General features: G+C 69.6%; 106 protein-coding genes, 2 tRNA genes, 3 rRNA genes and 1 other RNA gene (2 of these 112 only partly in view). 21 read left to right on the top strand and 91 right to left on the bottom strand.

All coding sequences use genetic code 11. The annotated features are described in order from the left end of the window. The 3 genes from ACR3ZA_RS12250 to guaB1 form a co-directional block, all read right to left on the bottom strand. Positions 1-902 carry the 5' portion of a CNNM domain-containing protein gene (locus ACR3ZA_RS12250; protein ID WP_473662220.1) on the bottom strand. The gene continues 139 nt to the left of window position 1, outside the view, so only the first 902 of its 1,041 coding nucleotides appear in the window; it begins with the start codon at positions 900-902; its stop codon lies beyond the left edge, outside the window. Then, entirely contained in the window at positions 899-2,215 is a 1,317-nt protein-coding gene (locus tag ACR3ZA_RS12245) for a CNNM domain-containing protein (protein WP_473662219.1), read from the bottom strand. The genes ACR3ZA_RS12250 and ACR3ZA_RS12245 overlap by 4 nt, the downstream gene beginning before the upstream one ends. Before the next feature lie 142 nt (positions 2,216-2,357). After that, the gene (guaB1, locus tag ACR3ZA_RS12240) at positions 2,358-3,797 is read right to left on the bottom strand and encodes a GMP reductase (protein ID WP_473662218.1); all 1,440 of its coding nucleotides are present in this window, start codon (positions 3,795-3,797) and stop codon (positions 2,358-2,360) included. Positions 3,798-3,945: 148 nt separating this feature from the next. On the opposite strand from guaB1, the gene ACR3ZA_RS12235 reads away from it, so the two are divergent. Continuing rightward, positions 3,946-7,755: a multifunctional oxoglutarate decarboxylase/oxoglutarate dehydrogenase thiamine pyrophosphate-binding subunit/dihydrolipoyllysine-residue succinyltransferase subunit gene (locus ACR3ZA_RS12235; protein ID WP_473662217.1), complete on the top strand. Its 3,810-nt coding sequence runs from the start codon at positions 3,946-3,948 to the stop codon at positions 7,753-7,755. A gap of 18 nt (positions 7,756-7,773) precedes the next feature. Here the strand turns inward: ACR3ZA_RS12235 and ACR3ZA_RS12230 are convergent, their stop codons facing one another. Both ACR3ZA_RS12230 and ACR3ZA_RS12225 read right to left on the bottom strand, forming a co-directional pair. Continuing rightward, a complete protein-coding gene (locus tag ACR3ZA_RS12230; protein ID WP_473662216.1) occupies positions 7,774-8,013 on the bottom strand; it encodes a zf-HC2 domain-containing protein in 240 nt (79 codons plus the stop codon). Next, positions 8,010-8,609, bottom strand: coding sequence for a sigma-70 family RNA polymerase sigma factor (locus ACR3ZA_RS12225; RefSeq protein WP_473662215.1), 600 nt, complete (start codon positions 8,607-8,609; stop codon positions 8,010-8,012). The genes ACR3ZA_RS12230 and ACR3ZA_RS12225 overlap by 4 nt, the downstream gene beginning before the upstream one ends. A gap of 93 nt (positions 8,610-8,702) precedes the next feature. Between ACR3ZA_RS12225 and aroA the strand changes: the two genes are divergently transcribed. From aroA to ACR3ZA_RS12190, 7 genes are all read left to right on the top strand, one after another. Continuing rightward, a complete protein-coding gene (aroA, locus tag ACR3ZA_RS12220) occupies positions 8,703-10,100 on the top strand; it encodes a 3-phosphoshikimate 1-carboxyvinyltransferase (protein WP_473662214.1) in 1,398 nt (465 codons plus the stop codon). Then, a complete protein-coding gene (rsgA, locus tag ACR3ZA_RS12215) occupies positions 10,097-11,116 on the top strand; it encodes a ribosome small subunit-dependent GTPase A (protein WP_473662213.1) in 1,020 nt (339 codons plus the stop codon). The genes aroA and rsgA overlap by 4 nt, the downstream gene beginning before the upstream one ends. After that, positions 11,113-11,904, top strand: a complete 792-nt coding sequence (locus ACR3ZA_RS12210; RefSeq protein WP_473662212.1) for an inositol monophosphatase family protein — start codon at positions 11,113-11,115, stop codon at positions 11,902-11,904. The genes rsgA and ACR3ZA_RS12210 overlap by 4 nt, the downstream gene beginning before the upstream one ends. A 62-nt stretch (positions 11,905-11,966) precedes the next feature. Continuing rightward, a complete protein-coding gene (locus tag ACR3ZA_RS12205) occupies positions 11,967-12,476 on the top strand; it encodes a septum formation family protein (protein ID WP_473662211.1) in 510 nt (169 codons plus the stop codon). A gap of 143 nt (positions 12,477-12,619) precedes the next feature. Continuing rightward, on the top strand, positions 12,620-14,815 hold the full coding sequence (locus ACR3ZA_RS12200) for a GH92 family glycosyl hydrolase (protein WP_473662210.1): 2,196 nt from the start codon (positions 12,620-12,622) through the stop codon (positions 14,813-14,815). Between the two features lie 47 nt (positions 14,816-14,862). Further along, a complete protein-coding gene (locus tag ACR3ZA_RS12195) occupies positions 14,863-16,137 on the top strand; it encodes a glycosyltransferase (RefSeq protein ID WP_473662209.1) in 1,275 nt (424 codons plus the stop codon). Positions 16,138-16,320: 183 nt separating this feature from the next. Then, positions 16,321-17,688 (top strand): amidohydrolase family protein, encoded by a 1,368-nt coding sequence (locus ACR3ZA_RS12190; RefSeq protein WP_473662208.1) that lies wholly within the window; start codon positions 16,321-16,323, stop codon positions 17,686-17,688. Between the two features lie 9 nt (positions 17,689-17,697). Here the strand turns inward: ACR3ZA_RS12190 and ACR3ZA_RS12185 are convergent, their stop codons facing one another. Genes ACR3ZA_RS12185 through ACR3ZA_RS12175 form a run of 3 tightly spaced genes read right to left on the bottom strand, consistent with a single transcriptional unit; the run spans position 17,698 to position 20,662 of the window. After that, positions 17,698-18,801: a Gfo/Idh/MocA family protein gene (locus tag ACR3ZA_RS12185; protein ID WP_473662207.1), complete on the bottom strand. Its 1,104-nt coding sequence runs from the start codon at positions 18,799-18,801 to the stop codon at positions 17,698-17,700. Next, positions 18,771-19,481 (bottom strand): ThuA domain-containing protein, encoded by a 711-nt coding sequence (locus ACR3ZA_RS12180; RefSeq protein WP_473662206.1) that lies wholly within the window; start codon positions 19,479-19,481, stop codon positions 18,771-18,773. Before ACR3ZA_RS12180 ends, ACR3ZA_RS12185 begins: the two co-directional genes overlap by 31 nt. Beyond that, the gene (locus ACR3ZA_RS12175) at positions 19,478-20,662 is read right to left on the bottom strand and encodes a Gfo/Idh/MocA family protein (RefSeq protein ID WP_473662205.1); all 1,185 of its coding nucleotides are present in this window, start codon (positions 20,660-20,662) and stop codon (positions 19,478-19,480) included. The genes ACR3ZA_RS12180 and ACR3ZA_RS12175 overlap by 4 nt, the downstream gene beginning before the upstream one ends. Before the next feature lie 95 nt (positions 20,663-20,757). Here ACR3ZA_RS12175 and ACR3ZA_RS12170 point away from each other — a divergent pair, with 95 nt between their 5' ends. After that, positions 20,758-21,804, top strand: a complete 1,047-nt coding sequence (locus ACR3ZA_RS12170) for a substrate-binding domain-containing protein (protein WP_473662204.1) — start codon at positions 20,758-20,760, stop codon at positions 21,802-21,804. Between the two features lie 58 nt (positions 21,805-21,862). On the opposite strand, the gene ACR3ZA_RS12165 is transcribed toward ACR3ZA_RS12170, so the two are convergent. The 7 genes from ACR3ZA_RS12165 to ACR3ZA_RS12135 form a co-directional block, all read right to left on the bottom strand. After that, positions 21,863-22,132 carry an HPr family phosphocarrier protein gene (locus ACR3ZA_RS12165; protein ID WP_473662203.1) on the bottom strand — a complete coding sequence of 90 codons (270 nt, stop codon included), beginning with the start codon at positions 22,130-22,132 and terminating at the stop codon, positions 21,863-21,865. Positions 22,133-22,162: 30 nt separating this feature from the next. After that, positions 22,163-24,193 (bottom strand): fructose-specific PTS transporter subunit EIIC, encoded by a 2,031-nt coding sequence (locus ACR3ZA_RS12160; RefSeq protein WP_473662202.1) that lies wholly within the window; start codon positions 24,191-24,193, stop codon positions 22,163-22,165. A 46-nt stretch (positions 24,194-24,239) separates the two neighbouring features. Then, positions 24,240-25,184: a hexose kinase gene (locus ACR3ZA_RS12155; RefSeq protein ID WP_473662201.1), complete on the bottom strand. Its 945-nt coding sequence runs from the start codon at positions 25,182-25,184 to the stop codon at positions 24,240-24,242. Continuing rightward, on the bottom strand, positions 25,181-25,966 hold the full coding sequence (locus ACR3ZA_RS12150; protein ID WP_473662200.1) for a DeoR family transcriptional regulator: 786 nt from the start codon (positions 25,964-25,966) through the stop codon (positions 25,181-25,183). Before ACR3ZA_RS12150 ends, ACR3ZA_RS12155 begins: the two co-directional genes overlap by 4 nt. Positions 25,967-26,151: 185 nt before the next feature. Further along, positions 26,152-26,523, bottom strand: a complete 372-nt coding sequence (locus ACR3ZA_RS12145; protein ID WP_473662199.1) for a VOC family protein — start codon at positions 26,521-26,523, stop codon at positions 26,152-26,154. A gap of 206 nt (positions 26,524-26,729) precedes the next feature. Then, positions 26,730-27,101: a transfer-messenger RNA gene (gene ssrA, locus ACR3ZA_RS12140) on the bottom strand. Between the two features lie 154 nt (positions 27,102-27,255). Then, positions 27,256-27,645 carry a Rid family hydrolase gene (locus ACR3ZA_RS12135; RefSeq protein ID WP_473662198.1) on the bottom strand — a complete coding sequence of 130 codons (390 nt, stop codon included), beginning with the start codon at positions 27,643-27,645 and terminating at the stop codon, positions 27,256-27,258. Between the two features lie 58 nt (positions 27,646-27,703). On the opposite strand from ACR3ZA_RS12135, the gene ACR3ZA_RS12130 reads away from it, so the two are divergent. After that, positions 27,704-28,375: an SIMPL domain-containing protein gene (locus ACR3ZA_RS12130; RefSeq protein WP_473662197.1), complete on the top strand. Its 672-nt coding sequence runs from the start codon at positions 27,704-27,706 to the stop codon at positions 28,373-28,375. A 12-nt stretch (positions 28,376-28,387) separates the two neighbouring features. Here ACR3ZA_RS12130 and smpB read toward each other — a convergent pair whose 3' ends face one another. The 6 genes from smpB to ACR3ZA_RS12100 form a co-directional block, all read right to left on the bottom strand. Then, positions 28,388-28,864 (bottom strand): SsrA-binding protein SmpB, encoded by a 477-nt coding sequence (gene smpB, locus ACR3ZA_RS12125; RefSeq protein ID WP_473555663.1) that lies wholly within the window; start codon positions 28,862-28,864, stop codon positions 28,388-28,390. A 107-nt stretch (positions 28,865-28,971) separates the two neighbouring features. Further along, positions 28,972-29,886 carry a permease-like cell division protein FtsX gene (gene ftsX / locus ACR3ZA_RS12120; protein WP_473662196.1) on the bottom strand — a complete coding sequence of 305 codons (915 nt, stop codon included), beginning with the start codon at positions 29,884-29,886 and terminating at the stop codon, positions 28,972-28,974. Beyond that, positions 29,883-31,034 carry a cell division ATP-binding protein FtsE gene (gene ftsE, locus ACR3ZA_RS12115; RefSeq protein WP_473662195.1) on the bottom strand — a complete coding sequence of 384 codons (1,152 nt, stop codon included), beginning with the start codon at positions 31,032-31,034 and terminating at the stop codon, positions 29,883-29,885. Before ftsE ends, ftsX begins: the two co-directional genes overlap by 4 nt. 97 nt (positions 31,035-31,131) lie before the next feature. Beyond that, on the bottom strand, positions 31,132-32,448 hold the full coding sequence (locus ACR3ZA_RS12110) for an OmpL47-type beta-barrel domain-containing protein (protein WP_473662194.1): 1,317 nt from the start codon (positions 32,446-32,448) through the stop codon (positions 31,132-31,134). Positions 32,449-32,511: 63 nt separating this feature from the next. Beyond that, positions 32,512-35,292: a BTAD domain-containing putative transcriptional regulator gene (locus tag ACR3ZA_RS12105; protein ID WP_473662193.1), complete on the bottom strand. Its 2,781-nt coding sequence runs from the start codon at positions 35,290-35,292 to the stop codon at positions 32,512-32,514. A gap of 114 nt (positions 35,293-35,406) precedes the next feature. Then, positions 35,407-37,008: a trypsin-like peptidase domain-containing protein gene (locus tag ACR3ZA_RS12100; protein ID WP_473662192.1), complete on the bottom strand. Its 1,602-nt coding sequence runs from the start codon at positions 37,006-37,008 to the stop codon at positions 35,407-35,409. 85 nt (positions 37,009-37,093) lie between these two features. Between ACR3ZA_RS12100 and ACR3ZA_RS12095 the strand changes: the two genes are divergently transcribed. Beyond that, positions 37,094-38,116 carry a LuxR C-terminal-related transcriptional regulator gene (locus ACR3ZA_RS12095; RefSeq protein WP_473662191.1) on the top strand — a complete coding sequence of 341 codons (1,023 nt, stop codon included), beginning with the start codon at positions 37,094-37,096 and terminating at the stop codon, positions 38,114-38,116. Positions 38,117-38,137: 21 nt separating this feature from the next. Here the strand turns inward: ACR3ZA_RS12095 and prfB are convergent, their stop codons facing one another. Then, positions 38,138-39,247, bottom strand: a complete 1,110-nt coding sequence (gene prfB / locus ACR3ZA_RS12090) for a peptide chain release factor 2 (RefSeq protein ID WP_473662190.1) — start codon at positions 39,245-39,247, stop codon at positions 38,138-38,140. Positions 39,248-39,289: 42 nt separating this feature from the next. On the opposite strand from prfB, the gene ACR3ZA_RS12085 reads away from it, so the two are divergent. Next, a complete protein-coding gene (locus ACR3ZA_RS12085) occupies positions 39,290-40,546 on the top strand; it encodes an MFS transporter (protein WP_473662189.1) in 1,257 nt (418 codons plus the stop codon). Here the strand turns inward: ACR3ZA_RS12085 and ACR3ZA_RS12080 are convergent. From ACR3ZA_RS12080 to ACR3ZA_RS12055, 6 genes are all read right to left on the bottom strand, one after another. Continuing rightward, positions 40,515-40,961, bottom strand: a complete 447-nt coding sequence (locus tag ACR3ZA_RS12080) for a pilus assembly protein TadG-related protein (RefSeq protein WP_473662188.1) — start codon at positions 40,959-40,961, stop codon at positions 40,515-40,517. The genes ACR3ZA_RS12085 and ACR3ZA_RS12080 overlap by 32 nt on opposite strands. Next, the gene (locus tag ACR3ZA_RS12075) at positions 40,958-41,434 is read right to left on the bottom strand and encodes a hypothetical protein (protein ID WP_473662187.1); all 477 of its coding nucleotides are present in this window, start codon (positions 41,432-41,434) and stop codon (positions 40,958-40,960) included. The genes ACR3ZA_RS12080 and ACR3ZA_RS12075 overlap by 4 nt, the downstream gene beginning before the upstream one ends. After that, complete coding sequence (locus tag ACR3ZA_RS12070) at positions 41,409-41,804, bottom strand: TadE/TadG family type IV pilus assembly protein (RefSeq protein ID WP_473662186.1); 396 nt, start codon at positions 41,802-41,804, stop codon at positions 41,409-41,411. Before ACR3ZA_RS12070 ends, ACR3ZA_RS12075 begins: the two co-directional genes overlap by 26 nt. Positions 41,805-41,827: 23 nt before the next feature. Continuing rightward, positions 41,828-42,001, bottom strand: a complete 174-nt coding sequence (locus ACR3ZA_RS12065; RefSeq protein WP_473555601.1) for a hypothetical protein — start codon at positions 41,999-42,001, stop codon at positions 41,828-41,830. A gap of 68 nt (positions 42,002-42,069) precedes the next feature. Then, complete coding sequence (locus ACR3ZA_RS12060) at positions 42,070-42,615, bottom strand: GNAT family N-acetyltransferase (protein WP_473662185.1); 546 nt, start codon at positions 42,613-42,615, stop codon at positions 42,070-42,072. Between the two features lie 228 nt (positions 42,616-42,843). Next, positions 42,844-43,416, bottom strand: a complete 573-nt coding sequence (locus ACR3ZA_RS12055) for a hypothetical protein (RefSeq protein ID WP_473662184.1) — start codon at positions 43,414-43,416, stop codon at positions 42,844-42,846. Positions 43,417-43,525: 109 nt separating this feature from the next. On the opposite strand from ACR3ZA_RS12055, the gene ACR3ZA_RS12050 reads away from it, so the two are divergent. After that, entirely contained in the window at positions 43,526-44,029 is a 504-nt protein-coding gene (locus tag ACR3ZA_RS12050) for an SRPBCC domain-containing protein (protein ID WP_473662183.1), read from the top strand. A 6-nt stretch (positions 44,030-44,035) separates the two neighbouring features. Here ACR3ZA_RS12050 and ACR3ZA_RS12045 read toward each other — a convergent pair whose 3' ends face one another. Genes ACR3ZA_RS12045 through ACR3ZA_RS12025 form a run of 5 tightly spaced genes read right to left on the bottom strand, consistent with a single transcriptional unit; the run spans position 44,036 to position 49,047 of the window. After that, positions 44,036-45,355: a hypothetical protein gene (locus ACR3ZA_RS12045; protein ID WP_473662182.1), complete on the bottom strand. Its 1,320-nt coding sequence runs from the start codon at positions 45,353-45,355 to the stop codon at positions 44,036-44,038. A 2-nt stretch (positions 45,356-45,357) separates the two neighbouring features. Further along, the gene (locus ACR3ZA_RS12040) at positions 45,358-45,930 is read right to left on the bottom strand and encodes a 3'-5' exoribonuclease domain-containing protein (RefSeq protein WP_473662181.1); all 573 of its coding nucleotides are present in this window, start codon (positions 45,928-45,930) and stop codon (positions 45,358-45,360) included. A gap of 47 nt (positions 45,931-45,977) precedes the next feature. Continuing rightward, a complete protein-coding gene (locus ACR3ZA_RS12035; RefSeq protein ID WP_473662180.1) occupies positions 45,978-46,916 on the bottom strand; it encodes a type II secretion system F family protein in 939 nt (312 codons plus the stop codon). Further along, on the bottom strand, positions 46,913-47,779 hold the full coding sequence (locus tag ACR3ZA_RS12030) for a type II secretion system F family protein (protein WP_473662179.1): 867 nt from the start codon (positions 47,777-47,779) through the stop codon (positions 46,913-46,915). Before ACR3ZA_RS12030 ends, ACR3ZA_RS12035 begins: the two co-directional genes overlap by 4 nt. Further along, positions 47,776-49,047, bottom strand: coding sequence for an ATPase, T2SS/T4P/T4SS family (locus ACR3ZA_RS12025; RefSeq protein WP_473662178.1), 1,272 nt, complete (start codon positions 49,045-49,047; stop codon positions 47,776-47,778). Before ACR3ZA_RS12025 ends, ACR3ZA_RS12030 begins: the two co-directional genes overlap by 4 nt. 357 nt (positions 49,048-49,404) lie before the next feature. Between ACR3ZA_RS12025 and ACR3ZA_RS12020 the strand changes: the two genes are divergently transcribed. The 3 genes from ACR3ZA_RS12020 to ACR3ZA_RS12010 all read left to right on the top strand — a co-directional run bounded on the left by ACR3ZA_RS12020 (position 49,405) and on the right by ACR3ZA_RS12010 (position 51,063). Further along, positions 49,405-49,489 (top strand) — tRNA-Leu (locus ACR3ZA_RS12020). A 153-nt stretch (positions 49,490-49,642) separates the two neighbouring features. Next, positions 49,643-50,440: a VTT domain-containing protein gene (locus tag ACR3ZA_RS12015; RefSeq protein WP_473662177.1), complete on the top strand. Its 798-nt coding sequence runs from the start codon at positions 49,643-49,645 to the stop codon at positions 50,438-50,440. Between the two features lie 65 nt (positions 50,441-50,505). Beyond that, complete coding sequence (locus tag ACR3ZA_RS12010; protein ID WP_473662176.1) at positions 50,506-51,063, top strand: AAA family ATPase; 558 nt, start codon at positions 50,506-50,508, stop codon at positions 51,061-51,063. Between the two features lie 54 nt (positions 51,064-51,117). Here ACR3ZA_RS12010 and ACR3ZA_RS12005 read toward each other — a convergent pair whose 3' ends face one another. After that, a complete protein-coding gene (locus ACR3ZA_RS12005) occupies positions 51,118-52,167 on the bottom strand; it encodes a LuxR C-terminal-related transcriptional regulator (protein ID WP_473662175.1) in 1,050 nt (349 codons plus the stop codon). Positions 52,168-52,244: 77 nt separating this feature from the next. On the opposite strand from ACR3ZA_RS12005, the gene ACR3ZA_RS12000 reads away from it, so the two are divergent. Continuing rightward, positions 52,245-52,862, top strand: coding sequence for a hypothetical protein (locus tag ACR3ZA_RS12000; RefSeq protein ID WP_473662174.1), 618 nt, complete (start codon positions 52,245-52,247; stop codon positions 52,860-52,862). A gap of 417 nt (positions 52,863-53,279) precedes the next feature. On the opposite strand, the gene ACR3ZA_RS11995 is transcribed toward ACR3ZA_RS12000, so the two are convergent. From ACR3ZA_RS11995 to ACR3ZA_RS11915, 17 genes are all read right to left on the bottom strand, one after another. Further along, complete coding sequence (locus ACR3ZA_RS11995; protein WP_473662173.1) at positions 53,280-53,567, bottom strand: hypothetical protein; 288 nt, start codon at positions 53,565-53,567, stop codon at positions 53,280-53,282. A gap of 281 nt (positions 53,568-53,848) precedes the next feature. Beyond that, positions 53,849-54,355 carry a hypothetical protein gene (locus tag ACR3ZA_RS11990; protein ID WP_473662172.1) on the bottom strand — a complete coding sequence of 169 codons (507 nt, stop codon included), beginning with the start codon at positions 54,353-54,355 and terminating at the stop codon, positions 53,849-53,851. Positions 54,356-54,484: 129 nt separating this feature from the next. Then, entirely contained in the window at positions 54,485-55,375 is an 891-nt protein-coding gene (locus tag ACR3ZA_RS11985; protein ID WP_473662171.1) for a hypothetical protein, read from the bottom strand. A 445-nt stretch (positions 55,376-55,820) separates the two neighbouring features. Continuing rightward, the gene (locus tag ACR3ZA_RS11980) at positions 55,821-56,192 is read right to left on the bottom strand and encodes a hypothetical protein (protein WP_473662170.1); all 372 of its coding nucleotides are present in this window, start codon (positions 56,190-56,192) and stop codon (positions 55,821-55,823) included. A gap of 246 nt (positions 56,193-56,438) precedes the next feature. Continuing rightward, positions 56,439-56,912: a hypothetical protein gene (locus tag ACR3ZA_RS11975; protein ID WP_473662169.1), complete on the bottom strand. Its 474-nt coding sequence runs from the start codon at positions 56,910-56,912 to the stop codon at positions 56,439-56,441. A 311-nt stretch (positions 56,913-57,223) separates the two neighbouring features. Beyond that, positions 57,224-57,487 (bottom strand): hypothetical protein, encoded by a 264-nt coding sequence (locus ACR3ZA_RS11970; RefSeq protein WP_473662168.1) that lies wholly within the window; start codon positions 57,485-57,487, stop codon positions 57,224-57,226. Between the two features lie 492 nt (positions 57,488-57,979). Continuing rightward, positions 57,980-58,231, bottom strand: coding sequence for a hypothetical protein (locus tag ACR3ZA_RS11965; protein ID WP_473662167.1), 252 nt, complete (start codon positions 58,229-58,231; stop codon positions 57,980-57,982). A 167-nt stretch (positions 58,232-58,398) separates the two neighbouring features. After that, positions 58,399-58,647: a hypothetical protein gene (locus ACR3ZA_RS11960; RefSeq protein WP_473662166.1), complete on the bottom strand. Its 249-nt coding sequence runs from the start codon at positions 58,645-58,647 to the stop codon at positions 58,399-58,401. Positions 58,648-58,798: 151 nt separating this feature from the next. Continuing rightward, positions 58,799-59,269: a hypothetical protein gene (locus ACR3ZA_RS11955; protein ID WP_473662165.1), complete on the bottom strand. Its 471-nt coding sequence runs from the start codon at positions 59,267-59,269 to the stop codon at positions 58,799-58,801. Next, complete coding sequence (locus tag ACR3ZA_RS11950) at positions 59,266-59,571, bottom strand: hypothetical protein (protein WP_473662164.1); 306 nt, start codon at positions 59,569-59,571, stop codon at positions 59,266-59,268. The genes ACR3ZA_RS11955 and ACR3ZA_RS11950 overlap by 4 nt, the downstream gene beginning before the upstream one ends. A gap of 229 nt (positions 59,572-59,800) precedes the next feature. Continuing rightward, complete coding sequence (locus ACR3ZA_RS11945; RefSeq protein WP_473662163.1) at positions 59,801-61,732, bottom strand: RHS repeat-associated core domain-containing protein; 1,932 nt, start codon at positions 61,730-61,732, stop codon at positions 59,801-59,803. A gap of 243 nt (positions 61,733-61,975) precedes the next feature. After that, a tRNA-Pro gene (locus tag ACR3ZA_RS11940) sits at positions 61,976-62,052 on the bottom strand. A 42-nt stretch (positions 62,053-62,094) separates the two neighbouring features. Then, positions 62,095-62,490: a YchJ family metal-binding protein gene (locus ACR3ZA_RS11935; RefSeq protein WP_473662162.1), complete on the bottom strand. Its 396-nt coding sequence runs from the start codon at positions 62,488-62,490 to the stop codon at positions 62,095-62,097. Next, on the bottom strand, positions 62,487-63,335 hold the full coding sequence (locus ACR3ZA_RS11930; protein ID WP_473662161.1) for an MBL fold metallo-hydrolase: 849 nt from the start codon (positions 63,333-63,335) through the stop codon (positions 62,487-62,489). The genes ACR3ZA_RS11935 and ACR3ZA_RS11930 overlap by 4 nt, the downstream gene beginning before the upstream one ends. 167 nt (positions 63,336-63,502) lie before the next feature. Continuing rightward, on the bottom strand, positions 63,503-64,057 hold the full coding sequence (locus tag ACR3ZA_RS11925; RefSeq protein WP_473662160.1) for an MOSC domain-containing protein: 555 nt from the start codon (positions 64,055-64,057) through the stop codon (positions 63,503-63,505). A gap of 40 nt (positions 64,058-64,097) precedes the next feature. After that, a complete protein-coding gene (locus ACR3ZA_RS11920) occupies positions 64,098-64,454 on the bottom strand; it encodes a rhodanese-like domain-containing protein (RefSeq protein ID WP_473662159.1) in 357 nt (118 codons plus the stop codon). Continuing rightward, positions 64,451-65,029 carry a hypothetical protein gene (locus tag ACR3ZA_RS11915; RefSeq protein ID WP_473662158.1) on the bottom strand — a complete coding sequence of 193 codons (579 nt, stop codon included), beginning with the start codon at positions 65,027-65,029 and terminating at the stop codon, positions 64,451-64,453. The genes ACR3ZA_RS11920 and ACR3ZA_RS11915 overlap by 4 nt, the downstream gene beginning before the upstream one ends. Before the next feature lie 98 nt (positions 65,030-65,127). Here ACR3ZA_RS11915 and ACR3ZA_RS11910 point away from each other — a divergent pair, with 98 nt between their 5' ends. After that, positions 65,128-67,401 (top strand): ATP-binding cassette domain-containing protein, encoded by a 2,274-nt coding sequence (locus ACR3ZA_RS11910; protein WP_473662157.1) that lies wholly within the window; start codon positions 65,128-65,130, stop codon positions 67,399-67,401. A gap of 185 nt (positions 67,402-67,586) precedes the next feature. On the opposite strand, the gene ACR3ZA_RS11905 is transcribed toward ACR3ZA_RS11910, so the two are convergent. From ACR3ZA_RS11905 to tyrS, 25 genes are all read right to left on the bottom strand, one after another. Then, positions 67,587-68,270 (bottom strand): NUDIX domain-containing protein, encoded by a 684-nt coding sequence (locus tag ACR3ZA_RS11905; RefSeq protein WP_473662156.1) that lies wholly within the window; start codon positions 68,268-68,270, stop codon positions 67,587-67,589. 3 nt (positions 68,271-68,273) lie between these two features. Then, a complete protein-coding gene (gene sufU / locus ACR3ZA_RS11900) occupies positions 68,274-68,759 on the bottom strand; it encodes a Fe-S cluster assembly sulfur transfer protein SufU (RefSeq protein WP_473662155.1) in 486 nt (161 codons plus the stop codon). Further along, positions 68,756-70,036, bottom strand: coding sequence for a SufS family cysteine desulfurase (locus ACR3ZA_RS11895; RefSeq protein WP_473662154.1), 1,281 nt, complete (start codon positions 70,034-70,036; stop codon positions 68,756-68,758). The genes sufU and ACR3ZA_RS11895 overlap by 4 nt, the downstream gene beginning before the upstream one ends. 48 nt (positions 70,037-70,084) lie before the next feature. Further along, entirely contained in the window at positions 70,085-70,573 is a 489-nt protein-coding gene (locus tag ACR3ZA_RS11890; RefSeq protein WP_473555367.1) for an aromatic ring-opening dioxygenase LigA, read from the bottom strand. A gap of 169 nt (positions 70,574-70,742) precedes the next feature. After that, positions 70,743-72,305 carry a ribosome biogenesis GTPase Der gene (gene der, locus ACR3ZA_RS11885; protein ID WP_473662153.1) on the bottom strand — a complete coding sequence of 521 codons (1,563 nt, stop codon included), beginning with the start codon at positions 72,303-72,305 and terminating at the stop codon, positions 70,743-70,745. A 6-nt stretch (positions 72,306-72,311) separates the two neighbouring features. Beyond that, positions 72,312-72,998 carry a (d)CMP kinase gene (gene cmk / locus ACR3ZA_RS11880; RefSeq protein ID WP_473555357.1) on the bottom strand — a complete coding sequence of 229 codons (687 nt, stop codon included), beginning with the start codon at positions 72,996-72,998 and terminating at the stop codon, positions 72,312-72,314. Then, positions 72,995-74,086 carry a prephenate dehydrogenase gene (locus ACR3ZA_RS11875; RefSeq protein WP_473662152.1) on the bottom strand — a complete coding sequence of 364 codons (1,092 nt, stop codon included), beginning with the start codon at positions 74,084-74,086 and terminating at the stop codon, positions 72,995-72,997. The genes cmk and ACR3ZA_RS11875 overlap by 4 nt, the downstream gene beginning before the upstream one ends. After that, positions 74,083-74,892 (bottom strand): pseudouridine synthase, encoded by an 810-nt coding sequence (locus ACR3ZA_RS11870; RefSeq protein ID WP_473662151.1) that lies wholly within the window; start codon positions 74,890-74,892, stop codon positions 74,083-74,085. The genes ACR3ZA_RS11875 and ACR3ZA_RS11870 overlap by 4 nt, the downstream gene beginning before the upstream one ends. Then, positions 74,889-75,467: an SMC-Scp complex subunit ScpB gene (scpB, locus tag ACR3ZA_RS11865; RefSeq protein ID WP_473662150.1), complete on the bottom strand. Its 579-nt coding sequence runs from the start codon at positions 75,465-75,467 to the stop codon at positions 74,889-74,891. Before scpB ends, ACR3ZA_RS11870 begins: the two co-directional genes overlap by 4 nt. Further along, positions 75,457-76,305 (bottom strand): segregation/condensation protein A, encoded by an 849-nt coding sequence (locus ACR3ZA_RS11860; protein ID WP_473662149.1) that lies wholly within the window; start codon positions 76,303-76,305, stop codon positions 75,457-75,459. Before ACR3ZA_RS11860 ends, scpB begins: the two co-directional genes overlap by 11 nt. Continuing rightward, complete coding sequence (locus tag ACR3ZA_RS11855; RefSeq protein ID WP_473662148.1) at positions 76,289-77,188, bottom strand: AAA family ATPase; 900 nt, start codon at positions 77,186-77,188, stop codon at positions 76,289-76,291. Before ACR3ZA_RS11855 ends, ACR3ZA_RS11860 begins: the two co-directional genes overlap by 17 nt. 84 nt (positions 77,189-77,272) lie before the next feature. Next, the gene (locus tag ACR3ZA_RS11850) at positions 77,273-78,205 is read right to left on the bottom strand and encodes a tyrosine recombinase (RefSeq protein WP_473662147.1); all 933 of its coding nucleotides are present in this window, start codon (positions 78,203-78,205) and stop codon (positions 77,273-77,275) included. Next, the gene (locus ACR3ZA_RS11845; RefSeq protein ID WP_473662146.1) at positions 78,186-78,776 is read right to left on the bottom strand and encodes an NUDIX domain-containing protein; all 591 of its coding nucleotides are present in this window, start codon (positions 78,774-78,776) and stop codon (positions 78,186-78,188) included. Before ACR3ZA_RS11845 ends, ACR3ZA_RS11850 begins: the two co-directional genes overlap by 20 nt. Further along, positions 78,777-80,498 (bottom strand): CTP synthase, encoded by a 1,722-nt coding sequence (gene pyrG / locus ACR3ZA_RS11840; protein WP_473662247.1) that lies wholly within the window; start codon positions 80,496-80,498, stop codon positions 78,777-78,779. A gap of 82 nt (positions 80,499-80,580) precedes the next feature. Beyond that, positions 80,581-82,284, bottom strand: coding sequence for a DNA repair protein RecN (recN, locus tag ACR3ZA_RS11835; RefSeq protein ID WP_473662145.1), 1,704 nt, complete (start codon positions 82,282-82,284; stop codon positions 80,581-80,583). Further along, positions 82,281-83,222, bottom strand: coding sequence for an NAD kinase (locus ACR3ZA_RS11830; RefSeq protein ID WP_473662144.1), 942 nt, complete (start codon positions 83,220-83,222; stop codon positions 82,281-82,283). The genes recN and ACR3ZA_RS11830 overlap by 4 nt, the downstream gene beginning before the upstream one ends. Before the next feature lie 67 nt (positions 83,223-83,289). Then, positions 83,290-84,096 carry a TlyA family rRNA (cytidine-2'-O)-methyltransferase gene (locus ACR3ZA_RS11825; RefSeq protein ID WP_473662143.1) on the bottom strand — a complete coding sequence of 269 codons (807 nt, stop codon included), beginning with the start codon at positions 84,094-84,096 and terminating at the stop codon, positions 83,290-83,292. Further along, positions 84,089-84,298, bottom strand: a complete 210-nt coding sequence (locus ACR3ZA_RS11820; RefSeq protein WP_473662142.1) for a hypothetical protein — start codon at positions 84,296-84,298, stop codon at positions 84,089-84,091. Before ACR3ZA_RS11820 ends, ACR3ZA_RS11825 begins: the two co-directional genes overlap by 8 nt. Further along, positions 84,295-85,326, bottom strand: coding sequence for an HAD-IIA family hydrolase (locus ACR3ZA_RS11815; RefSeq protein ID WP_473662141.1), 1,032 nt, complete (start codon positions 85,324-85,326; stop codon positions 84,295-84,297). Before ACR3ZA_RS11815 ends, ACR3ZA_RS11820 begins: the two co-directional genes overlap by 4 nt. Continuing rightward, complete coding sequence (locus tag ACR3ZA_RS11810) at positions 85,319-86,755, bottom strand: primosomal protein (protein ID WP_473662140.1); 1,437 nt, start codon at positions 86,753-86,755, stop codon at positions 85,319-85,321. The genes ACR3ZA_RS11815 and ACR3ZA_RS11810 overlap by 8 nt, the downstream gene beginning before the upstream one ends. Before the next feature lie 80 nt (positions 86,756-86,835). Then, positions 86,836-86,952, bottom strand: a 5S ribosomal RNA gene (gene rrf / locus ACR3ZA_RS11805). Between the two features lie 122 nt (positions 86,953-87,074). Continuing rightward, positions 87,075-90,182, bottom strand: a 23S ribosomal RNA gene (locus tag ACR3ZA_RS11800). A gap of 454 nt (positions 90,183-90,636) precedes the next feature. Then, positions 90,637-92,159, bottom strand: a 16S ribosomal RNA gene (locus ACR3ZA_RS11795). Together the 16S, 23S and 5S rRNA genes form the textbook arrangement of a ribosomal RNA operon. 533 nt (positions 92,160-92,692) lie before the next feature. Continuing rightward, complete coding sequence (locus ACR3ZA_RS11790) at positions 92,693-94,588, bottom strand: hypothetical protein (protein WP_473662139.1); 1,896 nt, start codon at positions 94,586-94,588, stop codon at positions 92,693-92,695. Between the two features lie 79 nt (positions 94,589-94,667). Next, on the bottom strand, positions 94,668-95,969 hold the full coding sequence (gene tyrS / locus ACR3ZA_RS11785; protein ID WP_473662138.1) for a tyrosine--tRNA ligase: 1,302 nt from the start codon (positions 95,967-95,969) through the stop codon (positions 94,668-94,670). 117 nt (positions 95,970-96,086) lie between these two features. Here tyrS and ACR3ZA_RS11780 point away from each other — a divergent pair, with 117 nt between their 5' ends. Continuing rightward, on the top strand, positions 96,087-96,707 hold the full coding sequence (locus ACR3ZA_RS11780; protein ID WP_473662137.1) for a DNA-binding protein: 621 nt from the start codon (positions 96,087-96,089) through the stop codon (positions 96,705-96,707). Beyond that, positions 96,704-97,264, top strand: coding sequence for a hypothetical protein (locus ACR3ZA_RS11775; RefSeq protein ID WP_473662136.1), 561 nt, complete (start codon positions 96,704-96,706; stop codon positions 97,262-97,264). Before ACR3ZA_RS11780 ends, ACR3ZA_RS11775 begins: the two co-directional genes overlap by 4 nt. Here the strand turns inward: ACR3ZA_RS11775 and argH are convergent. Continuing rightward, on the bottom strand, positions 97,261-98,679 hold the full coding sequence (gene argH, locus ACR3ZA_RS11770; protein ID WP_473662135.1) for an argininosuccinate lyase: 1,419 nt from the start codon (positions 98,677-98,679) through the stop codon (positions 97,261-97,263). The genes ACR3ZA_RS11775 and argH overlap by 4 nt on opposite strands. Before the next feature lie 119 nt (positions 98,680-98,798). Between argH and ACR3ZA_RS11765 the strand changes: the two genes are divergently transcribed. After that, positions 98,799-99,356 carry a DUF6264 family protein gene (locus ACR3ZA_RS11765; RefSeq protein ID WP_473662134.1) on the top strand — a complete coding sequence of 186 codons (558 nt, stop codon included), beginning with the start codon at positions 98,799-98,801 and terminating at the stop codon, positions 99,354-99,356. 9 nt (positions 99,357-99,365) lie between these two features. Here ACR3ZA_RS11765 and argF read toward each other — a convergent pair whose 3' ends face one another. From argF to rpmI, 14 genes are all read right to left on the bottom strand, one after another. After that, on the bottom strand, positions 99,366-100,289 hold the full coding sequence (gene argF, locus ACR3ZA_RS11760; protein ID WP_473662133.1) for an ornithine carbamoyltransferase: 924 nt from the start codon (positions 100,287-100,289) through the stop codon (positions 99,366-99,368). Beyond that, the gene (locus ACR3ZA_RS11755; protein WP_473662132.1) at positions 100,286-101,488 is read right to left on the bottom strand and encodes an acetylornithine transaminase; all 1,203 of its coding nucleotides are present in this window, start codon (positions 101,486-101,488) and stop codon (positions 100,286-100,288) included. The genes argF and ACR3ZA_RS11755 overlap by 4 nt, the downstream gene beginning before the upstream one ends. Further along, positions 101,485-102,396 carry an acetylglutamate kinase gene (argB, locus tag ACR3ZA_RS11750; protein ID WP_473662131.1) on the bottom strand — a complete coding sequence of 304 codons (912 nt, stop codon included), beginning with the start codon at positions 102,394-102,396 and terminating at the stop codon, positions 101,485-101,487. The genes ACR3ZA_RS11755 and argB overlap by 4 nt, the downstream gene beginning before the upstream one ends. Beyond that, positions 102,393-103,559 (bottom strand): bifunctional glutamate N-acetyltransferase/amino-acid acetyltransferase ArgJ, encoded by a 1,167-nt coding sequence (argJ, locus tag ACR3ZA_RS11745; protein WP_473662130.1) that lies wholly within the window; start codon positions 103,557-103,559, stop codon positions 102,393-102,395. Before argJ ends, argB begins: the two co-directional genes overlap by 4 nt. Then, the gene (gene argC, locus ACR3ZA_RS11740) at positions 103,556-104,602 is read right to left on the bottom strand and encodes an N-acetyl-gamma-glutamyl-phosphate reductase (RefSeq protein ID WP_473662129.1); all 1,047 of its coding nucleotides are present in this window, start codon (positions 104,600-104,602) and stop codon (positions 103,556-103,558) included. The genes argJ and argC overlap by 4 nt, the downstream gene beginning before the upstream one ends. A 261-nt stretch (positions 104,603-104,863) precedes the next feature. Next, positions 104,864-107,347, bottom strand: coding sequence for a phenylalanine--tRNA ligase subunit beta (gene pheT, locus ACR3ZA_RS11735; RefSeq protein ID WP_473662128.1), 2,484 nt, complete (start codon positions 107,345-107,347; stop codon positions 104,864-104,866). Next, positions 107,347-108,387, bottom strand: coding sequence for a phenylalanine--tRNA ligase subunit alpha (gene pheS, locus ACR3ZA_RS11730; protein ID WP_473662127.1), 1,041 nt, complete (start codon positions 108,385-108,387; stop codon positions 107,347-107,349). The genes pheT and pheS overlap by 1 nt, the downstream gene beginning before the upstream one ends. Positions 108,388-108,457: 70 nt before the next feature. Then, entirely contained in the window at positions 108,458-109,372 is a 915-nt protein-coding gene (locus tag ACR3ZA_RS11725; RefSeq protein ID WP_473662126.1) for an ABC transporter permease subunit, read from the bottom strand. Continuing rightward, a complete protein-coding gene (locus ACR3ZA_RS11720) occupies positions 109,369-110,016 on the bottom strand; it encodes an ABC transporter permease subunit (protein WP_473662125.1) in 648 nt (215 codons plus the stop codon). The genes ACR3ZA_RS11725 and ACR3ZA_RS11720 overlap by 4 nt, the downstream gene beginning before the upstream one ends. 86 nt (positions 110,017-110,102) lie before the next feature. Continuing rightward, on the bottom strand, positions 110,103-110,960 hold the full coding sequence (locus tag ACR3ZA_RS11715; protein WP_473662124.1) for a transporter substrate-binding domain-containing protein: 858 nt from the start codon (positions 110,958-110,960) through the stop codon (positions 110,103-110,105). 36 nt (positions 110,961-110,996) lie between these two features. Next, positions 110,997-111,734: an ATP-binding cassette domain-containing protein gene (locus tag ACR3ZA_RS11710; protein WP_473662123.1), complete on the bottom strand. Its 738-nt coding sequence runs from the start codon at positions 111,732-111,734 to the stop codon at positions 110,997-110,999. 93 nt (positions 111,735-111,827) lie between these two features. Further along, positions 111,828-112,622, bottom strand: coding sequence for a TrmH family RNA methyltransferase (locus tag ACR3ZA_RS11705; RefSeq protein WP_473662122.1), 795 nt, complete (start codon positions 112,620-112,622; stop codon positions 111,828-111,830). 228 nt (positions 112,623-112,850) lie between these two features. Next, on the bottom strand, positions 112,851-113,237 hold the full coding sequence (gene rplT, locus ACR3ZA_RS11700) for a 50S ribosomal protein L20 (protein ID WP_294181582.1): 387 nt from the start codon (positions 113,235-113,237) through the stop codon (positions 112,851-112,853). A gap of 28 nt (positions 113,238-113,265) precedes the next feature. Beyond that, positions 113,266-113,334, bottom strand: partial view of a 50S ribosomal protein L35 gene (gene rpmI, locus ACR3ZA_RS11695; protein WP_473662121.1) — the 3' portion only. The gene runs 126 nt beyond the window's last position; only the last 69 of its 195 coding nucleotides appear in the window; its start codon lies beyond the right edge, outside the window; it ends in the stop codon at positions 113,266-113,268.

Raw genomic sequence — 113,334 nt, 5'->3', positions numbered from 1 at the left:
GCGTCCTCGAGCTCGCTGTCGCGGAACACGGAGATGAGCTGACGGATGCGCTTCGGCGGCACCGGGTCGGCGCGCTCGTCCTCATCGAGGTCGATCACGTCCTTCAGGTGCAGGTAGCCGGTCGGCTGCCCCGAGTCGTCCAGCAGCACGTAGCGGCTGAAGCCGTGCTGCGAGACCGCGCGCTCCAGGTCGTCGGCGGAGGCATCCTCGGGCAGCGTCACGAGACCCGACATCGGGATCGCGACGTCGCGCACCCGCTTCTCGGTGAACTCGAACGTGTTGCCGAGCGTTCCGGTGGTGTCGGCGAGCAGTCCTTCCCTCGTCGAGGTGCGGATGATGGTCTGCACCTCTTCGAGCGTGAACGCGCTCGTCGCCTCGTTCTTCGGCTCCACCCCGAACAGGCGCAGCACCCCGTTCGCGACCGCGTTCAGCGCGACGATCACCGGCCGGAAGACCGTGGCGACGGCGACGAGCGGCGGGGCGAGGATCAGCACCGCGCGGTCGGGCAGCGAGAAGGAGATGTTCTTCGGCACCATCTCGCCCAGCACGACGTGCAGGAACGAGACGACGACCAGAGCGACCCCGAACGCGACGGCATAGACGATCTCCTCCGACCAGCCGGTGAGTGCCAGCGGCACCTCCAGCAGGTGGTGGATCGACGGCTCGGAGACGTTCAGGATCAGCAGCGAGCAGACCGTGATGCCCAGCTGGCTGGTCGCGAGCATGAGCGTGGCGTGCTCCATCGCCCAGAGCGCGGTCTTGGCCGCCCGCGATCCGGCCTCGGCGCGCGGTTCGATCTGCGAGCGCCGCGCCGAGATCACGGCGAACTCGGCCCCGACGAAGAAGGCGTTGACCACCAGGAGCACGACAAGCCAGACGATGCCCCACCAGTCGGAACTCATCGCTCGACCTCCTCGGTCTGGGGGGTCGGGGTGAAGCGGATGCGGTCGATGCGCCGGCCGTCCATCCGCTCGACGCGAAACACGCCCGCCTCCGTCTCGACGGTGTCTCCGACGTGCGCGAGCGAGCCGCGCACGCTGAGGAACCAGCCCGCGACGGTCTCATACGGGCCGTCGGTGGGCACGACGACCGCGGCGCGCTCGTGCAGCTCATCAGGGCGGAGCGCGCCGGGGAAGGTGACCCAGTCGCGGCTGCGCACGACGTCGGCGCGCGAGCGGTCGTGCTCGTCGGTGACCTCGCCGACGATCTCCTCGACGAGGTCCTCGAGGGTGGCGACCCCGGCGGTGCCGCCGTACTCATCGACGATCACCGCCATCTGGTAGCCGCGGGCGCGCAGCTCCCCCAGCAGCACGTCGAGGTGCATCGTCTCGGGCACACGCAGCGCCTCCGTCTGGATCGCCGACACCGGCACGTCGGCGCGCCGCTCGCGGGGAACCGCGACCGCCTGCTTGACGTGCACGACGCCGACGATGTCGTCGAGGTCGTCGCCGATGACGGGGAAGCGCGAGAAGCCGGTGGCGCGCGCGAGGGTGATGACGGCGCTCGAGCTCTCGCTGCGCGAGATAGCGGCGACGCGCGGCCGCGGCGTCATGACCTCGGTGGCGTCGCGGTCCGCGAAGGCGAGCGTGCGCGCCAGCAGCGTCGCGGTGTCATGGTCGAGGGAGCCTTCGCTCGCCGACCGGCGCACCAGGCTCCGCAGCTCCTCCGCGGTGCGGGCCGAGCTGATCTCCTCCTTCGGCTCGACGCCGACGCTGCGCAGGATCGCGTTGGCGGTGCCGTTGAGAACGCCGATGAACGGTCGGAAGACGGCGGTGAATCCGAGCTGGAACGGGATCACGATCTTCGCGGTCTGACGCGGCAGCGCGAGCGCGAAGTTCTTGGGCACGAGCTCGCCGATGATCATCGAGACGAGCGTCGCGATGACGATCGCCGCGATGGTCGCCACGACCGAGATGGCCGCCTCCGGCAGTCCGATCGCGACCAGACCCGGCGACAGGTAGGTGCTGAGCGCGGGCTCGAGCGTGAAGCCGGCGAGCAGCGTCGTGAGCGTGATGCCCAGCTGCGCGCTGGACAGATGCGTCGACGTGATCTTGAGCGCGCGGATCGTGGGACCGAGCATGGTCTCGCCGCGCCCTTGGCGCGCCTCGAGCTCGGCTCGATCGAGGTTGACGAGTGCGAACTCGCTGGCCACGAAGAGGCCGGTGCCGATCGTCAGCACGAGGCCGATGAGAAGGAACAGGAGCTCTTGGCTCACCCTGTCTCACCGCCTCGGAAACCGGTCACCGGCGAGGGTCTATGAGAAGGCTCCGAGTCGGTGGGCGACGCGGGAGTGCACGACGGAGGGTCATCCATGGTCGGATGAGTATAACCCGGCTCGGCGACGCACATGCTGTCTGTCACCAGCTGACCGGGAGCGCCTTTCCCTCCTCGTAGCCGGCCGCGCTCTGCAGCCCCACCACGGCCCGCTCGCGGAACCCGGCGAGGTCGCTCGCCCCCGCGTAGGTGAACGAGCTGCGCACGCCCGCCGTGATCATGTCGATCAGGTCCTCGACGGAGGGACGCAGCGGGTCGAGGTAGATCGACGAGCTCGAGATGCCCTCGGCGAACAGCTCCTTGCGCGCGAGCTCGTAGGCGTCCATGCGCCCGAAGCGCGCGTGGACCGCCTTGGTGGAGGCCATCCCCCAGCTCTGCTTGAACAGCCGTCCGCGGTCGTCGGTCTCGAGTTCGCCCGGAGCCTCCAGGGTTCCGGCGAACCAGGAGCCGATCATTACGGAGGAGGCGCCGGCGGCGAGCGCCAGCGCGACGTCCCGCGGGTAGCGCACCCCGCCGTCCGCCCATACCGAGGCGCCGATCTCGCGCGCCGCCTGCGCCGTCTCGAGCACGGCGGAGAACTGCGGCCGCCCGACGGCGGTCATCATGCGCGTCGTGCACATCGCCCCGGGGCCGACCCCGACCTTGAGGATGTCGGCGCCCGCCTCGACCAGGTCCCGAACGCCGTCGGGGGTGACGATGTTGCCGGCGACGAGCGGAATGCCCAGCTGGAGTCCCGCGACCGTGCGCAGCGCCTCGAGCATGCCCTCCTGGTGGCCGTGCGCGGTGTCGAGCACGAGCACGTCGACGCCGGCCTCGGCGAGCGCCTTCGCCTTCGCGGCGGTGTCGCCGTTGATCCCGACGGCGGCGGCGACGCGCAGCCGCCCCTCGCTGTCCAGGGCGGGCGAGTACAGCGTTCCGCGCAGGGCGCTCTTGCGGCTGACGGTGCCGACGAGGTGGCCGTGATGCCGCACGAGCGCGAAGTCGAGGTCCGCATCCACGAGCACATCGAAGGCGCCGCGCGGACCGTCGACGTCGTCCGCGTCGATCGAGGTGATCGTCTCGTGCACCAGATCGCCGAGACGCGCGTCGGGCAGCGCATGCGCGAGCCTCGTCGCCAGAAGGCAGCCCGCCTCGGAGCCGTCGGCGTCGCGCAGCACGATCCCGTGCCCCGGCAGCGCGGGAGTGAGCCGGAGCGCCTCGGCGGCGGTCGCGTCGGCCGACAGCTCGAGCGGTGCGTCCCAGATGACCGGCTGCGACTTGACCTGCCGCACCGCATCGGCGAGCTCCTGAAGCGGAAGGTCTTGCGGCAGCACCCCCAGACCGCCGCGTCGCGCGAGCGTCGCGGCGAGCCGCGGCCCGGTGACCGAATTCATGTTCGCCGCCACCAGCGGCAGCGTCGCGCCGGTGCCGTCGGTCGGCGCGAGGTCGACGTCGAGGCGACTGGTCACCGCCGAACGGCTCGGCACGAGGAACACGTCGGAGTAGGTGAGGTCGTGGCTCGGAAGCGCGCCCAGGAATCGCATGAGGCAACGCTACGACGATTCCCCCAGGTTTTTCCGAGTCAGATCGGCCGGAAGGGTCGGTATCTCGACGCCGAACCACTTAAGATTGGATGCGCGCGGCCGAGGATGTCGTGCGTACGAATACTTGAGCGAGAGTGGGCGGTCGGCCGTGTCAAGCCCCGTGACCGGAGTGACTCCCGAGGGCTTTGCCTCGGGCGAGTTCGGAGCCAATGAATGGCTCGTCGACGAGATGTACGAGCGGTATCGCCTCGACAAGCACTCGGTCGACAAGAGCTGGTGGCCGATCCTCGAGAACTACCAGCCCGGCGCGAGCGCTCCCGTCGCCACGGAACCGGCCGCGCCCGCCGCGGATGCCGCTGCCCCCGCTGCCCCCGTTGCTGAGGCCCCCGCTGCCGAGGCCCCGGCTGCCGCCGCTCCGGCCGCTCCCGCCGCGCCGGCTGCGTCGGCGCCTGCCGCGGGCAACGGCACGACCCCGGTCGCCCGCACCACCGGTGTTCCCGCCAAGCCGCAGCCGATTCCCGCCGAGGCGCCCACGACCGCCAGCCTGCCCGTCGTCGGCGGTGCCGACGCGGAGCCGCAGGAGGACGTGGTCACCCCGCTGCGCGGAATGAGCAAGGCCCTCGCGACCAACATGGACCAGAGCCTCACGGTGCCGACCGCGACCAGCGTGCGCACCGTTCCGGCGAAGCTCATGATCGACAACCGCATCGTGATCAACAACCACATGCGGCGCGCCCGCGGTGGCAAGGTCTCGTTCACGCACCTCATCGGCTGGGCGCTCGTGCAGACGCTCAAGGAGTTCCCGAGCCAGAACGTCTCCTACGCGGAGATCGACGGCAAGCCGAGCCTCATCGCCCACGCGCACGTCAACCTCGGCATCGCCATCGACCTGCCCAAGCCCGACGGCTCGCGCTCGCTGCTGGTGCCGAACATCAAGCGCGTCGACACCATGACCTTCGCCGAGTACCTGGCGGCCTACGAGGACATCGTGGCCCGCGCGCGCGGCAACAAGCTCACCGCCGAGGACTTCGCCGGCACCACGATCTCGCTCACCAACCCCGGCGGCATCGGCACCGAGCACTCGGTTCCCCGCCTGATGCGCGGCCAGGGATCCATCATCGGCGCGGGAGCGCTCGAGTACCCGGCCGCCTTCCAGGGCTCGTCGCCGCGAACGCTCCACGAGCTCGGCATCGGCAAGACGATCACGCTCACCAGCACCTACGACCACCGCGTCATCCAGGGCGCCGGCTCGGGCGAGTTCCTCAAGAAGGTCCACGAGCTGCTGATCGGCGAGCGCGGCTTCTACGAGGGCATCTTCGCCGCGCTGCGCATCCCCTACGACCCGATCCACTGGGCCGAGGACATCAACGTCGACCTGTCCGAGCGCATCAGCAAGACCTCGCGCGTGCAGGAGCTCATCAACGCGTTCCGCGTGCGCGGGCATCTGATGGCCGACGTCGACCCGCTCGAGTACGTGCAGCGCTCGCACCCGGACCTCGACCTCTCCAGCCACGGGCTCACCTTCTGGGATCTCGACCGCGAGTTCGTGCTCGGCGGATTCGCCGGCAAGCGCGCCGCGCTGCTGCGCGAGGTGCTCGGCGTGCTGCGCGACTCGTACTGCCGCACCGTCGGCGTCGAGTACATGCACATCCAGGACCCGACCCAGCGCGCCTGGTTCCAGGAGCGCCTCGAGCGCCCCTACGAGAAGCCGACGCACGATGAGCAGCTGCGCATCATGGAGAAGCTCAACGAGGCCGAGGCGTTCGAGACCTTCCTGCAGACCAAGTACGTCGGCCAGAAGCGCTTCAGCCTCGAGGGTGGCGAGTCCGTCATCGCGCTGCTCGACGAGATCCTGCAGGGTGCAGCCGAGGAGGAGCTCTCGGAGGTCGCCATCGGCATGGCGCACCGCGGTCGCCTCAACGTGCTGACCAACATCGCCGGCAAGACCTACGGACAGATCTTCCGCGAGTTCGAGGGAACCCAGGACCCGCGCACCGTGCAGGGCTCCGGCGACGTCAAGTACCACCTCGGCACCGAGGGCACCTTCACGAGTGCCTCCGGCAAGGAGGTCCCGGTCTATCTCGCGGCGAACCCCTCGCACCTGGAGGCCGTCAACGGCGTCCTGGAGGGCATCACCCGCGCGAAGCAGGATCGCACCGGCGACGGCCTGTTCTCGACCCTCCCGATCCTGCTGCACGGCGATGCGTCGATGGCCGGTCAGGGCGTCGTGGTCGAGACCCTGCAGATGTCTCAGCTGCGCGCCTACAAGACCGGCGGCACGATCCACGTCGTGATCAACAACCAGGTCGGCTTCACGACGCCGCCGAGCGAGGCCCGCACGTCGGTGTACTCGACCGACGTCGCCAAGACGATCCAGGCGCCGATCTTCCACGTCAACGGCGACGACCCCGAGGCGGTCGTCCGCGTCGCGCAGCACGCCTTCGCGTACCGCCAGAAGTTCAAGTCGGATGTCGTCATCGACCTCGTCTGCTACCGCCGCCGCGGCCACAACGAGGGCGACGACCCGTCGATGACCCAGCCGCTGATGTACAACCTGATCGAGGCCAAGCGCAGCGTTCGCACGCTCTACACCGAGGCCCTCGTCGGTCGCGGCGACATCACGCCGGAGGAGTTCGAGGCGGCGCAGCGCGACTTCCAGGAGCGCCTGGAGCGGGCCTTCGCCGAGACGCACGCCGCACAGACCGGCACCGTGCCGGTCGTCAAGGGCGACGCGACCTCGGCCACCGATCTGGAGCGCCCCGACTCCCAGCGCGAGGCGAGCGCGGGCGAGCCGGAGTCGACCGCGGTCGCCGAGAGCGTCGTCACGCTCGTCGGCGACGCGCACGAGAACACCCCCGAGGGGTTCACCGTCCACCCGAAGCTGCAGCAGCTGCTGAAGAAGCGCGTCGAGATGAGCCGCAAGGGCTCGATCGACTGGGGCTTCGGAGAGCTGATCGCGCTCGGCTCGCTGCTGGTCGAGGGCACGCCCGTGCGCGTCGTCGGCCAGGATGCGCGCCGCGGCACCTTCGTCTCGCGCCACGCCGTGTTCCACGACCGTGAGAACGGTCAGGAGTGGCTGCCGCTGGCGAACCTCTCCGACTCGCAGGCACGGTTCCAGATCTTCGACTCGCTGCTGTCGGAGTACGCCGCGCTCGCCTTCGAGTACGGCTACTCGGTCGAGCGACCGGACGCGCTCGTGCTCTGGGAGGCCCAGTTCGGCGACTTCGCCAACGGCGCGCAGACCGTCATCGACGAGTTCATCTCGAGCGCCGAGCAGAAGTGGGGTCAGCGCTCGAGCGTCGTCATGCTGCTGCCGCACGGCTACGAGGGCCAGGGCCCGGACCACTCCTCGGCGCGCATCGAGCGCTTCCTTCAGCTCGCCGCGGAAGACAACATGACGATCGCGCGCCCGTCGACGCCCGCGTCGTACTTCCACCTGCTGCGTCGCCAGGCCTACGCGCGCCCGCGCCGACCGCTCATCGTCTTCACCCCGAAGTCGATGCTGCGACTGCGCGGCGCCACGAGCGAGGTCGCCGACTTCACGAACGGCAAGTTCGAGCCGGTGCTCGACGACGCCCGCATCACCGACCCGTCGACGGTCAAGCGGGTGCTGCTGCACGCGGGCAAGCTGCACTACGACCTGAAGAACGAGCTCGACAAGCGGGAGGACTCCTCGTCCTTCGCCCTCGTCCGGCTGGAGCAGTACCACCCGCTGCCGACCGCGCAGCTGGATGCGGTGTTCGAGCGCTACCCGAACGCCGAGCTCATGTGGGTTCAGGAGGAGCCGGCGAACCAGGGTGCCTGGCCGTTCCTCAGCATCGAGCTGGGACGCCACCTCGGTGCGCGCTCGCTGCTCGTCTCCTCGCGCCCGGCCTCCGCGTCGCCCGCGACCGGGTCCACGAAGCGCAGCAACCAGGAGCAGGCCGACCTCATCGCGGCCGCACTCCAGCTCGGCTGATCGGCGCCGCCGCGGCGCCTAGTGCGTCGCGGCGCCGTCCAGCCGATCCAAGATCGCCCGGCGCAGCTCGTCGGGCGCCTTCTCCTGGCAGGAGCGCTGCAGCTTCTGCAGCAGCGTCAACCCGACGAGGTGCTCGCCGTTGCAGTCGGGGCAGTTCTCGAGATGCTCCGACACGTCGCGGAAGTCCTCATCGCTCAACTCGCGATGCAGGTACTCCTCCAGCTCGGCCTTGGCCTTGTCGCAGCCGCAATCGGTCATGAGGTGCTCCCGGTATTCGTGGTGGTGTAGCCGCGCTCGGCGGCGTAGTCGGCGAGGCGCTCGCGCAGGAGCCGGCGGCCGCGATGCAGTCGGCTCATGACGGTCCCCACCGGGGTCTTCATGATGTCGGCGATCTCCTGGTAGGAGAACCCTTCGACATCGGCGAGATAGACGGCGAGCCGGAAGTCCTCGGGAATCGAGTTGAGAGCCTCCTTGACGTCGCTGTCGGGCAGATGATCGATCGCCTCCGCTTCGGCCGAGCGCGTGATCCGGCCCTGCGTGAGCGACTCCGCCGAGCCCAGCTGCCAGTCCTCGAGCTCGTCGATGGTGCCCTGGTACGGCGCGCGCTGGTTCTTGCGGTAGCTGTTGATGAACGTGTTGGTGAGGATGCGGTACAGCCACGCCTTGAGGTTCGTGCCCTGCTCGAAGCGCGCGAACGCCGAGAACGCCTTCACGAAGGTCTCCTGCACCAGATCGCTGGCATCCGCGGGGTTCCGCGTCATGCGCAGCGCGGCCGCGTAGAGCTGATCCATGAACGGAATGGCCTGCTCTTCGAACTGGGATCGCAGTTCGGCAGACGTGTCGTCGTCACTCATCGTTGCTGAGTCTACGGTCGACACATCCGAGGGGGCTTCGAGAACCTGCACCGCCGCCTCCGTTCTGCTCGCGAGCGATACTCTTGACAACCAATGGGATTCATCAGCTATTCCGGCCGGAACGAACAACTCGCCCCGGTGACGGACTCCGCCCCCGGACCGTGGCTCGCACCGCTCGCCTCGGGTCCGCTCGACGTCACCCTCACCCTGCCGGGCTCGAAGAGCCTCACCAACCGCGAACTGGTGCTCGCGGCCCTCGCCGACGGCCCGTCGCTGCTGCGCCGTCCGCTGCACTCACGCGACTCGGCGCTCATGATCGAGGCGCTGCGTCAGCTCGGCGTGGGCATCGAGGACACCCCGGGCGATGGCGAGTTCGGTCCCGACCTGCTCGTCACCCCGGCCGAGCTGCGCGGCGCGATCGCGATCGACTGCGGCCTCGCCGGCACCGTGATGCGGTTCGTGCCGCCGCTGGCTGCTCTCGCCCTCGGACCGGTGTCGCTCGACGGCGACCCGCACGCCCGCGCCCGTCCGATGCGCACGACGATCCAGGCCCTGCGCGACCTCGGGATCGAGGTCAGCGACGACGGTCGCGGCGCCCTGCCGTTCACGATCCACGCCACCGGCCGCGTCGCCGGCGGCGAACTGTCGATCGACGCCTCCGCCTCCAGCCAGTTCGTCTCCGGACTCCTCCTCGCCGCGCCGCGCTTCGAGGCCGGACTCACGCTGCGCCACACCGGTGACCGACTGCCGAGCGTGCCGCACATCGAGATGACGATCCACACGCTCGCGGAGCGCGGCGTCGTCGTCGACTCCCCCGAGGCCGGCGTCTGGGTCGTGCCGCCGGGCCCGATCGCGGCCCGCGATGTGACCATCGAGCCGGACCTCTCGAACGCGGGACCGTTCCTCGCCGCCGCGCTCGTCGCCGGCGGACGCGTTGCGATCTCGGGCTGGCCGCGCCAGACGACGCAGGTCGGCGACGAGCTGCCGCGCCTGCTCGCCGGGTTCGGCGCCACCGTCACGCGCGAGCACGATCACGGCACCGACACCGACACGGTCGTCGTCGACGGCGGCGTGGGGGTGCGCGGGGGCGCCGCCCTGGCGGCGCACGACCTGGATCTCACCATCGGCGGCGAACTGGCTCCCACGATCGCCGGGCTGGCGGCCGTCGCCGACGGCGCGATGGAGCTGAGCGGGATCGGGCACCTGCGTGGCCACGAGACCGACCGTCTCGCCGCCCTCGCCGACGACCTCGCCGCCCTCGGCGGCGCCGCGACCGTGCTCGACGACGGCCTGCGCATCACCCCGCAACGGATGCACGCGGGACCCTGGCGCGCCTTCGCCGACCATCGCATGGCGACGACGGGAGCCCTGCTCGGTCTCGTCATCGACGGCGTGGAGGTCGACGACATCGGCTCGACCGCGAAGACGCTGCCGGAGTTCCCCGAGCTGTGGTCGAAGCTCGTCGCCAGCGCAGGGAGCCCGTCGGCATGAGCTGGCTGCCCCCGGACGACGACGATGACGACGACTGGGACGAGCACGCCTTCCGCGCCAGGCCGAACCCGAAGGCGAACCGGCCGCGCACCAAGACGCGCCCCGACCATGACGACGCCGTCGTCGCCCGCGTGCTCTCGGTCGACCGCGGACGCTACACCGTGCTCGTCGACGAGGAGACCAGCGACGACCGCGTAGTGATCGCCACCCGCGCGCGCGAGCTGCGCGACCAGGCGATCGTGACCGGGGATCTCGTCGACGTCGTCGGCGACACCTCCGGCGACGAGGGCACCCTCGCCCGCATCGTCCGGATCCGCGAGCGCGCGACCCTGCTGCGCCGCAGCGCCGACGACACCGACGCGGTCGAGCGGGTCATCGTCGCCAACGCCGACCAGCTGCTGATCGTGGTCGCGGCCGCCAACCCGGAGCCGCGTCCGCGTCTCGTCGACCGCTATCTGGTCGCCGCCTACGACGCGGGCATCGCCCCGCTGATGGTCATCACCAAGACCGACCTCGCCGACCCGGAGCCGTTCCTGGCGCTGTTCGAGGGGCTCGGCATCCCCGTTTTCCGCAGCGCCGAAGGTGCCTTCCCGCTCGACGAGCTGGCGCCCGTGCTCGCCGGGCACCGCACCGTCGCCGTCGGACACTCCGGGGTCGGCAAGTCGACGCTCGTCAACGCACTGGTGCCGGGCACCGACCGCGCCACCGGCGTCGTCAACGCCGTCACCGGTCGCGGCCGGCACACCTCGAGCTCGACCGTGTCGCTGCACGTGCCGACCGGCGGTTGGATCATCGACACCCCCGGCGTGCGGTCGTTCGGCCTCGGCCACGTCAACCCCGACAACATCGCCCGCTCCTTCGCCGACCTCGCCCCGATCGTCGCCGGGTGCCCGCGCGGGTGCACCCACCTCGACGATGCCCCCGACTGCGCCCTCGATGAGGCCATCGAGGCGGGCACCGCGAGCGCCCCCCGAGTCGACTCGCTGCGGCGACTCCTCGCTACGCTGAGTTCGTGACCGACTACTCGCTCGCCGACGACCTCGCGCTCGCCCTCACCCTCGCGGGCGAGGCCGATCTCATCGCGCTGGATCGCTACCGTGCCCAGGATCTCGACATCCAGCTGAAGCCCGACCGCAGCCAGGTCACCGATGCCGACAAGCGCGTCGAGCAGATGGTGCGCGAGCACATCGACGCGGCCCGGCCCGACGACGCCATACTCGGCGAGGAGTTCGGCCGCAGCGGCAGCGGCAGCCGCACCTGGATCGTGGATCCGATCGACGGCACCTCCAACTTCGTGCGCGGGGTGCCCAACTGGGGACTCCTGCTCGCCCTCGTCATCGACGGGGTTCCCGAGGTCGGCGTCGTGAGCGCCCCCGCCCTCGGCCGGCGCTGGTGGGCCGCCACCGGCCACGGCGCCTGGATGCAGGAGGACGGCGGCCCGGCGCGACGCATCCGCGTCAGCGGCATCGACGACCTGTCCGCGGCCAGCCTCAGCTACAACAGCCTGAAGGGCTGGGACGACGCGGGTCGCCTCGATCAGCTCGTCGCGGCGAGTCGCGCCGTCGACCGCACGCGCGCCTACGGCGACCTGTGGTCGTACATGCTCGTGGCCGAGGGCGCGGTCGACGCGGCGGGCGAGTTCGACGTGAAGCCGTGGGATGTCGCCCCGATGTTCCCGATCGTCCGCGAAGCCGGCGGCACCGTCAGCACGATGGAGGGCGGCAGCGAACTCGACGCGGGCAGCCTGCTGGCCTCCAACGGCCTGATTCACGAGGATCTCCTCAACATTCTCGCAACTCGCTAGGCTGGGCGCGTCGGAGGCAGCTGAGACGACCTCCGTTCCCCGAATCGGACGTGAGGTCCCCCATGAACACCACGAAGTCCCGCGTGCTCCGCGCCCTCGCCGGAGCCACGATCCTCGCCGCGGGCCTCGCGCTCAGCGGCTGCAGCATCCTCAACACGCTCACCGGCGGAGTGGAGCGTGACGACGACGGCAACGTCACCCAGGGCAACGACAACGCCGACGTCTTCTCGATCGCGGTCGGCGACTGCCTGAACGACGCCGACGTGAGCGGCGAGGTCCAGACGGTGCCGATCGTCTCCTGCGATGAGCCGCACGACAGTGAGGCCTACTACAGCTACATCGTCGCCGACGGCGACTACCCCGGCGATGACGCCATCGCCGACGAGGCGGGCTTCGCGTGCGTGACCGCCTTCGACAGCTTCGTCGGAGTCGCCTACGAGGAGTCGGTGCTCGACGCCACCTACTACTCGCCGACCGCCGAGAGCTGGGCCGGCGGCGATCGCGAGATCCTCTGCATCATCTACGACCCGGCCGGTCAGGTGACCGGGTCGCTCGAGGGCGCGCAGCGCTAGGGCGTTCACCCGAACTCTGCGGCGCTGGGAGCCTCCCGACGGAGGCTCCCAGCGCTTTTCGTGCGCGCGAGCGCGCGGAGGGGTTGTCCGCATCGTCACACTCCCGTAATCCGCCCGAGACAATCGCCGCTTAGCGTCAGGACATGATCGATCGTGTCGATCCGTTCATCGGAACCGAGGTAACGGCGCTTCCCGCCCAGAGCGGACTCGCCGCGACCTGGTGGTGGCCGAAGCCGCAGGTCGGAAACACCCACCCGGGCGCCACCTATCCCCTCGGCATGGTGTCGACCTGCGCCTACTCGGGGGCCTACCCCACCGGCTACGGGCGCTACGACCTCAACACCGAGGGCGTGCCGACGACGATCCACGACGACGCCGTCGCCTCCGGCTTCACCCACTTCCAGCAGTCCGGCACCGGCGCGATCCGCAAGTACTACAACTACTTCCGCGTCACCCCGATGCTGGAGCCGCTCGACGTGCTCGGGCGGCACTGGAATCTCAGCGACGAGGAGGCGGCCCCCGGCTTCTACGCAGCCACCCTCGACTCGGGGATTCGCGCCGAGCTGACCGTCGGCCCCAAGAGTGCCGTGCACCGCTACCGCTTCCCGAAGCACGCGAACGCACGTCTCGTCGTCGACTTCTCGCTCGGCGGGCTCGCGATCCCGCACTCGGCCACGACGCCGCTGCGCGCGCACCTGGAGCTCGTCAGCCCCGGCGTCGCGCAGGGCACCATCGTGGTCGAGGGCGCCCCGCTGTCGATCTACGTCGAGTGCGACGCCGACAGCTGGCGCCAGATGCTCTGGTACGACCGCCGCCTGATGCCCGGCGGCACCCGGCTCGACTTCGACCACATCCGCCCCACGACGCTCCGTCCGTTCGGACTCATGTGGGCGGGGGCGAGCAGTGAGGATCACACCGTCGAACTGCGGATCGGGTTCTCGCTGCGCGGCGTCGAACAGGCCAAGCGCAACCTGCACACCGACTGCGGCACGAGCTCGCGCCGCTTCGACTCGCGGCGCGAGCGCACCCAGGAGGCGTGGCGCCGGCACCTCGACGCGATCACCATCGAGACACCCAGCGCCGAGCGCGAGACGGTGTTCTCGACCGCCCTCTACCACTCGCTCATCAAGCCCTGCCTCGCCCCCGGCGAGAGCCCGTTCTGGCCGAGCGAGGGCCCCTTCGTCTTCGACATCAGCACGATGTGGGACATCTACCGCACCCAGCTGCCGCTGCTCGGAGCGCTGTATCCCGAGCGCGCCGTCGAACTCGCGAACGCGCTGCTGACGATCGCCGAGGAGGAGGGCAACTTCCCGATCGGCTACCGGATGGCGGTCGGCAGCGACCGCTTCTCGCGCCAGGGCAGCGCGCTGGCGCACACCTTCCTGGCCGACCTGTGCCAGCGCGGGGTGACCGGGATCGACTGGGAGTGGGCGCTCGTCCACATGCACAACGACCTGCGGCGCACCTACGGCGAAGACTTCCTGCTGCGCGGCGAGGCGCATCCGATCAGCCACACGCTCGACATCGCCTTCGCCTACTGGTGCACCGCGAAGGTGGCGCACGTCGTCGGCGACACCGCACTCGTCGAGGAGTTCACGCGCCTCGCCGAGCGGTGGGTGAACGCCTACGACGCCGAGAGCGGGCTGCTGCGCGACTCGACCTTCTATGAGGGCAGCAAGCACAACTACTCGTTCCGGGTGCAGCACGACATGGCGGCGCGCATCGCGCTGGCCGGGGGCGACGACGGCTACCTCGCCCTCGCGGATGCGTTCTTCGGCTACGGCGCCGAGCCGGTCACCCAACCGGGCGTCGCGCCCGGGCCGGCGGAGCTGGAGGCCGGCTACGCGCTCGGCCGCTTCGAAGGGCTCAACAACGAGCCCGACATGGAAGCGCCCTGGACCTACCACTACGCCGGGCGCCCCGACCGCACCGCCGAGATCGTCCATCACATCGTGCAGCAGCAGTTCGGCGTCGGCCGCGGCGGTCTGCCCGGCAACGACGACTCCGGCGGCCTGAGCTCGTGGTACGTCTGGGCGAGCCTCGGCGTGTTCCCGGCGGCCGGCCAGAACCTGTTCTTCGTCAACGCGCCCTCCTTCCGCCGCGCCGAGATCGCGGTGGTCGGCGGCCGCTTCCTGATCGAGACCGAAGGGTTCATCGAGCCCGAGGCGGGCGGACCGGTGCAGTACGTGCAATCGGCCACCCTCAACGGGCATCCGCTCGAGCGCAGCTGGATCAGCGGCGACGAGTTCCACGGCGGCGGCGAGCTGCTTCTTCGCCTCGGCGCCGAACCGACCGACTGGGGGCGCCTGCATCGGCCCCCCTCCCACCCGCTGGCCTGACCTCCGACACGACGCGCTCGCATCCATACGCACCGAAGGATCCACTCATGACTACGAAACCTCGCAACCGCCTCGTCATCGTCAACCGGGCCGACCCGGTCATCTGCGGCCACTCCGTGGAGGGCCGCAACCTCGCCGAAGCGGCCCTGGAGCGCGGATTCGACGAGGTGCGCATCGTCACCTGGCCGCTCGACCGGCTCGAGACCAGCGGCCTGCCGCTGAAGCCGCTCGACAGCGTGCTGCCCTACAGCCCCGGCATCCATGTCGAACGGCCCGACCCCGTCGGCGACTACAAGGTGCCGGACGGCCGGTACCTGGCCGGCATCACCGGCCGGCTGGTCGAACTGTTCACCGACGGGGTGCCGACCACCGCCCTCTCGCTGTACCTCAGCCCGCACACCCTCGCCGTCTCGGACGCCGTGCGCATCGCGCAGGCGACCGGCCTTCCCGTGGATGTGACCACCATCGCGGAGGCGGTGGGCAGCGACATCACCAACGTCGTGCGCTCCAGCCTCGACCAGGACGCCTACGGGGCCGCCGCGCAGATCTTCAGCGCCTACCTCAACCAGGATCGGTGCGTCGCCGTGTCGGAGTACACGCGCGAGATGATCGTCGAGGCGGCCGCCGAGCTCGACGTGCGCCACGGGACGCGCTTCGCCGAGCAGTGCCGTGAGCGCATCACCATCTCCTACCCCGCGATCGACGCCTCCGCCTACCTCGACCTCGACCCGGCTGAGACCGACGAGGTGCTCGCGCGTCGCGGGCTGCGCCGCAACCGCTACGTGCTGTTCTTGTCGCGACTGCAGGCCGCCAAGGGCGTCGACGACCTCATCGAGGGCTTCGAACGCGCGGGCCTCGACGACGACATCGAGCTGATCATCGCCGGCCGCGGGCCCGATGCCGAGCGCCTGCACGGCCTGGCGGCGGCCTCGCCGCTGGCGGACCGCATCCGCTTCCTCGATGACGTCGGCGACGCCGAGAAGCCGCACCTGATGGAGGCCTGCGCCGTGTACGCGCTGCCGAGCAAGCCCAGCCCCGACTTCGTCGAGACCTTCGGCATCGCCCTCGCCGAGAAGATGCTCGCCGGTGGCGGCCCGGTGATCACGACGCTCGCGGGCGGCATCGGCGAGGCGGTCGGCGACCACGCGATGATCGTGCCGGTCGAGGATCCGGGTGCGATCGCGGAAGCGCTGAGCGCCGCGCTCGCCCTCGACGCGGAGGCGCTCGCCTCCAGCGCCGCGGCCGCCCGCGCCCACGCGCTCCAGTTCGACCGCACCGCTGTCTTCGACAACCTCTTCGCCCCCGCCCCCCTCCCCGCCTAACCCCCTCCCCCTCCCCCCTCCCCCTCCGCCGAGCGCTACCGAAACGGGCGAGCGCTACCGGAACTTCGGTAGCGTTCGTGAGTTTCGGTAGCGCTCGGGATGGATGGGGCGGGGCGGGGCGGCGCAACGTGGTGGAAATGTGGGCGCAACGTGGTGGACGCGGCGCGCGAGGATACTGAGGCGGTGCTCCTCGTCATCCATGCCCGCCTGATTCCCGTCGCCGCCAGCGGCCCCGATGTGCTCGACGACGGGTGGATGCTCGTCGGCGACGACGGCCGCATCGACTCGATCGGAACCGGCACCCCGCCCGCCGTTCCCGCCGGCACGGAGACCCTCGACGTCGCGGGCGCCTTCGTCGCGCCCGGCTTCGTCTCGGCGCACTCGCACCTGTTCACCGGCCCCACCCGCGGGCTGGGCGTCGACCAGACCCTCTACGGCTGGTGCGATTCGATGCTCGGCTTCTTCAGCAAGGTGCCCGCCGAGCTCATGTACTGGTGCACGCTGCACGGCTCGCTCGACTTCCTCAGCAACGGCGTCACGACCGCCTTCGACTTCTGCGACCCCCGACTGCCCTGGGAGCCGATGATCGAGGGCGCCCGCAGCGGCGCCGGCGAGCTGCGACCCACCGCGTACCTGACCCGGCAGGCCGACGCCAAGGCGGATGCGGGCATCCGCTTCGTCAACGCCGTCGGCATGGATGTCACCGTCGGCTCCGACGACGAGATCTTCGAGCGCCTCGCTGAGGTCATCGCCCACGACGACACCCTCGACCCGGCCCTCCGCCTCGGCAGCGCCGTCTTCGGCGCCGTGCAGTGGTCGCCGCGCCGCGACGCCGCCGAGCTCGAGGTGGAGGCGATGCGCCGCTTCGGGCTGATCAACCAGGCGCACTTCCTGGAGACGCGTGCCGAGGTCGAGCTGCAGCGCTCCAAGTTCGAGTGGTACGCCGAGGCGAACGCGCTCGGCCCCGACCTGATCTTCGGCCACTTCATCCAGACCACCCCCGAGATCATCGACCGCGCCGCCGCAGCCGGCTCCGGCATGAGCTGGCAGCCCGCCTCCAACGGCCGACTGGCGAGCGGCATCGCCGACCTCGGGCGGATGCGCGAGCAGGGCATGACGATCGGCGTCGGCCTCGACGACCAGGCCTGCACCGACGTCAGCGACCCGTGGCAGAACATGCGGATCGGCATCTTCCAGCAGCGCGCCGCCACTGGCGACCCGCGCAGCATGATGCCCGCCGAGATGCTGCGCCTGCACACGCGCGGCTCGGCCGAGGTGCTCGGCATCGCCGACCGCGTGGGGTCGCTCGAGCCTGGCAAGTTCGCCGACTTCCTCGTCGTCGACCCGCGCTCGCCCGACATCGGGCCGCTGTGGCACCCGATCGACAACTACGTGCTGTCGATGACGACCCGCAACCTGAAGGCGGTCTACACCGGCGGCAGGCTCGCGAGCGCCGAGGGCGTGTCGACGAACCCGCTCGCCGCCGAGGCCAGCGCCAAGGTGCACGAGGCGCTCCCCCGGCTGGTGGCCGAGTCGGGCTGGCCTGCCTGAGTCAGGCTGCTACCGGATCCACTCCGAACGCGGCACGAGTTCGAGCGCGAGCGGCCGAGCGGCCGTGGTCGTGAGTTCGACGCGCCGGCCCTGATCGGCCGAGTCGAGCAGCGCCATCATGACCTCGAGCGTGTGCAGCGCCATTTCGCCGCTCGCTCGCGCGGGTCGCGCCGGCGTGGCGCGCACGAAGTCGAGCAGCCCGACGCCGCGCGCCGAGTCGACGTAGCCGGCTGACGCCTCCAGTTCGCGCCAGTCGCCCTGCTCGGCCGTCAACTGCAGGCGCACGGCGCCCGAGAACTGGTTGGGGTCGGGCACCACGAGGCTGCCGAGCTCGCCGTGCACCTCGATCGGGGCCGCGGTGGTCGCGGTGCCGTCGAAGCTCGTCGTGAGCGTCGACAGGGCGCCGCTCACGTGCTCCAGCACCCCGGTGACGTGCGTGTCGATCTCGACGGGGATCACCTCACCCGCCCGCGGACCGCTGCCGATGGTGCGGGTGCCCCGACTGCGAGCCGCCGCGCCGACGACGGACTGCACAGGACCGAGCAGGTGGATCAGGGACGAGATGTAGTACACGCCCATGTCGAGCAGCGGGCCGCCGCCCGGGAGGTAGTAGAAGTCCGGGTTCGGGTGCCAGCGCTCGTGACCGGGCGTGATCATCACCGCGGTCGCGGCGTGCGGGGTCCCGATGAGCCCGTCATCGATCGCGGCGCGCGCCGTCTGGGTGCCGGTGCCGAGCACGGTGTCGGGCGCCCCGCCGATCCGGACTCCGGCGGCCTCAGCGGCGCGCAGCATCGCCTGGCCGTCGGCGAAGCTCGCTGCGAGCGGCTTCTCGCCGTACACCTGCTTGCCCGCGCCGATCGCGGCGAGTGCCACCTCGGCGTGCGCTGCCGGGATGGTGAGATTCAGCACGGTGTCGACCTCGGCGTCGCTCACGAGGTCGGCGACGCTGAGTGCACGCGCCGCGGGCAGTTCCCGAGCCACCTCGGCGGAACGGGTCGCATCCAGATCGGCCACCGCCGTGATCGTCAGCGATTCGACCTCGCTCAGCGTCTCGAGGTACGCCCGCGAGATGTTGCCGAGTCCTACGATTCCGATGCGGTGCGAGTCGCCCACAGCATTCCCCGTTCGATGATGGTGCGCACGTGCGGGTTCTCCAGCACGTCAAGACTGTGTCCGGGCGTCGTCACGACGATGCGGCCCGCGCCCCAGAGTCGCGTCCAGACCGCCGGCGAGACGATCGGCCGGTGCCACGGGTGCCACTCCGGGGCCGGATGCGTCGTCGTCGCCAGCACGTCGTTGAGGTCGTCGTGCAGCACCCAGTACTGCTCGGTCACCAGCTCGAAGTCAGCGATCCCCTCCGTGACCGGGTGCCGGCGCCCCAACTCGGTGAACTCGACCGTGTACGGCAGGTAGTTGTTGGACTGCTCGCCGTCGACGAGCTCCGCGGGGTGCTTGCTCGGGTGCGTCGCGAACTGCCCGCCGATCAGCTGAAGGTAGTCGGACGAGGCGCGGAACGAGTCCGCGATGCCGCCGTGCCACCCGGTGAGGCCGGTGCCGGCCGCGACGGCGGCCCGAAGTCCGGCGACCTCCTCGGCCGCGATCTCGGACATCGTGACCGATTGCACGATCAGGTCGATGCGCGCGAGCGCGTCGGCGTCGGCGTAGACCGCGGTCGTCTCCTCCACGCGCACGGCGAAGCCTTCCGCCTCCAGGAACGGAATGAAGAGCTCCGTGCTCTCGACCGGGTGGTGGCCTTCCCAGCCACCGCGAACGACCAGGGCGTTGCGCGTCATCGTGCGGGGGTCCTTTCGACCGGGGTGGAGATCGAGTCGCGCGCGGCACTGGATTCGACGGCCGCGAGCACGCGCTGCACGTCGAGCGCCTCGGCGAAGTCCGGCGACGCGGCTCCGTCGCCGGTCAGCGCCCGCACGAAGTCGACGACCTGATGCGTGAACAGGTGCTCATAGCCGATCCCGTGGCCGGCCGGCCACCAGTTGGCCATGTACGGGTGCACGGCGTCGGTCACCTGGATGCGGCGGAAGCCCTCCGCGACAGTGTCCGTCCCTCGCCCGTCGAAGTACTCGAGTTCGTTCAGCCGCTCGAAGTCGAACGAGATCGAGCCGAGTTCGCCGTTGATCTCGATCCGGTTGGCGTTGCGACGCCCGGTCGCCATCCGGGTGGCCTCGAACACGCCGAGCGCACCGTTGGAGAACGATCCGGTGAACGCCGCCGCGTCGTCGACGGTGACCGGGCCGCGCGCGGCCCCCGCCTGGGCGGCCCCGCCGAGCCCCACGGTCTCGCTGCGCTCCGGTCTCTCGGTGACGAACGTCCGGAGCGTCGCCGAGACGTTCAGAATGCGCTCCCCCGTGAGCCACTGCGCGGTGTCGATGCTGTGAGCGCCGATGTCGCCGAGCGCCCCGGAGCCGGCCTTCGCCTTGTCGAGCCGCCAGGTGAGGGGGGCCTCGGCGTCACGGAGCCAGTCCTGGAGGTACTGCGCGCGCACGTGCCGGATCTCGCCGAGTCGCCCCTCGGCCACGTACTGGCGCGCCAGGGCGAGCGCGGGCGTGCGGCGGTAGCTGAAGCCGCACATGGCGACGCCCGCGGAGCGCGTCGCGGCCTCGAGCATCAGTTCGGCTTCGGCCACCGAGTTGGCGAGCGGCTTCTCGCACAGCACGTGCTTGCCGGCCTCGAGCGCGGCGATCGCGATCTCGGCGTGGGTGTCGCCCGGCGTGCAGATGTCGATGACCTGAATCCGGGGGTCGTCGATCGCGGCCCGCCAGTCCGTGGCGGCACGGCTCCAGCCCAGCTGGCGGGCGCGCTCGGCGGTGCGCTGCGGGTCGTGGCCGACGAGCAGGTCGAGTCGAGGCTCCACCGGGAGGTCGAAGAACCGAGCGGCGGTGCGCCAGGCCTGCGAGTGCGCCCGGCCCATGAACGCCGTGCCGATGAGCGCGATTCCCAGCGGTGCCGACGTCATCTGCGTCCTCCTCCATCGTTGGCAAGGACGACCCTGCCACGAGTGGTCGCGCCGCACCCAGTTGTTGCGCAAAAATAACGGGGAGGGAGGCCCGAATGACGCAGAAGCGGGAGCACCCGGCCACGATGGCGAGGATCGCGACCGCCGCCGGGGTGTCGATCGCGACCGTGTCGCGCGTGCTGGCCGGGCGCGGCGACCTGGCCCGCGGCACGCGAGAGCGGGTGCTGCAGGCGGCCGATGAACTCGGCTACCAGCGCGCGGCGACGAACCGGGGTCGCCCGCCGCGACTCGACCCGCGGTTGATCGAACTCGTGCTCGGAAGCTTCACCGACTCATGGACCGATCGCGTCATCGCGAGCGCGCATCAGGCCGCGTTCCGCGGGGGCTTCGATCTCGTGCTCACCCACGAGCGCGAAGACCCCGCCGACGACTGGCCGACTCGACTCGCGGCACGCCGTCCGGCCGGCGCGATTCTGGGGCTGTTCCGGCCCACGCAGCGCCAGCTCGACGAGATCCGAGGGCTCAACATCCCGGTCGTGCTGCTGGACCCGCGGTCGGATCCGCGCGGCGAACTCCCGAGCGTCGGCACGACGGATCGGCAGGGCGGCGCCCAGGCGGCAATGCATCTGGCGACCACCGGCGCCCGGCGGTTCGTCGTCGCCACCGGTGTGCCGCAGTATCGCTTCGGACGCGCGCGCGAACAGGGATTCCGGGAGGCGATCCAGGCGCGGATGCCGGGCGCCGAGGTGGTCCGGATCGAAACCCTCTGGTGGGGAGGCGATCTGACCCGAGAGCTCACGCGCCTCACACCGAGCAGGGCCGATCCGGTTGGCCTGTTCGCGTGCAACGACGAGATCGCGTTCGCCGCGTGCGCTGCCGCCCGGCAGCTCGGGATCGCGATCCCCGAGGAGCTCGGCGTTGTGGGCTTCGACGACTCCCCCGCCGCCGCGCGTCACGACCCCGCGCTCACCACGATCCACCAGCCGGTGGAGGCGATGACCGCGCGCGCGGTCGACGTGCTCGGCGAGCTCCGGAGCGGCACGCTGACCTCGTTCGACCGCATCGAACTCGCGACGCGCCTGGTGGTGCGCGGAACGACACGCGCCGCGTCGCAAGCCACCAGCGACGCGGCGCGCGGCTGACGGATGCCGCGACCGTCCCCCTCGTGGGGCCGCAGCATCCGTGCCTGACTCGAGCGCGCTATTCGGCGTCGAGATCCGTTTCCAACAGGGTGACCAGCGCGTCGAGCGCGGCGTCGGCCCCGTCGCCGTCGGCTTTCAGGACGACGACGGTTCCGGCGCCTGCGCCCAGGCTCATGAGCGAGAGGATGCTGCCCGCGTTGAGGTCTTTGCCCCCTTCCACGGCGATCGTGACGGGGACCGGCTGCGCCAGCACGGCCTCGACGAAGATCTTCGCGGGGCGGGCGTGCAGGCCCGAGGCGCTGGCGATGGTGGCGTGGCGTTCAGCCATGATGACTCCTTGAACGGGATGGGTGGCGGATCAGGCGGCGACGCCGACGGGCGGCGCGGGCTCGGTCTCGGTCTCGGTCTGCGGCGCCCGACGGGCCCACTTCTTGAGGGCGAGGACCAGCAGCGCGGCGATCACCGTTCCGACCGCGATCGAGGCCAGGAAGCCCCAGAACGGGTTGATCGCGAACCAGACGAAGATTCCGCCGTGCGGTGCGAGCGACGAGACGCCGAACGCCATGCTGAGGCCGCCGGTGACGGCTCCGCCGACCATCGACGCGGGGATCACGCGCAGCGGGTCGGCCGCCGCGAACGGAATCGCTCCCTCACTGATGAAGGAGGCGCCCAGCAGCCAGGCGGCCTTGCCGTTCTCGCGCTCGACGGGGGTGAACGAGGTGCGCGCCAGGATCGTCGACGCGAGCGCCATCGCGAGCGGCGGCACCATGCCCGCCGACATGACGGCGGCCATGATCAGGAACGGAACAGCCTGGATGTCGCTCGTGGAGGCGGTGGCAAGCCCGGCGGTCGCGAAGGCGTAGGCCACCTTGTTGACCGGACCACCGAGGTCGAAGGCCATCATCAGTCCGAGGATGACGCCGACGACGACGATGCCGGAGGTGCCGGCGAGCGTCGTGAGGCCGTCCGTGAGGAAGGTCATGAACGTCGCGATCGGGCGGCCCAGGAAGAGCACCATGAGACCGGAGGCCGCGATCGAGGCCAGCAGCGGGATGATCACGACGGGCATGAGACCGCGCAGCCAGCGAGGCGCGTCGAAGCGGCCGATCCACCAGGCGATGAACCCGGCGAGCAGACCGCCGATGATGCCGCCGATGAAGCCGGCGTTCATCAGCACGGCGACCGCGCCGGCGACGAAGCCGGGAGCGATCCCCGGTCGGTCCGCGATCGCGAAGGCGATGTACCCGGCGAGCGCCGAGACGAGGAAGCCCATCGAGGTCGCCCCGATCATGAACGCCACGGATCCGAGGTACTGACCGAGGCCGCCCGCGGGCAGCTCCCACAGCGAGTTCGCGATGATGACGCTCGCCGCATTGTCGGTGACGTCGTAGCCGCCGAGCGCGAAGCCGAGCGCGATCAGCAGACCGCCACCGGCGACGAACGGAATCATGTAGCTGACACCGGTCAACAGGATGCGCTGGATGCGTGCCCCCCAGGACACCGACGCGGAGTTCGAGCTCGGGCCGGACTCGGTCGAGGCGGCCCCGCTCACGCGCGGAGCGGACGGGTTCGATGCCGCCGCGACGGCATCGGCGATGAGCTGCTCCGGCTGCTCGATGCCGCGCTTCACGCCGGCCCGAATCACGGGCTTGCCCGCGAAACGCTGCGGTTCGCGCACATCCACGTCGACGGCGAAGATCACCGCGTCGGCGTTCTCGATCACGTCGGCCGGCAGCGCCTGGTACCCGCTGGAGCCCTGCGGCTCGACCGAGATCTCGATGCCCGCCTTCTCGCCGGCGGCGACCAGCGAGTCCGCGGCCATGAAGGTGTGCGCGATTCCGGTCGCGCAGGCGGTGACCGCGACGATGCGAACCGGGTTCTCCCCGGCCGCGGCTGATGCGGCACTCGCCGGAGCGGCAGCGGCGGGTGCCGCGGCGTCCTCGCCGATCGCGGCGCGAACGAGCGCGACGACGTCGTCGTCGGTCTTGGCGGCGCGCAGGCCTGCGGTGAACTCGTCCTGGATGAGACTCCGAGCGAGCTGCGAGAGCACCGCGAGGTGCGTCTCGGCGGCTCCCTCGGGTGCCGCGATCAGGAAGACCAGGTCGGCGGGACCGTCGGCGGCGCCGAAGTCGACTCCGGGGGTCAGCCGGGCGAAGGCGAGCGAGGGTTCGGTTACCGCCGCGCTCTTGGCGTGCGGAATGGCGATGCCGCCCGGCAGTCCGGTGGCGTCCTTCTGCTCGCGCGCCCAGGCATCCGCGAAGAGCGCCTCGGCGTCGGTCGCGCGACCTTGCGCGACGACGCGGGCGGCGAGAGCACGGATGACGGCGGCATTGTCGTCTCCGAGGGGCACGTCGAGTGTGACGAGCTCCGGGGTGATGGTGTGTGACACGGTGTCCTCCAATGGTTGTGTCGTGAGTGGTGCAGGTCAGGTCAAGTCAGGTCAGGGGCGCCACGGCGATGTCGTGCGGCGAGAGGTCTTCGGGACTCGGGGGCTGGGTTCCGGGCAGCGCGGCCGCCGCAGATCCGTAGCGGATCGCGCTCGCGAGGCGCTCCGGCGCCGTGGCGCCGCGAACGTCGGCCAGCAGGTAGCCCGCGAGCGAGCTGTCGCCGGCACCGACGGTGCTGGCCACGCGCGTCGGCGGCGGCACGGCCGACCAGGCCCCGTCGCCGTCGACCAGCACGGCGCCGTCGCCGCCCAACGTCACCAGCGCGGCGGCGACGCGCGCGGGCACGACCCGGCGCGCGATCGGGACGACCGCCGCCACCAGCTCGTCGGTAGGAGCCTCGGCGCCGACGAGCTCTGCCAGTTCGTGCTCGTTGGGCTTGATCAGGTCGGGGTGACCGTCGGCGACGGCGGCGGCGAGGGCATCACCCGAGGTGTCGACGGCGATCCGCGGGGCGGTCGAGCCCCCGCGTTCGCGCACGGCGCGGATCACGTCGACGTAGAAATCGTCGGGGGCGCCCGGCGGCAGCGAACCGGCCAGCACCAGCCAGGTCGCTCCCGCGGCGGCGGCGACGATGGCGTCGAGCAGCGCGGTGAGCTCGTCGCGCGACAGCGCCGCGCCGGGAAGGTTCAGCTTCGTGGTCTCGCCCGCCGGGTCGGTGACGGTCAGGTTCGCGCGGGCGTGACCGCGCACCGGAACCGTGAGAGTGCGCAGGCCAGTCGCGGCCAGCGCGGAGGCGAACGGGTCGTCGACGGCGAGCGGGAGAACCGCGAGCACGTCCTCGCCCGCCGCCGCGATGACGCGCGCGACGTTGATTCCTTTGCCCCCCGCATCTTCGCGCGCGGGGGTCGCGGACTGGACGGCACCGGGAACGAGCGGCGCGTCGAGTCGAAACTCGCGATCGAGCGAGGGATTCGCGGTGACGGTGACGATCACGGCGTCCACACCTCGACATCGGCGCTTTCGAGGGCCTCGCCGAGGTGCGCGGCGACCGGCGCATCGGTCACCAGCACGTCGATGTCGGCGAGGTCGGCGAAACGCACCAGCAGCTCTTGGCCGAGCTTGCTGGAGTCGGCGACGACGACGACGCGGCGCGCAGCGCGCACGATCGCCGCCTTCACGGCCGCCTCGTCGGGGTCGGGGGTGCTCAGTCCGAATTCGGCGGAGAGCCCGTTCGCCCCGACGAACGCGACATCGGGGCGGAGGGCGGAGATCGCCTGGACGGTCGAGGCGCCGACGGCGGCCGCGGTGATCCCCCGAATCCGTCCGCCGATCACGGTCAGCGTGATGCCGCTGGCTCCCGCAAGAACGGGAGCGAGCAGCACCGAGTGTGTGACGACCTCGGCGGTCGAGTTCTGCGACGCGAGTCGCGCGGAGAGCAGGGAGGCGATCGCCGCGGTGGTCGTCCCGGCGTCGAGAAAGATCGAACCACGGAATCCGGCCGGGAGGGCTTCGAGGGCCCGCGCTGCGATCGCCAGCTTGGCTTCACTGTGCTGCTCGGAGCGTTCGGTGACGGGCAGCTCGGTCACGTCGGACCGCTCTTTGCTCACGGCGCCGCCGTGCACACGGCTCAGGAGGCCGTCGCGTTCCATCGCGTCGAGGTCACGTCGAACGGTCTCGGTCGCGACGCCGAACTGCTCGGCAAGATCGACGACGGCCACACGACCGTGCGTGAGCAGGATGCGCTCGATCGCGTCTCTTCGCTCCATTGCGTACATGTTGACCTCCGTGGTTCCCACAGATTACAACACGTTTCCACACAAAACAACAGATCAATGTTGTTCTCTGTGGCAATGAGCCTCACGGCGCGAGCCCGGGCAGGGAACCGGCTCCCCGCCGAATCTCGGGAAGCCGGCCCGTCACGGGCCGGGGCGTGGCATCGTCGGCGCCCCGGACCGGATCCTCAGGCGGTCTGCGTGAGGCAGAGGAAGTTTCCCTCACTGTCGCGGAACCAGGCCGTCATGGTTCCGTCATCCATCGTGGCGACCCCGTTCACGGTTTGCATTCCGGGGGCGTCGTAGTCCTCGAACATGACCCCGTGCTCGCGCATCTCGCGCATGTCGGCGGCCAGATCCTCGGTCTCCCAGCACATCTGGGTGTTCTGGGCGGTGCCCGCGTTGGGCGTCTCGTACACGTCGAAGGCGGAGTCGCCCATGCGGTAGGAGAGCATTCCCTCATTCTCTTCCGCCGGGTCGAGCCCGAGCTTGTCGTGATAGTAGGCGCGCGCTCGCGACAGGTCGCTCGCGGGCAGAACCGTATGCAGGTGAGTCAGCATTGCTCCACATCCTTTTCTCGCTCGATCGGTGCGAGACGCGGCGGCGAGAGCGCGGGTGGGGCTGAGAGTCGTGACTCGTGACTCGAGGTCGGGGCCTCGCAGTGAGACCGACGGTACGCCGGAGGACTCGGAACCGGCTGGGAGTTCGCGCGCGACGACACCGTGACGAGGAGGGCAGCAAGCCCACAGCGCGCGACAGCAACCGATGGTGGAGATGGGGGGAATTGAACCCCCGTCCATCGCTGAGGACCTGCGCCTTCTCCGGGCGCAGTCTGTGGAGACGTTCTGCTCGGCTCCGATCTTTGTCACAGACACCTAGATCGACGAGCCCAGTCTCAGTGCAAGTCCCGCGTGACCCTGAAACGCAATCACGCAGCAAGCCCTCTAGATGACGCCAGGGTCCGGGGCGAAGGCGAACCCGGTCTGACGGACTTCCTTACTCTGCCTTAGGCGGCGAGAGCGAAGTCGGTGCGCTTGGAATTGGCACCTATGGTTTGCGGAGGGCGTTAACGAGATAACCCCGCATCCTCGGCCCGCTTCTCGCAGCTTCACAGACGATGTCGAAACCGATCATCCCCATACTGCGCCCTCGATCATCGAGGGCGGGTCGTTGTCGCGCGCTGTGGAGTTGCCAAGCCGCGCCGGAATCCGACGCAGCACACCAGAATACAACACCCCGGTGCGCCCCGCCATGCCCGGGGCGCGCGGGATGCCGCAGGACCGGGCGGCGGATCAGTCGTGGATGACCGCGTCCAGCTCGATCTCGACCAGCAGATCCGGCTCAATCAGCGCCGACACGACCAGCGCGGTCGAGGCCGGCCGGATGTCGCCGAAGAACTCACCGTGCACGCGCGTGACCGCATCGAAGTCCGCGGCCGAGGTGAGGTACATGCGGGTGCGCACCACGTGATCCAGGCGCGCTCCGGCCTGCTCGAGCACCGCGGTGAGTCGGGTCAGGATCTCGCGCGCCTGCTCCCCCGCGGTCTTCCCCACCGCACCCTCGGGTGAGCTCGCCGTCGTGCCGGAGATGAAGACCTGCTGACCGACCCGCACCGCGCGCGAGTAGCCCGCGATCGGCTCCCAGACCGACCCCGACGAGAACAGCTGACGCGACGATGACATGGTGCTCCTTAGGCTCCTGGCAGGCCAGATTATCGGTCGCAGGTGCGAAGATGACGCCATGAGCGAGACCATCATCACGGTGCGAGGCGAGCACACCGCCGAGTTCAGCCCCGAGCATGCAATCGTCGCCGCCACGGTGGCCTTCGATGGCCGCGACCGAGACCAGGTCTTCGCCCGCGCGAGCGCGGCGGCGTCGCTGCTCGAGAGCCGACTGGCCGACCTGCACGACGCCGCGCAGGGCCCGGTCACCCGGTGGTCTGCCGAGCGCGCGCGAGTGTGGTCGCAGCGCCCGTGGAACGAGCAGGGCCGCCAGCTGCCCGCCGTGTTCCACGCGCAGCTGCAGGTCAGCGCGACCTTCGTCGACAACGAAGTGCTCGCGCGCTGGGTCGAGCACCTCGCCACGACCGACGGGGTGAACGTCGACGGCATCACCTGGGGACTCTCGGAGGCGCGCGAGAGGGCCGCCCTCGTCGAGGTGCGCCGCGGTGCCGTCGCCGACGCGCTCGAGCGCGCGCAGGCCTTCGCGGCGGCACTCGGACTCGGCAACCTCGCCCCGGTGGCACTCGCCGACCCGGGCATGCTCGGCGATCAGCCCGGGGGCGCCGCCGACAGCATGATCGAGGTGGCATCTCTGCGCGCGATGAAGGATGCCGGGGGCGAACTCGCCTTCACCCCGCGCGACATCGAGCTGAGCGCCGCGGTCGACGCGCGTTTCGTCGCGCGCGCCTAGCGGGCAGCCGGCCTACTCGCCGAGGTGCCGCCGGCTCGAGATGGCACGGTCGGCCTCGCGCTTGTCCTGCCGTTCGCGCAGCGTCTGACGCTTGTCGTACTCGCGCTTGCCCTTCGCGACCGCGATCTCGACCTTGGCCCGACCGTCGCTGAAGTAGATCTGCAGCGGAACGAGCGTGTAGCCGCCCTCTTTGGTCTTGTGCGAGATCTTGATGATCTGCGCCTTGTGCAGCAGCAGCTTGCGCTTGCGCCGCGGCGAGTGGTTGTTCCAGGTGCCCTCGGTGTACTCGGGGATGTGCACGGCGTCGAGCCAGGCCTCCCCCTTCTCGATGAAGGCGTAGCCGTCCACGAGGCTCGCTCGCCCCTCGCGCAGCGACTTCACCTCGGTGCCGGTGAGCACCAGGCCCGCCTCATAGGTGTCTTCGATGAGGTAGTCGTGCCGCGCCTTGCGGTTGGTCGCGACGACCTTGCTACCGCGTTCCTTCGCCATGATCGTCACTCCTCTCGCGGATCGGCGTCGACCGGCGCACGCGCACCGGCCAGCCGTTCAGCATACCCGAGCGGATGCGCCCCCGAACGGTTCCTCGGACCAGCGGATCAGATCTTGAGGTAGCGGCGAATCGCGAAGCTGGCCGACATCGCGGCGAGCAGGCCGCCGACCGCCAGCAGGATGGGAGCGACCAGCAGCGCATCCTCGATCCCGACGAAGCTGGTCGTCGGGAACGAGGCGGCGAGGTATCCGCCGACGAAGAAGTGCACGATCGCGGTGATGGCCCCGCCGGCGAGCACCGCGCCGATCGCGGCGGCGAGCACGCCTTCCAGCACGAACGGGGTCTCGATGAACCGGTTGGAGGCGCCGACCAGCCGCATGATGCCGAGCTCTCGGCGGCGCGAGAAGGCGCTCAGCCGGATCGTGGTCGCGATCAGGAGCACCGCGGCGACGAGCATGAGCGCAGCGATTCCGATCGCGGTGTAGGAGGCGGCGTTCATCATCGCGAAGATCGGCTCCAGCACGGCGCGCTGGTCTTCGACGTTCTCGACGCCGGGCGTGCCGCTCAGCTGGTCGACGATGATCTCGGCCTGGTCGGGGTCGACCATGTTGACGTAGAACGTCTCGCCGAAGAACTCGGGGTCGGCGATGTCGGCGAAGGCGGTGCCCTCCCACTGCGCGACGAAGTTGTCGTAGGCCTGCTGCTTGGTCTCGAACTCGACGCGCTCGATGTACGGCGCGAGCGTTGCGCCCTCCAGCTCGGCGCGCACCGCCTCAACCTGTTCGGGGCTGGCGTCGCTCGCGTTGCAGCCGGGCACCGGAGAGATCTCGGTGCAGAGGTACACGGCCACCTCGGCGCGGTCGTACCAGTACCCCTTGAGCTCGCCGATCTGCATCTGCAGCAGGATCGCGGCCCCAAAGAAGGTCAGCGAGATGAAGGTGACCAGGATCACCGACACCACCATCGAGAGGTTCCGCCGGAAGCCCTGGCCGACCTCCGACATGATCAGTCCGAAGTTCACCGACGGACCTCCGGCTCATTCAGCGGCGGCGGTCCGCCGGGGTCGCTCGGCGGCGGCGAGGGAATCAACGGCGGCGCGGATCGCAGCGGATCGGCCTCCTCCGGTGCGCGCGAGGCCGGAGCCGCATCCGCCCCGTCCTCACGGTCCCGCTCCCCCGTCGCTCCGTCACCAAATGCAGGAGATCCGGCCGGTTTCGCGTTCCCCTGACCCGCGGATGCGGGGGCCGCCCCCCGCTTTTCCTGCATTTCGTCGCGGGGCGGGGTGGCCGGGCCGGACGCGGCGGGCGCGGTGGCGGGCGTGGCGGGCGCGGCGGCGGGGGTGGCCGGGCCGGAGGTGGCGGGCACGGTGGCGGGACGCGAGGCGGGCGGGGCGGCGGGCGGGGCGGCGGGACGCGAGGCGGCCGGGGTCGCGGCCGCGGCCGACGCGGAGGGAGTCGCAGCGGCCGCGCGCGCGACCGGCGTCGCCTGCGTCTGGTAGCCGCCGGAGCGCTCGTCGCGCACGACCTGGCCTCCGACCAGCTCGATCACGCGGCGGCGCATCTGGTCGACGATGCCGACGTCGTGAGTGGCCATCAGGACGGTGGTGCCGTTGGCGTTGATCGTCGACAGCAGGCTCATGATTCCGGCGCTGGTGGCCGGGTCGAGGTTTCCGGTCGGCTCGTCGGCGAGCAGGATCGACGGCTTGTTCACGATCGCGCGGGCGATGGCGACGCGCTGCTGCTCACCGCCGGAGAGCTCATGCGGGTAGCGGCCCTGCTTGCCGGCGAGGCCGACCAGCCTGAGCACATCCGGCACGGCCTCCTGGATGAACCCCTTGCTCTTGCCGATCACCTGCAGGCTGAAGGCGACGTTGTCGAACACCGTCTTCTGCGGCAGGAGGCGGAAGTCCTGGAACACGACGCCGAGGTTGCGCCGGAAGAACGGCACCTTGCGGCTGGCGAGCGTGTTGAGGTGCTGCCCGAGCACGTAGATGTTGCCCTTGGTGGGCCGCTCCTCTTTCAGCACGAGGCGCAGGAAGCTGGACTTGCCGGAGCCCGATGCTCCGACCAGGAAGACGAACTCCCCGCCCTGCACTTCGAGGCTCAGGTTGTTGAGGGCGGGCCTGGCGGTACCGGAGTACGACTTGGTGACCTGGTCAAATCGGATCATGGCGTCTTGAGCCTAAGGACGGGGCGAACGGATGCCGCGAACGACACGGTGCGGGGCCGGACTCACAGCCTTCGGCCCCGCACCTTCCCCTCCCGGGTCAGCCCCGCAGTCGTCGGCGCGCCTCCCCGAGGGCGAGGCCCGCGCCGGCGAGCAGCCCGCCGACGAGGAGAGCGCCCGCCGGGTCGACGCCGGTGGCCGCCAGCGCCGGTGTCGTCGGCTTCCCGGTCGGCGTGCCGCCCGGGTTCTCGACCGGCTCCGCCGTCACGACGTAGCTGTACTCGAGCTCGGTGCGGAGCCCGGCGACGTCGGTCGCCACCAGCAGGACGTGGTGCTCGCCGACGCGATCCGTGTCGAGGTGGGTGTGCGAGCCGCCGTCGATTCCGCACTCGGCGATGCCCGAGGTGGCGTCGCTGCACATCCCGGCAAGTTCGACGCGCGCGCCGCGTTCGAACTCGGGGATGCCCGCGGCCAGTCCGAGCGCACCCGGATCGATCTGCGGTGCGACGGTGTCGATCCGGATGACCGTTTCGGCGTCGGCGCTGCGGTTGCCGAAGGCGTCGTACGCCCAGTACGTGACGGTGGTCACGCCGTCGCCATTCACCTGCAGCGGCGTCGCGTCCACCCCGGCGACCCCGCCGCTGCCGTTGTCGGCGCCGCTCTTCGCCCAGTGCACCGACGCGATGCCGCTCTCGTCGCTCGCGCGCACGATCGCGTCCACGGCGGAGGTGTACCAGCCGCTGGGCCGAGGCTCCGAGATGTAGAGCGACATCGCGGGCGCCTCGACGTCGGCGAGCACCTCGTACTCGAAGTCGATCGTGCGGGTGTTGCCGGCCACGTCGACGGCGGAGACGGTCACCGTGTGCACGCCCACGTCGTTCGTCGGCAGCGGGGTGCCGTCGGCGATGTTCGAGTCGCAGGCGGCGATACCCGAGTGCGCGTCGTCGCAGCTGACCTTGAACAGGGCGAGGGAGCCCTGGCGCACCGTGGTCGGAGCGTCGATGCGGATCTCGGGCAGCACCCGGTCGACGCGCATGGTGTAGCTGCTGCGTTCTTCGACGTTGCCAGCGCGGTCGATGGCCCAGACGGTGTAGACGGTGACGCCGTCCTCGGCGACGGTCACCGTGAGGTCGTGGGTCTCGGCCTGGATGATCGCGCCGTCGTTCTTCTGGTAGGAGATCCAGGCGACGCCGGAGCCTCCGGCATCGGTGGCGTACAGCCGCACCTGCGTCGCGGTTCGATACCAGCCGCTCGGCGGCGGGGTCGCCCGGTTGAACGTGGTGACGGGGGGCTGGGTGTCGGGCTCGGCGTCGACCTCGGCGAGGGCGCCGGTGGCGGCAACACAGGACAGGGGGATTCCGAGCGCGAGCGCGCCCGCAACGCGCGCGAGGGCGCGGGAGTTCGAAGAGACAGTCATGGGGAGATCTTCGAACCGAGCAGGGGGCCGGTTTCGAGCCTGGCGGCACCGCTTACGTTCGGTTTACGCGGCCGAGCGCGATCGAGCGGAAAGCAGGCTCTCGCCGACCGCGAACAGCCCGTCGAAGTCGAGCCGGGATCCTTCTCTCAGCGCCGCGCGCCACTCGGCCGGGGTGAGCGCCGCCTGGACGCGGTCGCGGTGAGCCTGAGTGTCGGGGCCTTCCGTGCGCACCGGGTGGTAGCCGAAGCGCTGGCCGAGCGCGTCGACGGCGCCGAAGATCACGGCGCCGTCGCGCTGTCGATCGAGGAGCGCGCTCGCCCCGCCGACGAGATGCATCAGCGCGAGCACGCTGGTCGGATCCTCGTCGGCGAGCGCTCGTCGCGCACCGGGCACCAGCAGTTCGACCGCGTCCCGGCCGCGGCGCACGTCGACGAGCACCTTGCCGGCGACGTAGCGTGCGCTCATCGCCGCCCACGCGTAGCCGATCAGCATCGCGCGTTCGCGCGCCTCGGCGAGCCGCTCGAGCGCGAGGGCGGGCTGACCGAGGGTCCGGAGGGTCTGCCCCTGGCACAGCGTGACCTCGGCGACCGCCCACGGCTCGACCTCGGGCAGCAGCGCGAGCGCGCCGTCCATCATCGGCGCGACGTCCCCAGGGTCGCCGAACAGGCTGGCGGCGTAGGCGCCGTAGGCGCGGAGGATCGCGAGCCGACTGAGATCGCCGGCATCCTCCAGGATCGGCAGGCCCTCCTGCAGGTACCGGGTCGCGGCCACCGGGTCGCCCGCCTGATAGGCCAGCAGGGCGACCCCGGTGACGGCGATCGCCTCGACCGCGGGTGCCGCGCTCCCGCTCACCGCTCGCGCGCGCTCCAGCGCGGCATAGCCGTCGCGCAGCATCCCGCGAGCCATCCAGTAGTGGGTCTGCGCTCCGGCGATGCGCAGTGCGCTCTCGCGGTCGCCTGCCTCGATCGCGCCGTCGAGCGCGAGGCGGAGGTCCGGCGTCGCGAGGTCCAGCGCGGCGCGGGCGCTGCGTGCTTCGTGGCTGCGAAGCAGGGGCGCCAGCGACTCGGCGAACTCGGCGAACCAGGCGCGGTGCCGGGCCGACCAGGCCGCGGCGCTCCCGCCGTCGACCTGCGCTCGGGCGTAGGCCTTCACCGATTCGAGCACGCGGTAGCGGCGACCCACGAGCGCGTGATCGGCGGGTGAGAGCAGGGACTTCTGCACCAGGCGGCGCGCCACCGCGCCCTCGGCGCCGTCGTCGAGCTGGCACACGCCGACGGCGTCGTCGAGCCGGAACGTGCCCGCGAACCGCGCCAGCTGCGCCAGCATCGAGCGCTCCGGCGGCGACAGCAGGTCGACGCTGGCCCGAATGGTGTCGGTGAGGTTGGCGTGCCGGGCCGGCAGCCCGGGCGCTTCGGCGCCGTCGACCACCGCACGGGCCACCTCGTCGAGGTCGAGCACATCGAGCTGGGCGGCCGCGAGCTCGAGGGCGAGCGGCACGCCGTCGAGCACGGTGCACAACCTCTCGATCTCGTCCTGCTGCGCGTCCCAGTCGAGGTCGGGTCGCACGTCGCGCGCTCGGGCGCGGAACAGCCGGATCGCGTCCCCCAGCCGGTCATCGAGCATCGGCGCGACCGTGACGACCCGTTCGCCGGGGATCTTGAGCGCTTCGCGACTGGTGACAACCAGGCGGAGCCCGGTCGTGGATTCGACGAGTTCGCGCACCAGCGGGCGCACCTCGGCGAGCAGGTGCTCGGCGTTGTCGAGCACGAGCATCACGCGGCGTCCGTCGAGCCGTCGCGCGATCGCCTCGGTCGTCGACTCGGTGACCGCGAGGCGTTCGGCGATCGCGCGCACCGGGGAGTCGCCGGCACCGAGGGCGGCGAGGTCGACCATCCACTGCGCCCGGTCGATCGAGGTGGTGGCCCGACGCGCGCTCTCGATCGCCAGGCGGGTCTTTCCGACGCCGCCGGGCCCGACGATCGTGATCACTCGGGATTCCTCCCGCGCCTCGTCGATGGCGCGCAGCTCGGCCTCCCGCCCGATGAACTGCGTCAAGGGTGTCGGCACCCCGTGCCGCTCCACCTCCTGGGCGGGCTCGGCCGGGGCGACCACGTTGGGGAGCTGTCGAATGATGCTCTCGCGCAGTTCGCTGATCGCGGCCGAGGGCTCGAGGCCCAGGTGCTCGCGCATCCGGGAGCGAAGTCCGTCCAGGGCTTCGAGTGCGTCGGCCACGCGCCCGGAGCCGGCGAGCGCGCGCGCCCGCAGCTCGGTGGGTCGCTCATCGAGCGGGAACTCGGCGCAGAGCCGATCGAGCACGGCGAGCGCCTCGTCGAATCGCGCACCCTGCACGCGCACGTCGGCGAGCTCTTCGAGCGCGGAGCGCCTCAGCCGTGCCCAGTTCGCGCGCGCGTCGACGGCGAACGGCCGGTCGGCAAGGCCCTCCAGCAGGTCCGCATCGGCGCACCGCGCGAACTCTTCCAGCGCGTCGAGGCGGTCGCCGCCGGAGCGCTCGGCCAGGGCTCGCTCGCAGCGCACCAGGTCGACCTCGTCGGGCGCGAGCTCGAGCCGATAGCCGCCGCGGCCGCCGGTCAGCACCGCGCCGAGCGGGGTGCTGCGCAGCTTCGAGATCCCCACCCGCACCGACACCGCGGCGGTCTCCGGCGGGGACTCCCAGAGCGCGGCGATGAGCCCGTCAGTCGTCACGGTGACGCCGGGGGTCAGCGCGAGCCGCGCCGCGATCGCGCGCGGGATCTCTCCGCGAATCAGCTCTCGGCGCCCCCCGACGACGATCGTCAGCTCCGGAAGGAACGAGATCGTCGCGCGCGGCACAGTCGGGTCAGACACGCTCGAACCTTAAGACGAGAAACACGGAAGGTCACTCCCAGATTCCTGGGATCTTGGGCGCACACGTCGGGCGCGAGCGTCCCCATGCGCTCGCGCCCGACGGCCTCTCGCAGCTCAGAACTGTGCGTAGAAGCTTCCCAGGATGCGGTCGATCGCCGCGAGGTCCGCCTCCGTGTTCGCCTGGACGGCGACCATGATCACGTACCCGCCCTCCGGGGCATCCGCGGTGACGACCAGCGCGGCGGCCTTGCCGCCGCAGCCGTCCCAGTAGGTGTAGCCGCCGGTGTGCCAGCCGTCCTCGTAGCTGTCCGACTCCAGGAGCTCGCAGCCCTCGCCGGGCAGCGCGTCCGACATCACCTTCATGAGGTCTTTCGGCGTCACCTTGCCGTACGCCTCCGCGGAGGCGTACATCGAGACCCCGGGCACGTTCCAGGTGGTCGCGTAGGCGGCCAGATCCGGGCTCGCCTCGATGTGCGCGTAACGGAAGCCGTTGCCGTCGGTCCACACCGAACCGTCGGACTGGCTCCAGCTCGCGGGCACCTCGACGATGAGCGACTGGGTGTCGTCGACGACCGAGATGTACTCTCCGCTCGCCGCGCCGCCCCCGGTGCCGCCGTCGTTGCCGAGCACCGTCACGGCGGTCACTTCGGAGTCGTCGTTGACCTTGCCTCGGTAGTAGATGCCCTCGCTCGGCCGGTACAGCTCGATGGTGAGCGTGGCATCCTGACCGTGGGTGCGCAGCACATCGCAGTAGTCGCTGAGCGTGCCGTCGGCGGCGAGCGTGACACCCTCCATGCGGGTCAGCAGGTCGCCGGGCAGGATGCCCGCGGCGTCGGCCGCAGACCCCGACTTGACCGAGCTGACCCAGACACCGAGACCGGTGCCGTCCTCACCCATGAGCGCCGTGGCGTTGATGCCGAGGCTCAGCACGTCTTCGCCGGCGGCGAGCTGGTCGAGCACCGACAGCACCTCGTCGCGGTGGATGGCCAGGTTGAGGTCGTGCTGGTCGTTGCCCGCATAGTTGACGCCGACCACGCGACCGTTCTGGTCGACGAGCGGGCCCCCGGAGTTGCCGCCGCGGATGCGCGCGTCGTGCTCGATGACGCGGTCGAGACTCGCCCACGGGGTCTCGCCGGCCGTCTCGGCCTTCGAGACGATGCCCCGCGTCATGGTGAACGTCGGGTCGCCGAGCGGGAAGCCGGCAGCGTAGACGTCGATGGCGGTCGAGATCTCTTCGCTGCGCCAGCCCATGTAGGGGTATCCGGCGTCCTGGAGGTCGATCACCGCCAGATCGAGGCATTCGGACGAGCCCAGCACCTTGGCGTTGAGCGTCGTTCCGGTGTCGCCGCCGAGCCACACCTTGAGGGTGCCCGCGCCGACTACGACGTGGTTGTTGGTGACGGCGATGCCGGACTCGTCGATGACAAAGCCCGAGCCGCGACCTGCGGCCTCGTAGCCCCCCTCGGAGGGATCAACGAACGTTCCGACGGCCTCGATCTGGATGGTGGCTGACTGCACGCCGTCGAAATCGACCGTGCCGTCATCGTGGGTCCCTCCGAGGGAGATCGGAAGACAGGAGGAGAGGGTGAGCGTCGCGGGAATCGCGACGAGGGCCACCGCGCGCGAGGCGCGCGAGCGGGTGCGCACCGGCGAGCGCCGGCCGCGGGACAGTGCCGAGGTCTGCGCCTCGGTCTCAACGGAAAAACGTGCAGTCATGAGCGTGACGCTACGGAGCGCGGCAGCCCGGGACAGTGGCGAATTTTCGTCGTTAACACGCCGATTACGTTCCATACTGGTGCTCATGCGGAGCACTGCGGCCACGGCGACACGAGACCGGCTCGACCGGCTCTCGCGCGCTCACCTGCCCTGGGATGCCTTCGCCGAGGAGGCGCTCGAGACGCTCGGCCGCGGTGTCGGCTTCGATGCGGCCGTGATCGCCCCGATGGACCGCGACACGGGGCTGATCTCCGGCTCGGTGAAGCGCGAGCTGCCGGACGACAGCTACCCGGATTTCGCCCGCTACGAGTACGTCACCCCGGCGCCGGGCACCTTCGCCGAGCTGGCGCGCCGCGCCGACCCGGTCGCGGTGCTCGGCGAGGAGACGCACGGCGACCCCCGCCGCAATCCGCGCTTCGACGAGTTCTTGGCGCCGCGGCTGTCGATCGCGCACGAAATCCGGGTGGCGGCCGTCGACGGCGAGCGCCTGGTCGGCGGACTGTCGCTGTTCCGCACCGTCGGAGCGCGCGACTTCGACGAGTCGGTCGCCGAGTTCGCGCGCCAGATCGCGCCCTTGCTCACCCGCGGACTGTGCGCCGGGCCCCGCACGTCGGCGGGCATCCAGGCGGCGCACGCCATCGTGATCGTCGATGCGGCGAATCGTCTCGTGGCACGGTCGGCCGAGGCCCGCGCCTGGCTTGCGGCGCTGGATCCGAGCGGCACGCGCCCCGTCCCGGTTCCGGTGGTGACGGCGGTGACGGCGGCCCGCACGCACGGCGTGGGCGAGCTGCGCATCCCCTCGACCGTGGCGGGCTGGGTGCGCGTGCGCGCCACCGTGATGGAGCGCGACGGCACGGCCCCGCCCGCCGTGGTGGTCGACATCGAGCCGGTGCGCGGCCGGGATGCCGCCGCCCTGCACCTCGGCACGCTAGGGCTCACCCGGCGGGAGCGCGAAGTGGTCGATCTGGTGCTCGAGGGCGCGTCGACGCGCGAGATCGCCGGGCGGCTCTCGCTCTCGCCGTACACCGTGCAGGATCACCTGAAGGCGGTGTTCGAGAAGTCGGGGCATCGCAGCCGACGAGACCTGGTCGGAGCGCTGCTCGGCTGAGGCGAAACGCCTCCGCCGCGGTCAGTCCTCCTGGTCGCGCTTGCGCCAGCGGATGCCCGCCGCGATGAACCCGTCGAGGTCGCCATCGAAGACGGTCGCCGGGTTGCCGACCTCGTGGCCGGTGCGCAGATCCTTCACGAGCTGCTGACCGTAGAGGAAGTAGGAGCGCATCTGGTCGCCCCAGCTCGCGGTGATGGTGCCGGCGAGTTCTTTCTTCTTCGCCGCCTCCTCTTCGCGCTTGAGCAGCAGCAGACGGGTCTGCAGCACGCGCATCGCGACCGCACGGTTCTGGATCTGCGACTTCTCGTTCTGCATCGAGACGACGATGCCGGTCGGGATGTGGGTGATCCGCACCGCCGAGTCGGTCGTGTTGACGCTCTGCCCGCCGGGGCCGGAGGAGCGGAACACGTCGACGCGGATGTCGTTCTCGGGGATCTCGACGGCCTGCGCCTCCTCCATCACCGGAATGACCTCGACCGCGGCGAAGCTGGTCTGCCGCTTGTCGGCGGAGCCGAACGGGCTGATGCGGGCGAGCCGGTGGGTGCCCGCCTCGACGCTCAGCGTGCCGAAGGCGTAGGGGGCATCCACCTCGAAGGTGGCCGACTTGATGCCGGCGCCTTCCGCGTAGGAGGTGTCGAGCACCTTGACCGGGTACTTGTGGCGCTCGGCCCAGCGCAGGTACATGCGCATGAGCATCTCGGCGAAGTCGGTGGCGTCGTCGCCGCCCGCGCCGGAGCGGATGGTGACGACCGCGCCGCGGTCGTCGTACTCGCCGTCGAGCAGGGTCTGCACCTCGAGATCGCCGAGGGTCTTCTGCAGGCTGGCGAGCTCGGCTTTGGCTTCCTCGGCGCTCTCGACGTCGTCGCCTTCGATCGCCATCTCGACGAGCACGTCGAGGTCGTCGAGGCGGTTCTGGATCTCGGTGATGCGGGCGAGCTCCGACTGGCGGTGGCTCAGCGCGCTGGTGACCTTCTGCGCCTTCTCGGTGTCGTCCCAGAGGTCCGGGGCTCCGGCCTGCTCGCTGAGCTCGGCGATGGTGCGCTGGAGTCGTTCGACGTCGACCACCGAGGTGATGTCGGCGAAGGTGGAGCGGAGGGCGGCGATCTGGTCGCTGAGGTCGAGGTCGATCATGGCGTACCCCAGCCTACCGGCGGGCGTAACCTAGCGTTCACGATGAGCACTTCGACCCCGGCCCCGCGCTGGCGCGCCGTCCTCGTGACCACCCTGCTGCCGACGTTCCTGTTCTCGGTGGGCGAGGGAGCCATCCTTCCCGCCCTCCCCCTCGTCGCCGGCGAGCTGGGCGCCGATCTGGCGACCGCGGGCCTGATCGCCGCGATGCTCATGCTCGGCACGCTGCTCGGCGACATCCCGAGCGGCGTCATCATCGCCCGGACGGGTGAGCGCGCGGCGATGATCGGCGCGGCCGCACTCGCGATGATCGGCGCCGCGGCCGCGTGGCTGGCGCCGACACCGGCCGTCCTCGCCGTCGCGGTGTTCGTGATCGGGCTCGGCGGGGCCGTGTTCGCCCTCGCCCGGCACGCCTTCTTGACCAGCTTCGTTCCCGTCGGATACCGGGCCCGCGCGCTCTCGACTCTCGGCGGCACGCACCGGCTCGGACTGTTCGTCGGGCCCTTTCTGACCGCCATCGCGCTCGAGCTCACCGGTCTTCCCGCGGTGTCGTTCGCGGTGCTGGCGGTCGGATGCCTCACCGCCGCCCTCGTGCTGGTGCTGCTGCGCGATCCCGAGTCGATGTTCGGGGCGCAGCACCGCAACACCGCGCCGAGCACCGGAGAGCAGTTCGTCGCCGACGAGGCGCACGGATTGTTCCGCACGCTGTGGGCGCGGCGCCGCGTGCTGGCGACGGTGGGGGTGGGCAGCGCGATCATGTCGGCGCTGCGCGCGTCGCGCCTGGTGATCCTGCCGCTCTGGGCGGTGAGCATCGGCCTCGACGGCACCACGGCGTCGCTCGTCATCGGCGTCGCGGGTGGCCTCGACTTCGCTCTGTTCTACGGCGGCGGCTGGCTGATGGACCGGTTCGGGCGGTTCTGGGTCGCCGTGCCGTGCCTCACCGGGCTCTCGCTCGCACATCTCGCTCTCGCCTTCACACACGATTCGCCGGCGAACGGCACCTGGTTCGTCATCCTGGCGCTCGCCCTGGCGCTCGCCAACGGGCTGAGCTCCGGAATCCTGATGACGCTCGGGGCCGACCTCGCCGATCCGCGCCGACCCGCACTGTTCTTGGGCGCCTGGCGCTTCACGAACGATGCGGGGTCGGCGGCGGCGCCGCTCGTGATCGCCGGAATCACGGCCGCCGCCTCACTGCCGGTCGCGGCCGCCGTGGTGGCCGGGGTCGGTCTCGTGGGCGCGGTCGTCTGGCGGGTGAGCCTTCCGCGCTACGTCAGTAGAACACGGCTCGAGCGCTCGCGCTGACCTCGATGCGGATGCCTTCGGGCACCAGCGCGGTCACGACCGGCGGCCGCCACATCGCTTCGAGCGTCACGGTCGCACTGGCCCCGTCGTGCGTGGTCGCCTCGACGACGCGGAGGCCCTCCAGCGACGGTGTCGGGATGCGGGCCAGATAGTCGCTCACCGCGGCAGCAACCTCCTCGGCGCGCAGCGTGGGCCGCAGCTCCCCCGCGGCGGTGATGCTGACGTCGTCAAGGTCGAAGGATTCGGCGCCGACGAGCGCCGCCCCGTCGGCGAGGGTGAAGAGCTGCTTGCGCTCCAGATAGAGGGAGCTCGCCGCGACCACCACGAGGATGAGCCCGACCGCGAGGGACGCGTAGAACAGCACGAGCGGCAGCGTCGACCCGGTGTCGTCCCGCCAGTCGCGTCGCGCCCTCATCCGGTGCCGCCCGCGAAGCGCGACACCTGCTCGGTGGCGGTCGAGCTCATCGGGACGCTCGCCGGCACCCCCAGCGTGAAGATCGGCGGCACGAGCGGCAGCGCCACGTCGACCGTCACCCGAATGCTGACGAACCCGCGCCGGGTGAGGCAGTCGCGGGGCTCTGGCTGGCAGGAGGTCTCGACCCGCCGGGGCGCCTCTTCGACCCCGAAGTCGGCGAGCGCCACCTCGATCGCGCGCTCCGCCGCCGCGTTCGCCTCGGCGACCGTCTCGGCCTGCACGTAGACCCGGGTGGCCTGCCGCGCGGCGCCCTCGACCGCGAACGCGGCGGCCTGCAGCTGCGCGAGCGCCAGCACGAGGTAGACCATCGGCACGAGCATCAGCACGCCCACACCGATGAACTCGATCGATGCCGATCCCGCCTCGTCGGCGAGCGCGCGGGAGCGCTCAGTCGAGGCTCTCGATCGCCGCATGGCCGGTCACCTCCAAGGCGCGGTCGGCCCCCAGCAGCCCGATCAGCGGCAGCGTCGCGCGCACCGTCACGGTGAGAGCCGGTTGCCCGTGCCATTCCCCCGTCTCGACCGTGATCTCGCGCGCATAGTCGGCACCGACCGCGATCGTGATCAGCTCGGCGGTGCGCTCCGCCGCGTGGGCGGGGCCGCGGTCGGCGAGCGCGCCGTAGCGCGCGCCCTCGGCGGCCGCGTCGAGCACGCTGTTGCGCACGTGCAGGGCGAGCCCGAGCTGCAGCACCGCCACGGTGAGCATCGTGAGCAGCGCCCCGACGAGCGCGAACTCGGCGGGGGCCGAACCGCGGTCATCGGCGAGACGTCTCGCGAGAGTCATCGCCGCGCCACCGGTGCGCCCGATCAGATCCCGGCGACCCGCGAGATCGCGTTCTCGAAGATCTCGGCGAGCGCGGGACCGGCGAGCCCCCAGATCACGATCACGAGCCCCGCGGTCATGAGCGTGATCAGCACCCAGCCGGGCACGTCACCGCGGTCGTCGCGGGCCCGCATCCACAGGTCGTGAAGGCGTGTCATGCCTCCAGGGTGATGCGTCGCCGTTGCCCGCGTTGCGGGTTGTCCACAACGCGAGCGACGGCGGCAGCTCAGCTTTGCGGCGACGACGACGCCGACCAGGACCATTCCCACACCGTCTCGCCGTCGTCGTCGCCGGGGACGTCGGCGGTGTGGGCGAACCCCAGCCGCCGCAGCACGCCCGTCGAGGCGCTCTCCGCGGCCAGAGTGTGGGCGATCACCCCGTCGACCTCGCCGGTCGCGATCGCGCGGTCGCGCAGTGCCGCAGCCGCGCCGGTCGCGACGCCGCGTCCGCGGAACTCGGGCGCGATCTCGTAGCCGAGCTCGACGGTGCGATCTTGCGGCGGCCCGGCGAAGCCACCCGAGCCGACGAGCGCGCCGGTGGTGGCGTCGACGAAGAAGTGCATCCACCACGCGGCCTCCTCCGGGTGTTCGGCCAGCCGGGCGCGCGTGAACTCGATCGACTCCGGGAACTCGGGCCACCCGGCGGGGATCGCGGATCCGATCAGCGTCGCGAACTCCTGCGGGTCGCGCGCGAACGCTTCGAGATGCGCAACGGTCGCCGGGATGAGCGTCACCAGCGGATACGAGGTGGGGCTGTTGGTGCGGTGATTCATGCGGTTCTCCTGAAGAGGGGCCGCGCACGAACACTCGAGCATCGCCGAATGTGGCGAAGCGAGGCAGGAGGGCGCGACCGATTGACGGTGCGACCGGATCGCGTAGGCGATCCGGGGTTTCAACCCGAGGGTCGACGGCACTCCTGCGTTGTTCGTGGATGCTCCGGAGTGGAGCGAGATCAGCGTAGCCACGGCGGGCCGGCCCCCGCCAGCCCCGGATGAGCCGGACTACCCGCGGTTAACGTCGCGGGCGAGCCGGCGGCGCGCCTCGCCGGAGAGCGCGAGGCCGTAGAGCGCGGGGATCGCCAGCAGCAGGCCCACGAGCCCGCCCCACGTCGTGAGGACGAGCGTCGTCACGACGCTGGCGACGAACAGGAGCGACATCGCCACGAGCAGCGCGCGGCGCCCGGTGACGCCGAACCCCCATGCGGCGGCGATGAGCAGGCCCCAGCGCAGCAGCGGCTCCCACGGCGCCCACGGGTGCTCGACCCGGAACACCGACAGGAACGCCGCCACGAGCAGGATGCCGACCCACGCGCCGAGCAGCAGCGGCCCGTGCGGCCTCGGCGCGTTCTCGCGCACCACCACGCGGAGCGGCATCGCGCCGTCCGGCGCGGGCCCGCCTTCCAGCATCCGGTCACGCGCCTCGACCAGCAGGCGGAACGTCTCCGGGTCGCCGCCCTCGACATCCGGATGCGCGGTGCGCGCGCGGCGCGCGAACGCCGCCGTCACCTCGGCGCGGCCCGCATCGACCGAGACACCGAGCAGCGACGCGGCACGCGCGCGATCCATCGTCGGCATGGGCTCAGCGTACGCGCGGGTCTTCGAAACGGGGGCGCCATTGCCGGGACGCGAGCGTAGGCTCGAAACCGGACCCGCACCGTTGCGGGTCGCGCGAGAGGAGTTGGCCATGACCACGCCGAACCCCACCGGAATCATCGCGCCCGGCCATCACGGGCCCGAGCTGAGACTGACCCGGCGCATCCGCCACGACATCGACGAGGTGTGGGCGGCACTCACCGAGTCCGACCGTCTCGAGGCCTGGATCGGGCGTTTCGAGGGCGACCCGCGCCACGGGTCCGTCACCTTCTTCATGACGGCGGAGGGCGCGGAGGCGCCGGGCGAGCGCGCCACGATCACCGAGTGCACGCCGCCCGAGCATTACGCCGTCGAGACGGAGGTGGGCGACGAGATCTGGCATCTCGCCGTCACGCTCGACCACGACGAAGGCGTGACCACGCTGCAGTTCGCGCAGCGCGCCGACGACTCGGACCTGGCGAGCGTGGGCCCGGGCTGGGAGTACTACCTCGACCGGCTCGCCGTGAGCCTCGGCGGCGGCGATGTGGCCAGCGTCGACTGGGAGCACTACTTCCCGGCGATGAGCGCGTACTACGCCGGGCTCGCCGCAAGCTGACCGCAGCTACTTCTTCTCGGCCTGCATTTCGCGCATGTACTCGCGAATCGTCGGCACGGCCTCAAGCTTGTCCCGGAAGAACGTGTTCACCTGATTGACGACGTTCGCCTGGGCTGCCTCCACCTCGACGGTGCGCCGCTCTCCCGCATCCTGATCCTCGAGGGTGCGCCGCAGCTGCAGCAGCGCCTTCACGATCTCGGTCTCCTCGGCGCCCTCCAGCGTGTCGATCACGCTCAGCACCAGCTCGTCGGCCTGCGCTCGCACGGCGTCGATCGGGATCGAGCTGCCGGGCTGGGTGGCGTTGTCGAGCGTCGAGATGAGCGACCACACCTGGTAGAGCAGGGTCGCCGGCTCGTCGAAGAGCTCGCGCACGAACGCGGCATCCAGGTGCCGGCCAGAGAGCCGGAAGATGTTGTACATCCGCTTGGCGGCCTTGCCGTAGTTGAGGCTCTTGGTGAGGTACTTGCGCACCTCCCCCTCCAGCCGGTCCACGTAGTCGTCGAGGGCGTCGTCCGAGACGAAGCGCGCCAGCTTGGCGAAGGTGGGCACCGCGTCGGCGTCGAGATACACCTCCTGGAAGTAGGCATCCAGGTAACCGTCGAGCGACACGATCTCGCCGTCGGGGCCCTCCCACGTGACGTCGATCACGTTGCTGGCGTTCGAGAGCTGCCCGCGATCCGGGTCGGCGACCACCCAGTCGAGCTTCACCCAGCCCGGGTCGAGCGCCGCCTGCTCCCAGAGGATCGTGGTCGAGCCGTGCTCGTCCGACTCGAACTTGAGCGCCCCGGCCTCCACCTCCTCGGCCGTCCACGAGATCGGGCTGCCCTTCGAGACGGGCCTGCCGGCGTGGGTGCCACTCGCCGGATACGAGCCGAGCTTCGCCTCCAGGAACTGATACCCGGCACCGCGCGCGTGGCTCATCGCGTGGTCGTGCAGCAGGCGCGCCATCAGCATGCAGGCGTCCTCGCGGGTGGGGGCCTTGAGGTTCAGCCGCTGGAAGTAGTCGGCGTCGCCCGGGAACGACTGGATCTTCGACTGCGCCGCGCTGCCCGACAGCGCCAGCGCGCTCTCGGCGACCTCCGGCGGCCCCGTCACCTCGACGATCGCGCCGATGCGCCGGAAGCGCTCCAGGTCGCGGGGCGAGAAGTCGAGCATGGTGACGCGATGTCCGAAGGTGCCGCTCTCGGCATCCACCGTGATCTCGTCGGCCTCGGTGTCGGCGAGCGCCTGCAGCCAGCGCTGCGTCTCCGCTTCGTCGAGCTCGATGCCGAGCCGCACCGCGGACTCGACGATCAGCGTGACATCGAACTCGGGTTCCTGGGGCATCGTCACTCCCGTCGTGGGCGAGCCTTCGCGTCCGCACGCAGGGCCCGGAACAGCTCCGCCTGATCTTGGGCGTCATTCAGAGCATTGTGCGCGAGGGGCCGCCCGGTCAAGTACTTCGGTGAAAGCACCCGCATGCTCGTCTCGGCCCAGGTGCCGTCGGCGACCGCCATCGCGTACGACTTGATGTCGAAAGCGGAGTGCCCGAATGGGTTGCGACCGAGATAGCGCTGGAAGTAGTCATCGACGAACATCCAGTCAAAGGGGGCATTGAACGCGGTGAACACCGGCACGTGCCCCTCGGGCACCACATCGGCCACCCAGTCGGCGAAGCGCTGCATCGCGACCGCCGGGTCGACGCCGGTCTCGGCGAGGGATGCGGGGTCGAGTCCGCTGATTGCCAGCGCCTGCTCGTTGACCTCCTCGCGATCGGGCTTCAGCTCGACGTAGAACGTCGTGGTCGGCGTCTCGGCCAGGCAGGCGCCGATCGACAACAGGGCGAACCGGCTCGGCACGCTGCCCGCCGTCTCGACGTCGATGGAGATGAACACTTCGGGTCGGGGCTCGCTCTGGCTCACCCGGCGAGGCTATCGCTCGGGTGCGGGCGAACAACAGTGTGCGCGCGTCAGAGCCCGAGCTGCAGCACCAGCACCGCGGGCGCCAGAGCGAAGGCGATCGTCACCGGGAGGATCAGGAACACGAGCGGCACGAGCATCGCCACCTCCTTGCGCCCGGCGGACTCCATGAGCTGGCGCGTCGCCTCGACCCGCACGTCGGCGGCCTGCGCGCGCAGCACCTCGGCGAGCGGCGTTCCGCGGCCGAGCGCGCCGACCAGCTGATCGGTGGTGCGGGTGAACGCGGGCAGATCGATCGCGTCGGCGCAGCGGGTGAGCGCATCCGGCACCGCCGCGCCCGCGTGGATGTCGGCGACGACCCGGGCGAACTCGCGGGCCAGCTCGCCGTGGCCGGTGCGCGCGACGCGGCGCAGCGCATCCACCACGTTCTCCCCCGCCGACAGGGCGAGGCTGAGGAACTCGAGCACGGTCGGCAGTTCGTCGGCGATGCGCGCCTGGCGGCGGCGCGCCGCCCGCACCAAGAGCTGCTCGGGGGCGAACAGCCCCAGCGTTCCGCACACCAGCACGAGCGCGACCGAGGCGACCCCCGGAACAGAGTTGGTGCGCGACCAGACGGCGACGATCAGCACCCCGACCGCGAGCCCGCCGAGGGCGGCGAGCAGCTGACGCGAGCGGAAGCGCTCCACCGCGATCGGCACACCGGCCTGGCGCGCGCGACGCTCGATCGACTCGTCGCCGCCGAGCAGGCTGGCGAGCGCCCGCCGCAGCCGCGCGAGCCCCGGCTCGATGAGCTCGAGCAGCACGCTCGTCGGCTCGCCCGCCCGCTCGGCGACGAGCTCGCGGGCGTGCGGAGAGACATCCACCAGATACGGGGCGAGCCGCCGGGAGAGCCGCGGCGCCCCGAACTGCGGCACCAGGGCGAGCAGCGTCCAGACGCCCACCCCGAAGGCGATGCCGAGCGGCACCGCCAGCAGCACGGTCGGCGTCACGCGAACCACCGCCGCTCTTCGGGCAGGCGCCCCAGCGCCACCATCAGCCGGTAGGCGACGATCGTCACGACGAACCCGATGAGCAGCAGCGCCGTGCCGCCGGGGCTCGCGTACACGGCGACCGCCTCCGGCCGGCTCGCCAGCACGAACAGCACGATCCACGGGGCCGCGACCCCCAGCCGCGCGGCCGACACGACCCACGACTGGCGCGCCTCCGCCTCGGCGCGGGCGGCCTGCTCGCGGCGCAGCGCCGAGGCGAGACCGCGCAGCAGCCCCGGCAGTTCGGTGCCACCGACTTCACGAGCCAGGCGCAGCGTCTCGACCACCCGGTCGGCGACCGGATCGGCCAGCCGCGCTTTCAGCTCGTCAAGCGCCGGTCCGAGCGTGCCCCGCGCACGCAGTTCGCGGTCGAAGGCGGCGAACGCCTCGCGGAACTCCGGGATGCCCTGGTTCGCCAGCGATCCGACGCTCTCCGCCAGCGACAGGCCCGACCGCATGCCGGCGACCAGGTGGTCGATGAGGTCGGGCCAGGCGGCGCGCGCCAGCCGGCGTCGGTGCCTCGCCCGCGACGCCACGACCAGCCACGGAACACTCGCCACGGCGGCGCCCGCCGCGAGCCCCAGAGCCGGGATGCCCGACAGCCCCGCCGCAATCGCCGCCGCCGCAACGCCGAGCAGCGCGCTCGTCGCCAGGAACAGCTCGGGGCGCACCCGCGCCAGGCCCGCCTGCGCGAGCCGCTGCGCGATCGCGGCGCTCCAGCGTGTGCCCGTAGCGGCGGCGCGCGCCTCGCGCGGCCACAGCCACGGCGAGGCCACCAGCACGACGCCAGCCCCGAACAGCAGTCCCAGAAGCCAGGAGGTCACGCGGCGGCTCCGCGCAGAATCGGGATCGGGTCGGCGCCCGCGCGCTCGAACTTGATCATCCGCGGCGGCACCTCGCCGGTGGCGCGCAGACCGTCACGGCTGCTTTCGAACAACGTCACCGCCTCGATCTCGCCGTCCGCCGTGACGCGTCCCGTCGGGGCGAGGATCTCGGCGACCCGACGGCGGCCTCGGTGCAGTTCGGCGTGCACGATCAGGTCGACGCAGGAGGCGACCGTCGGCACCACGAAGCCCGCGTCGATGTTGCGACCCGCAAGCAGCGGCAGCGTCGACAGCTTCACGAGCGCCTCGCGCGCACCGTTCGCGTGGATCGAGCACATGCCCGGGATGCCCGCGTTCAGCGCCACCAGCAGGTCGAGGCTCTCGGCCTCGCGCACCTCGCCGACCACCAGACGGTCGGGGCGCATCCGCAGCGCCTCCTTCACCAGTCGCCGCAGCGACACCTCGCCGGTGCCCTCGAGGCTCGGCTGGCGGCACTGCAGCGCGACCCAGTCGGCGGCCGACAGCGAGAGCTCGAACGTCTCCTCCGCGGTGACGATTCGCTCCTCCGGCCGTGTCGAGCCCAGCAGCGCGCAGAGCAACGTCGTCTTGCCCGCCTGCGTGCCGCCCGAAACGATCACGTTCAGGCCGCTGCGCACCGCGAGGTGCAGGAATCCCGCCGCCTCGGCGGGCAGCGAGTCGAGCCGCACCAGGTCTTCGAGCCCGCGCATCCCGGCCCGGAATTTGCGGATGTTGACTGCCCAGTGCGACCGCGTGATGTCGGGGATCACGACGTGGAGGCGCGACCCGTCGGGCAGCGAGGCATCGACGAACGGCGAGGAGAGGTCGACACGGCGCCCGGTGGACTGCAGCATCCGCTCGACCAGGTCGCGCACCTCCGACTCGGTGAGCGTCAGGGCGATGCGCTCGCTCACGCCGTCACGGGCGACGAACACGTCGTGCGGCGAGTTGATCCAGATCTCTTCGATCGAGTCGTCGTCGAGCAGCGGCTGCAGCGGACCGAAGCCGACGAGCGAGGCGACCACCTCGCGCACCGCCGCCACCTCGTCGGGCAGCAGCGGCACCGAGCCGCCGAGCGCCCGCTCGCTGTAGCGCTGCACCTCCTCGCGCGCGAGCCGCAGCGCGAGGCCCTGCTCGGCGGTCAGGTCGAGCCCGTCGCCCCGCACCCGCAGACGCACGCGTTCGGTGATCGACGCGATCGCGGATTCCACGCCGCGATTCTGGACGGATGCGCGGACTCGCGCCCGCATCCATCCACACCCGGGTGTCTCGCGGGCGCCCCGCGCACCCCGCGAGCTGCACGCGCACTCGCGCACCCCACTACCCCGCGAGCGGTGCCAAAAGTACGATCCCGGGGCGTAACACCCGCAGTTTCGCACCGCTCGCGAGGGGGCGGGGTGCCGGGCGCACGAGGGAATGCGTGCGTCTGAGCGGGCGACGGCCGAGCGGATGCGCGCACACCCCGCAAGCTGCACGCGCACTCGCACACCCACCACCCCGCGAGCGGTGCCAAAAGCGCGATCCCGGAGCGCAACACCCGCAGTTTCGCACCGCTCGCAGAGGGGTCGGCCGGGCGGGCGCGGGCGCGGATCTAGACTGAACACCGCGCGGGAGTGGCGAAATTGGCAGACGCGCAGGATTTAGGTTCCTGTGCCGCAAGGCGTGTGGGTTCAAGTCCCACCTTCCGCACCACCCGCATCAGATGCAGCACCCGAAACCCCCGGGCGGGCCCCGACATGGACGTCGGAATTCGCTCACGTTTCACTCGGCCACGGCCACTACGCTACGTACAACACGACCGCCGACCGGCCACGACGGCCCGCCGACGACAGGAGCCTCTCCGCAATGACCGCCAGTTCGCTCGCCGCTCTCGCCTCGGTTGCCGTGCCCACGGCGCTGATTCCGTGGCTTGATCCGGTGGCGATCATCCAGACCGCAGGCCCGTGGGCGCTGCTGGTGGTGTGCCTGATCGTGTTCAGCGAGACGGGGCTGCTGGTCGGCTTCATCCTGCCGGGCGACACCCTGCTGGTCATCACCGGCCTGCTCACCTTCACCGGCACGATGACCGCCTCAGAGGCCGGGATCCTCATCCCGATCTGGCTGGTGTGCCTCAGTATCGCGGTGGCGGCGTTTCTGGGCGGCGAGGTCGGCTATCTGATCGGACACAAGGCCGGCCCGCGCATCTTCGAGCGCAAGGAGTCGGGGCTGTTCAGCCGGGAGAACGTGGTGCGCACCAACCACTTCTTCGAGCGCTTCGGGGCGCTGGCGATCGTGCTCGCCCGCTTCGTGCCGATCGTGCGCACCTTCGCGCCGGTCGCCGCCGGCGTCGGTCACATGAACTACCGCAAGTACTCGCTCTACAACGCCGTCGGCGCGCTCATCTGGGGTGCGGGGCTGACGTTCTTCGGCTTCCTGCTCGGCTTCATCCCGCCGATCGCCGACTTCGTCACGCACTACATCGACCTGATCCTGCTCGGCGCGATCTCGCTCGCGGTCATCCCGACCGTGTACCACTACATCCGCGGTGCGCTGAAGGCGCGCAAGGCGCGGCGTCTCGGCATCGCCCCGCTCACCGATGACGAGGCCGTGGTTCCCGAGACGGTGCTCGAGCACGACCCGTGGGACGAGGGCGAGCCACGCTAGTCGGCCGCGGCGCAACGCTGGTCGGTCTTCGCCGCGCGATCGCGTGCATCCCCTAGAGTCCCGGCATGCGCATCGTGATCTCGGGCACCCACGCGAGCGGCAAGAGCACCCTGGTCGCGGATTTCGCGAGCCGCCACCCCGAGTTCGAGGTGTTCCCGGACCCGTACGAGTTGCTCGACGACGCCCCCGCCGATGCGGATGCGGGCCTCATGTTGGCGCAGCTGCAGCTGGCGGCCGCCCGGCTGGCCGATGTGCCGCCGGGGGCGCACGTGATCGCGGAGCGCGGACCGCTCGACTTCCTCGCCTACCTCGAGGCCCTGGATGCGCTGGGGCGCCCCACCCGCTCGGGTGAGCTGTTCCGCCGCGGCGTTGCCCCCACCGTCGAGGCGATGCAGCATGTCGACCTGTTCGTGCTGCTGCCGTTGACCGCGAGCGACCGGATCGAGGCACCCGAGGAGGAGGACGTCGAACTGCGCACCGCCATGAACGACGCACTGCTCGAGCTCGCCGACGACCCCGATCTGACGGGGGCCGCCCGGGTGGTGGAGGTCACCGGGAGTCCCGCGGCGCGGCTCGCGCAGCTCGAAGCGGCGGCAGGGATCGAGACCTCGTCTACTCCGTGATCTCGGGGCGGCATCGGCTCTGAAGCTGGCCGAGGCAGCTGGTCGCGCACGAGCTCAGCGCCGCGCACCCGTCGAGCCCCCACCCGCCCCCGTCAGCTCGCGCATCCGCAGCACCGCGGCGGCGCGACTGGTGATCTGCAGCACGCGGAAGACCGCTTCGAGGTGCTTCTTCACGGTCGACTCCGACATGCCGAGCTCCACCGCGAGCTCGCCGTTCGAGCCTCCCGTGCGCGCGAGGGCGAGCACGACGTCGGCTTGCCTGGGTGTGAGGCCCGCGGCTCTCAGGGCGTCGGCGTCCGCGGCGACGTCGTTCTGCCGGCGCAGCAGCAGTACCGTCGGCCCGAGCGGCACCGGATGCACGATGCAGTGCCAGAGCTGCCCGCTGATCATCACCTCGTGTCGGGTTTCGTCTCCCGGCGCCGCGGTGACGGCGATGACCGACGCAAGGCTGTCGGGAACTCGCCCGCCCGCCTCCAGCACGGTCGACGATGACGCCTCCACCACCCCGTCGGATCGCACCGACACGACCGCCCACGCGGAACGATCCAGCTCCGCGTTCACCACCCGGGTGCGCTCGCCGTCGAGCGCCGAGCGGTGGTGCATGGCCAGATGCCCGCTCAGCGCGTTCATCACGGCGACGTCGCGATCGCTGAACTCCCCCGCCGCTTCGCTGCGGTTGAGGGCGTAGCCGACCACCACATCCGGCGGCGACGGAAGCTCCAGCACCAGCTGAAAGCGCACGTTGAACGGGTGGTAGAAGTGGCGATAGAGCTCGGTGGCGGTGATGTGGGCGCCGCCCGCCACATCGCAGAACCGGAGCGCACCCAGCCCAGGCGTCGAGGTCGCCGCCGCGATCAGCGGATGCTGGTGGAAGTACTTGTCGTACTGCGGCTTGAGCCGAGTCGCGCGAGCGATCTCGCCCTCGGGCGCCATCACGTAGCGGAAGTCACGTGTGGCCAGCACCATGTCGTTGAAGGACGCGCTGTCGCAGTCGATGACCTCGCGCACGGCGTCGAGAACTGCCGGAAATCCGAGAGGCGGATGCGCCGTGAGCCGCCCGGCGACGCGCAGGACCGCCTGTGCATCCGCATCGCTCAGCCCCATGGCGAGCAACCCTACCGGCGCGCCTACGTCGAAAGGCCCATTGCCCCCGCTGGCTACCACCGGGCACCCTCGATCTCATGACTTCGCTGCGCCCGTTTGCCGCATCCGCACTGCGCCCTTGTGCGCGCACGGCCTGGGTCGCCGCAGGTGCTCTCGCCGTCACGGCCACGCTCGCGGCGTGCGCGCCGTCGAGCGACGAGGCGCCGACGAGCGCCGTGTCGGAGGCCTCCGAGACGACGGACGAGACCACGACCGACGACGGCACGAGCGAGTCGGATGCGGGCGGCTTCACCTCCGACGATGTCGGCAACGCGACCCTCCGTGTCGACGGCGTCGAGTTCCCGGACTTCACCGGCGACTGCGAGATCAGCCGCGAGAACGGCAAGTTCGACGTGGGCGACCTGAACGACGGCGACATCGTCACCATCATCGGCATCGACAACGTCAAGGCTCACGAAGACGAAGCCATGAACTACGTGGCGCTCAACGAGGAGAGCTTCACGTTCCGCGACGTCACCGGAGCCGCAGGCGTGGGCGGCCCCTCCGCGAAGGGCGTCATCACGTCGCTGACCGAGCTCGGACCGAGGACGCCGGACGGCAGCCGCGACATCGTCGAGGTGCGGTTCGCCGGTGTGCTCGACGACGGCACGACGCTGGACGCCGACGTGGTGTGCGAGCTGCAGAACGCGTTCTAGCTGAGAGCACGACCCAGCGGCCGGGATGACAGGATTTGTCCCCTACTGGCGCCCCCGAACGCGCTCCGCGCGCCCGGGGCCCCTCACCAGCGCGGGCCCACCTGCTCGCAGGTGCGAACCACCACGCCAGCACAAACGAGAAGAGCCGCCCCGAAGGACGGCTCTTCTCATTTGGTGGGTCGTCCAGATAACCCCGAACCACCGTGCAGTGCGCGCCCTCGGCCGCTCGTTTTTCCCAGACCCGATCACGCCTTTTCCCAGTTGGCGGAGCGCTTTCAGACCCAGCTGCCGAATGGTGATGCGCGCCGCTCCGGAGCATGGGGCTGCCCTAGTCTCTGGGAGCCGTGTCGCCGTGGACAAACGCGGCATCCGACGACACGGTCGGCTTTGCGGATCAGCGCCTGCCTGGGTCCGTGGTCAGTCGTCCCGTCGGCGGGGTTCGAACGAGTCGAGGCGCGCTGTCATGGCTCGATCGTCGTGTTGAAAGCTGACGGAGCACGCCCAGTCGTATGTCACGTCCTCGCCTGTGTCGTCGGCGGTCGTCCAACCGGTCACGTCGTACTCGTCGATAGTGCTCCCATGCTCCACCCAGTCGACGACGATCGACACATGGCTCGGGATCGCGTCGCCGTCCCGCAACGTCGCGTCGCCGGCCAAGCCCACACACGCCATCGCAACGCCGGGATTCGAGCTTCGGATGTCCACGTCGGCACTCGAACTCATCGCGCAGCCAGCAAGGGACGGTGCGCTCGCTGCGAGAACTCCAACCGCCACAAGTGCTCGAGCGTTCAAAACTCCCCCAACTGGTGCGCCGATGAACGTGACCGCAAGTCAACATTAGATCGACCGCGCGCGCACTCGATTCACGCCCGTCGATGCCCGTCCCCTGGAGCTCAGAGCCGAAGGGAAGACCCCAGGAGCTCCTGAGCTGCCGAGCACGAGACCCGGCAGGGCCAATCGTCAGCTCCGCTCCGCACCCTGAGCACTCACGATTGGCTCGCCACAAGACGAATTCTGACCCTGCGGGTTGCGTGCCCGAGCACCGAGACCGCGTAGCGCACGCTGCCGACGGCGGCGAAGACCAGCGTCGACCAGTTCAGCTCCGTCACTTCGGCCACGGCCGGGTCGAGGCCGAGCACCCGCCACGTCTCCGCAGCCGCGAGCGCCACGAGCACAAGGGCCAGGATCACGCTGGACATCATGCGGTTCGTCGCCTTCCACCACGCACGCGGCGGCTCAACAGCCTCACCTCGCCCGCGAAAGCAGACTGTCGCCACAATCAGGAAGACCAACGTTGACGCGGGCCCGTGGATATATGCGGCTGCGTCGCCGACAATCGCCGAAAGGACGGCATTCCCAACGAGCCCCTCAACGAGCCAGACGCCGACGAAGCCCGCCTTCGAAAGCGGCGAGACGAAGCGCAACGGCCGGAGACTGAACGTCGGCCGCGACGCGGACACACCTGCTGCGCGGCGATCCGACATGTTGCGCATTGGCCCTCCGCCCCTTCCTGAATTGCCACACATCCCGCGAGTCCGCATTCGGAGCAATACTTGCTTAACACCATCGGGGAGAACGTCTCACATGCGCGGCCACGAGGATCGCGGCGCACGAAGCCGAACTCAGACGTCAGACTCGCTCGAGCGACGAGGCGCCGCGTCAAGTCGCGTCGACAGCTCTTCGAGCGCTGATTCGGTGGTTCGGGCGCCGAACGTGGTTGCGAGCAGCTCGCGCAGACGAACTCGGCGGCCTTCCGCAACGGCAGAGATGACGTCGTCGATGAACCAGTTGAGATCGTGCGGCGACAGAGTTGCGGCCTGCGGGTGTACGGTCAACCACGTCTCAAGCTGTGCGTGCGCTCGCCGCCATTCGGCCGCGTTGCGAGTGGTTCTCGGCGCTCGATCTCGCTCAGTCTCGCCGATTCGAGCCTGGATCCTTGCGATCGTTTGCGCGGAGATCGGCACGACGCCAGTGCCAGCAGTCACGAGACCGAACGGGATTCGGACAGTTTCGCCATCGTGCACGACGGCGAGAGCGATCGCCGGCCGTTGACGAGCCCCGACGGGCACCGTGCCATCGATGGTCACATCCGCGAGTCGCACCCACGGCACGTCGAGATACAGCCTGGGGGCGGATGCCGACCCGCCGAACACCCTCGCACCGCTCTCGTCGATACACAACGACAAGCTCACCGGCAGGCTTCTCGCGGGTGTCGCCCCGGTTTCGTCAGTGAAACCGATTCGCAGCAACGCCGCGACGGTCTGGTCGCCCTTCTCGACATCGAGCGCGACTCCGGCAGTCTGAGCCGCCAACGCTTCCGTGCGGCGACGGTTCCTCTGCCCGAACGCCCAGGCGAGGACGGCGGCGATCCCCACAGGCAGCAACCCCAACAGGACGATGCTCGACACCTCCGCGACGCCATTGCGCACCACGAACGCGACGACGGCCACAATGCCGAAGGCCGCGGCTATGGCCACGGCAGCGAGGGCGAGCCGCGATTGTGCGAACTTCATCCGGCACGGCTCCAGACTCCCGAGAGGATTGCTCGTCGTTCTGCACAGCTTCCCACAGGAGCCCCACCACGAAGGCACCGCGTGCCGCATCAACGGTGAAGTTCCACGCCGCTCAGACCCGCCCGCGGAACGACCCGGCGCGTCACCAGTCCGCGCGAGCCTTTCGGGTCCGCTCGCGATACTCATCCCGGGTCAGGCCCTCGAGCGCAGGAAATGCAGATCCGACGGCATCGCCGGAGCATCCTAAGCACGGGATGTCGCAGCTGCGTCACGGATCGCCGACATCAACGCGGGGGTGAGCGGCGCAACGTACCTGGTCACCTCGGCGGTGCCGAGGGTGTCGGTCCCCGGCCACGCCGCCGTGCGTGAGACGGCTGCTCCCGCAGCCTCGAAAAGGCCGCGTCGGCAAGAGTGATCGCGTGATCGAGCGGTCGGCAACGCGAAGCTACGAAAGAGCCTGAGCGGAGGGACAAGCTTGCGCGGCCACGTCGCCGCCGGGCTGAAGCCACCCGTCGCCCCGCAAACCCGATGCAGGTATCTCGAACTGCGCGACTTCCCCGTCAATGACCTCACCGTCCTTTGGCACGCGCGAGAACCCCACCCGCACGACATCCCCCGGGCCTAGGCGCGGCATCCGGCTCCCGACACTCGGCAGCGAAGACGGCGCCGGGCCAATCACGATCGCGTCACCCACGACGAGAACAAGTCCCATATCGCGAGCGTCGATCACCGAACACCAGTGCCGGTCGTCTTCATGCAACTTGTGTTCGATGAACACCTCGTCGAGGACGAGATCCCGGCACACCGCAACCTCCATCGAGCTTTCACACGCGCGAATCGCGAGAAGCCCACCAGGGTCGCCCGCAATGGCCGTAGCCGGCGACCGCGCCCGCGTGCTGTTCGGTCGAACTCAAACAGCCGCGCCCCCACTTATCGGACTCCAGCCACCCGGGTGTACGCCGTTGGACACGAGAGACGTCGCGAACCCGAGGAACCGCCGCGACGCAGATTCCCCTGCGCCAAGCTTGGCCCGCATCGAGGCATGGTCGTGGCGCGGACGTGCTCACCGACGGTCGATGTGCGCCTCCGGCCACACCCGCTGCGTGCGGCGCTGCCGAGCGCGCAGGCCCGAGATGACCGCCATCACGAGCAAGGCGATTCCGACGAAACACAGCGCGTAGGCGACGTAGTCAACCCAAAGTCCGCGCCCAGGGGCGACGTCGGTCGTCCACCACGCGATCGCACGATGCAGCGGCCAACTCATTACCAGGGTTGTGCCCGCGGTCGCCAACACCACAACTCGCGAAGATGACGAAAGGACCGAGGTCACGACGAACACGATGAGCAAAGGAAACAGCCAGAGCCCCGAGAACTTCAGAGTTGAGTAGATCGTGGTGCCGGGGGCCACCTCGACGACTTCGGAGAAACTCGTGTCGGCAGACGCGGGGAGCACCAAGAAGTACAACGCCGCAGGAACGGCGATGCTGAGTACAAGAGACGACAGCGTCACTGGAGAACTAGTTTTCACCAATTGCATGCTCGATTCTGACCCGGCATCAGCACTTCAGCGAGCGCATGCGACGGCCACAGCTACTTCGGCAGTCGGCTCAATTCGAGATCGTACGCACCCCGCTCCAACAGACCGCCAACGATGTGGCAACGATACTGCCGCATCATCGACACCATGGTGATCTCCGAGCCCACTCGGCCGGACAACGACATCCAATCGGCCAACAGCGCGAAGTCTTCGGGACAACCATCTGGACGGCTCTTGCGTGAGCTATCCCGGATATACCGCAGGCGGCTCAAGCCGGCTCGCGTCGCGCGCGCTCGATGAGCGAACGCGCTCTAGCCGTACGCGCGCACGACCGACAGGAGTGCTCCCACAAGCACCAGGCACCCCGCCAAGATCGCAAACCCCAACGCCGCCATACGGGAGAAACGCTCTGCGCGTGCGCGAGACCACTTCTCGGCCTCGCGTCGAAGTCCCATCATTCGCAGGTTGTGGCTCCATCGATCTCCGACCTGTCCGGTCAGCGCCCACTGCGCCATCGCACCCATCGCGAAGATCGCGCCCAGCCCCAACAGGACGTCGGGCAAGCCTTCAGGCATCAGAGATCTCCCAGTCCAGCTATCGTCAACGACCACGCGACGGTCACAGTACACCCGGTGTGGCTGCCCGGCGCCCACGAGAAAGCACCACCAGCACCACCGCGCCCGCGAGCAGAACGACTCCGAAGAACATCAGGTCGTGCGCGAGGCAATCAACCCACAGGTCACGGCACGGATTGGCGTCGGCAGCGCGAACAGCAATCGGTCCGTCGAAGAAACCCGATTCGCACCCGATATGAGCCAGCGCTATGGGAAAGCCCCGAACCCGTGTTCAACTCACCAAGCCGAATGAGCTGTCCTTGGATCGCCAAGCTCGACGTCAGCGAGCGCAGTAGTGGCGTTTCAACCACTTGAGTGCGTGCTGTCCCCAGACACAAACACACTTCTTTCCAAACAGCCCAAAACTGCCGAAAGCACTCGCTGGACGCTGATGCGCGTTGGAGCCCAACCGACCGCGCCGACGCGTGCGAGCGCACCCGCGCCGGTTGCTCATCAGACCAGGTAAACAACCGCCCCGGTGATCAACAGGCAGACCCCCAGCAAGGCGAAAACGAAGGCGCCAACCTTGGACAGCAGTTCCGCCCGCTCCGTCGTCCACGTTTTAGCCCAGCGACGAAAGCCCAACGCGCGCAAGTTGTCCGCGGTGCGCTTGCCCATCTGATCCGTCATCGCATATTGGATCGCCGACACAACCAGGAGAACGGCGCCCAAGTAGAGAAGAGCTCCCGACCAGTCCTGCGGCATCACAGCGCCTCCACCCTACGATCGTCCAACTCCACGCGGCAGTCGCACCATAGCCGAGCTGCGCACTGGGCGCGTAGCCTGCCGCACCGCATTGGCTTGGGCGCGCACACAAGGCGATGCGCGTGCCGTCGGCTGCTCGAGTGACGTGATTGCCGGTCATCCCACTGCTAGCCGTCAACAAGCAACAACCCCGCGAAAGCAAAGAACGCACCAAGGAGGGTCGCGAACACTCCGAGCACGACGAGATACGACGAGGTCGCGCCACCGGCAGTGATGAACTCACCGACAGCCCGGCCGAACATTGCGCGCATGCCTGCGGCGATGCCGCGCGCAACGGGACGCCTGAACACCGCTGCAAGCACTCCGGCTGCCATCAACGCAAACCCTAGAACGGCGAACAACGTGCCCGTCTCCACGGATCCTCGATTCTGGGTGAGTTGAGGTTCAGGCTACTCCCAAGACGGAAACTGCTTCATCGCAACGCCCGGCCACCGAAACACGGCGCTTGAGTCGCTTCACACGCTTTCGGCCCTCAATCGACTGATCGCTGATCCGATTGCAGCATCACTAGCGGTCCCGGGAAATGGGAAAGTCTGAGCGAATGTCGAACGGCACACCGACTGGCGGAGTGTCCATGAGGTCGATCCGCACGCGGTACTCCTGCGAACCGTCCGTCGTGCTGATCACTGCCGACCGGCCTTCCCAGACGAGGTGCGAGAACGCGAGCTCGAACTCCTGGAGGCTCGCGCCGTGCGTTCCCAAGTCATAGTGCAGTTCGATCCAGTTATTGGCGGCTTGAGGCGAAGGCAAACCTCGAGTACCGAGCCAGTCACGCGAATGATTGGCCAGTTCCGCGATCTGCGTCTTCAGATCTCGGGTGAGTTCAACTTCGAACTCGTTCGTGCCAGCACGGAGGTGAGCAGAGTTCCCAACAAAAGAAACCTCCTCCACAAGCGGGCACTCATCGGCGGCTTCCGCTTCATGAAGCGCCCAGATCAAGTCTGTCCTCAAGGCCTGCAGTCGAAGCATGTCCATCACAGCGAAGGTGCCATGTTGACCCACTCGGGGCAGGGCCCTTGGTCGCCCAGACAATAGGAAGTGACACCGCCGTACATCGGGCCATCAACCGAAAGCCTGGTGTCAACGACTGTCTTGATATCCACTTCGTCGAAAATGCGCAGCGTTTCCTTCTCCGCGAGAACAAAACGAGAACTCATGATGTAAGTACTCGCTCCCTGCCGTTCGACGGTCGGTGGGTCCGCATGCAGCACCAACGCGCGTAGCGTATATGACGTCGCCCCGCACTTGAGGACGACTTTGGCGAGGACTCCTGCACGCACCGGAACCTTACCCAAACATGGGCCGGCGACGTACGTACCAATGACAGACCGATTCCTTCCGTCAACGCCCCGTTCGCCTTGAGGAACTGCCGCACGTTTGGCCGACACGGTGTAGCCACGCGGAAGGCTCGAGAAGATCGAGCGAGTGGGCCAGCGAGTGACCACATCCAGAAACGACGAAGCCCTGTCGGCATGATCAGCGCTCTGCCAGCGGTGCACTCACCGCACATCAGGATGCGCCAGAGCCGACAGCAGCCCGAAGCTCGTCAACCAGCGCGGCCATCGAACGTCTCGTGACCGGCCGGCCGAACGGGAAACGACACGGTGCGAAGGAAACCACGCCACGAGTGCCCGGCAGCGTGAGTCGGATGAGCCCATGGCCGACGAGCTCCTGGTGCGCAATGTGCGCGTGCGAGACATCGACCGAGACCTTCGGGCCCCAGCCGCGTCGCTGCAGCCGGAGTCCTTCCGCCGTAACCGCATACGTCCACGTCGACTGGTCGGACTCTGTCGCCCACCGCTCGAAGGGCACCCACAGCGATCGCGGCAGACCGATCTCGGTTGCCAGCCCGTACGTCGAGGCGCCGAGTGCCTTCGCGCTCTTTCGGGCAGCGATCCGGTTCGAGATCGCGGGCAGGGCCACCAGCGCAATGATTGCGACAACCCCGATGACCGCCAGCCCGGTCGCGAATGGTTGCACCTCCAAGAACTGGGACCGCGCTTCCGAAAAGTCGCGACGAAGCAACGATCCGAAGGTGCCCTCCCTCGCCACGATCAGGAGCGCGCCAAAGGGTGGGAACAAGAGCGCTCCGAGGAACAACCGCAGTCGCATTGTCCAGTTCAATTGACCAAGCCTTTTAGTCATCGCGGTATCGCACTTGAGGCGACACCGATTGCGGCCCACCCGACTGCGCTTAAGCTGCCTTGAGGTGAGATGTACCCCACGATTGATGTCGCACCCCATATGGTCGTGTTCGCGATACAACGAGTGTCCATCATGTACGCGATACAGTCCAAGCCAACGCTCACAAAACCTAAGCCGATGGCCATGCTCTCGGCCAGCTGCCCACCCGCTTCGATCAAGGCAATATTGATTGGATTGCCCCCCCAAGAATGACAGGTTGTCAGCAGCCAGAGAAATCACGGTCAGGCCGATCGATGCGTACGCAAAACCGGCGCTTGCGTCTTTGAGAACATCAACCACGTCGTCCGGAAGAAACGGGTGCGGAGAGTTGCCCCGCTCGACGGTGCCGCGCGCTCGCGGAACTTGCGGCGCAGCCACCGGGCGGTTCGCCGTCCACTCAGTCCTCACCGACTTGCCTGTGCTCTTCGCCCACCGTTCCGCTGCATCGATGCTCAGCATGCCGCTCAAGTCGAGTTTGTTGACCGGGTCCGCTGGGTAGTCGTACGCGTTCGTCACCCCGCCCTCGATCGGGTCAACCTCCAAGAACCTGCCCAGCCCGGGAACATACAACCGTGCCCCCATCTGGATCGTCGCAATCGACCCGTGGTGCTCATACAACTTTTGGTGCTGGCCGACGAACGCGTAGTCGACGTCTTCGCCCTCGATCGTGTCGACCACCGCATCATCGGCCGGGGCCGTCCCGATCGCACCGGTCACCGGATCAACCGGCTGCCCGAACGGATCAAACCGTGCCCGCACGCCCTCACGCACACCATCCGCACCGGCCGTGATGATCACATCACCATGCAGATTCGGATACGACCACGACGCCTCCGACAACCCGCCACCGTCGATGACGATCGCCACCCCGCCCGGCAAACCGATCGTCCGCTGCACGACCGCGTTGGAGTCGTCGAGTGTTGCCCACGCCGCGTCACCGCCACCCGTGAACGTGAACCTCAGCGTGCTGTCACCCGCCGTGCCGGCCGCATCGACCGTGCGCTGAACGATCCGACCCGACGCATCCCGCAAATAGGTGATCGACACCGACTCATCCACCCCGACCGTGGCCGGGTCATCATCGATCACGATCTGCACATGACGATCCGCCACGTCATAAGCGAGCTGCTGATCGGCGAACCGCGTCGTGTTGCCTCGGGCGTCATACTGCAGGCTCGAACCCAACACCAGATCCGCGGCGAACAGCGGCGGCGCATCCACACTGTCATGCGCATCAACAATGTCGGTACCGGTCAACCGGTCAGCGGTGTCGTAACAGTAGTCGACCTCGAGCGTGCCGACACCGTGATGGGTATCGGTGTAGGAGGTGCGGTTGCCCTGCGCATTTGTCGGGCTGACAGGATTTGTCCCCTACTGGCTCCCCCGAACGCGCTCCGCGCGTCCGGGGCCCTCGCCAGCGGGGGCCCACCTGCTCGCAGGTGCGAACCACCACGCCAGCACAAACGAGAAGAGCCGCCCCGAAGGACGGCTCTTCTCATTTGGTCGGGCTGACAGGATTTGAACCTGCGACCCCTTGACCCCCAGTCAAGTGCGCTACCAAGCTGCGCCACAGCCCGTGGCTTGTGCGCCCGCCAAGCGGAACAGCACGATGGACAACTCTACCGTGTCTCGCCGTCCAGGTACGACCATCGGCCGGCACTGTCGCGCACGAAACGGCTGCGCTCGTGCAGCAGGCCCGCGGCGCCGTCCGGGTCGCGGTACGAGGCACGGAACTCGACCACACCCTCGGCGTCACCGGCCGCCCCGGCCACCGCATCCACGATCTGCAGGCGGCGCCACAGCACCCCCTCCTCCAGCTCGAGCGTCGCCGGCCTGGTCGACGGATGCCAGCTCGCCAGCAGGTAGGCATCCAGCCCCCGAGCGAACGCGCTGAACCGCGAGCGCATCAGCTGCTCCGCCGTCTCGGCCGCGCCGCCCGCATGCAGCGGGCCGCAGCACCGCTCATACGCGCGCCCCGAACCGCAGGGGCACGCCTCCGGCTCGGGTGCGGTCACGACACCGCCGCGAGACGCTCCGGCACGCGCGGGTCGTGGGCCGCCACCACGGCGAGTCCCGGCAGCGCCTCGGTGAGCGCCACGATCTTGCGAGCCGTCTGCAGCTGCACCTCGCGCGCCCCCGTGTCGGGCACGACACCCTTCGCGAGCAGGTCCGGGTTGTAGGTGACATCGCCCACGAGCAGCACCGGCGCCGCGCCCTCGCGGCGCACCAGCAGGCTCATCGAGCCCGCCGAATGCCCGGGGGTCGGCAGCAGCAGCAGGGTTCCGTCGCCGAAGATGTCGAAGCTCGCGCCGAAGGCGGCGAGCGCCGGGTCATCGTTCGGCTCGAACACGACCGGGGAGAACTCGACCCCGTCGACCTTCACGTGCTCGGCCAGCACGCCGTGCATCTCGGGCGCCTTCTCATCCAGAAGCGCCAGCTCGTCGGCGCTCACCAGGAATTTCTTGCCGGTGAGCTCGGCGACGTTGCCCGCGTGATCCTGGTGCAGGTGCGAGATCGCCACCACATCGATGTCGTCGACCGAGGCACCCGCGGCGGTCAGCTGCGCCGACAGGCTCTGCTCGACGCTCACCCGGAACTCCGCCTGACGCCGGAACACGAGCCCCACCAGGCCGCCCGGGTAGTAGTCGGGGTCGTCGATCGACGCCGCCGACTGGCCGGTATCGAACAGCACGGTGCCGCGCTCGTGCTCCACCAGGAACCCGAACACCGGCAGCCACGGCGACCAGGTGCGCGAGGTGAACGTCCACCACAGCATCGGCGTGCCGGTGCCGGCGATGTTGTTCGGACGGATGCGGACCTCGCCGAGAGTCAGCGGGCGGATCGTGAGGGGTGGGGTCATGAAGGACAGTTTGGACTGTGTTCGTTTCGATGGGGTTTCGATACGCCGCTGACGCGGCTACTCAACCCGCTGCAGCGCGGTTTCGATACGCCGCTTCGCGGCTACTCAACCCGCAGAGCCTTGCGGTTTCGATACGCCGCTTTGCGGCTACTCAACCCGCTGACGGGTTACGGGCCGCGGTAGAGGTCGAGGATGGTGGGCGCGTTGTCGGGGATGTGCACGACGGCGATCTCGTCGCCGGAGTGGATGCGGCCGGAGCGGGTGACCTTGAGGTAGGCGCCGAGGCGGCGGGCATCCGAGAAGCGCTTCACCCAGCCGCGGCTCTCCTCGCCCATCCAGCGGGCGAAGGTCATGCACGGCGTGCGCGGGCCGGTCACCTCCAGCTCGACGGCGTCCTCCCCCGTGCCGATGCGCCAGCGGGTTCCGACGACGGCGTTCGAGACCTCGAGCCCCTCGACGCGGATGTTCTCGCCGAACAGGCCCGGCGTGATCTCGCGGCCGAGCTGCTCCTCCCACCACTCGGCGTCCTCGACGGCGTAGGCGTAGACCGCCTTCTCGTCGCCGCCGTGGTGCTTGCGGTCGGCCTGCAGGTCGGCGTAGAGGCCGCGCGGCCCCACCTTCACCGGCCCGTCGACGGCGCGCTTGTCGATCGCGGTCGTGCCAACCGAGCCCGAATCCGGGTGCAGCGAGGCGACAACGCAGGCGGCGAGGAGGCGTCCCATGCCACGAGGGTAGCGGGAGTCGGGGAGCCGGCGGCGAGCGCTACTCGGTGACGATCGGGATGCCGGTCGCGTCGGATGCCTCCTGCACCGAACCGGCGTTGACCGCATCCGTGATGCCGAGCGCCGCCAGACGCTCGATCGCCGTGCCCGCACGGTTGCCCGAGCGGCAGTAGACGATGTACGAGGCATCCGGGTCGAGCTCCGCGGCGAGCGCGTCGAACTCGGCCGACTGCACGTCGAGCAGCAGGGCGCCCTCCAGGTGGCCGGTCGCGAACTCGTCGGGGGTGCGCACGTCGATGATGATCGTGTCGGCGGTGACCTCGATCGGCTCGGCGGGCGTGCAGCCGGTGAGGGTCAGGGCGAGTCCGAGCGTGAGCAGGGCGAGGAGCTTCTTCATGGGGTCGCTTTCGGGGTCGATCGGAAGGGGGTGAACAACGGACGGCAGTCGAGACACACCTCGCCCGGCTCTGCCGCATCGACGAGCCCGGCGAGCACGGCGGCCTGCCGACGTTCGGCGTGACGCACGGCGGCGCGTTCGCGCCGCAGCCGGTCGACAAGGCCTACCGCGAGCACGATCAGCCCCGCAGCGGCGAGCACCGGCTGGGCGACGCCGCTGACGAGGCTCGCCTCGCCGGCGTCGGTTCCGAGCCCCAGCAGCAGGCCGCCGATGAGCGGGCCGCGCAGGTCGCAGACGGTCGCCTCGGCGCCGAGCGGCGGGCGGCGGAAGGTCGCGAAGGTGGCACCGGCCAGCAGGCTGCCCGAGACGAGCGCAATCGCCGCGGGTGCTGTGACTCCGAGCGCCGACGCGTCACCGGCGAACACGACCTCCCCGGTCGAACTCACGAGCACGCCGAGGGTGACGATCGAAGCGACCGCAGCGACGGCCGCGCGGTCGGCGCGCGCGAGCGGCGCGAAGAGTCGACGCAGCTCGGCGGCACGAGCGGTCGCGCGAGTCGTCCCAGTCACCGGCATGACACCCACTATACCCCAGGGGGTATGACTGCCCGACGTGTGAGTCTCTCCATACGAATTCAGTGTCGAGCCGGTCAGCCGCTCGTTAGGCTGACCGCGTGGCCAGTGCTGATCCTCACGACGCGATCCGCGTGCGCGGTGCTCGCGAAAACAACCTCAAGAACATCGACGTCGACATCCCCAAACGCGCCCTCACGGTCTTCACCGGCGTCTCAGGCTCGGGCAAGTCCAGTCTCGTCTTCGACACGATCGCCGCCGAATCCCAGCGGTTGATCAACGAGACGTACAGCGCATTCGTTCAAGGGTTCATGCCGAGCCTGGCGCGCCCCGACGTCGACCTCCTCGAAGGGCTCACGACCGCGATCATCGTCGACCAAGAGCGGATGGGCGCCAACTCGCGCTCGACCGTCGGCACCGCGACCGACGCGAACGCGATGCTGCGCGTGATCTTCAGCCGCCTGGGTAAACCGAGCGCGGGCCCCGCATTCCACTACGGCTTCAACGACCCCGCGGGGGCCTGCCCCACCTGCGAAGGCATGGGCACCACCACCGAGATCGACCTCACCCAGCTCTTCGACGCCGAGAAGTCCCTCGCCGATGGTGCATTGACGATTCCGGGCTACAACGCGACCGGGTGGCAGGTGCGCATCTTCACCGAATCAGGCCTCCTCGATCCGACGAAGCCGATCCGTGACTACAGCGCGGCCGAACGCGAGGTCTTTCTGTACAAAGACGCGACCAAAGTCAAGATCGCGGGCATCAACATGACGTACGAAGGCCTCGTGCCTCGCGTGCAGAAGTCGTTCCTGTCCAAAGACAAGGAGGCGCTGCAACCGCACATCCGCGCGTTCGTCGAACGGGCCGTCACCTTCACCGCCTGCCCCGAGTGCAACGGCACTCGCCTGAACGAAGCCGCACGCTCCTCCCGCATCCTGAACATCAACATCGCCGACGCCTGCAGCATGCAGATCTCCGACCTCGCCACCTGGGTGAGCCAGCTCGACGACCCGCAGGTTGCCCCCCTGCTCGCGACACTGCAGCAGACCCTCGACTCATTCGTCGAGATCGGTCTCGGGTACCTGACGCTGGACCGCCCCACCGGAACATTGTCGGGCGGTGAAGCGCAGCGCACCAAGATGATCCGACACCTCGGATCGGCCCTCACCGACGTCACGTACGTGTTCGACGAACCGACCGTCGGGCTTCATCCGCACGACATCGCGCGCATGAACACCCTCCTCGAGAGGCTTCGCGACAAGGGCAACACCGTCCTCGTCGTCGAGCACAAGCCGGAGACGATTCAGATCGCCGACTTCGTCGTCGACCTCGGCCCGGGCGCCGGAACGCACGGCGGAGAGCTGCAGTTCGCGGGCGACGTCGCCGGGCTCCGCGCGAGCGCCACCCTGACCGGTCGCCATCTGGAAGACCGGGTACGAGTCAAGGATCAGGTGCGCGCGCGGACGGGTGTGCTCGAGATTCGCGGCGCGCGCCGACACAATCTGAAGAACGTCGATGTCGACGTGCCGCTCGGCATCCTGACGGTCGTCACCGGGGTGGCTGGCTCGGGCAAGAGCTCGCTTATTCAGGACTCCATTCCGGCAAGCGCCGACGTCGTGGTCGTCGATCAGTCCGCGATCCGGGGGTCGCGGCGCAGCAATCCGGCAACGTACACGGGTCTGCTCGACCCGGTGCGGACGGCGTTCGCGAAAGCGAATGGCGTCAAGCCCGCGCTCTTCAGCGCGAACTCGGAGGGCGCCTGCCCCAACTGCAAGGGCGCGGGCGTGATCTACACCGACCTCGCCATGATGGCCGGCGTCGCCAGCGTCTGCGAGGAGTGTGCCGGGCGCCGATTCCAGGCGTCGGTGCTGGAGTACCGCCTCGGCCGCGCCAACATCGCCGAGGTGCTTGAGATGCCGGTCGATCAAGCGCGCGAGTACTTCGCCGAACCCGAGTCGAAGGTGCCCGCGGCGGCCGCGATTCTGACCCGGATGTCCGACGTCGGCCTGGGGTATGTGGCTCTCGGCCAGCCGCTTACGACGCTCTCGGGCGGCGAACGCCAGCGCCTGAAGCTCGCCATCCACATGGCCGAGAAGGGCGGCACGTACGTTCTCGACGAGCCGACGACGGGTCTGCACCTCGCGGATGTCGACAATCTGCTGGCACTGCTCGACCGGCTTGTCGACTCCGGCAAGTCCGTCATCGTCATCGAACACCATCAGGCCGTCATGGCGCACGCCGACTGGATCATCGATCTTGGGCCCGGGGCGGGAAACGACGGCGGGCAGATCGTGTTCGAGGGAACGCCCGCCGAGCTCGTTGCCGACGCGTCGACGCTCACCGGGCGACACTTGAAGGAGTATGTCGGGGGTTAGGTCCGGGGTTTCGATACGCCGCTTCGCGGCTACTCAACCCGCAGGACCTTGCGGTTTCGATACGCCGCTTCGCGGCTACTCAACCCGCAGAGCCTTGCGGTTTCGATACGCCGCTTCGCGGCTACTCAACCCGCAGAGCCTTGCGGTTTCGATACGCCGCTTCGCGGCTACTCAACCCGCTGGGGTCAGATTTCTAGGGCGCGGGTTCGGTCCCAGGGGTGGGTCCAGCCGAGCTCGTCGAAGAGGCGGTCGAGCACGATCGCGGTGAACCCCCACACGAACACCTCGCCGACCGTGAAGGCGGGGCTCGGCGGCCGCCGCTGGCCGCGAATCGAGACGACGCTCGCGCGGTTCTCGGGCGCCAGCAGGTCGGCGACCGGCACCCGGAACACGTCCACCGTCTCGCGCCGATCCGCCGCCGCGATGCGCGACGGGGTCGACCACCAGCCGAGCACCGGGGTCACCAGGTTGTTGCTCACCACGAGCGGCACCTCCGGCAGCTCCCCCAGCACGTCGACACCGGTCGGGTCGAGCCCCGTCTCCTCCACGGCCTCGCGCAGCGCCGCCGCCGCGGGGCTCGCATCGCCGGGATCGATGCCGCCGCCCGGAAAGGCGACCTGCCCGGCGTGGTGACGCATCCGGTCGGCGCGTCGCTGCAGCAGCACGTCGAGCTCCGGCGCGACCCCGTCGGCGGCGGTCGCGGGCGTCGCGTCGAGCACGCCGAACAGGATCAGCACCGCGGCGCGGCGGGCACGATCCGGATCCGGGAACTGGAAGCGGCCGTCGATCGACCACTCCGGCGCCGAGGCCACCAGCTGCTCGAGCTGCGCGCGCGCCGACGCCGGGGTCGGGGCCGACGACCGAGACATGGCTCAGTGCGATTCGTGCGCGGTCGCCGTGCCGGAGGCCTCGGCCACCGCCGCCTCGGTCGCCACCCAGGCGAGCATCGCGCACTTCACCCGCTGCGAGTACTTCGAGACGCCGGAGAGCGCGGCGACGTCGCCGAACTCCTCCTCGTCGAGTGCGAGCGTGCCGCGCGAGCGCAGCACCTCACGGAATCTGTCGATCCGGGCCTGCAGCGCGCCGAGCTCGACGGGCGCATCCTCGTCGATCAGGGCCGCGAACATCGAGGCGGAGGCCTGCGAGATGGTGCAGCCGTGCCCCTCCCAGCGCAGGCCGGTCAGGTGGGTGCCCGCCTCGTCGAGGGTGACGCGCACGGTCACCTCGTCGCCGCACACCGGGTTGTACTGGTGCGACTCGCCCTCGCCGGGCGCCTTCACGGCCACGAAGCCCTGCCCGTGCGGGGTCTTCGAGTGGTCCAGAATCAGCTGCTGGTACAGCGCCTCAAGCCCGCTCATGCGCTCACTCCAAAGAACGGTCGGATGCCCGCCACCGCCTCGAGCAGCTCGTCGATCTCGGCGGCGGTGGTGAAGGGCGACACGCTCGCTCGCGTGGTCGCGGTCAGCCCGAAACGGCGGTGCAGCGGCTGCGCGCAATGGTGGCCGACCCGCACGGCGATGCCGCGGTCGTCGAGGAACTGCCCCGAATCGTGCGCGTGCACCCCCTCGACGTCGAAGGCCGCGAGACCGACCCGCTCCACGGTGCCGTCACCGACGCCGAGAACGCGGATGCCCGGGATCTGCGCGAGCCCCAGCAGCATCCGCTGTCCGAGCCCGCGTTCCCATTCGGCGATCTCGGCGCGCCCGTGCGCCTCCATCCAGTCGCACGCCGCCGCCCAGCCGATCGCCTGCGCGATGCGCTGGGTGCCCGGCTCGAAGCGCTGCGGCGCCGGCAGGTACTCGGCCGATTCGAGGGTGACGCGGGTGATCATCGAGCCGCCGGTCAGAAACGGCGGCAGCGCATCCAGCAGGTCCGCCTTGCCGTAGAGGGCGCCGATGCCGGTCGGGGCGAGCATCTTGTGGCCCGAGACGGCGGCGAAGTCGACGTCGAGCGCGCGCAGGTCGACGGGCAGGTTGGGCGCCGACTGGCAGGCGTCGAGCACCACGAGGGCGCCCGCGTCGTGCGCCAGGCGCGTGAGGTGCTCGACCGGGTTGACGATGCCGAGCACGTTCGAGACATGCGCGAAGGCCACGAGGCGGGTGCGCGCCCCGATCACCTCGGCGGCGTGGTCGAGGTCGATTCGCCCGTCGTCGTGCACCCGGATCGGGCGCAGCACCGCGCCGGTGCGCGCGGCGAGCTCCTGCCACGGGATCAGGTTCGCGTGGTGCTCGGCCTCGGTGACGACGATCTCGTCGCCCTCGGCCAGCCGGAAGCGCTCGGCCGCGGCTCCCCCGCGCCCCAGCGTGGCGTTGCCGATGGCGTAGGCGACCAGGTTGATCGCCTCGGTCGCGTTCGCCGTCCACACCAGTTCGCGCTCCCCCGCGCCGAGGAAGCCGGCCACGCGGGCGCGGGCATCCTCGAACAGATCGGTGGCTTCACCGGCGAGCGTGTGGGCACCTCGGTTGACGGCCGCGTTCGCCGTCTCGTAGTAGCGGCGCTCGGCGTCGAGCACGACGCGCGGCTTCTGACTCGTCGCCGCGGCGTCGAGGTAGTTGAGCGGCTTGCCGTTCACGGTGCGGTCGAGAATCGGAAAGTCGGCGCGCGCCGCGACCGGGTTGAAAACGGAGCGGGTCACGCCTCCCGAGCCTACTCGGGAGGCGCGACCCGCGCCGTGTGGTGGTTCTTAGCTTGCCGCCTGCTTGGGCGCGATCCGCGTCAGCACCCAGCCGGTCGCGGCCACGAACAGTCCCATGCCCATCGCGAAGGCGGCGACGCCGAACGAGACGACGGAGGTGAAGAGCGAGGCGCGCAGGAACGAGGCGTTCATCATGGTGGTGCGCACCGGGTCCTCACGGTCCAGCTCGGCGTAGGTGAGACCACCGCTGGCCTCGAGAGCGTGGTGGCTGATGACCTCGGCCTCGGCGTAGGCGGTGAGCGGTCCCGTGACGGCGGCACCCGGAAGCAGCGCCGAGTCCTCCGAGACGACGATCTTCTCGGCGGCGAGCTCGCTGCTCACCATGCCCCAGACGACACCTCCGGCGAGCACCATGCCGATGCCGGCGATGAGCGCGAGCACTCCGAACAGTCGAACGAAGCGGGCGGTGCCGCGAGTGAACTCGACGACGACGCGGTCAGATCCGGTGGTCTCGGCGGGCGTGGTGGTGGAAGTCATGGTGTCCCCTTGATGATGCTGAATCGGTTGATGTGACTCAGCTTCTCGGAGACCTGCTCACCTTCCCAGGGCCGAAGGTCCTACGTGCGCTTGCGCTTCTCCCTGCCCGAGCCCCGAGACGGGGCTCGGCGCGTTCGAGGCGGAGCCCAGAAATGGACTCCGCTGGAAGCTAGCGCTTCCTCTTTTCTCGAACGCGCATGTTGACGTTGATCGGGGTGCCCTCGAAGCCGTAGATCTCGCGCAGGCGGCGCGTGATGAAGCGGCGGTAGCCGGGATCGAGGAATCCGGTCGTGAACAGCACGAAGGTCGGCGGGCGCGTCGACACCTGGGTGCCGAACAGGATGCGCGGCTGCTTTCCGCCGCGAACCGGGTGCGGGTGCTCCGCCGTCAGCTCCGCGATCAGCGCGTTCAGCTTGCCGGTCGGAATGCGGGTGTCCCAGCTGTCGAGCGCGAGCTCGAGCGCGGGCACCAGCTTCTCCAGGTGACGGCCGGTGCGGGCGGAGATGTTGACGCGCGGCGCCCAGGTGATGTGGGCGAGATCCTGCTCGATCTCACGCTCCAAGTAGCGGCGACGCTCGTCGTCCAGCAGGTCCCACTTGTTGTAGGCGACGACGAGGGCGCGGCCCGACTCGAGCACCAAGTCGATGATGCGCATGTCCTGCACCGAGATCGGCTGGGTGACGTCGAGCACGACAACGGCGACCTCGGCCTTCTCGAGCGCGGCACTGGTGCGCAGGCTCGCGTAGAAGTCGGCGCCCTGCTGCAGGTGCACCCGCTTGCGGATGCCGGCGGTGTCGACGAAGGTCCAGATGCGACCGCCGAGCTCGACCTGCTCGTCGACCGGGTCGCGGGTGGTGCCCGCCATCTCGTTGACGACGACGCGCTCTTCACCGGCGGCCTTGTTGAGCAGGCTCGACTTGCCGACGTTCGGGCGCCCCAGGATCGCGACCCGGCGCGGGCCGCCGATCTCCTGCTTGGCGACCGTGGAGACCTCCGGCAGCACCTCCATGACGTGGTCGAGCAGGTCGGCCACGCCGCGGCCGTGCAGCGCCGACAGCGGCCACGGCTCGCCGAGCCCGAGGCTCCACAGCTCCGCGGCGAGCGGGTCCTTGACGGTGTCGTCCGACTTGTTGGCGACCAGGATCACCGGCTTGTGCGAGGCGCGCAGCATGCGCACGACGTGCTCGTCGGTCGCCGTGGCGCCGACGTTGATGTCGACGACGAACAGCACGGCATCCGCCAGGTCGACGGCGACCTCGGCCTGCGCCGCGACGGAGGCGTTGATGCCCTGCGCGTCGGGCTCCCAGCCGCCGGTGTCGACGAGGGTGAAACGACGGCCCAGCCACTCGGCCTTGTAGCTGACGCGGTCGCGAGTGACGCCGGGCACATCCTCGACGACCGCTTCGCGGCGGCCCAGGATGCGGTTGACGAGCGCGCTCTTGCCGACGTTCGGGCGGCCCACGATCGCGAGCACGGGAAGCGCCGGCAGGTAGGTGATGCCGTCGGGACCGGCGGAGGCCGCATCCAGCAGCTCCAGGTCCTCGTCGTCGAGGTCGTAGTCCGACAGACCCGCACGCAGGCTCGCGGCGCGATTCTCCGCCGCCTCGTCGTCCAGGTCGGCGAGTCGTTCGGCGAGCGCCTCGACGGCGCCCTCCTCGTTTCCGAGCTCGTCGAATTCGCTGTCAGCCTCGGGGGGCGTCGACGACGCGAGCTCCGGGTCACGCTCGGTCATGGTTCCTCAGTTCTGGTGGGCGGTGCTGGCCTCGGCGGTTCGCCGCACATGCTCGATCACCGCGTCGACGGTCTGCTCGAAGTCGAGTTCCGTCGAATCGATCGTGGTCACGCCCTCGGCGGCGGTCAGAAAATCGACCACCTGGGCGTCTTTGCGGTCCCGCTCGCGCAGCTGCCGGGCCGTATCGGCGTCGGCGGAGGCGAGTTCAGCGGACCGTCGCGCAATTCTAACCGTCTCATCGGCAGTTAAGAGGATTCGCACCTGAGCATCCGGTGCGACCACCGTGGTGATGTCGCGGCCTTCGACCACGATGCCGGGCGCACGGGTCTCGGCGATGATGCGCCGGAACGCCTCGGTGAGCGCCTCGCGCACCTCCGGAACCCGGGCGATCTGGCTGACGACGGCGCTGATCCGCGGCTCGCGGATCGCGATCGTCACGTCGACGTCGCCGACCCGCACGTGCGAGCCCTCGGGCCGCGCCTCGGTGCGGTACGGGAAGTCGGCCAGCTCGGCGACGATCGCGCCGGAGTCGTCGAGGTCGATGCCGCGCTCGAGCGCGAGCCAGGTGAGGGCGCGGTAGGCGGCCCCGGTGTCGAGGAAGGCGTAGCCGAGGCGCGTGGCGGCCGCACGGCTCACGCTCGACTTGCCGCTGCCGGCCGGCCCATCCACGGCGACGACGATCGGGGTGCTCATCGGTCTTCTTCTCCCAGTGCCCAGCCGCGCTTCTCCAGCGCGGCGGCGAGTGCGTGTGCCGACTCCGGAACCACCGAGATCTCGGCAAAGCCCAGCTGAGCGCCCGGCGAGTGCTCCAGGCGCAGGTCCTCCATGTTGACGCCCTCTTCGCCGATCTCGGTGAGCAGACGCGCCAGCTCGCCCGGCTTGTCGTCGATCTTGACCACGAGCGTCGCGAAGCGCTTCGCCTGGCCGTGCTTGCCGGGCAGTCGGGCGACGCCCGCGTTGCCGGCGGCCATCACCTCGGCGATCGTGCGACGCGATCCGGATGCCTCCGGCGCCTCCAGCGCCGACAGCACCGCGTCGAGGTCGTCGCGCAGCGGCCGCAGCACGTCGGCGACAGCGGCCGCGTTCGCGCCGAGGATCTGCACCCACAGCGCCGGGTCGCTCGCGGCGATGCGCGTCGTGTCGCGCACCCCCTGCCCGGCGAGCCGCAGGGCAGGATCGGTGCCGGCGTCGAGCCGCGCCGCGAGCATCGAGGCGACCAGCTGCGGGGCGTGCGAGACGAGGGCGACCGCCCGGTCGTGCTCGACGGCGTCCATCTCGATGAGCACGGCCCCGAGATCGAGCACGAGGTCTTCGAGCGGACGGGCGCGGCCGTAGCTGATGCCGTCGTGCCCGGCGAGGATCCAGGGTCGCCCCTCGAACAGGTCGGCGCGCGCCGAGATCGTGCCGCCGCGCTCCCGCCCGGCCATCGGGTGCGAGCCGAGGTAGCGCGAGAGGTCGGCGCCGCGCTCGCGCAGTTCAGCGAGCGGAGCCAGCTTGACGCTCGCGACGTCGGTGACGAGCGCGTCGGGGAAGCGCGCCAGCTCGGCCGCCACCACTTCGGCGGTCACATCCGGCGGCACGGCGACGACGATCACGCCCGGCGCATCGCCCTCGGCCGGGGCCCGGCCCGCGCCGTAGTCGATCGCGAGGCGGCGCGCGGCCGGCGAGGCGTCGTCGACGATCACGTCGACGCCCTTCGCGCCCAGCGCGAGACCGATGCTCGCGCCCAGCAGCCCGCTGCCGACGATGCGGACCTGATCGGTCACGCGACGGTCGCTCATTCTCCGGAATCCTCACTCGGGCGCTCGGTGCCGACGTCGCTCTTCCGCGCGATCGTCAGCAGTTCGCCGAGTTCCACCCTAGTGATCTCGCGGGTGCGCCCCATCGGCAGCGTGCCGAGGTGCAGCGGCCCGAACTGGCGTCGCACCAGCTCCAGCACGGGGTGCCCGACGGCGGCGAGCATGCGGCGCACGATGCGGTTGCGTCCCGAGTGCAGCGTGATCTCGACGATCGTCTTGCCGCGGGAGGCCTCGCCCACGATGCGGGCGCGATCGGCCTGGATCGGGCCGTCGTCGAGCTCGATGCCCTTCTCGAGCGTGCGCATCGTGGCGGGCGTCACCTCGCCGCGCACGGTCGCGATGTAGGTCTTCGTCACCCCGAACGACGGATGCGCGAGCACGTGCGCGATCGCCCCGTCATTGGTGAGCACCAGCAGGCCGCTCGTGTCGGCGTCGAGCCGGCCCACGTTGAACAGCCGTTCGCCGTCGTCCGGCAGGAACTGCCGGAGGTCCGGTCGACCGTGCTCGTCGTTCATGGTGCTGACGACGCCGGTCGGCTTGTTGAGGATGAGGTAGCGGCGCGAGCTGTCCAGCTGCACCGCCGTGCCGTCCACCGCGACCTCGTCGACGAGCGGGTCGACGCGGCGCCCCAGCTCGGTGACCACCCGGCCGTTCACCGACACCCGGCCGGCGACGATGTACTGCTCGCTCACCCGGCGCGAGGCGACCCCGGCGGCGGCGAGCACCTTCTGCAGGCGCTCCCCCTCGGCGCTGGCGTCGGTGCTGGCGTCGGTGCTGTCGCCGCTCATCGCAGGGCCGCCGCATCCTCGAAGCCGTCGGCGCCGTCCGGCAGCAGCGGCGAGATCGCGGGCAGCTCCTCGATCGAGTTGATGCCGAGCTGGGTGAGCAGCAGCGGCGTCGTCTCGTAGTGGATCGCGCCGGTCTCGGAGTCGGTGAACGCCTCGGTGATGAGCCCGCGGCCGAGCAGCGTGCGCACCACCGAGTCGACGTTGACGGCGCGGATCGAGGCGATCGATCCGCGCGAGATCGGCTGCTTGTAGGCGATCACCGCGAGCGTCTCGAGCGCTGCCTGCGACAGCTTGGTGGGGCTCTGGGTAAGCACGAAGTCGCGCACCACCTCGTCGTGCTCGGCGCGCACGTAGATGCGCCAGCCGCCGCCCACCTCGCGCAGCTCGAAGCCGCGTCGCACCGAGCCGGGGGCCGTGCCGTCGAAGTCGGCGACGAGCCGCTCGATCGTCTGCCGGACGGCGGGCACGGGCGCGCCGAGCGCCGTCGCGAGCGCGATCACCGGCTGCGGCTCGTCCACCACCATGAGGATCGCCTCGAGGCGGCGGTCGAGGTCGAGGTTCGGATCAGTTGTCATAGTCGGCTCCCAGGTGGGCGAGCTGGTCATCCGACCAGTGCTGCGCTGTCCAGCGCAGCGTCAGCTCGCCCAGCGGTTCGAGTTGTTCGAAAGAGATCGCGGCGTGGCGGTACAGCTCGAGCACAGCGAGGAAGCGCGCCACCACGACGCCCTTCAGCTCGGCGCCCGCGACCAGCTGGCGGAAGCTCAGTGGCTCCCCCTGCCGCAGCATCGCCACGACGTGCGCGGCCTGCTCGCGGATGCTGATCAGCGGCGCGTGCAGGTGGTCGAGCCCGACCACCGGGATCTCGCGCGGGGTGAACGCCAGCAGCGCGAGGGCCGCGAAGTCGTCGGCCGTGAGGTTCCACACCAGCTCCGGCGTCTGCCGTCGGAACCGGTCCTCGAGGCGCACGTTGCGCACGTGCCGGGTCGACTCGGCGTCGAGATGCTGGCCGAACCACGCGGCCGCCTCCTTGAAGGCCCGGTACTGCAGCAGCCGGGCGAACAGCAGGTCGCGCGCCTCCAGCAGCGCCACATCCTCGGCGTCGACGAGCTCGCCCTGCGGCAGCAGCCCCGCGATCTTCAGATCGAGCAGGGTCGCCGCCACCACCAGGAACTCGCTCGCCTGATCGAGATCATCCTCCGAGTCGAGCGCGCGCAGGTAGGAGAGGAACTCGTCGGTCACCGCGCTCAGCGCGATCTCGGTGATGTCGAGCTCGTGCTTGCTGATCAGCTGCACGAGCAGGTCGAAGGGGCCGTCGAAGTTCGACAGCGTCAGACGGAAGCCGTTGGACTCGGCGCCTTCACCCGCGGGCGACAGCAGTTCCGTGGTCGGCATCGCCTCAGGCGACGGCGCCACGCGCAACCAGTTCTCTCGCGAGCTGACGGTAGGCGTCCGAGGCCGCATGCGTCGGGGCGAAGCTGGTGATCGGCTCGGCGGCGACCGTCGCATCCGGGAACTTCACCGTGCGGCCGATCACGGTCTCCAGGGCGGCGTCGCCGAAGGTCTCGACCACGCGCTCCAGCACCTCCCGGCTGTGCAGCGTGCGCGGGTCGTACATCGTCGCCACGATGCCGTCGAGGCGGATCGCCGGGTTCAGACGGTCGCGGATCTTGTCGATGGTCTCGATCAGCAGCGCCACGCCGCGCAGCGCGAAGTACTCGCACTCCAGCGGGATCAGCACGCCGTGCGCGGCGGTGAGCGCGTTCACGGTGAGCAGGCCGAGCGAGGGCTGGCAGTCGATCAGGATGACGTCGTAGTCGTCGGCCACCTGACGCAGCACCCGAGCCAGGATCTGCTCGCGCGCCACCTCGTTGACGAGGTGCACCTCCGCGGCCGAGAGGTCGATGTTCGCCGGGATCACGTGCAGATCTGGCGTCGACGTCTCGATGATCGCGGCCTTGGTGTCTTTCGAGCGGCCGAGCAGCAGATCGTAGATCGTCGTCACGTCGTGGGTCGGCACGCCGAGGCCCGCGCTCAGGGCGCCCTGCGGGTCGAAGTCGATCGCGAGCACGCGGCGGCCGTATTCGGCGAGCGCGGCGCCCAGGTTGATCGTCGTCGTGGTCTTGCCGACGCCGCCCTTCTGGTTGCACAGCGCGATGATCCGCGCCGGGCCGTGCGAGGGCAGCTTCTTCGGGACCTTGAAATCCGTCACCGGTCGACCCGTGGGGCCGAGCGTGGCGTTGCCGAGATCGCCGGAGAAGCCCGGCAATTCGGTGACATCCTCGCGTGGCGCTGGCATGGTGTCGAGTCTAAGTCGGTGTCCCCCGCCTCCCGGTTGCCACGCGCCCGTTGCGCGCGGTTCACCTGAAGCAGAGGTTGAAGGTTAACGGGCGCGCGGATGCGAGGTCAGATACACCTCGCGCAGCGCATCCGCCGTCACCCGCGTGTAGATCTGGGTCGTCGCGACGCTCGCGTGACCGAGCAGCTCCTGCACGACGCGCACGTCGGCGCCGCCCTCCAGCAGGTGCGTGGCGAAGGAGTGCCGCAGGCTGTGCGGCGACACCTCGACGCCGAGTTCGGCCCGTTCGGCGGCGGCCCGGATGACCAGCCACGCGCTCTGGCGCGACAGCCTTGCGCCGCGCATCCCCAGGAACAGCGCGGGCGTCGCGCGACCGCGTTTCGAGAGCTCGGGGCGCACCCGCACGAGGTAGGTGTCGAGCGCCGCGCGCGCGAAGCTGCCCACCGGCACGATGCGCTGCTTGCCGCCCTTGCCGAGCACCCGCACGTGCTCGGCGGTGCCCTCCTCGCCCACCAGATCGTCGACGTTCAAGGCCACCACCTCCGAGACGCGCGCGCCTGTCGCGTAGAGCAGTTCGAGCAGCGCGGCATCCCGCACCCGGCTCAGCTCCTCGCCCGCGCAGGCGGCCAGCAGCTTCTCGACCTGGTCGAGGGTGAGCGCCTTCGGCAGACGCATCGGCAGCTTGGGCGCGACCAGCTTCGCGGCCGGGTCGGCCTCGAGCACCCCCTCCTCGAGCAGGAAGCCGGTGAACCCGCGGATCGCCGAGACCTTGCGCGCCAGCGTCGCCGCGGCGACCGGCTCGGCGCGCTCGCGCAGCGCGGTCGTGTGCGCGGCCAGTGTCTCGGGCGTCAGCGTCGAGACCGGGACGGCGCCCTCCGCCTCGGCGAGGTCGGCCAGCAGCGCCTCCAAGTCACGCCGATAGGCCGCGACCGTGTGCGCCGAGCGTCCGCGCTCGATCGCCAGGTGGCGCAGGAAGCGCTCCAGTTGCGCGCGCGCGTCAGACGGTGCGGCGGGCATGGGCGGTCAGCACCGCGACGATCAGGATCGAGTTGCGCACTCGCCCCTCGAGCACGGCCGACACGAGCTCGGCGAACGGGATCCAACGCGGCACCAGCTCGGCCTCCTCGTCCATGCGGGCGAACGGCTCGGGCGAATCGCTCAGGCCGCGCGCCTCGAAGACGTGCAGGATCTCGTTGCTGCCGCCGGGGCTGGTGTGGAAGGTGACGAGCTCGCTCCACTCGGCGGCCTGCAGGTCGGCCTCCTCCGCGAGCTCGCGCTGGGCGGCCTCGAGCGGCGGCTCGCCGACCACATCGAGCAGCCCCGCGGGCAGCTCCCACTCGCGCTCGCGCACCGGATGCCGATACTGGTTGATCAGCAGCACGCGATCCTCGTCGTCGATCGCGAGCACCGCGACGGCACCCGGGTGATCAATGAAGTCGCGAGTCAGCTCGGCCTCGCCGAAGCGGAACGACTCGCGACGCACATCCCAGATGTGGCCGTCGAAGACGGTGGTCGACTCCACCACCTCGGCGGGGTCAGAGACGTCGACGACGGGACCGGACTCGAAGCGCGCGCGGTCCACGGTCACCTAGGCCTCGACCCGCTCGCCGCGTGCCTCGTCGGCCTCGTCGTTCTCGGGAACCTCGAACAGGCGCGACGCCTTCTGGCGCTCGATCGCGGCGCCGATCAGACCACGGAACAGCGGGTGCGCGCGGTTCGGGCGCGAGCGCAGCTCCGGGTGCGCCTGCGTGCCCACGTAGAACGGGTGCACCTCGCGCGGCAGCTCGACGAACTCGACCAGACCGTGCTCCGGGTTGGTGCCCGAGAAGCGCAGCCCGGCGGCGGCGATCCGCTCGGTGAAGTGGTTGTTGACCTCGTAGCGGTGACGGTGGCGCTCGTGGGCGACCGGCGAGCCGTACAGCTCCTCGACGATCGAGCCGGGCGCAAGCGCCGCCTCGTAGAGGCCCAGGCGCATCGTGCCGCCGAGGTCGCCGCCGGCGAGGATGTCGACCTGCTCGGCCATCGTCGCGATCACCGGGAACTCGGTGTCGGGGTCGAACTCCGAGCTCGAGGCGCCCGCCAGCCCGACGACGTCGCGGGCGTACTCGATCACCATGCACTGCAGGCCGAGGCACAGCCCCAGCGTCGGGATGCCGTTCTCGCGCGCGAACTTCAGCGCGCCGAGCTTGCCCTCGATGCCGCGGATGCCGAAGCCGCCGGGCACGCAGATGCCGTCGAGGTCGCCGAGGGCCTTCGCGGCGCCGTCGTGCGTCTCGCACTCGTCCGAGGGGATCCAGCGCAGCTTGACCTTGCTCTCGTGCGCGAAGCCGCCGGCACGCAGCGCCTCGGTGACCGAGAGGTAGGCGTCGGGCAGGTCGATGTACTTGCCGACGAGACCGATGGTGACCTCGTGCTTGGGCTCGTGCACGGCCTTCAGCACCGTGCGCCAGCCGTCCCAGACGACGGGGCCCGCCTCGAGGTCGAGCTCGTTCATGATGTACGAGTCGAGACCCTGCTCGTGCAGCACCGTGGGAATGTCGTAGATCGACGGCACATCGACCGCGTTGACGACGGCCTCCTCGGCGACGTCGCACATGAGCGCGATCTTGCGCTTGTTGGCCTCCGAGACGACGCGGTCGCTGCGCAGCACCAGGGCATCCGGCTGGATGCCGATCGAGCGCAGCGTCGCCACCGAGTGCTGGGTGGGCTTCGTCTTCTGCTCGCCCGAGGCGCCCATGAACGGCACGAGCGAGACGTGCACGAAGAACACGTTGCGACGGCCGAGCTCGTGGCGCACCTGGCGGGCCGACTCGATGAACGGCTGCGACTCGATGTCGCCGACGGTGCCGCCGATCTCGGTGATGATGACGTCGGGCTGCGGGTTCTCGTCGTCGAACGGGCCCTGCGCCTGCAGGCGCATCCGGCGCTTGATCTCGTCGGTGATGTGCGGGATGACCTGCACGGTGTCGCCGAGGTACTCGCCGCGGCGCTCCTTGGCGATCACGTTCGAGTAGATCTGCCCGGTCGTGACGTTGGCGGCCTGGTCGAGGTTGATGTCGAGGAAGCGCTCGTAGTGCCCGATGTCGAGGTCGGTCTCGGCGCCGTCGTCGGTGACGAACACCTCGCCGTGCTGGAACGGGTTCATCGTTCCGGGATCGACGTTCAGATACGGATCCAGCTTCTGCATCACGACGCGCAGACCGCGCGCGGTGAGAAGGTTTCCGAGACTCGCGGCGGTCAGGCCCTTCCCGAGGGAGGAGACGACACCTCCGGTCACGAAGATGTGCTTGGTAACTACGCTTCCCGAGATGTCCGCCACGGGGTTTCAGCGTATCTCACAAAACCGTGAGCTGCCCCAGGTCGCGCGGAACGCGCCGGGCGAGTTGCCGTGATCAGCTCGCGCGCGCCATGCCGAGCAGTTCGCGGGCGTGCTCGAGACCGGTCTCGGAGTCGGGAAGCCCGCTCAGCAGCCGCGCCATCTCGGCCGCGCGCTCCTCCCCCTCGAGCCGGTGCACGCTCGACGCGGTGATCGTGCCGTCGCTGCCCTTCACCACGGTCAGGTGGTTGGTGGCGAAGGCCGCGACCTGCGCCAGGTGGGTGACGACGATCACCTGCGCGGTTTCGGCGAGGCGCGCCAGGCGCCGCCCGACCTCGATGGCGCTCGCACCGCCGACCCCGGCATCCACCTCGTCGAAGACGAAAGTCGGAACGGGATCGCTTCCGGCCAGCACGACCTCGATCGCCAGCATGACGCGCGAGAGCTCACCGCCCGAGGCGCCGCGACTCAGCGGGCGCGGTTCGGCCCCGGGGTGCGGCTGCAGGCGGATCGCGACCTGGTCGCGGCCGGTGAGGCCGAGGTCGCGCGGCGCGACCTCGATCGAGAGGCGAGCGTCGGGCATCGCGAGGGCGTCGAGTTCGCGGGTGACCGCGGCCGACAGCCGCTCGGCGGCCTCGCGGCGGCGCACGCTCAGCTGCTCGGCGAGCTGCTCGACGCGGGCGAAGTCCTGAGCGACCGCGGCACGTAGCGCGTCGATGCGATCCGAGTCGCCGTCGAGCTCCAGCAGTCGGGTGCTGCCGGACTCGTAGAAGTCGATCATCTCGTCGATGCTCGGGCCGAAGCGGCGCGCCAGGGCTGCCAGGGTCGCGCGGCGCTCCTGGATCGTCTCCAGCTCGCGACCGCCGTCGGTGTCGAGCGCCGCGAGGTAGCTCGAGATCTTCGCCGAGCTGTCCTCCAGCGCGAAGCGGGCCGCGGCGAGCGATTCGATCACGGGCGAAAGCTCCGCGTCGTGCCCCGAGACGCGGTCGAGCGCACGCCGCGCCGACTCGACGAGCACCGTGGCGTCGCGCGCGTCGTCGCTCAGCTGCGCCGAGATCGCCTCCTGCGCCTCGACCGCCGCGAGGCGCAGATCTTCGAGATTGCTCAGCCTCTCGGCACGCTCCGCGAGCTCGGCATCCTCGCCGCGTCGCGGCGCCGCCGCCTCGATCTCGTCCATCGCGTTGCGCAGCTCTTCGGCCTCGCGCTCACGACGGTCGCGCTCGGCGACGAGCACATCGAGTTCGGATTGCGCGGTCTGCCAGCGGCGGAACACGTCCTGGTAGTCGGCCAGCACGGCGCTGAAGCCGGGGCCGGCGAAGCGGTCGAGGGCCTCGCGCTGCGCGGCCGCGGAGCGCAGCCGGATCTGGTCCGACTGGCCGTGCACGACGACGAGCTGCTGGCCGATCTCGTTCAGCACGCCGACCGGGGCGCTGCGGCCGCCGACAACGGCGCGCGAGCGGCCCTCGTTCGAGATGGAGCGCCCCAGGATCAGGTGCGCCCGTCCGCCCTCGGTGACGTCGAGGTCGCCGCCGGCGTCGCGCACGCGCTCGGCGACGGGGCCCTCGGCGTCGACCTCCCAGCTGCCCTCGACGACCGACTGGCCGCGGCCGGAGCGGATCGCGCCGCTGTCGGCGCGCTCACCCAGCAGCAGCCCGAGCGCCGTCACGACCATCGTCTTGCCCGCACCGGTCTCACCGGTCAGCGCCGTGAATCCCGGCCCGAGCGGAAGCCGCGCCTCGCCGATGACGCCCAGGTCGCGAATCGAGATCTCGTCGATCACGCCGGCGCCCCCTCGGTCGCTCCGTTGTCGCCGTCCTGCGGCCCGCGCCAGCCCGCCACGGGAAGCCGGAACTTGTTGACCAGCCGGTCGGTGAACGGGCCCGGGCTCAGTCGCGCGAGGCGCACCGGAATCGAGGAGCGTCGCGCGACGACGCGCGAGCCCGGCGGCAGGTCGAAGGTGCGGCGGCCGTCGCACCACAGCACGCCGCGACCGTCGGAGCGCTCGAGCAGCTCCACCGCGAGTGCGGATTCGGGGCCGACCACCAGCGGACGGGCGAACAGCGCGTGGGCGGAGAGCGGCACCATCAGCAGCGCGTCGACGCTCGGCCAGACGACCGGACCGCCGGCCGAGAACGAGTAGGCGGTGGATCCGGTCGGGGTCGAGATGACGACACCGTCGCAGCCGAACGTGGAGAGCGGTCGCACGTCGACCTCGACAGCCACCTCGAGCGAGCGCTCGCGGCTGGCCTTCTCGATCGACGCCTCGTTCAGGGCCCAGGTCTCGTAGACGACCTCGGTGCCGGTCTTCACCCGGACCGAGAGCGTCATGCGCTCCTCGACCTCGTAGTCGCGCGCCAGCGCGCGCTCGACGGTCGAGGTCAGGTCCTCGCGCTCCGCCTCGGCGAGGAAGCCGACGTGCCCAAGGTTCACTCCGAGCAGCGGGGCGGGGCAGCCGCGCGCGAGCTCGGCGGCGCGCAGGATCGTGCCGTCGCCGCCCAGGACGATGACGAGTTCGAGTTCGCTCGTGGCGACGTCGCGGCCGAGCAGCGCGATCGGTGCGAGTTCGGGGGCCGCCCGCATCAGGTCGGCGTGCTCGTCGTCGGAGACGACGGGGGTCAGGCCCGCCGCGATCAGCTGACGGCAGACCTCGATGCCGGCGGCGAGAGAGTCGTCGCGGCCGGTGTGCGCGACGACAAGCAGGTGGCGCTCCTCGGCCATGCGCGGCCCCTTCCCTGCCTCAATGTCGTCCGCCCCGCGGGCCGTGCGCCCCGAAGGGCGGAGGCCGTCAGGCGAGGGCATCGATCGCCCTCCCCCATTCTGTCGGATTGCTCCCACACTCGCGCTGCAGCCAGGCGAGGTACTCCTGATTTCCGTTGCTGCCGAGCACCGGGGACGAGATCACGCCCGCGGTTCCGAGTCCCAGATCCCAAGCCGTCCAGAGCACGGTGCTGACGGCCTCGAGGCGCGCGGCGCGGTCGCGCACGATGCCCTCCCGCGCGCCCCCGCGCCCGACCTCGAACTGCGGCTTGATGAGCACCACGAGGTCGGCGTCAGCGGGGATGCTCGCCGCCAGTGCGGGCAGCACGGTCGTCAGCGAGATGAACGAGACATCGACGACGACCAGCGTGGGCTGCTCGGGCGAGCCGGACAGCGCGGCCAGCCGTTCCGCGCTGAGCTCGCGGGCGTTCTCCCCCTCGACCACGACGACCCGGTCGTCGTCGCGCAGCTCCGGCACCAACTGGCCGTGCCCGACATCGAGCGCGATCACGCGACGCGCGCCCCGCTCGAGCAGCACCTGTGTGAATCCGCCGGTGGAGGCCCCGACGTCGAGGGCGAGCCGCTGGGCGGGGTCGATCTCGAAGGCGTCGAGGGCGGCGATGAGCTTGTGCGCCGAACGCGCCACATAGTGATCGGCGCCCTCGACGGTGAGCTCGGCGTCCGGCGTGACCCGCGTCGCCGGCTTGACCGTGGCGACGCCGTCGATCCGGACGCGTCCCTCCTCGATCGATCGCGCCGCCTGCGCGCGGGAACGCGCGAGGCCCCGACGCACGAGTTCGGCATCGAGCCGAGCAGTGGATGCCGGATCAGGCATGCGCGCGCGGGCCGTCGCCCGCCTCGAGCTGCGCGCGCAGCTCGTCGTGCAGGTGCGCGAGCGCCTCGGCCCGTGAGGCGAGCGGCTGATCCTCGATCACCCGCAGTCGCGACACCAGCTCGTCATCGCCGTGCCGTCCGGCACCGGAGCGGTGCGCGTCGGCGGAGTCCTGCTGCGGCGCTGCGTCCTCGTGCTGGCTCATGCGTCCGAATATAGCCGCGCATCCACGTCGAGCGCGTAGATCGCGAGCCCCGAGCCCCACACCGCGGCGCAGCCCGCGCGGATGATGTCGATGCGGCTCGCCTTCGGCGTGCGCAGCTCGACCTTCGGCCCGCGCAGCCGCACGCGCGCATCGCCCGAGCGGAACTCGCGCGAACCGTCGCGCGCGACCGACTGCTCGATCTCGGGGTACGGAGCGTCGAGCTGGCGCAGGTCGTCGAGGATGAAGGTCGGGCGCTGCTCGGCGGGTGCCGCCAGCAGCTGTTTGGGCTGATCGATGCCGGTCAGCACGTGCGCGGACGCGATGCCGGCGCGGTTCGCCCCGAGGATGTCGGTGTCGAGCCGGTCGCCGAGCATCAGGGCCTTTTCGCCCCCGAAACGCGTGAGCGCGGCGGTGAAGATCGCCGTCTCGGGCTTGCCCGCCACGATCGGCAGTCGTCCGATCGCGGTGTGCACCGCCGAGACGAGCGTGCCGTTGCCCGGCGCGATTCCCCGCGCCTGAGGGATCGTCCAGTCGGTGTTCGTCGCCACCCACGGCCGGTCCTCGCGCCCTTCGACGGAGTGGAGTGCGTACGCCGCCTCGGCGAGGTCGGCCCAGCCGACGCTCGGGGCGAAGCCCTGCACCACGGCGGCGGGCTCATCCTCCGCCGAGCGGGTCACGCGGAAGCCGGCAGCCTCGACGACGCTCGTGAGGCCCTCTCCGCCGACCACCAGAATCGTCGATCCGGCGGGCACCAGGTCGGCGAGCAGCACGACAGCCGCCTGCGGCGAGGTCACGACCTCATCGGCCGTGACGTTGAGACCGAATTCGCGCAGATGCGCGGCCACCGAGTCGGCGGTGCGCGAGGCGTTGTTGGTGATGTAGCCGACGCGACACGAGGCCTGAGCACGGTTGATGCCGTCGACGGCATATGGAATCGCGTTCGCTCCCGCGTACACGACGCCGTCGAGGTCAGCGAGCAGCAGATCGACTCCGGTGAGCGGCGTCGACACGACGCGCGCCCTACTCATCGCGCGCGCTCTCCTCCGCTGACGCCGCCGGCGTCTCGGACTCGGGCGTCTCGGCCTGCTCGGCGGACTCGTCCGGTGCGGGCACGTCGTCGGTCGCCTCGGACTCAGCGCTTTCGTCGCCGGCCGGAGCGTCGGGGGCGCTCTCGCCCGAGGCCTCGTCGACCTCGAGCAGCTCCTCGATCACCTCAACGGTGACCTCGCCCTCGGGGATCGCGGCGTTCTCGAGCGCGATCGTGGCGCGATCGGAGCGCTGCCACCACTGCTCGGCTTCCTCGGTGTGACCGAGGTCTTCGAGCACCGTGGCGTAGGCATCGAACAGCGCGGGGCTCCAGGCGAAGGCGCGCTCGGGGTCGAGCTGCGGGATCTGCAGCTCGGTGAGGGCGAGCTCGGGCTGGCCGAGGTCGAGGCGCGCGCCGGACATCGCGATCGCGAGCGCCACCTGCACCTCGACGTCGAGCTCCGACTTCGGCACCGAGCGGCCGAGCTCGAGCGCCTTCTCGGGGCGCCCGACACCGCGTTCGCTGTCGACCATGAGCGGCAGCTGATCGTTGTTGCCGGAGATCCGGCGATAGGTGCGCAGCTCACGCAGAGCCAGCGCGAAGTCCTCGGTCGCGTAGGCCGTGATCGCGAGAGTCTCGCGCACGACGGCGATGCGGCCGGCGCGACGCGCGGCCGCGAGAGCGTGCCGGTGCGCGAGCGCCGGGTCCTCCTCGATCAGGCGCGATGCCATCACAAGGTGCTTGGCGACCCACTCGGCGTTCTCCTTGGAGAGCGTCTTGAGCTGGTTGCGGGCGACCCGGTCGAGATCGGCGGGCACGACCGCATCGGGGATGTGCGGGTCGTCGTGCCGCGGGCCCGAGTCGGACTCGAAGCGGTCGTCACGCGGCGCCCGATCCTTGTCGAAGCTGCGCGGCGGGCGCGCACCCGAGGGGGCACCGTCGCGACGCGGACGCGAGTCGCCGTCGCGACGTGGACGCGAGTCGCCGTCGCGGCGGGGTCGTGCGTCGCCATCGCGGCGAGGACGGGAATCTCCGTCGCGGCGCGGACGCGAATCGCTCGACCACTTCGGACGCTCATCGCCCTCGCGGCGAGGACGCTGGTCGCCGTCGCGGCGAGGACGTGCGTCACCCGAACGCTGCGGGCGTGCATCGCCATCGCGACGCGGACGTGCGTCGCCCTCACGGCGCGGACGCGAATCGCCATCACGACGGGGACGCGAATCGCCGTCACGGCGGGGACGCGCGTCGCCCTCACGGCGCGGGCGTGCATCACCGTCACGACGGGGACGCGAGTCACCATCGCGACGGGGTCGAGCATCGCCGTCGCGGCGTGCCGGCGCCCGGCCGTCACGCGGAGGTCGACGATCCGAGTCGCGAGCCGGCTTCTTGCGCTCGGGCTTGTCGTTCGGCGTCTCGTCTGATGCGCTCATCTGGATCTCCTCCTGGGGCAATCGTGCCCTGAAACCAAGAAAGGCCACCCAAACATGTTGGGTGGCCTCTCTCGAAAGAAGTCCGGCGGTGTCCTACTCTCCCACAGGGTCCCCCCTGCAGTACCATCGGCGCAAAGAGTCTTAGCTTCCGGGTTCGGAATGTAACCGGGCGTTTCCCTCTTGCTATGGCCGCCGAAACACTATTGATTTACAGTCTTCGCGACATAGCTCTCACTTCATCAGTGACAGAGCTTGTCGAGATTCCCGACCGTAGATCGGGAACCACAAAGTGGACGCGAGAATCATCAAAAAACATGATGTTGTCAAGTTATCGGCTTATTAGTACCGGTCAGCTGCACGTGTTGCCACGCTTCCACATCCGGCCTATCAACGCAGTAGTCTAGCTGCGAGCCTCTCCCCCTAAGGGATGGAAATCTCATCTTGAAGCTGGCTTCCCGCTTAGATGCTTTCAGCGGTTATCCATTCCGAACGTAGCTAATCAGCGGTGCTCCTGGCGGAACAACTGACACACCAGAGGTTCGTCCATCCCGGTCCTCTCGTACTAGGGATAGATCTTCTCAAATTTCCTACGCGCGCAGCGGATAGGGACCGAACTGTCTCACGACGTTCTAAACCCAGCTCGCGTACCGCTTTAATGGGCGAACAGCCCAACCCTTGGGACCTACTCCAGCCCCAGGATGCGACGAGCCGACATCGAGGTGCCAAACCATGCCGTCGATATGGACTCTTGGGCAAGATCAGCCTGTTATCCCCGAGGTACCTTTTATCCGTTGAGCGACAGCGCTTCCACAAGCCACTGCCGGATCACTAGTCCCGACTTTCGTCCCTGCTCGAGCCGTCACTCTCACAGTCAAGCTCCCTTGTGCACTTACACTCGACACCTGATTGCCAACCAGGTTGAGGGAACCTTTGGGCGCCTCCGTTACTTTTTGGGAGGCAACCGCCCCAGTTAAACTACCCATCAGGCACTGTCCCTGAACCGGATTACGGTTCTAAGTTAGACATCCAGAGTGACCAGAGTGGTATTTCAACAATGACTCCACGAACACTGGCGTGCCCGCTTCAAAGTCTCCCACCTATCCTACACAAGCCACACCGAACACCAATACCAAACTGTAGTAAAGGTCACGGGGTCTTTCCGTCCTGCTGCGCGTAACGAGCATCTTTACTCGTAGTGCAATTTCGCCGAGTTCGCGGTTGAGACAGCTGGGAAGTCGTTACGCCATTCGTGCAGGTCGGAACTTACCCGACAAGGAATTTCGCTACCTTAGGATGGTTATAGTTACCACCGCCGTTTACTGGGGCTTAAATTCGCAGCTTCGCTTACGCTAACCGCTCCTCTTAACCTTCCAGCACCGGGCAGGCGTCAGTCCGTATACATCGTCTTGCGACTTAGCACGGACCTGTGTTTTTAGTAAACAGTCGCTTCCCACTGGTCTCTGCGGCCTTCAAGGCTCAGGGAGTAAATCCCGTCACCAATCCGGCCCCCCTTCTCCCGAAGTTACGGGGGCATTTTGCCGAGTTCCTTAACCACGATTCTCTCGATCTCCTTGGTATTCTCTACCTGACCACCTGAGTCGGTTTGGGGTACGGGCGGCTGGAACCTCGCGTCGATGCTTTTCTTGGCAGCTTAGGATCACCCACTATCCCTTTCGGGTCCGCATCGTGTCTCGGCCGTCACGAGAGACGGATTTGCCTATCTCTCAGCCTACGCACTTGCACCGGGACAACCATCGCCCGGCTTGGGCTACCTTCCTGCGTCACACCTGTTAATACGCTAGCCGCACCAGCATGGGGTCGAGCGTTAGGCCGGCTGCTTCACCCCGAAGGGATCCATCTGCCGGATTAGGACTCTTAGCACTACTGGATTAGCTTGGGCGGTTCTTCGCCGGTACGGGAATATCAACCCGTTGTCCATCGACTACGCCTGTCGGCCTCGCCTTAGGTCCCGACTTACCCAGGGAAGATTAGCTTGACCCTGGAACCCTTGGTCTTTCGGAGGACATGTTTCTCACATGTCTTTCGCTACTCATGCCTGCATTCTCACTCGTGTGGCGTCCACGGCTGGGTCACCCCGCCGCTTCACTCGCCACACGACGCTCTCCTACCGATCCGCACGGCTGGACCACGAAGGCCTACCTATAATGCGAATCCTACGACTTCGGCGGTGTGCTTGAGCCCCGTTACATTGTCGGCGCGGAATCACTTGACCAGTGAGCTATTACGCACTCTTTCAAGGGTGGCTGCTTCTAAGCCAACCTCCTGGTTGTCTCTGCAACTCCACATCCTTTCCCACTTAGCACACGCTTAGGGGCCTTAGTCGGTAGTCTGGGTTGTTTCCCTCTCGACGATGAAGCTTATCCCCCACCGTCTCACTGCTGCGCTCTCACTTACCGGCATTCGGAGTTTGGCTGACGTCAGTAACCTTGTAGGGCCCATCGGCCATCCAGTAGCTCTACCTCCGGCAAGAAACACGCAACGCTGCACCTAAATGCATTTCGGAGAGAACCAGCTATCACGAAGTTTGATTGGCCTTTCACCCCTATCCACAGCTCATCCCCTCGGTTTTCAACCCAAGTGGGTTCGGTCCTCCACGACGTCTTACCGTCGCTTCAACCTGGCCATGGATAGATCACTTCGCTTCGGGTCTAGGGCATGCGACTGAATCGCTCTATTCGAACTCGCTTTCGCTACGGATTCCCCTCACGGGTTAACCTCGCCACATACCACTAACTCGCAGGCTCATTCTTCAAAAGGCACGCTGTCAGAGCTGCTAGGGCTCCTCCAACGGTTTGTAAGCAGACGGTTTCAGGTACTATTTCACTCCCCTCCCGGGGTACTTTTCACCTTTCCCTCACGGTACTTGTCCGCTATCGGTCATCTGGGAGTATTTAGGCTTACCAGGTGGTCCTGGCAGATTCACACGGGATTTCTCGGGCCCCGTGATACTTGGGATCCCTTCCGCCTCTGCACGACATTTCGGTTACGGGACTGGCACCCACTATGGTCGGCCTTTCAATGCCGTTCACCTATATCGCGCACGTCGACGTGTACTTCGGCAGAAGTACGTGAAGGTCCCACAACCCCGACCATGCAACGCCTGCCGGCTATCACACATGATCGGTTTGGCCTGTTCCGGTTTCGCTCGCCACTACTAACGGAATCACTGTTGTTTTCTCTTCCTGTGGGTACTGAGATGTTTCACTTCCCCACGTTCCCTCTACCCGCCCTATATATTCAGGCGGGAGTCATCAGGTCGCACAAGTACGCCTGACGGGGTTTCCCCATTCGGAAATCCTCGGATCAAAGTCTGCTTATCGACTCCCCGAGGCTTATCGCAGATTGCTACGTCCTTCTTCGGCTCCAGATGCCAAGGCATCCACCGTCTGCTCTTAGAAACTTGACTACATGAGTTTTGAATCGCTTCGAGCTCAGCTGCCAAAGGCAACCGAGCGCGAAATGACCAGTGTGTCTGATCGAAATCAGACCACTATTTGTAGATCAGCGATTTCCGGCTCGACCGAAGTCGTTCCGTACTTTCGCGAATCTAAGATGCTCGCGTCCACTGTGTAGTTCTCAATTTACGGGCGGTACTCCGTCTGTTTCGGATCTCAGATCCGAGCCAGTCGAAGTCCAGAGGATGGTTTCGGCTGCTGAAGCAGCCGGCCCGGTCCCTCAGGACCCAACAGCGTGCATGCCTCGTGCGTTCCCTGTCGATTCGTTCCTGCCGGCAAGCCGACGTACTGGAATCTCGAGGTTCTGCTCGAGGCCTATGTCAATGTTCCACCCATGAGCTCCGGCCGAGAACATGTGTCTCGGATCCGGCTCTGTCAGATCCGAAGATCTGCAGTGCTCCTTAGAAAGGAGGTGATCCAGCCGCACCTTCCGGTACGGCTACCTTGTTACGACTTAGTCCTAATCACCGATCCCACCTTCGACGGCTCCCTCCAAAAGGTTGGGCCACCGGCTTCGGGTGTTACCGACTTTCATGACTTGACGGGCGGTGTGTACAAGGCCCGGGAACGTATTCACCGTGGCGTTGCTGATCCACGATTACTAGCGACTCCGACTTCATGAGGTCGAGTTGCAGACCTCAATCCGAACTGAGACCGGCTTTTTGGGATTCGCTCCACCTTGCGGTATTGCAGCCCTTTGTACCGGCCATTGTAGCATGCGTGAAGCCCAAGACATAAGGGGCATGATGATTTGACGTCATCCCCACCTTCCTCCGAGTTGACCCCGGCAGTCTCCTATGAGTTCCCACCATTACGTGCTGGCAACATAGAACGAGGGTTGCGCTCGTTGCGGGACTTAACCCAACATCTCACGACACGAGCTGACGACAACCATGCACCACCTGTATACGAGTGTCCAAAGAGTTCTACATTTCTGCAGCGTTCTCGTATATGTCAAGCCTTGGTAAGGTTCTTCGCGTTGCATCGAATTAATCCGCATGCTCCGCCGCTTGTGCGGGCCCCCGTCAATTCCTTTGAGTTTTAGCCTTGCGGCCGTACTCCCCAGGCGGGGAACTTAATGCGTTAGCTGCGACACGGAATCCGTGGAATGGACCCCACATCTAGTTCCCAACGTTTACGGCATGGACTACCAGGGTATCTAATCCTGTTCGCTCCCCATGCTTTCGCTCCTCAGCGTCAGTTACGGCCCAGAGATCTGCCTTCGCCATCGGTGTTCCTCCTGATATCTGCGCATTCCACCGCTACACCAGGAATTCCAATCTCCCCTACCGCACTCTAGTTTGCCCGTACCCACTGCAGGCTGGAGGTTGAGCCTCCAGTTTTCACAGCAGACGCGACAAACCGCCTACGAGCTCTTTACGCCCAATAATTCCGGACAACGCTTGCACCCTACGTATTACCGCGGCTGCTGGCACGTAGTTAGCCGGTGCTTTTTCTGCAGGTACCGTCACTTTCGCTTCTTCCCTACTAAAAGAGGTTTACAACCCGAAGGCCGTCATCCCTCACGCGGCGTTGCTGCATCAGGCTTGCGCCCATTGTGCAATATTCCCCACTGCTGCCTCCCGTAGGAGTCTGGGCCGTGTCTCAGTCCCAGTGTGGCCGGTCACCCTCTCAGGCCGGCTACCCGTCGTCGGCTTGGTGAGCCGTTACCTCACCAACTACCTGATAGGCCGCGAGTCCATCCTTGACCGAAATTCTTTCCAGCTCCTAGCCATGCGGCTGAAGCTCGTATCCGGTATTAGACGTCGTTTCCAACGCTTATCCCAGAGTCAAGGGCAGGTTACTCACGTGTTACTCACCCGTTCGCCACTAATCCACCGGAGCAAGCTCCGGCTTCATCGTTCGACTTGCATGTGTTAAGCACGCCGCCAGCGTTCGTCCTGAGCCAGGATCAAACTCTCCGTAAATGTTTGATTGCAACAGCGGTCGAAACCGCTGCGCACATCTGTTGTCACAGCTGCCGGGGAAAACCGGTGGGCTGCGACGAGTTTGATCTGACTGTTAGATCGTCTACTGACAATCAATCAATCCAAAGGAATCTCTACAACCGGTCAGACCGGTTGCCGAGGTTATTTGGCATTTGACATAGTGCACGCTGTTGAGTTCTCAAGGATCGGGCGCTCAAGAAGACTTTCCGTTTCCGGAAGGTTTTCAGGGCAACTGTCCTAACTTACCACACCCCGCCACAAGTTTTTCACGGCCTGGCCGCTTCAACTCTTCAGGACTCGAGGCCCTGGATTCGGAGTGGGTTTCCCATCCTAGACATCGAATCTCACACCATCAAGGTGCTGTTCAAATCTCTAGGAGGATGGTCCCGCTTGAGGCCGGGAAGCTCTTCCGCTTCCCGCACCTTTGGGGTGACGAGTGATTACTTTACGGGTGACCGGGGGTCGTGCCAAATCTAGGCGCATCCCGGGCGTGTCGCCCCATTTTCCGGGCTTCAGCCGGCCGGCACGCAGTAGGTCTCGACCCATTCGTCGATCCCCGAGGCCGACACCGCAGCGGTGATGATCTCCACGTTCTGGTCGTTGTCGATCTGACGCGCGATGTCGACGTTGTCGACGATCCCCTGGCCGGTCTCGGCCAGGGTGGCGACGCCGGCCTGGATCTCCGTCGGAGCGACCTCCGCGGCCGCCGTCCAGCGATCGACCCACACCTGCATTTCGTCGAGGGACGACTCGATGGAGAAGCCGCGCTGCGGCCAGCTGTAGATCGGCGGCTCGAGGTACGTCGGATCCGCCTGAACCTGCGCGCAGAACTCCGCGCTGGCCGCGACGGTCGCTTCGAACTCGCGGGCGTCGGTCCACGCCCCGTAGGCGACCACGCCTGCCACGGCGGCCACGCCCGTCATGATCAGCCCGATCACGATCGTGGCCTTGTCGAGTGCGATCGTCCAGCCCCGACGCCGCGCGCTCAGCGCTGCGGTCACGATTCCCGCGACGAACCCGACCGGCGGAAGCACGAACGCCAGCGCGAAGGCGATCCATTCGGCCGGCCGCGGCTTCGCCAGATCGCCGAAGTCAACCAAGGGCGACCCGGACCCGACCACCGCCGGATCCACCGGGTCGTCGCCGGGCGGCAGCGCGCCCGAGCCATCGACGACGCCGGTGTCGGCGCGCACCGCCAGGTGCGCGGTGGCGTCCGACCGCGCGGACACCGGCTCGGCCGCCGGCGGCTCGAGGCGGGGCGGCTCGGCCGAGAAGTACGGCGAGGCGGAGTCGACGGGGTCGACGTCGTCCAGATCGGGGCCCGCAAGCCCCAGCGCCTCGAACCCGCCGTCCGTCGCTCCGTCGGACTCGGCGGGACGCGGTTCGGCGCTCGGGGCGCTCGGCCATCCGGTCACGGCGATCGCCGGCGGCGCCTCGGGCTCGGGCCGCGGCAGGGTCGGCTGCTCTGCGACCGGCGGCTCCGGCACCCAGGCGTCGGCCGCGGGCTCCACGGGCGGCGTAGTCGGCGCGGCGGCGAGCGGCGCGGGCGGCGCCCAGTCAGGTGCCGCGACGCCGTCGGGCGCGGCGGCGCCCTCCCAGCTCGGCGGCGGGGCCGGCGTCGACGGCTCCGCCTCGCCGACGAGAGGCGGGGCGGGGGCGACCGTGGTCGGCGGCTCCCAGCTCGGATTCTCGGCGGGCGGCGCGGGCTGCTCCCAGCTCGGCGCGGCAGCCGGCGGCGCGGCCTGCTCCCAGCTCGGCGCGGCAGCCGGCGGCGCGGCCTGCTCCCAACTCGGCGCGGCGGCGGGCGGCGCGGCCTGCTCCCAACTCGGGGCGGCGGCCGGTGCGGGAGGCTCCCAGCTCGGCGCCTGCGCCTCGGGGGCCGGCGCCTCCCAATTGGTGGCCTGCGGCTCGGGGGCCGGCGGCTCCCAATTCGTGTGCTGCGGCTCAGGGGCCGGCGGCTCCCAATTCGTGTGCTGCGGCTCAGGGGCCGGCGGCTCCCACGACGGTGCGGCGGCCGGCTGGTCCCAGCTCGGCGGGGGCGCCGCCTGCGTGGGCGCATCCCAGCTCGGGGCGGCCGCGGGCGGCGACGCCGTCGGGGGGCCCCACTCCGGAGCGGTCGGCGCCGCGGGCGCGGTCGGCGCGCCCCAGCTCGGTGCGGCAGTCGGAGGAGCGTCGGCGAGCGGCGTCACCGGCGGCACGTCGGCCGCGAAGCCGTCGAGCGAAGGGGCGACGTAGTCGCTGTCCGACCACGGGCTCGGCGCGGCGGACTCCGGCGCGGCCGCCAGCTCGTCGGCGCCCACGAACTCGGGAGCCTGCCCTTGCTCCGCGAGACGGCGCGCACGCCGCGACATCTCGCCGGGTACGGGCGTCTCGCCGTTATTCGGGTCGCCCCCGGGCGTCCAGTTCATGGTTGTCCTCCGATAGCGGCGGCCTCAGCCCGCCAGATGTTCCGCGCGACGGCGAAGCTCCCCCGGACGACGCGGTGTCTCATCCGATCACAACACCCGCGAGAGTCTTCTTGCCTCGCCGAAGAATAGCGACCCCACCTGCGAGAACCTGATCGCCGACCACCGTCGACGGGTCCTCGACGCGCGCGTTGTTGAGATACACGCCGCCCTGCGAGATCGCTCGCCGCGACTCGCTCAGGCTCTTGGTGAGAGTCGTGTCGACCAGCAGCTGTTCGATCGTCGACTCGGCGGAAGCGGGCGCGGACGGCAGCTCGGCGACCGCCGCGCGCAGCGTATCGGCGTCGAGCGCGGTCAGATCCCCGTTGCCGAAGAGCGCCTCGGCTGCGGCGAAGGCGGCACTCGTGGCGTCGTCGCCGTGTACGAGGCGCGTGACCTCGCGCGCCAGGACCCGTTGCGCCTCGCGCCGGAACGGCTCGTCGGCGACCGCGCGCTCGAGGCGTTCGATCTCGTCACGGTCGAGGAACGTGAACACCTTCAGCCGCGCGATCACGTCGGCGTCGTCGGTGTTGAGCCAGAACTGGCTGAACGCGTAGGGGCTCGTCATCGCGGGGTCGAGCCAGATGGCGTTGCCCTCGCTCTTGCCGAACTTGGTGCCGTCGGAGTTGGTGATGAGCGGGGTGCCGATCGCGTGCACGCTCACCCCTTCGGCCCGGTGCACGAGGTCGGTGCCGCTCGTGAGGTTGCCCCATTGGTCGCTGCCCCCGGTCTGCAGCACGCAGCCGTAGCTTCGGTACAGCTCGAGGAAGTCCATGCCCTGCAGGATCTGGTAGCTGAACTCGGTGTAGCTGATCCCGGCCTCGCTGTTGAGACGCGCCGACACCGCATCCTTCTTCAGCATCGTGCCGACGCGGAAGTGCTTGCCGACCTCGCGGAGGAAGTCGATCGCGCTCAGCGGCGCCGTCCAGTCGAGGTTGTTGACGATGCGGGCCGCGCTCTCGCCCTCGAAGTCGAGGAAGCGCTCGATCTGGCTCTGCAGGTAGCCGACCCACTCGGCCACGGTCTCCCGCGTGTTGAGCGTGCGCTCGGCCGTCGGTCGCGGATCGCCGATGAGCCCCGTCGATCCCCCGACGAGCCCGAGCGGCCGGTGTCCGGCGAGCTGCAGGCGACGCATCGTGAGCAGCTGCACGAGGTTTCCGAGATGGAGGCTCGGGGCGGTGGGGTCGAAGCCGCAGTAGAACACGATGGGCGGGCCGGAGAGAAGTGCCTTCAGCTCCGCCGGATCGGTCGAGACGTGGACCAGCCCGCGCCAGAGCAGCTCGTCCCAGATGTCGTCGAAACGAGGGTCATTGCGCTGTTCAGGAAGCGTCGAGGCGGCGGACACCGGGAAAGACTACCAGCGGGCATCCGGCTTCCCCGGTCGACATGCGTCAAGTTTGGATGCTTGATTTCGGTGAATCAAGCCCCTATGCTTTATTTCTCCGGAATCAAGGGACAAGACATGATTGTTCTCACCGCGGATCAGATCGACAGTCGGCACCAGCGCGACCTCGCCGAGCCGACCCTCCTGCACCTCGACGAGCTCGTCGGCCCGCGGCTCGCGCGACCCGCCGAACGCACCGCGGGCGACGAGATCCAGCTGGCGACCGCCGATGCCGACGCCGCACTCGCCGCGCTGCTCGCCCTCACCCGACGCGACGAGTGGAGCGTCGGCATCGGCATCGGCACGGTGCGACGCCCCCTGGCCGCCACCACTCGCGCCATGAGCGGAAGCGCCTTCATCCACGCCCGCGACGCGGTCGAGGCGGCGAAGAAGCGCCCCACCCGCTTCGCGCTGCGCGCCGACCCCGCGGTGGAACCCGCCGCGACGGAGCTGGAACCGCTCCTCGATCTGCTGCTGCTGCTGCGCGCACGACGGACCCCCGAAGGCTGGGAGCTCGCGGAGCTGCTGGACACCGGAATGACGCAGCGCGCGGCCGCCGAGCGGCTCGGCATCAGCCCGCAGGCGGCCAGTCTGCGCGGCCAGAGCGCCCACCTGCGGGTCGAGACCGCGGCGCGCGCGGCGCTGACCGCGATGCTCGCCCGGGCCGACCAGACTGGAGACGGGAAGGACCACTCATGATCGTCGCTCTGCTCTTCGCCTGGATCGGCGGGCTCCTGCTGATCGCGGGCGCGCTCGTCGTCTCCGCACTCGCCCTGCCCCTGCGACAGCCCGCGCTCTCGCTCGTCGCGCTCCTGCCGGTGGGTGTCGCCGGTGCACTGATCGCCTTCGACGCCGAGCTGCCCGCCCCTGAGCCCGCCTTCCAGACGCTGCTCGGCATCGGCTTCGTGCTCCTCGGGGTGGTCGCCGGCGGACCGCTCGCCAGCTTCGTGCTGCAGCTCGCGAACCGCGGCTCCTCGCTGCCCGGCGCCCACGGCGGCATCCTCGTCGCCGAGTCCGGCGACTCACCCGCGCGCGAGGTGATGCGCGGAGGCTCCACCATCGGCTACCTGGAGCGCACCGCGATCGTCGGAGGCATCCTGCTCGGCCGCTTCGAGATCGTCGCGGTCGTCGTCGCGATCAAAGGTCTCGGACGCTACTCGGAGCTGGACCGCGCCGAGTCGCGCGAGCGATTCATCATCGGCACGCTCGTGAGCTTCGTCTGGGCGGGGGCCTGCGCCCTGCTCGTCGCGCTCTAGTCGGCGGCCGGAGCGGACAGGCTCGCCACGCGAGCACGGAGCTCGGCGAGCTGCTCGGCGACGCGCGCCGGAGCCGTGCCGCCGACGCCCGCGCGGCTCGCGAGCGAGCCCTCGACGGTCAGGACATCGCGCACGTCGCCCGTCAGCCGCGGGTCGATCGCGGCGTAGTCCGCGTCGCTCGGCTCGTGCAGCTCGAGGCCGCGCTCCTCGCACAGCCGCACCAGTGCGCCCGAGATCTCGTGCGCCTCGCGGAACGGCACCCCCTGACGCACCAGATGGTCGGCCACATCGGTCGCGAGCGAGAACCCTTGCGGAGCGAGCTCCGCCATCCGCTCCTCATCGAACGCGAGGGTCGCCACCATGCCGGTGAAGGCCGGCAGCAGCACCTCGAGGGTGCGCACCGAATCGAAGACCGGCTCCTTGTCCTCCTGCAGGTCGCGGTTGTAGGCGAGCGGCAGCCCCTTGAGGGTGGTCAGCAGCCCGGTGAGGTTGCCGACCAGCCGCCCCGACTTGCCTCGCGCGAGCTCCGCGATGTCGGGGTTCTTCTTCTGCGGCATGATCGACGAGCCGGTCGAGTACGCGTCGTGCAGCCGCGCGAACCCGACCTCGCGCGTCACCCAGAGGATGATGTCCTCCGAGAAGCGAGACAGGTCGATACCGAGCTGCGCGGCGATGTAGGCGAACTCGGCCACCACGTCGCGTGCGCTCGTCGCGTCGATCGAGTTCGGCAGCGGGTCGCCGAGGCCGAGCTCTGCGGCGATCGCCCGCGGGTCGAGCCCGAGCGCACCGCCGGCGAGAGCGCCCGCGCCGTACGGCGAGCCGGTCGCTCGGGCGCGCCAGTCGCGCAGGCGCTCCAAATCACGCACGAGCGGCCACGCGTGTGCCATCAGGTGGTGGGCCAGGAGGATCGGCTGGGCGTGCTGAAGGTGCGTGCGCCCCGGCATCACCGCGGTCGGATGCTCCGCGGCGCGATCGGCGATGACGCCGATCAGCTGAGAGACCTGCGCCGTGATCGTCGCGGCGTGGTCGAGCAGGTACAGCCGCACCAGGGTTGCGATCTGGTCGTTGCGGCTGCGGCCGGCGCGCAGCTTGCCGCCGAGCTCCGGGCCAAGGGCTGCCACGAGTTCGCGCTCCAGCGCGAAGTGCACGTCCTCATCCGAGTCGCGCGGACGGATCGAGCCGTCGGCCACACCCGCGTCGATCGCGTCGATGCCCGCGAGCATCCGCTCGAGCTCGTCGGCGGTCAGGAAGCCGGCCGCGGCGAGCGCGCGCGCGTGGGCGCGCGAGCCGCGCAGGTCATAGGGCGCGAGCTCCCAGTCGAAATGGGTCGAGCGACTCAGCGCCTCGAGCTCGGGAGAGGGGCCGTCCGCGAAGCGGCCGCCCCACAGCGCCGCGCCGTCGCCACTCGCGCTCACGAGCGGAACCGTCCCGCGGTGCAGGCAACGAGCTCGGGAACGGTCATGGCGTGCTTCTCCTCGGACATCGTCGTTCAGTCTAGGGCGCGCGGCGAAGGAGGCCGCAGTAACGTGGAGCCATGAGTGACGACGCCGCCGTGCCGCCGATCCCGCCCGCACCGTCGAACGGATCCGTGCCGCCGCCGATCGCCGAACCGGCCGCTGCTCCCCCGGCGTCGCCCGCCGCGGTGACCCCTCCGGCCGCGAGTCCCGCCGCCGCGGCCCCCGCGGCGCCGAACCCGTACGCGGCGAACCCGTACGCGACGAACCCGTATGCGACCGCCACCTACGGTGCACCGCCGCCCACGAGCGCGGGTCGACGCACCTGGGATGTCGTGCTGACGATCGTGCTGCTCGCCCTGGGCCTGTTCGGCATGCTCCTGGGACTCCTGATGGCGGCGGTTCTCCCGCTCACCATCGAAGACTCCGGCGGATTCGCCGACCCGGACCTGATCGCGGGCGACCAGGCCGTGATCATCATCAGCCACCTGGTGCTCTACGCCGCCGCGGCCACCGTGTCGATCATTCTGCTCGTGCGCCGCACGATCGCGTTCTGGGTTCCGCTGACGGCGGGGATCATCGCCGCGATCATCTTCTGGGCGACGTTCGCGGGCGCGATGGTCGCCTCCGGCGCCTGACCTGCGCGCTCAGGCGCGCTCGAGCAGCCAGGCGAGCAGTGCCTTCTGGGCGTGCAGGCGGTTCTCCGCCTCATCCCAGATGACGCTCTGCGCGCCGTCGATGACCTCGGCCTCGACCTCGTAGCCGCGGTCGGCCGGCAGGCAGTGCAGGAAGATCGCGTCGGGCTTCGCGAGCGTCATCAGCTCGCGCGTCACCTGGTAGCCGCCGAACGTCGCCACGCGGTGCGCCTTCTCCTCCTCCTTGCCCATCGACACCCAGGTGTCGGTGACCACGACGTCGGAGCCGGCGACCGCTTCGAGGGCGTCGGTGTAGATCGTCACCGAGCCGCCCGTCTCGGCGGCGCGGCGGTCAGCATCCGCCACCACGCTCTCCGCCGGGGCGAACTCCTCGGGGGCGGCTACGCGCACGTGCATGCCCGCGGTCGCGCCGGCCAACAGGTAGCTGTGCGCCATGTTGCTCGCGCCGTCGCCCAGGAACGTCACCGTGAGGCCCGCCAGCTCGCCCTTGTGCTCGCGAATCGTGAGCAGGTCGGCGAGCAGCTGGCAGGGGTGGAAGTCGTCGCTCAGCGCGTTCACGACCGGCACGCGGGTGCCCGCCGCCATCTCCTCCAGGCCCGCCTGCGCGTAGGTGCGCCAGACGATCGCGCTGACCATGCGCTCCAGCACGCGCGCCGTGTCGGAGGGGGTCTCCTTGCCGCCGAGCTGGCTCGACGCGGTTGAGATGATCAGCGGGCTGCCGCCGAGGTCGGCGATGCCGACCGCGAAGCTCACCCGGGTGCGCGTCGACGACTTGTCGAAGATGACGGCGACGGTCTGCGGGCCCTCCAGCGGGCGACGGCCCCAGCGATCCGCCTTCATCTCGGCGGCGAGGTCGAGGATCTCGGACTGCTCGGCGGCGCTCAGGTCGTCATCGCGAAGGAAGTGGCGGGTCATGGGGTGTCTCCTGCAGGGGTCTGGACGTCGGACAGGGCGGCGGCGAACTTCTCCGCGAACTCGGCGATCTCGGCCTCGCCGATCGTGAGCGGCGGGGCGAGACGGATGCGCGAATCGGTCGTCGCGTTGATGATCAGCCCGCGCTGGTGCGCGGCCGCGACCAGTGCCGCCGCGACCGGCTGGGTGAGCACGATGCCGATCAGCAGACCGGCGCCGGTCACCTCGCGCACCAGCGGCGAGGCGAGACCCTCGACCGCCGCACGCAGCTCGACGCCGCGGCGGGCCGCGTTCTCGACCAGGCCGGCGCGCTCGATCTCGGCCAGCACGGCATCCGCCGTCGCCGTGGCGAGCGGGTTGCCGCCGAAGGTCGACAGGTGCTGACCGGGCTGGAACAGGTCGCTGGTCGCCCCGAAGGTGACCAAGGCGCCGATCGGCACTCCGCCGCCGATGCCCTTCGCCAAGGTGATCGCGTCCGGGACGATGCCCTCGCGCTGGAACGCGAACCACTCCCCCGTGCGGCCGGCGCCGGTCTGGATCTCGTCCAGGATCAGCAGCGCGCCGTGCTGGGTGGTCAGTTCGCGGGCGCGGCGCAGGAAGCCCTCCGGCAGCTCGACGACCCCCGCCTCGCCCTGGATCGGCTCGATCACGATCGCCGACAGCTCGTCGCCGTGCTCGGCGAACTCCGCCTCCAGCGCCTCCATCGTCGGGGCGATGTGCGCCGCCCCCGGCACGAGCGGTTCGAACGGGGCCCGCAGCGCCGGCTTGCCGGTGAGCGAGAGCGAGCCCATCGTGCGTCCGTGGAACGAGGCCTCGAGCGCGACGATGCGGGTGCGCCCGGTCAGCCGGGCCAGCTTGATCGCCGACTCGATAGCCTCCGCCCCCGAGTTCGCGAAGTACACGCGGTCGCCGCCGCTCAGCCGCACCAGCCGTTCGGCGAGCGCCAGCTGCGGTTCACTCGCGAAGTAGTTCGAGATGTGCACCAGACGCGAGGCCTGCGCGTGGATCGACTCCACGACGACCGGATGCGCGTGCCCCAGCGCGTTCACCGCGATCCCGGCCAGGAAGTCCAGGTACTCGTTGCCGTCGACATCCCACACCCGCGCGCCCTCGCCGTGGTCGAGGATCGCGAACGGGCGCGGATTGGTGCGCATCATGACATCGGTGAACCGCGCCACGATCTCCGGGGTCCGCGCGCTCATGCGGGCACCACCTCGGTGCCGATGCCGGCGTCGGTGAAGATCTCCAGCAGGATCGAGTGCGGGCGACGGCCGTCGATGATCGCCGCCTTGGCGACCCCGCCGTTCACCGCCTCCAGGCACGCCGACATCTTCGGGATCATTCCGCTCTCCAGACTCGGCAGCAGGGCCGTCAGCTCCGTCGCATCGATCATCGAGATGAGCGAATCGCGATCCGGCCAATTGCGGTACAGGCCCGCGACATCCGTCAGCACCACGAGCTTCGCGGCGCCCAGCGCGACCGCGAGCGAGGCGGCGGCCGAGTCGGCGTTCACGTTCAGCGACTGGCCGGCCGCATCCACGTCGGGGGCGATCGAGGAGACGACGGGGATGCGCCCCGCCGCGATCTCGGCCAGCACCGCGGCCGGGTCGACCTCGACCACATCGCCGACCTGGCCGATGTCGACGGTCTCGCCGTTCACCACGGCGCCCCGGCGGCGACCCTTGAACAGTCCCGCATCCTCGCCGGAGATCGCCGAGGCGAGCGGGCCGTGCTCATTGATCAGGCTGACGATCTCGCGGCTCACCTGACCGGTGAGCACCATGCGCACGATCTCCATCGCCTCCGGCGTCGTCACCCGGTAGCCGCCGACGAACTCGCTCGGAATGCCGAGCCGGTCGAGCATCGACGAGATCTGCGGACCGCCGCCGTGCACCACCACCGGCTTCAGGCCGAGGTAGCGCAGGTAAACCATGTCCTGGGCGAAGGCGCGCTTCAGCTCGTCGTCGACCATGGCGTTGCCGCCGAACTTGATCACGACGATCTCGCCCGAGAAGCGCTTCAGCCAGGGCAGCGACTCGATCAGCGTCGCCGCCTTCAGCTCCGCCTGGGCGGCGCGCGGATCGAGGGATTCCAATTCGTTGTCGGTCATGAGCTGTAGGCGCTGTTCTCGTGCACGTAGTCGTGGGTCAGGTCGTTGGTGAAGATCGTCGCGGTCTGCTCGCCCGACTTCAGGTCGACGAGCACGTGCGTCGCGCGCGGGCTCAGGTCGACCTCCTCGCGCGGACGGTCCGGGCCGCCGTTCGAGCAGACGCGGACGCCGTTCATGCTGACATCGACCGCGTACGGGTCGAACTCGGCGCTCGTCGTGCCGATCGCCGCCAGCACGCGGCCCCAGTTCGGATCGTTGCCGAACACGGCCGCCTTGAACAGGTTGTTGCGGGCGATCGAGCGGCCCACCTCGACGGCGTCATCCTCGCTCGCGGCGTTCACGATCTCGATCGTGATGTCGTGGCTGGCGCCCTCGGCATCCGCCTGAAGCTGCGTCGCCAGGTCGAGGCAGAGCTCGGTCAGCATCTCGGTGAACAGTGCCAGGTCGGGGCGGATGCCGGAGGCGCCGCTCGCCATCAGCGTCACCTGGTCGTTGGTCGACATGCAGCCGTCGGAGTCGAGGCGGTCGAAGCTGACCCGGGTGGCGGCGCGAAGCGCCGTGTCGAGCTCGGCGCTCGACAGGTCGACGTCGGTCGTGATGACCACGAGCATCGTCGCCAGGCCCGGGGCGAGCATGCCCGCGCCCTTCGCCATGCCGCCGATCGTCCAGCCGTTCCGGGCGCGGATCGCGGTCTTGGGGTGGGAATCCGTGGTCATGATCGCGCGGGCGGCGGCGGCCCCGCCGTCGGCGCGAAGCGCATTCGCGGCCGTCGCGACGCCGGGCAGCAGCTTTTCGCGGTCCAACTGCAGGCCGATCAGGCCGGTCGAGCAGACGAGCACGTCGCCGGCCGAGACGTCGGCGTCGAGGCGCTGCAGGGACTCGGCGACCGCCTCGGCGGTCGCGTGGGTGGTCTGGAACCCTTCGGCGCCGGTGAAGCAGTTGGCGCCGCCCGAGTTGAGCACGATCGCGCTCACCTCGCCGTCGGCGATAACCTGCTTCGACCAGATGATCGGGTTGGCCTGCGCGCGGTTGCTGGTGAACACGGCGGCGGCGCTGTGCAGCGGGCCGCGATTGACGACAAGAGCGAGGTCGGGGTTGCCGTTCGACTTCAGGCCGATGGCGATGCCGGCAGCCAGGAATCCGGTGGGGGCGGTGACGGTCACGGGGCGACTCCGTTCACGGGCAGGGCGCGGTGCTCGTCGAGACCGAGCGCCAGATTGGCCGACTGGATGGCGGCACCGGCGGTGCCTTTGACGAGATTGTCGACCGCCGCGACGACGACGACCCGAGCGGCCGCCTCATCGACCGCGAGGCCGAGAAGCGCGGTGTTCGCGCCGAGCACGTCGGCGGTGCGCGGGAAGACACCCTCGGGCAGCAGCTGCACGAAGGGCTCGCCCGCGTAGGCGGTCTCCCAGGCGGCGCGCACCGAGGCGGCGTCGACACCGGGAGCGAGCCGCGCGGTGGAGGTGGCGAGGATGCCGCGCGACATCGGCACCAGCACCGGGGTGAACGAGAGCGTCACTTCGGAGGCGCCCGCCCAGCGCAGCGCCTGCTGGATCTCGGGGATGTGGCGGTGGGTGCCGCCCACGGCGTACGGGTTCGCCGAGCCGAGGATCTCGCTCGCGAGCAGGTTCGTCTTCAGGCTCTTGCCGGCACCCGAAGGCCCGACGGCGAGCACGCTCACCAGGTCGGTCGCCTCGATCACCCCGGCCGCGATGCCGGGAGCGAGGGAGAGCGCGACGGTGCTGGCGTTGCAGCCGGGGGCGGCGATCCGACGGGCGGCGGCGAGCCGTTCGCGCTGGCTCGGGCCCTCGTGGCGGGGCAGCTCGGGCACGCCGTACTCCCAGGCGCCGAAGAAATCGCCGCCGTAGAAGGCCGCCCAGTCCGTCTCCGACTCGAGGCGGTGATCCGCTCCGCAGTCGATGACGAGGGTGTCGGCGGGCAGCTGCGCGGTGATCGCGCCGGAGGCGCCGTGCGGGAGGGCGAGGAAGACGACGTCGTGGCCGGCGAGGGTCTCGGGGGTCGTCTCGACGAGCGTCAGATGTGCGAGGGAGCGCAGGTGCGGCTGGGCCGCGATGAGCGGCTGACCGGCGTTGCTGTGCGCGGTGACGGTGCGGATCTCGAAATCGGGGTGACCGGCGAGCAGCCGCAGCAGCTCGCCGCCCGCATAGCCGCTCGCGCCAGCGACGGCAACGGAATAGGGCATGACTTCAACCTTAGGGTTCGACGGAACGGAATCGGAGCGGCGACGTCGAGCCTGGCTGAACCGGAAGGGGTGGGATCAGCGGCGCGGCGTCGCCGAGATTCGGCGCGCGCGACGCAGACGGCGGGAGGAAAGCCCCCCGAGCGCACTCTGCACGTGATCCATGCCCCGACCCTACCCCTTCTGGGCGCGCGGGATGCATCCCTGACGCAAGCGAGTGCCGCGCGCGGCACGCGGGAGGGTCAGGGATGCATCCCCGCGGGGCTATTCGCGGAGGGCGGCGGCGTGGCGTGACGTTGCTAGGGCGGCGCCGGCGAGCTTGGCGTCGGTGGCCTCGGCGGCGGTGAGGGTGCGGTCGGGGGCTCGGAAGCGCAGGGCGAAGGTCAAGGACTTCGCGCCCTCGGGCAGGCCCTGGCCGCGGTAGTCATCGACCAGCTGGATGTGCTCCAACAGGTCGCCCGCGCCCTCGCGCACCGCGGCGAGCACATCCCCGGCGGGGATCTCGGCCGCGACCACGAGCGACAGGTCCTGCGTCGCCGCCGGCAGCGTGCCGATCGGCTGCGCCGTCACCTGCTCCGGCGCCGCGGCGAGCAGCGCATCCAGGTCGAGCTCGAGCAGCGCCACCACGCGCGGCAGGTCCAGCTCGTCGGCGATCGCCGGGAGCAGTTCGCCCGCCACGCCGACCACGGTCTCGCCGACGCGGACCTCGGCGGTGCGACCCGGGTGCAGCGCCGGATGCGCGCCCGTCACCGCGGTCAGCTCGACACCGAGCGCCAGCCCGACCTGACGTGCCAGGTCGAGGGCATCGGCGACGCCGCTCGGAGCGGCGACCGCGCCCGGCTGCTTCGGGGTCACATCGCCGAGCAGCAGCCCGCCGACGCGCCACGGCTGCGCCGGAAGGGCCGCCTCGAGCTCGGCGAGCTCGCTCGCGCTCGGCAGCACGCCGCCGCTCGGGTTGGCCGCGGTGCCGTACTCGACGCCGGGCTCCGGACGGAATACCCCGCCGATCTCGAACAGCGCCAGATCGGTGAGACCGCGCGACAGGTTGCGGCGGGCGATGTCGAGCAGGCCCGGCAGCAGGCTGCGGCGCAGGAACGGCGCCTGCGCATCGAGCGCGTTCTCGAGCTTCACCGCGGGAGCCCCCGGCTCGAAGCGGTCGATCGCGGCCGCCGTGAGGAACGGATAGGCCAGCACCTCGGTGGCGCCGGCCGCGGCGAGCGTCTGCGCCACGCGACGACGGGCGCGCTGGCTGCGGCTGAGCCCGCGTCCGGGAGGCGCGACCGGCAGCTCGGAGCCGACCCGGTCGTAGCCGGTGATGCGCGCCACCTCTTCGATCAGCGCCGCCTCGTCGGTCAGGTCGGGGCGCCAGCTCGGCGGGGTGACGGTCGCCGTCTCGCCCGAGACGTCCACGGTCGCGCCGATGCGCTCGAGCGCCTCGATGACCTCGGCCTGCGTGTAGGCGACCCCGATCAGGGCCTGCGGGCGCGACAGCGCCAGCGTGATCGGCGCGGACTCGACCGAGTCGTCGAGGTCGGTGCCGAGCACGTCGAGCGTGCCGCCGGCGAACTCCACCAGCAGCGCGGCGGCGCGCGTCGCGGCCGCTCGTGCGATGCGCGGGTCGACGGAGCGCTCGAAGCGCTTCGCCGCCTCGCTCGGCAGCTTGTGGCGGCGCACGGCGCGCGCGATCGAGACCGGGTCGAAGTTCGCCGCCTCGATCAGCACGTCGGCCGTCGTATCCGAGATCTCGGTGCTCGCCCCGCCCATCACACCGGCCATGCCGATCGGGCCGGACTCGTCGGTGATGAGCAGGTCTTCGACGTCGAGCTTGCGCACCACCCCGTCGAGCGTCTCGAGGGTCTCGCCCGCGCGCGCCCGGCGCACCGTGATGCCGCCGGCGAGCGTGGCGAGGTCGTAGCCGTGCAGCGGCTGGCCGAACTCGAGCATGACGTAGTTGGTGATGTCGACCGCGAGCGAGATCGAGCGGATGCCCGCCAGCCGCAGCCGCGACGCCATCCACGGCGGAGTGGGTCGGGTCGCGTCGATCCCGCGCACCACGCGCGTCGCGAAGGCCGAGCAGCCGACGCGGCCGCGGATCGGGGCGTCGTCGGCGATCGTCACCGGGAAGGTCTCGCTCGGCGCGGCGACCGCGACCGCGTCGACCGGGTCGCGGAAGTGCGCGCCGGTCGCGTGCGAGTACTCGCGCGCCACCCCACGGATCGAGAAGGCGTAGCCGCGGTCCGGCGTGACGTTGATCTCGACCGCCGCATCCGCGAGGCCCAGCAGTTCGATCGCGTCGGTGCCGGGCTCGGGGTCGAGACCCAGCTCGATGAGGCGCAGGATGCCGTCGTGCTCGTCGCCGAGCCCGAGCTCACGGGCGCTGGCGATCATCCCGTCGGAGATGTGGCCGTAGGTCTTGCGGGCCGAGATCGGGAACGGCCCCGGCAGTACGGCGCCGGGAAGCGAGACCACGACCTTGTCACCGGGCGCGAAGTTGTGCGCCCCGCAGACGATGCCGCGCGGTTCGGCGTCGCCGACGTCGACCTGGCACCAGTTGATCGTCTTTCCGTTGGACTGCGGCTCGGGCTCGGCCGAGATCACGCGCCCCACGACGACCGGGCCGGTGATGTCGGAGGTGTGAACGTCCTCCTCCTCGAAGCCGACCTTGACGAGCGCCTCGTGCACCTGCTCGAGCGTGACGTCCTCGGGAAGCGTGACCCACTCCCCCAACCAACTCAGCGGGACGCGCATCAGACCACCATTCCGAACTGCCGGGAGAAGCGAACGTCGCCCTCGACCATGTCGCGCATGTCATTCATCTCGTTGCGGAACTGCAGGGTGCGCTCGATCCCCATGCCGAAGGCGAAGCCCTGGTACTCGTCCGGATCGATGCCGGCGCTGCGCAGCACGTTCGGGTTGACCATGCCGCAGCCGCCCCACTCGACCCAGCGCGCGCCGCCCTTGGCGTTCGGCTGCCAGACATCCATCTCGGCGCTCGGCTCGGTGAAGGGGAAGAAGTTGGGACGCAGTCGGATCTGCGCCTCATGCCCGAACATGGCGCGCGCGAGGTGCTCGAGCGTTCCGCGCAGGTGCGCCATGGTGAGGCCCCGGTCGATGGCGATGCCCTCGATCTGGTGGAACACCGGCGTGTGGGTCGCGTCGAGCTCGTCCTTGCGGAACACCTTGCCCGGGCTCACCACGTACACCGGCAGGTCGCGCTCCAGCAGCGAGCGGATCTGCACCGGGCTGGTCTGGGTGCGCAGCACCAGGTGGCGGTCCTGCGGCGCAACGAAGAAGGTGTCCTGGTCGCTGCGCGCCGGGTGGTCCTCGTCCATGTTGAGCGCGTCGAAGTTGAACCATTCGTGCTCGAGCTCGGGGCCTTCGGCCACCTCCCAGCCCATCGCCACGAAGACGTCGCTCATCTCCTCCATGAGGAGGGACAGCGGATGCCGGGCCCCGGCCCGCCAGCGCGACGGCAGCGCGGTCACATCGACCGTCTCGCTCACGAGGCGCGCCTGCTCCTCGGCGGCGAGCACGACCGCCTCCTGGGCGGCGAGCGCCTGGTTCACGCGACCGCGCGCCTGGCCGACGAGCTTGCCCGCGGCGGCCTTCTGGTCGGCGGGCACGTCGCGCATGGCGGCGTTGAGCTTGGCCAGCGGCGACGCCTCTCCGGCGTGGGCGGATCGCGCCGCCTTCAGGGCTGCGGAGTCGGTCGCGTCGGCGATGGCGGCGAGCGCCGCGTCGACCGCGGCGTTGACCGTCTGTTCGGTGATCTGCGGGGAGTCGGACACGAGCGTCGAGTCTAGTCGGGCGACGCCCCGCACTTCGCGGGCTCGGTCGCCGGCTCCGTCACGGCCGCGGCTAGCTGGGCGGTTTCCCGCGGTTCGGCCGCACCATCGTGATCGCCTGCGTGCCCTGCGAGCCGACCGGCGGCACGTCGTCCGGCGTCACCTTGCCGAGCTTCGGCCCGCTGCGCTTCGCGATCACGCGCGCGAGCCACGAGAGCGTCAGGTTCATGATCAGGTAGATCAGGAGTCCGATGATGAAGAGCGTGAAGAGGTAGCGGTTGCCGAGCGCGTTCTGCAGGTTCTTGATGGTGCGGGCGAGCTCGTTGTAGCCGACGACGTAGGCGAGCGAGGTGTCCTTCAGCAGCACGACGAGCTGGGCGATGATGATCGGCAGCATCTGCCGGAACGCCTGCGGGAACTCGATCGACAGCCGCGTCTGCAGCGGTGTCAGTCCGATCGAATAGCCGGCCTCGCCCTGCCCCTTGGGCAGCGACACGATGCCGGCGCGCAGCGCCTCGCCGATGATCGCCCCGTTGTACACGGCCAGCCCGAGCACCCCGGCCCAGTACGCCCCGGTCGAGAACACCAGGAAGATGAAGAAGATCATCAGCAGCACGGGCATCCCGCGCACGAACTCGAGCAGCGCCGCGGTCGGCACGCGCACCCACATGCTGCGGGCGGTGCGAGCGAATGACAGCAGGATGCCGAGCAGCACGGCGAGCACGGCGGCGACGGCGGCCATCGCGAGCGTCGCGAGCACGCCGCGGCCGAAGTTCTCCCAGAGCAGCGGGTTCAGGGCGATGTCCCAGCGCGACCCGTCGAACATGCCGGGGGTCTCGGCGCCGTTGGCGGCGACGCGCGGCGCGGCGAGCGTCGCGATGATCCAGGCGCCGGCCGCGACCAGCGCGAGGGCGGAGACGACCGAGGCGATCGCCGAGCGGCGCCGCGTCTTCGGGCCGGGGGCGTCGTAGAGAACCGATCCGCTCATCGCAGCACCCGCACCTTCTTCTCGATGGCCCCGGCGATCAGCCCGAGCGGCACGGTGATGACGAGGTAGAGCACGGCGGCGTACAGCAGCATCAGGATCACCTGGTCGCCATGATCACGTGTGCCGCGCGTCGTCGCGCCGAAGAGCTCGAAGACGAAGAATGCCCCCGCGACCGAGGTGTTCTTGGTGAGCGCGATGAAGACGTTGATCAGCGGCGGCACCACCATGCGCGCGGCCTGCGGCAGCACGATGAGCGAGATCGTCTGCCCGAAGGCGAACCCGAGGCTGCGCGCCGCCTCGGCCTGGCCGATGTGCACGCCGTTGATGCCCGAGCGCACCGCCTCCGCGACGAAGGGCGAGGTGTACGCGGTCAGTCCGATGACCGCGAGCACGAAGTAGTCGAGCTGCACGCCCAGCAGCGGAAGCACGAACGCGCAGAAGAACAGGACGAGCAGGAGCGGGACGTTGCGCAGCAGTTCGGTGTACGCGGTGGCGAAACCCCGCAGCACCGGCACCGGCGAGATGCGCAGCGCAGCGACCAGCACGCCGAGAACGAATGCGCCCGAGCCGGCGAGCAGGAGCAGCGCGAGGGTCTGCAGGAACCCCTCGAAATACAGCGGGGTGACATCGATGACGGCGTCCACCGCGTCTCCTTCCTCGTGCCTGTCAGCTGTCGTGGGGCATCAGCGCGGACCCGCCCGCACGCGGCGAGCGGGTCCGCCCCTGATACCTAGTAGCGGTCGACCGCCGGGGGCTCCGGCAGGTCGAGCACGGTGCCCGCGGTGGAGTTCCACGCGTCGGCCCAACGACCGTCGGCGTAGGACTCTTCGAGCACATCGTTGATGAAGGAACGGAAGACGTCGTCATCCTTCGCGAGGCCGATGCCGTAGGGCTCCGACGTGAAGGGGTTGTTGACGACCTCGAACTCACCCGGGTTCTGGTCGGCGAGTCCCGCGAGGATCACGTTGTCGGTCGTGACCGCGATGACGTTGCCGTTGCGCAGCGGCTCCAGGCAGTTGGAGTAGGTGTCGGTGGTGATGAGGTTGACACCGTACTCGGCGATGTTCGCTTCGGAGGTCGATCCGGCGACACTGCAGACGTCCTTGCCCTCGAGGTCCTCGGGGCCGGTGATGCCCTCCGGGTTGCCCGCGAGCACGAGGATGTCCTGACCGGCGAGGTAGTACGGTCCCGCGAACGAGATGACTTCCTTGCGGGTGTCGTTGATCGTGTAGGTCGCCACGACGATGTCGACCGTGCCGTTCTCGATGAAGGGCTCACGGTTGGCCGACACGGTCTCGACCCACTCGATGTTGTCCTCCGAGATGCCGAGCTCGCTCGCGATGATCTTGCCGATCTCGACGTCGAAGCCCTCCGGGTTGCCGTCGAGGCCCTGGAGGCCGAACAGCGGCTGGTCGAACTTGGTGCCGATCGTGATCGTTCCGGCCTCGTTGAGCTCGGCCATGGTCGTGCCGGCCTCGAACGTCACGTCATCCGGGACGGTGGTGTCGCCCGTCGTCGTGCACGCGCTCAGAGCAAGCACGGCGCTCGCGGCGATCGCGACAGCCGTCAGTGGTGTGCGGAGTCTCATGGATTCCCTCTCCTTGCTGTGTGGCTCTCCCACCGGTTAGTGGGTGAGCACCTTCGAGAGGAAGTCCTTCGCTCTCGAAGTCTGTGGGTTCGTGAAGAACGCCTCAGGGGTAGCTTCTTCGACGATCTCGCCGTCGGCCATGAACAGGACGCGGTCGGCCGCCTTGCGGGCGAAGCCCATCTCGTGGGTGACGACGACCATCGTCATCCCCTCGGAGGCGAGCTGCACCATCACGTCGAGCACTTCGTTGATCATCTCGGGGTCGAGCGCGCTGGTCGGCTCGTCGAAGAGCATGATCTTCGGATCCATCGCCAGTGCACGGGCGATCGCGACGCGCTGCTGCTGACCGCCGGAGAGCTGCGAGGGCATCTTCTGCGCCTGGTTGGCGACGCCGACGCGCTCCAGCAGCTCCATCGCGCGCGTCTCGGCCTCGGCCTTGGAGCGCTTGCGCACCTTGACCTGGCCGATCGTGACGTTCTGCAGCACCGTCTTGTGCGCGAACAGGTTGAAGGACTGGAACACCATGCCCACGTCGGCACGGAGCTTCGCGAGCCCGCGACCCTCACTCGGCAGCGGGGTGCCGTCGATCGTGATGGTGCCGTCGTCGATCGTCTCGAGTCGGTTGATCGCCCGGCACAGCGTCGACTTGCCCGAGCCCGAGGGCCCGATGACGACGACGACCTCGCCGCGACCGATGGTCGTGTTGATGTCGTTGAGCACGTGCAGCGCACCGAAGTGCTTGTTGACGTGGTCGAGGATGACGAGCGGCTCCATCACCCCAGCAAAACATGACCCCCGCTCGGGGGTCAACGGTCCGCAGGGAAACGTGACCCGAGTGCAACCTCGGCCCGCGCAGGCGCGGGCGACTCAGGAGCGCTGGGCGAACGCCGACTCGTACAGGCACACGGAGGCGGCCGTGGCGAGATTGAGCGACTCGGCGCGTCCGTAGATCGGCAAGCGCACGGGACGGTCGGCTCGCGCCAGCTCCTCGTCGGTGAGCCCGCGCGCCTCGTTGCCGAACAGCCACGCCGTCGGCGCGGTGAGCAGGTCGCGCACGGCGGGCAGATCGTCGCCCTTGATATCGGCGGCCAGAACCTGCAGACCCGCGGCGCGCACCGTCGTGAGGGCGTCGTCGAGCGTGCCGTTCTGCACGATCGGCACGTGGAAGAGCGAACCCGTGGTCGAGCGCACCACCTTCGGGTTGTAGGCATCGACGGTGCTGCCGGTGAAGATCACGGCGTCGGCGCCCGCGGCATCCGCAGCGCGGATGATCGTGCCGGCATTGCCGGGATCGCGCACCTCGTGCAGGATCGCCACCAGGCGAGGGCCGCTGGCCATGATGTCGTCGACCGACATCACCAGCGTGCGGCAGACCGCGATCACGCCCTGCGGGGTCACGGTGTCGGCCATCGCGGCGAGCACCTGCTCGGAGACGAGCTCGACCGCGACGCCGGTTCGCTGAGCGGCCTGGACCAGGTCGGCCGACCGGTCGCGAGTCGCCTCGGTCATGAACAGTTCGACGAGCAGCTCCGGCCGATAGGCCAGCACCTCGCGCACGGACTGCGGCCCTTCGACCAGGAACAGGCCGGTGGAGGTGCGGGCCGCGCGCTTGGCGAGCTTGTGAACCGCGCGCACTCGCGGCGAGCGCGGATTGTCGATCATGTCCGCATGCTACTGAGCGGAGATGATCGGACGGCGATGAAACGACGAAGGCGCGCATCCTGAGGGATGCGCGCCTTCGTGAGCGGTCTCGATACGCGGGCTTCGCCCGCTACTCGACCAGCAAGCAGTGCGGGATTTGCCCGCTGCTCGACCAGCAAACGCTGCGGGCTTCGCCCGCTACTCGACCAGCAAGCGCTGCGGGCTTCGCCCGCTGCTCGACCTGGGTGATCAGGCCGCCGAGGCGGGCTGGTTCACGTCGGTCGGCAGAGCCTTCTTCGCGACCTCGACGAGGCCGGCGAACGTGGCCGGCTCGTTGACCGCGAGCTCGGCGAGGATGCGACGGTCGACCTCGACGCCCGCGAGACCCAGACCCTGGATCAGACGGTTGTAGGTCAGGCCGTTCGCACGCGCCGCGGCGTTGATGCGCTGAATCCAGAGGCGACGGAACTCGCCCTTCTTCGCGCGACGGTCGCGGTAGGAGTAGACGAGGGAGTGGGTGACCTGCTCCTTCGCCTTGCGGTAGAGGCGCGACCGCTGACCGCGGTAGCCCTCTGCGCGCTCGAGCGTAGTGCGGCGCTTCTTGGCGGCGTTGACCGCCCTCTTTACACGTGCCATGAGTTTCGTTCCTTTTCGGGATCCGGGCTTACTTGCCCAGGAGCTTCTTGATGACCTTGGCGTCCTGCGGAGCGAGGACGACGTCGTTGTTGAGGCG

The organism is Herbiconiux sp. J20-20 (assembly GCF_057365085.1).
The sequence above is the reverse complement of the archived record's forward strand: the minus strand, read 5'-3'. Positions and strand labels throughout refer to the sequence as shown.

Coding starts and splice junctions, on each gene's coding strand:
- guaB1 (WP_473662218.1), bottom strand. CDS start 3,797: ATGCGATTCCTGGGCGCGCTTCCGAGCCACGACCTCACCTACTCCGAC.
- ACR3ZA_RS12230 (WP_473662216.1), bottom strand. CDS start 8,013: ATGACCGATTGCGGCTGCGACAAGGCCAAGGCCGAGCTGGAGGAGTAC.
- ACR3ZA_RS12225 (WP_473662215.1), bottom strand. CDS start 8,609: ATGAGTGACGACGACACGTCTGCCGAACTGCGATCCCAGTTCGAAGAG.
- aroA (WP_473662214.1), top strand. CDS start 8,703: ATGGGATTCATCAGCTATTCCGGCCGGAACGAACAACTCGCCCCGGTG.
- rsgA (WP_473662213.1), top strand. CDS start 10,097: ATGAGCTGGCTGCCCCCGGACGACGACGATGACGACGACTGGGACGAG.
- ACR3ZA_RS12205 (WP_473662211.1), top strand. CDS start 11,967: ATGAACACCACGAAGTCCCGCGTGCTCCGCGCCCTCGCCGGAGCCACG.
- ACR3ZA_RS12200 (WP_473662210.1), top strand. CDS start 12,620: ATGATCGATCGTGTCGATCCGTTCATCGGAACCGAGGTAACGGCGCTT.
- ACR3ZA_RS12195 (WP_473662209.1), top strand. CDS start 14,863: ATGACTACGAAACCTCGCAACCGCCTCGTCATCGTCAACCGGGCCGAC.
- ACR3ZA_RS12180 (WP_473662206.1), bottom strand. CDS start 19,481: ATGACGCGCAACGCCCTGGTCGTTCGCGGTGGCTGGGAAGGCCACCAC.
- ACR3ZA_RS12175 (WP_473662205.1), bottom strand. CDS start 20,662: ATGACGTCGGCACCGCTGGGAATCGCGCTCATCGGCACGGCGTTCATG.
- ACR3ZA_RS12170 (WP_473662204.1), top strand. CDS start 20,758: ATGACGCAGAAGCGGGAGCACCCGGCCACGATGGCGAGGATCGCGACC.
- ACR3ZA_RS12165 (WP_473662203.1), bottom strand. CDS start 22,132: ATGGCTGAACGCCACGCCACCATCGCCAGCGCCTCGGGCCTGCACGCC.
- ACR3ZA_RS12150 (WP_473662200.1), bottom strand. CDS start 25,966: ATGTACGCAATGGAGCGAAGAGACGCGATCGAGCGCATCCTGCTCACG.
- ACR3ZA_RS12145 (WP_473662199.1), bottom strand. CDS start 26,523: ATGCTGACTCACCTGCATACGGTTCTGCCCGCGAGCGACCTGTCGCGA.
- ACR3ZA_RS12135 (WP_473662198.1), bottom strand. CDS start 27,645: ATGTCATCGTCGCGTCAGCTGTTCTCGTCGGGGTCGGTCTGGGAGCCG.
- ACR3ZA_RS12130 (WP_473662197.1), top strand. CDS start 27,704: ATGAGCGAGACCATCATCACGGTGCGAGGCGAGCACACCGCCGAGTTC.
- smpB (WP_473555663.1), bottom strand. CDS start 28,864: ATGGCGAAGGAACGCGGTAGCAAGGTCGTCGCGACCAACCGCAAGGCG.
- ftsE (WP_473662195.1), bottom strand. CDS start 31,034: ATGATCCGATTTGACCAGGTCACCAAGTCGTACTCCGGTACCGCCAGG.
- ACR3ZA_RS12110 (WP_473662194.1), bottom strand. CDS start 32,448: ATGACTGTCTCTTCGAACTCCCGCGCCCTCGCGCGCGTTGCGGGCGCG.
- ACR3ZA_RS12100 (WP_473662192.1), bottom strand. CDS start 37,008: ATGACTGCACGTTTTTCCGTTGAGACCGAGGCGCAGACCTCGGCACTG.
- ACR3ZA_RS12095 (WP_473662191.1), top strand. CDS start 37,094: ATGCGGAGCACTGCGGCCACGGCGACACGAGACCGGCTCGACCGGCTC.
- prfB (WP_473662190.1), bottom strand. CDS start 39,247: ATGATCGACCTCGACCTCAGCGACCAGATCGCCGCCCTCCGCTCCACC.
- ACR3ZA_RS12085 (WP_473662189.1), top strand. CDS start 39,290: ATGAGCACTTCGACCCCGGCCCCGCGCTGGCGCGCCGTCCTCGTGACC.
- ACR3ZA_RS12080 (WP_473662188.1), bottom strand. CDS start 40,961: ATGAGGGCGCGACGCGACTGGCGGGACGACACCGGGTCGACGCTGCCG.
- ACR3ZA_RS12075 (WP_473662187.1), bottom strand. CDS start 41,434: ATGCGGCGATCGAGAGCCTCGACTGAGCGCTCCCGCGCGCTCGCCGAC.
- ACR3ZA_RS12070 (WP_473662186.1), bottom strand. CDS start 41,804: ATGACTCTCGCGAGACGTCTCGCCGATGACCGCGGTTCGGCCCCCGCC.
- ACR3ZA_RS12065 (WP_473555601.1), bottom strand. CDS start 42,001: ATGACACGCCTTCACGACCTGTGGATGCGGGCCCGCGACGACCGCGGT.
- ACR3ZA_RS12060 (WP_473662185.1), bottom strand. CDS start 42,615: ATGAATCACCGCACCAACAGCCCCACCTCGTATCCGCTGGTGACGCTC.
- ACR3ZA_RS12055 (WP_473662184.1), bottom strand. CDS start 43,416: ATGCCGACGATGGATCGCGCGCGTGCCGCGTCGCTGCTCGGTGTCTCG.
- ACR3ZA_RS12050 (WP_473662183.1), top strand. CDS start 43,526: ATGACCACGCCGAACCCCACCGGAATCATCGCGCCCGGCCATCACGGG.
- ACR3ZA_RS12045 (WP_473662182.1), bottom strand. CDS start 45,355: ATGCCCCAGGAACCCGAGTTCGATGTCACGCTGATCGTCGAGTCCGCG.
- ACR3ZA_RS12025 (WP_473662178.1), bottom strand. CDS start 49,047: ATGCGGGCGCGAGTCCGCGCATCCGTCCAGAATCGCGGCGTGGAATCC.
- ACR3ZA_RS12015 (WP_473662177.1), top strand. CDS start 49,643: ATGACCGCCAGTTCGCTCGCCGCTCTCGCCTCGGTTGCCGTGCCCACG.
- ACR3ZA_RS12010 (WP_473662176.1), top strand. CDS start 50,506: ATGCGCATCGTGATCTCGGGCACCCACGCGAGCGGCAAGAGCACCCTG.
- ACR3ZA_RS12005 (WP_473662175.1), bottom strand. CDS start 52,167: ATGGGGCTGAGCGATGCGGATGCACAGGCGGTCCTGCGCGTCGCCGGG.
- ACR3ZA_RS12000 (WP_473662174.1), top strand. CDS start 52,245: ATGACTTCGCTGCGCCCGTTTGCCGCATCCGCACTGCGCCCTTGTGCG.
- ACR3ZA_RS11990 (WP_473662172.1), bottom strand. CDS start 54,355: ATGCGCAACATGTCGGATCGCCGCGCAGCAGGTGTGTCCGCGTCGCGG.
- ACR3ZA_RS11985 (WP_473662171.1), bottom strand. CDS start 55,375: ATGAAGTTCGCACAATCGCGGCTCGCCCTCGCTGCCGTGGCCATAGCC.
- ACR3ZA_RS11980 (WP_473662170.1), bottom strand. CDS start 56,192: ATGGAGGTTGCGGTGTGCCGGGATCTCGTCCTCGACGAGGTGTTCATC.
- ACR3ZA_RS11975 (WP_473662169.1), bottom strand. CDS start 56,912: ATGCAATTGGTGAAAACTAGTTCTCCAGTGACGCTGTCGTCTCTTGTA.
- ACR3ZA_RS11970 (WP_473662168.1), bottom strand. CDS start 57,487: ATGCCTGAAGGCTTGCCCGACGTCCTGTTGGGGCTGGGCGCGATCTTC.
- ACR3ZA_RS11965 (WP_473662167.1), bottom strand. CDS start 58,231: ATGCCGCAGGACTGGTCGGGAGCTCTTCTCTACTTGGGCGCCGTTCTC.
- ACR3ZA_RS11930 (WP_473662161.1), bottom strand. CDS start 63,335: ATGACCCCACCCCTCACGATCCGCCCGCTGACTCTCGGCGAGGTCCGC.
- ACR3ZA_RS11925 (WP_473662160.1), bottom strand. CDS start 64,057: ATGGGACGCCTCCTCGCCGCCTGCGTTGTCGCCTCGCTGCACCCGGAT.
- ACR3ZA_RS11920 (WP_473662159.1), bottom strand. CDS start 64,454: ATGAAGAAGCTCCTCGCCCTGCTCACGCTCGGACTCGCCCTGACCCTC.
- ACR3ZA_RS11915 (WP_473662158.1), bottom strand. CDS start 65,029: ATGCCGGTGACTGGGACGACTCGCGCGACCGCTCGTGCCGCCGAGCTG.
- ACR3ZA_RS11905 (WP_473662156.1), bottom strand. CDS start 68,270: ATGTCTCGGTCGTCGGCCCCGACCCCGGCGTCGGCGCGCGCGCAGCTC.
- sufU (WP_473662155.1), bottom strand. CDS start 68,759: ATGAGCGGGCTTGAGGCGCTGTACCAGCAGCTGATTCTGGACCACTCG.
- ACR3ZA_RS11890 (WP_473555367.1), bottom strand. CDS start 70,573: ATGACTTCCACCACCACGCCCGCCGAGACCACCGGATCTGACCGCGTC.
- der (WP_473662153.1), bottom strand. CDS start 72,305: ATGACCGAGCGTGACCCGGAGCTCGCGTCGTCGACGCCCCCCGAGGCT.
- cmk (WP_473555357.1), bottom strand. CDS start 72,998: ATGAGCACCCCGATCGTCGTCGCCGTGGATGGGCCGGCCGGCAGCGGC.
- ACR3ZA_RS11875 (WP_473662152.1), bottom strand. CDS start 74,086: ATGAGCGACCGTCGCGTGACCGATCAGGTCCGCATCGTCGGCAGCGGG.
- ACR3ZA_RS11870 (WP_473662151.1), bottom strand. CDS start 74,892: ATGAGCGGCGACAGCACCGACGCCAGCACCGACGCCAGCGCCGAGGGG.
- scpB (WP_473662150.1), bottom strand. CDS start 75,467: ATGACAACTGATCCGAACCTCGACCTCGACCGCCGCCTCGAGGCGATC.
- ACR3ZA_RS11855 (WP_473662148.1), bottom strand. CDS start 77,188: ATGCCAGCGCCACGCGAGGATGTCACCGAATTGCCGGGCTTCTCCGGC.
- ACR3ZA_RS11850 (WP_473662147.1), bottom strand. CDS start 78,205: ATGCCCGCCGCACCGTCTGACGCGCGCGCGCAACTGGAGCGCTTCCTG.
- ACR3ZA_RS11830 (WP_473662144.1), bottom strand. CDS start 83,222: ATGGCCGAGGAGCGCCACCTGCTTGTCGTCGCGCACACCGGCCGCGAC.
- ACR3ZA_RS11825 (WP_473662143.1), bottom strand. CDS start 84,096: ATGCCTGATCCGGCATCCACTGCTCGGCTCGATGCCGAACTCGTGCGT.
- ACR3ZA_RS11820 (WP_473662142.1), bottom strand. CDS start 84,298: ATGAGCCAGCACGAGGACGCAGCGCCGCAGCAGGACTCCGCCGACGCG.
- ACR3ZA_RS11815 (WP_473662141.1), bottom strand. CDS start 85,326: ATGAGTAGGGCGCGCGTCGTGTCGACGCCGCTCACCGGAGTCGATCTG.
- ACR3ZA_RS11810 (WP_473662140.1), bottom strand. CDS start 86,755: ATGAGCGCATCAGACGAGACGCCGAACGACAAGCCCGAGCGCAAGAAG.
- ACR3ZA_RS11790 (WP_473662139.1), bottom strand. CDS start 94,588: ATGAACTGGACGCCCGGGGGCGACCCGAATAACGGCGAGACGCCCGTA.
- ACR3ZA_RS11780 (WP_473662137.1), top strand. CDS start 96,087: ATGATTGTTCTCACCGCGGATCAGATCGACAGTCGGCACCAGCGCGAC.
- ACR3ZA_RS11775 (WP_473662136.1), top strand. CDS start 96,704: ATGATCGTCGCTCTGCTCTTCGCCTGGATCGGCGGGCTCCTGCTGATC.
- ACR3ZA_RS11765 (WP_473662134.1), top strand. CDS start 98,799: ATGAGTGACGACGCCGCCGTGCCGCCGATCCCGCCCGCACCGTCGAAC.
- argF (WP_473662133.1), bottom strand. CDS start 100,289: ATGACCCGCCACTTCCTTCGCGATGACGACCTGAGCGCCGCCGAGCAG.
- ACR3ZA_RS11755 (WP_473662132.1), bottom strand. CDS start 101,488: ATGAGCGCGCGGACCCCGGAGATCGTGGCGCGGTTCACCGATGTCATG.
- argB (WP_473662131.1), bottom strand. CDS start 102,396: ATGACCGACAACGAATTGGAATCCCTCGATCCGCGCGCCGCCCAGGCG.
- argC (WP_473662129.1), bottom strand. CDS start 104,602: ATGCCCTATTCCGTTGCCGTCGCTGGCGCGAGCGGCTATGCGGGCGGC.
- pheT (WP_473662128.1), bottom strand. CDS start 107,347: ATGCGCGTCCCGCTGAGTTGGTTGGGGGAGTGGGTCACGCTTCCCGAG.
- ACR3ZA_RS11725 (WP_473662126.1), bottom strand. CDS start 109,372: ATGAGCGGATCGGTTCTCTACGACGCCCCCGGCCCGAAGACGCGGCGC.
- ACR3ZA_RS11715 (WP_473662124.1), bottom strand. CDS start 110,960: ATGAGACTCCGCACACCACTGACGGCTGTCGCGATCGCCGCGAGCGCC.
- ACR3ZA_RS11710 (WP_473662123.1), bottom strand. CDS start 111,734: ATGGAGCCGCTCGTCATCCTCGACCACGTCAACAAGCACTTCGGTGCG.
- ACR3ZA_RS11705 (WP_473662122.1), bottom strand. CDS start 112,622: ATGATCGACAATCCGCGCTCGCCGCGAGTGCGCGCGGTTCACAAGCTC.
- rplT (WP_294181582.1), bottom strand. CDS start 113,237: ATGGCACGTGTAAAGAGGGCGGTCAACGCCGCCAAGAAGCGCCGCACT.